Raw genomic sequence first — 113,787 nt, forward strand, 5'->3', positions numbered from 1 at the left:
TTCGGCGGCGAGGGTGTCGTGGTCGATCTGCTCGCCGGCCTTCAGCGTGACAAAACCGGCAGCGCGCTGCCCCTTGAGCGCGTCGTGCACGCCGACGACCGCGCACTCCGCGACGGCCGGATGCAGGGTGAGCACCTCCTCGAGGGAGCCGGTCGACAAACGGTGGCCGGCCACGTTGATCACATCGTCAGTGCGGCCCATCACGTACAGGTAGCCGTCCTCGTCGAAGTGGCCGGAGTCCCCGGTCGCGTAGTAGCCAGGGAAGGCCGACAGGTAGGCGCTCGTGTACCGGTCCTCGCTGCCCCAGACCCCCATCAGGGTGCCAGGCGGCAGGGGCAGGCGGATGGCGATGTTGCCTTCTTTCCCCCGCTTGACCGGCTTGCCCTTCGAGTCGAGGATCTCGATGTCGTAACCGGGCACGGGCACGGTGGCCGACCCGGGCCTGGTCGGGAGGGCCTCGATGCCGCGCGGGTTCGCGCAGATCGCCCAGCCCGTCTCGGTCTGCCACCAGTGGTCGACGACCGGGCAGTGCAGGCCGTTGTTGGCCCAGTGGAACGTTTCCGGGTCGAGGCGCTCACCGGCCAGGAACAGGCTGTCCAGGCTGGACACGTCGTGCTTCGCCAGCTCGCGCAGCCCCGGGTCGACCCGCCGGATGGCGCGGATCGCGGTCGGGGCGGTGAACAGCACCTTGACCTTGTAGTCCTCGACGACACGCCAGAAGGCCCCGGCATCCGGTGTGCCGATCGGCTTGCCCTCGTAGATCACCGTGGTGGCGCCGACCAGGAGCGGGGCGTAAACGATGTAGGAGTGGCCGACCACCCAGCCGACGTCGGAGGCGGCCCAGTACACGTCGCCGGGACCGACGTCGTAAATGTTGCGCATCGACCAGGCCAGGGCGACGGCGTGCCCGCCGTTGTCGCGCACGATCCCCTTGGGGCTGCCGGTGGTTCCTGAGGTGTAGAGGATGTACAGCGGGTCGCCTGAGCGCAGGCTGACCGGCCCGGCCGGGGTGGCCGTCGCCTCCTCGTCGGCCCAGTCCAGCCAGGTGGCGTGGGTGTCGTGGGTGTAGTCGGCTGCGCTGCCGGGAACCGCGTCACGGCCCCGCACGATGACGGTCTTCACCGATCCGGCGCTGAGCTTCAGGGCGCGCTGCACGAGCGGGAGGTATTCGACCGCACGACCCGGTTCGAGGCCGCCGGAGGCGGTGACGATGACGCCGGGGCCGGCGTCGTCGATGCGCACGGCCAGTTCGCTGGCGGCAAAGCCGCCGAAGACGACGGAGTGAATGGCGCCGATGCGGGCGCAGGCCAGCATGGCGACGATGGCCTCCGGGATCATCGGCAGGTAGATGATCACGCGGTCGCCTTTGTCCACGCCGTTGGCGCGGAGCACTCCGGCGAACCGGGCCACGCGCTCGAGCAGCTCGCTGTAGCTGAGCGACAGCCTCGTGCCGGTCATGGCCGAGTCGTAGATCAGGGCGGCCTGGTCGCCGCGGCCGGCGAGCACATGCCGGTCGAGGGCGTTGTAGCTCGTGTTCAGCTCCCCGTCGGGAAACCAGTGCGCGGCGCCGGGGGCGCGCTCGTCCAGGGCGACGGTCGGGGGAGTGACCCAGTCGATTCCGCGCGCGGCATCGAGCCAGAACTCGCCCGGCGATTCGATGCTCCGCGCCCAGGTCTCGCGGTAGCCGGCGTGTGGTTCGCCCGTCATGTTGAACCTCTCCATTGAGCCCTCTGTATACAAAGGATGCTCGAAGTATTGCACAAGTGACGCCTGAAGCGCATAGTATGACCGTTGTGTATACACAAACCGATTCTGGGGTCCGCGAGCCTGTCACCGCGAGCGAGCCGCTCACCGCCAGCGAACGGGCCTACCGGCAGCTGCGCGTCGAGATTCTCGATGGGGACCTCCCGCCCGGCACGGGCCTGCTCGAGGTGGAGCAGGCCGCGCGCATCGGCGTCTCGCGCACCCCGCTGCGGGCGGCTGTGGCCCGGCTCATTTCGGACGGCCTCGTGGCCGGGCGCAGCGGTCGGGGGTTTGTGGTCACCGAGATCTCGATCGAGCGGATCCGCGAGCTGTACGAGCTGCGCCAGGCGCTCGAAGAGCAGGCCGCCCGACTCGCGGCACTGCGCCGCGACCCCGCCGTCTTCCGGGCCCTCCGCGAACAGTTCGTGTCGGCTCCCGAGCTGCTCCTCCAGGGCGAGGACGGCATCCACCGCTACTACGACCTGATCGACGACCTCGAGCGGGCCATCGACACGGCCGGCGCCAACCCGTACCTGGTCGGCGCCCTCGATGCCGTACGCACCCACCTTTCCCGCATCCGCCGACTGGCCAGGGGCAACCAGGCCCGCCTGCGGGCGGCCGCGACCGAACACCTCCTGATCATCGACGCGATCATCGCCGGCGACGCCAACCTGGCCGCCCACGCGACCCATGTCCATCTCCACCAGAGCCTCACCAGCGTCCTCGCGGCGATTGATGAGGAGACGGCCAACCGGGCCGACTGACCGAAAGGATTCATCGTGCAGCTCCACAACGTACGAGTACACCGCAGCGACGAGAATCTCGCCAGGGGAAGCCAGCTGGCCTGGAAGATCGCCGAGGTGGCAACCGATCCGGTAGAGGTGACCCCGGAGGTCACCGAGATGGTGATCAACCGGGTGATCGACAACGCGGCCGTTGCCGCAGCCTCGCTCACCCGCCGCCCGGTCGTGTCGGCCCGCGGGCAGGCCCTGTCCCACCCGCGGTCCGTCGGCGGCGAGGGCGCGACGGTCTTCGGCCCGGCCAGCGCACGACGGGTGTCCCCGGAGTGGGCGGCGTGGGCCAACGGTGTGGCCGTGCGTGAGCTCGACTACCACGACACGTTCCTCTCGGCCGAGTACTCCCACCCCGGCGACAACATCCCGCCGATCACGGCCGTGGCCCAGCACCTCGCCGCGTCGCGGGGGCTCACCGGGAGCGACCTCGTGCGCGGGATCGCCACCGGGTACGAGATCCAGATCGACCTGGTCAAGGCGATCAGCCTGCACGAGCACAAGATCGACCACGTCGCCCACCTCGGCCCGTCGGCCGCCGCCGGCATCGGTTCGCTCCTCGGCCTCGACGCCGAGACCATCTTCCAGGCCGTCGGCCAGGCGCTGCACACCACCACGGCCACCCGGCAGTCGCGGAAGGGCGAGATCTCCAGCTGGAAGGCGCACGCCCCGGCGCTCGCCGGCAAGCTGGCGGTCGAAGCCGTCGACCGGGCCGTGCGCGGCGAGACCAGCCCCACCCCGATCTACGAGGGCGAGGACGGCGTGATCGCCTGGCTGCTCGGCGGTGCGGATGCCGCGTACAGCGTGCCGCTGCCCGAGCGCGGGGAAGCCAAGCGGGCCATCCTGGACAGCTACACGAAGGAGCACTCGGCCGAGTACCAGGCGCAGGCCTGGATCGACCTGGCGCGGAAGCTGCACCGGGAGCACCCGGAGCTGGCCGCCCCCGGCGCGATCGCGTCGGTGGTCATCCACACCAGCCATCACACGCACTTCGTGATCGGGTCCGGCGCGAACGACCCGCAGAAGTACGACCCGACCGCGAGCCGGGAGACGCTCGACCACTCGATCCCGTATATCTTCACGGTCGCCCTGCAGGACGGCAGCTGGCACCACGTCGACTCCTACTCGCCCGAGCGCGCCGGCCGGGCCGACACCGTCGCCCTCTGGCACAGCGTGACCACGGTCGAAGACCCCGAGTGGACCCGCCGGTACCACTCGCTCGATGTCAGCGAGAAGGCCTTCGGCGGCCGCGTCGTCATCACGCTCAGCACCGGCGAGACCATCACCGACGAGATCGCGGTCGCGGATGCGCATCCGCTGGGCGCCCGTCCGTTCGGTCGTGCGGAGTACGTGAACAAGTTCCGCACCCTCGCCGAAGACGTGCTCGGCCCCGGTGAGATCGACCGGTTCCTGCGCCTCGCGCAGCGGCTGCCCGACCTCGCCTCCGGCGAGCTCGGCAACCTGACCATCACGGCCAGGCCCGGACTCCTCTCGGCGTTCCCCACCCCGGTCGGAATCTTCTGATGCTGTACTCCACAACCACCGCGGCCGAGAAGCGCGTGAACCTGCGCGCGATGCTGTCCAGCGGAACGATCCAGCGCTTCCCGGGCGCGTTCAACCCGCTCTCGGCCAAACTCATCCAGGCGAGGGGCTTCGAAGGCGTCTACATTTCCGGGGCGGTGCTCTCGGCCGACCTGGGCCTGCCCGACATCGGTCTGACCACGCTCACCGAGGTCGCCGGCCGGGCGCAGCAGATCGCCCGGATGACCGACCTGCCGGCGATCGTCGATGCCGACACGGGCTTCGGCGAGCCGATGAACGTAGCGCGCACGATCCAGACCCTCGAGGATGCCGGCCTGGCCGGCATGCACATCGAGGACCAGGTGAACCCGAAGCGTTGCGGGCACCTCGACGGCAAGCAGGTCGTCGACGAGGAGACCGCGGCCAAGCGTATCCGCGCGGCGGTCGATGCGCGCCGGGACCCGAGCTTCCTGATCATGGCGCGCACCGACATCCGTGCCACGGTGCCGGGTGATGGCGGCCTCGACGCGGCCGTCGACCGGGCGAAGAAGCTCGTCGACGCCGGCGCCGACGCGATCTTCCCCGAGGCGATGGCGACGCTGGCCGAGTTCGAGGCGATCCGCGCGGCCGTCGACGTGCCGCTGCTGGCGAACATGACCGAGTTCGGCAAGAGCGAGCTGTTCACGGTCGACCAGCTCGGCGGGATCGGCGTCAACATGGTGATCTTCCCGGTGTCGCTGCTGCGCCTGGCGATGGGCGCCGCCGACCGTGGACTCGCAGCCATCCAGGCGGAAGGGTCGCTGACCTCCCTCCTGCCGGAGATGCAGCACCGCACGGCGCTCTACGAGCTGCTCGATTACGAGGCGTACAACCAGTTCGACTCAGGCATTTTCAACTTCAGCGTGAACGAGAAGGGAACGATATGAGCGAGAACGATGTGAAGGTCTTCAAGGGCCTCGCCGGCGTGCCGGTGGATGTCACCGCGATTTCGAAGGTGAACTCGGAGACGAATTCCCTGCTCTACCGGGGCTACCCGGTGCAGGAACTGGCCGCCCTGTGCAGCTTCGAGGAGGTCGCGTACCTGCTCTGGCACGGCGAGCTGCCGGACGAAACACAGCTGGCCGAGTTCGAGCAGCTGGAACGGTCGCTGCGCCGGCTCGACCCCGTCGTGCACCGCGTCATCGACGAGCTGCCGATGAGCGCGCATCCGATGGATGTGCTGCGCACCGCAGTCAGCGTGATCGGCGCCCGCGACCCCGAGGTCGCCGACGCGTCGCCGGAGGCCAACCTGGCCAAGTCGATCCGGCTGTTCTCGCAGTTGCCGGCGATCATCGCGTACGACCAGCGTCGCCGCCACGGCCTCGACCCGGTCGAACCCAGGGACGACCTCGGCTACTCGGCGAACTTCCTGCACATGACCTTCGGCGAGGTGCCGGAACTGGCCGTCGTCGACGCGTTCGACGTCTCGATGATCCTCTACGCCGAGCACTCGTTCAACGCGTCGACCTTCACCGCGCGGGTGATCACCTCCACGCTCGCGGACCTGCACTCCGCGGTGACCGGAGCGATCGGCGCGCTCAAGGGCGCGCTGCACGGCGGCGCGAACGAAGCCGTGATGCACACCTTCGACGAGATCGGCGCGGGAGAAGGCGCCGGCGACCGCGCGGTTGCCTGGCTGGACCGCGCCCTCGTGGACAAGCGCAAGATCATGGGCTTCGGGCACCGGGTCTACAAGAACGGCGACTCACGGGTGCCGACCATGCACGCGGCGCTGCTGACCCTGGTCGAACACTACGAGCGGCCCGACCTGCTCGAACTGTACGCGGCGCTGGAAGCGGCGATGACCGAGCAGAAGGCGATCCTGCCCAACCTCGACTACCCGTCCGGACCGGCCTATCACCTGATGGGCTTCGACACCCTCACCTTCACCCCGTTGTTCGTGGCGGCCAGGGTGATCGGCTGGACGGCGCACATCATCGAGCAGACCGGTTCCAACGCCCTCATCCGCCCGCTGTCGGTGTACGACGGCGTGGAGGAACGCCACATCGTCTGAGGACCTTCGCCGGACGCTTCGCGGCATACCATTGACCAATGGCCCATGACGCAGTACGACAGACGACCGGCAGCATCCACGGCACCGAGGTGAACGCATGAGCGTGCACCTGGTCGGCGGCGGCTGGGCTTCCGAGCACTATCCCGCGGTCTACGGACCGTTCGTCGGTGAGGCGACGGCGCGAGCGACCGCGGCCGGACGGGTCGAACCGCGCATCGCGATCATCTCCGTGCGGTCCGGCGACGGCGACGAGCACGCCGCGAACCTCACGGCAGCGCTGGCCGCGGCCGCGCCCTTCGAGCCCGTGCTCACCACGCTCGAGCTGGACGGCCGGGCGGCCCTGACCGCGGTCGGGGACGTCGACGGCATCGTCATCGGCGGCGGGCTCACCCCCGCCTATCTCGCCGCGGTCGCGCCGATCGCCGGAGAGATCCGCCGCCAGGTGTCGGCCGGCATCCCCTACCTCGGCTACTCGGCCGGCGCGATGATCGCCGCCGAGCGCGCCCTGACCGGCGGCTGGCGGATCGGCGGCGTCGAGGTCGCGCCACAGGACGGATCCGAGGACCTCGACGAGGTCACGGTCGACAACGGCATCGGCTTGCTGGATGTCACCGTCGAGGTGCACGCCGCGCAGTGGGGCACGCTGTCCCGACTGATCGCCGCGGTCGAGGCCGGACTGGTCGACGGAGGCCTCGCCATCGACGAGAACACCGCCCTGGTGGTCGGCGAGGGCGCGCTGGGCGTGGTCGGCGCCGGCAGCGTCTGGCGGGTCAGCCAGGCGCCCGACGGGGTTCTCGTCAGCACCTTCGGCGCCTAGGACCCCGTGCCGACGCCCCCGGGGGCCCGCTTCGGCGACGGCCGGATCGACCCCGGCTGGGCCGAGGCGCTCGCGCCGGTCGCTCACGAGATGGGCGCGATGGACGACTTCCTCCGGGCCGAGACGGCGGCCGGACGCCCCTGGCTGCCCGCAGGCGACAAGATCTACCGCGCCTTCGGCCATCCCTTCGACGATGTGAAGGTGCTCATCGTCGGCCAGGACCCGTACCAGACCCCCGGATTCCCGATCGGGCTGTCCTTCGCCGTCGACCCCCACGTGCGTCCCCTGCCGCGAAGCCTCCAGAACATCTACCGCGAACTCCACGACGACCTCGGGCTGACCCCGCCGCCGCACGGCGACCTCACCCCCTGGGCGGCGCGTGGCGTCATGCTGCTGAACCGGGTGCTCACCGTGCAGGAGGGGGTCGCCGGGTCGCACCGGCGGCGCGGCTGGGAGGCCGTGACCGAGCACGCCATCCGCACCCTCGTCGCGCGCCGCCGCCCGCTGGTGGCCATCCTCTGGGGCAGGGATGCCGCGAGCCTCCGGCCCCTGCTGGGCGACACGCCCGTGATCGAGTCTGCCCACCCGAGCCCGCTGTCAGCGAGGCGGGGATTCTTCGGCTCCCGCCCGTTCAGCCGGGCAAACGAACTCCTGACGGCCCAGGGAGCCGCGCCCGTCGACTGGTCGCTCGGCTAATCTGGAAGTTGAAGAAACGAGGGGAGTCACCGGTGCTTGAAGAGGAATACCAGCCCAGGCGACGGCTGCCGATCCACCTTCGCCCGGTGCCGCCGCCCGAGGCGCCGTTCGAGTACTCGCTGCGCGACGCAACGGCCGCCGACCTCCCGTACATCCGTGAGATCTACAACTACTACGTCGCGAACAGCACCGTCACGTTCGACGAGGACGCGATGACCCTGGCCGAGTGGCGGGACAAGTTCGCCTACCTGGAACGGCTCGGCATGCCGTTCATCGTGGCCGAGTCCCCGGCCGGGCAGCTCCTCGGCTACGCGCTGGTCAGCCCCTGGAAGCAGAAGAAGGCGTATCGGTTCACCGTGGAGAACTCGATTTACCTGGGCGCGGCATCCACAGGCAAGGGCCTGGGCCGGGTTCTGCTCGCCGAACTCATCGCGCGGTCGAAGGCCGCGGGGCTCAAGGAGATCATCGCCGTGATCGCGGACCAGGGTGCCGACGCGTCGATCAAGCTGCACCACGACTTCGGCTTCGAGGAAATCGGTCGGATGGGCAAGGTCGGCTTCAAATTCGAGCGCTGGCTGGGCACCGTGCTCATGCAGAAGAGCCTGAAGTAGGCGGTCGCCCCGAGCAGGTAGCGCAGTGTCCGTTAGGCGGTGCGGCGGCGCGCGGTCAGGCGCCCGGTCGCTTTCACCACGGCGCCGCGCGGCAAGGCCCTCGAGAGCCAGGCCAGCGCGGCATTCCGCGCGCCGCTGACCCTGTGCGGCGGGGGAGTGCCGCGGTCGAGGTCGGCGAACACGGTGCGCATCACCTGGTCGACGCTCTGCGGGCGTCGCCGGGCCGCGACGCCGGCCACCCGGGAGAACTCCGTGGCAACCGGGCCGGGGCAGAGCGCCGTCACCTTGAGGCCGGAGGCGTGTGTCTCGTACCAGAGCGCCTCGGTGAAGCTCAGCACGTACGCCTTGGTCGCTCCATAGACGGCCATGCGAGGCACCGGCTGGAACGCGGCGGTGCTCGCCAGGTTCACGAGGGCCGCGCCGTGCGGATGCTCGCCTGCGGTCTGGAGCAGGTCCGGCAGGAACGCCCGGGTCAGCTCGGTGAGCACCTGCACGTTGAGCGCCACCTGTTCGCGTTGCAGGCCGGCGTCGGACACGGCGAAGGGCCCGAAGGTAGCGAAGCCGGCGTTGTTGACGAGCGTGCCGACGGTAACGGAGCGGGTGCGCAGGTCCGTGACCAGCTCGGCGACGGCATCCGGCCCGGTCAGGTCCAGCGGGATGACGGTCGAGGCCGTGCCGTACTTCTCGGCCAGTTCGACGGCGAGGGCCTCAAGACGATCCTGGCGTCGGGCGACGAGCACGAGGTCTGCCCCGCGCTCGGCGAGCCGGTGCGCGAAGCCGATGCCGAGACCGCTCGAGGCTCCGGTGATGAGGGCGGTGGTTCCCATGGGGGTGAAGTATGAGCGTGCCATGCACTGAGGCTAGCCCCGCTCGGCCGGGCTGGGCGAGCCCCGCGTAAGGTCGAAGCATGACGGATGCCCCACTTGACGTTCCTGCCCGGCACACGGTTCTGCGGTCCTTCGCCGGCCACCTCGCGGCCGACCCCGACGCGGCCTTCGGGCACCTCGTGGCCACTCTGTCCGGCGGCGATGAGGCCGCCGGCCACGTCAGGGCCGACCCCGCGCGTCGCCTCGTCGTCGTGGAGGGCGACTGGTGGTATCGCGGCGAGTACCGGGTGCTGCCGGAGGAGTCCGGGGCCCTCGTACAGTACGAGATCATCAACATCGCGCAGGTCGCCCGCTGGGCGGCCCGCTGGACCGCGCGGCCGGTACTCGAGGCGGCGCCCGCGGCGTTCGGGCGGCTCCTGACCGCGATTCAGGCGGAGGTCGATGGCGCTCGGCCGGACGAGGCCTGACCGACCTGAGGCGACCTGACTAGGCTCGACCCATGCCACAACCGCACGAGCTGACCGCCCTCGACCAGTGGCAGGCGCTCCAGCGGGGGGAACTGCGCCCCACCGAACTCGCCGAGCACTACCTCGCGCGCATCGAGGCGCTCAATCCGTCGCTGGGGGCATTCGTGACGGTGACCGCGGATGCCGCCCTCGAGCGGGCGCGCCACGTCGAGGCGAACGTGCCGCGGACCGCGCCGCTCTGGGGGCTGCCGTTCGGGGACAAGGACCTGCAGCGGCGTGCCGGCGTGCCGGCGCGGTTCGGCTCGCGCCTGATGGCCGACTTCGTCCCCGAGGAGTCCGACGACCTCGTGCGGGCGCTCGACGCGGCCGGCGGAGTGAGCCTGGGCAAGACGAACACCCCGGAGTTCGGCCTCCCCTCGTACACCGAGAGCCTCGCAGAGGCCCCCGCGCGCAATCCGTGGGACGTCGGCCTCGGCGCCGGCGGGTCCAGCGGCGGGGCCGCGGTGGCGGTCGCGGCGCGGATGCTGCCGTTCGCGCCGGGCTCCGACGGAGGCGGGTCCATTCGTATTCCCGCAGCGGCATGTGGCCTCGTCGGCCTGAAGCCGTCCCGAGGGCGGGTGCCCGCAGCATCCGGGATCGATTCTCTCGGCGGGCTCGCGGTGGCCGGGCCGATCGCCCGCACGGTGGCGGATGCCGCGCTTCTGCTCGACGCCATGATCACTCCGAGCGGCAGCCGTCCGGAGCACCACTTCGCGCTCCGCGCCCCCGGCGAAGACGGCCCCCTGCTCGCGGCCGCCGTGCGCGGGGAGGGGCGGTTCCAGCTCGGCGTCATGACGACGTCGGCCTGGGACGACGACTACGAGATCCGCCTGGCTCCCGAGACGCTGGCCGCGCTGGCGGTGGCCGTCGACGGGCTCTCCGCACTCGGCCACGGCCTCGAGGAGACCGCGCTTTCGCCCGACGCAAGCTACGTGCCCGCCTTCCGCACGATCTGGCAGGCGGGAGCGGCGACCATCCCGGCCGATGGCCCGGAGCAGGAGGAGCAGCTCGAACCGCTGACCCGCTGGCTGCTCCGGCGCGGCCGCGCACTCGGCGCGCGCGACCTGGCCGAGGCGCTGGCGGCGCTGAGCGCCTTCGAGCGTTCGTTCATCGCCCGGCTGTCGCGCTTCGACGCCGTGCTCACCCCGGCGCTGGCGCTCACGCCGCGCCCGTTCGGCTGGTACGACCGGGCCGACGGGGAGCGCAACTTTGCGCAGCAGGTGCAGTACACGCCGTTCACCTCGATGGTCAACGTCGCGGGGCTCCCGGCCATCGTCCTGCCGGTCATGCAGACCGCGGGCGGTCTGCCGATGGGGGTGCAGTTGATCGGGCGCCCGGGCGGCGAAGCGACCCTGCTGGCCCTCGGCGCCCAGCTGGAACGCCGCCTGCGCTGGCAGGACCGGGTGCCGCCCGGGATCTGACCCCCGCCCCCCGTCAAAATTCTCGTGAGGGGTCGCATATCGACCTTCCTTCGCCCCGGGAAGGTCGATATGCGACCCCTCAGGGGGTTCCGAAGCCGAGCCGGTGGTGCCAGATACCCCTGGGGGTATACTGGAAGGTGCAGGGCGCGACTTGGGAGGACGACGAACGATGGACCTCCGTCTGCCTGTTGCAGCGTCCACCCCCACCCCGATCCGAAAGGACCACCCATGAATGAGCTCACCCCCCAGCAGGTGCTGGACCGCCTGAACGACGCCCAGGTCATCGACGTGCGGGAAACCGAGGAAGTGGCCGACGGCATGATCGTCGGCGCCCGGCACATCCCGCTCGCCCAGGTGCCCGGCAGTACCGGTCTGCTCGACAAAACCCGCCCCGTCATTGCGGTGTGCCGCAGCGGTCGGCGCAGCGCCGCAGCCGCCGAGCAACTGGCCGCCGCAGGTTTTACCGCGTACACGATGTCCGGGGGCATGCTTGACTGGAAGGCTTCGGGACTGGCCACAACGGCGCCCCCGGCCCCCCATTGATCTCCCAACGGAAAGACATCGTGACGACACCGACAGGCACGACCGCGGACACCGCATCCGTCGATGCCGCCACGCTGCGAGGCTGGGTCGAACGTCAGGACGACCTGTTGCTGATCGATGTGCGCGCTGCCGGCGAGTTCGAGACTTCGCACATCCGAGGCTCGTACCACGTTCCGCTGCCCCTGCTCAAGGAACACACGCCCGAGTTCGCCGCCAGGATGGACACGCACGTGGTGCTGATCTGCCAGTCGGGGGTTCGGGCCGAGCAGGCCAGGCAGCGCCTCGGCACGGTCGGGCTGGACGGGGCGATGGTCCTCAGCGGCGGCGTCCCCGCCTACGCGGCGGTCGGTGGTGACATCGTGCGCGGCCGAAGCTCGTGGGCGCTGGAGCGCCAGGTGCGCATGGCCGCGGGGTCGCTCGTGCTCGCCGGCATGCTCGCCGGGCGATTCATCTCCCCGAACCTGCGCGTGATCGCCGGAACCATCGGCGCCGGACTTACCTACTCGGCTGCCACCAACAGTTGTGCGATGGGCCGCGCCTTGTCCTGGATGCCGTGGAACCGCTCCGTCACCGAGCCGACTGCACGCGAGGCCCTCGACCAGCTCACCGACCGATGATCGTCCCGGCGCTGGTCCTCGGTCTCGTGGTCGGGGCGTTGCTCGGCCTGACCGGTGCCGGCGGATCCATCCTCGCGGTGCCCGCCCTGGTCTATGGGGTGGGGATGCCCCTGTCCGAGGCCATCCCGACCTCGCTGGTCGTGGTCGGCGCGGCGTCGGCCGTTGCGGTGATTCCGCGGCTGCAGGGCGGCGTGAACTGGCGCCTCGCGGCGGTCATCGGCGCACCGGGCATCGCCACCGCGTTCCTGGGGTCGCTGATCAGCGGCATGATCGAACCGCGCGTGCTGCTCGGGGTGTTCGCGGTGATCATGGTCGTCGCCGGCGTGCGGATGTTCTTCCCCACGAAATCGGTCGTCGGACCCTGCGCCCTTCCCGACGGCGGAACCGACTGGCGCCACTGCCTGCCCCGTGCCCTTGCCACGGGCGCCGTGGTGGGCTTCCTCACCGGGCTGCTCGGCGTCGGCGGCGGCTTCCTGATCGTGCCGGCCCTCACCCTGGTGCTCGGCCTGCCGATGGCGCTCACCGTGGGCACGTCCCTGGTCATCATCGTCATCAACTCCGCCGCCGGTTTCGCCGCGCACGTCGGCACCGTGGAACTGGACTGGGCGGTCGTGGGCGTCTTCGCCGCCGCCGCCATGGCAGCATCCTTCGCCGCCGGGCGCCTCGCCCGTGGGCTTTCCGACGTCGTGCTCAAGCGCGGTTTCGCCGTGCTCGTACTCCTCGTCGCCGCCTATGTGGCGACCCGGGCGATCATCGGCTGAGGGTACTTTTCTCCGCGAGTCAACCCGCAATTCCTTATCTTGAATTATTCAAGACAACTGCTACGCTGGGCGCATGACTGCAACGGATGCGACGGCGACGCACACGCTCGCCGACGGCATCCGCTCGGCCGGCCTCAAGGTCACCGCGCAGCGCCTGGCCGTGTTGTACGCGCTCGCCGACTCGCCGCACGCCAGCGCGGAGCGGGTGTTCGCTGCCGTGCACGCGGCGCTGCCCGGCACCTCGTTGCAGGCCGTCTACGGCGTGCTGGCCGCGTTCACCGCCGCCGGGCTCGTTCGCCGGATCGAGCCGGCCGGCTCCGCCGCGCTGTTCGAGCGACGGGTCGGCGACAACCACCACCACCTCGTCTGCACCGGCTGCGACGCGGTACACGACGTGGACTGTGTCGTGGGGGAGGCGCCCTGCCTGACCCCCGCCGACGCGCGCGGTTTCGCCGTGGCATCCGCCGAGGTCACCTTCTGGGGCCTCTGCCCGTCCTGCCGAACCGAGCCCGCGACCCCCTGATTTCGTACGTCGACCCAGCCCAATCGAACAGCAGCGAAGTACCGAACAGCAAGGAGCATCATGCCTATCGAACCCACCACCACCCAGACGGGTACCCCCGTCGCCAGCGACGCGCACTCGCTCACCGTCGGCGCCGACGGCGTCACCGCACTGCACGACCGGTACCTGGTGGAGAAGCTGGCCCAGTTCAACCGGGAGCGCATCCCGGAGCGCATCGTGCACGCCAAGGGCGGCGGAGCACACGGCCAGTTCGTGGTCACCAATGACGTGTCGCAGTACACCCGCGCGGCGCTCTTCCAGCCCGGCGCGACGACCGAGACGCTTCAGCGCTTCTCCAGCGTCGCCGGCGAGCAGGGCAGCCCCGACACCTGGCGCGACGTGCGCGGCTTCTCGGTGAAGTTCTACACCTCCGAGGGCAACTACGACCTCGTCGGCAACAACACCCCGGTGTTCTTCATCCGCGACGGCATCAAGTTCCCCGACTTCATCCACTCGCAGAAGCGGCTGCCGGGCTCGGGCCTGCGCGACGCGACCATGCAGTGGGACTTCTGGACCCTCTCCCCGGAATCCGCGCACCAGGTCACCTACCTGATGGGCGACCGCGGCCTGCCGCGCTCCTGGCGCGAGATGCCCGGTTTCGGCTCGCACACCTACCAGTGGATCAACGCCGCCGGTGAGCGTTTCTGGGTCAAGTACCACTTCGCCTCCAACCAGGGCCACGTCGAGATGGAGGGCTCGGAGGCCGAGCTCATCGCCGGCGCCGACGCCGACTACTACCGCCGCGACCTCTACGAGGCGATCAAGGCCGGTAACTTCCCGTCGTGGGACGTCTCGGTGCAGGTCATGCCCTACGAGGACGCGAAGACCTACCGCTTCAACCCGTTCGACCTCACCAAGGTCTGGCCGCACGCGGACTACCCGCTGATCAAGGTGGGCACGCACACCCTCAACCGCAACCCGGAGAACTTCTTCGCCGAGATCGAGCAGGCCGCGTTCTCGCCGGCCAACACGGTTCCCGGCATCGACATCAGCCCGGACAAGATGCTGATGGCCCGCGTCTTCTCCTACCCGGATGCGCAGCGCTACCGCGTCGGCACGAACTACACCGAGATCCCGGTGAACGCGCCGAAGACCGCCGTGCACAACTACTCGCAGGACGGCGCGGCCCGCCACGGTTTCAAGCCGGCGGATGCCCCGGTCTACGCGCCGAACTCCCTCGGGGGCCCGGTGGCGGATGCCGCGGCGGCCGGCGAGGGCAGCTGGGAGTCCGACGGCGCACTGCTTCGCGCCGCGGCGACACTGCACTCGGAGGACAGCGACTTCGGCCAGGCCGGCACGTTGTACCGCGAGGTCTTCGACGACGCGGCCAAGGCTCGCTTCCTCGACACCATCACGGGTGCCATCAGCGGCGTGCAGCGCCCCGAGGTCACCGAGCGTGCGATCGCGTATTGGACCGCCGTCGACGCGACGCTCGGAGCATCCCTCCGCGCGAACCTCGCCGCCTGGGCCGAGGCCGACCTGCTCGTCTAACCCACCCCACCCCTCCCCTCCCCTCCGCCCCATCCCCATCCGCCGAACTGTGAGTTTGGCACCTTCCCGGGCCCGGTGAAGGTGCCGAACTCACAGTTCGGCGAGGGAGGCGAGGGTGCTACTCGGCGATGGGAACGGGCTCGGCGATGGGCATGGGCTCGGCGACGGGCAAGGGCTCGGCGACCATGGCGGAGCTTCGCTCCCAGAGGCCGGCCGCCAGTTCCGGGTCGTAGGCCTGCGTGTTGGCGCCCGCGATCTTTCGTTTCTCGTAGTACGCGCCCGAGCGCCAGTCGCTTCCGGGTGTCGCCGTCGCCAGCCAGACGAGCGTGTCGGCGCCCTGCTCCGGGGTCAGCAGGAAGCGCTTGAGCGCGGTCTGGTAGATGAACCGCATGGGGCTCGTCGACGTGGCCGAGAAGCTCGTCGCGACGACGCCGGGGTGGAAGGCGGCAGCGGAGATCCCCTCGTCGTTGAAGCGACGGTGGAGTTCCTGGGTGAAGAGGATGTTGGCCAGCTTGGCGTCGCCGTAGGCCTTGTTCGCGGAGTACGTCTGCTCGGCGTCAAGGTCGTCGAGGTCGATCCTGCCGAAGAGGCTGTTGGCCGCGCTGGAGGTTTGGATCACGCTGGCCTTGCTGTCCGCGAGCCGGTCGACCAGCAGCATGGTCAGCAGGAAGGGGGCGAGGTGGTTGACCTGGAAGGTCTTCTCGTGCCCGTCCATCGTGGTCTCCCGCGCGCCCATGATCCCGCCCGCGTTGTTGGCGAGAACGTCGATCCGCGGGTAGCGGGCCAGCAGGTCCGTCGCGAGGGCGCGCACCTGGGACAGGTCGGCGAAGTCGGCGACGAAGAAATCCGCGCCGAGTTCCGCGGCGATGGCGGACGTTTTCTCGGCCGACCGACCCACGATGACGACGCGGTCTCCGTCCCGGCTCAGCTTCCTGGCCGCAGCGGCTCCGATGCCGTCGCTCGCGCCGGTGATGATGATGGTTCGTGCGGTCATAGTGCGCCCCTCATTGTGACTAATTGACATATCCGCCCTTCTGCAGTCCGGCCTGGATCTCGAATCTGTTCCGCAGCGGATTGCGTCCCGCCACCAGGTACAGCAGGGGGAAGACCATGCCGTACCGCTGCCACTGCCGCTTGTGCACGGCCTCGTGCTCGAGCACATCGGCGGAGACGTTTCGGTTGGTGAGATAGCAGCCGCCGACGCAGGATCCGCCGCGACCGAACGTCCAGGCGGGCATCCCGCTGAAGACGATGAGCCCGTTTCGCCGCTCCACCCGTCCGGTGCTCCACAGGGAACCCCAGAGTGCCCCGACGCAGGTCGCGTAGAGATAGCCGGCCCGGCTGATCGGGGAGTCGAACAGGATGCGACGCATCCCTCTAGCGTAGGTCGTCGCCCGGCCTCAGGACTCGCCCGGCCGGCCGTATTCCTCCAGCAGCCGAAGCCACACTTCGCTCAGGGTGGGGTAGCTCGGCACCGCGTGCCACAGGCGATGGATCGGAACCTCGCCCACGATGGCGATCGTGGCCGCGTGCAGAAGTTCGGCGACGTCCTGCCCGACGAACGTCACGCCGAGCAGAACCTTCCGGTCGAGGTCGACGATCGCCCTGGCTCGACCGGTGTAGTCGTCGGCGAGCACGGTGGCCCCGCCCAGCCAGCTGAGGTCGTAGTCGAGCACCCGGATGCGATGGCCCGCGTCCTCCGCGGCCGCCTGGGTCAGCCCGACGGATGCGACCTCCGGGTCGGTGAAGGTGACCTGCGGAACAGCGGCGTGGTCCGCCGTCGCGACGTGGGCACCCCAGGGTGCGTCGTCGACGGGCGCGCCCGCGGCTCGCGCGACGATGACGTCCCCGGCTGCCCGCGCCTGGTACTTGCCCTGGTGGGTGAGCAGCGCGCGGTGGTTGACATCGCCGGTCGCGTACAGCCACCGGCCGGCCAGCGCGGGGGAGCTGCCCTGCACGAGCATGGTGTCGTCCACGGCGAGCCAGTCGCCGGGCGTCAGGCCGACGGTGTCCAGCCCCAGATCCGTCGTTCGGGGAACGCGCCCGGTGGCGACGAGGACCTCCGCCGCCGTGACCGTCCCTCCGCCGTCAAGCGTCAGCTCGACCTCGCCCGACGCGGTGCGCTCGGCGCGGGCCGCCGTCGCCCCCAGAAGCACGGTCACGCCGGCTGCACGCAGGCCCTCGGCGACCAGCTCGCCGGCGAACGGCTCCTGCCCGCGCAGGAGAGTGCTGCGGGCGATCACCGTCACGGTCGCCCCGAGTGCGGCATAGGCGGTCGCCATCTCCACGGCGACGACACCGCCGCCGAGGATGGCGAGGCTCTCCGGGATCTCTGGCGCGGACGTGGCGTCACGGCTGGTCCAGGGGGAGACGTCGGCCAGACCGGGGATCTCCGGCAGCAGCGCGGCCGATCCGGTGCCCACGGCCACGGCGTGCCGGGCGGTCAGCACCCTGGTCGTACCGTCGTCGGCGGTGACCGTGACCTCGCGCACCCCGGACAGGCGACCGTGCCCGCGCACGAGACGGATGCCCGTGCTCTCCAGCCACTTCACCTGCGAGTCGTCGGACCAGTCGTGCACGATCGTGTCCCGGCGTCGCAGCGCCGCGCGGGCATCCGGGGTTCCGGTCACGGCCTCGGCGGCCCCGCCGACGCGTCGGGCGGCGCTGAGGGCGGTGCCGCTGCGGATGAGGGCCTTGGACGGCATGCAGGCCCAGTACGAGCACTCCCCGCCGACGAGCTCGCTCTCGATGATGACGGTGGAGAGGCCGGCCCGCGCTACCCGGTCGGCGACGTTCTCGGCGCTGGACCCGCCGCCGATCAGGATCAGGTCGTAGGTGTCTGTCGGCATGGTGCCTTCCGGGTCAACGGCCGATGAAGTCGGCGGGCGTGCGGCTGAGGAACGCGGCCATGCCGATTCGGGCGTCCTGGGTCGCGGCCAGGCGCGCCAGGGTCGGCTGGAGCCCGGCCTCGGCCGCGGCATCCCCGTCGCGCACGGCGCTGCGCGCGCTCGCGAGGGTCGCCTGCACTGCCAGCGGGGCCTGGCCGGCGATGCGCTGGGCGAGCTGGAGGGCGCGGTCGAACTGCGTGCCGTCGGGCACGACCTCCTGCACGATGCCGATCCGGTGGGCCTCGGCCGCATCGAACATGTCGCCGGTGAGGATCCAGCGCATCGCGTTGCCCCAGCCTGCCGCCCGGGGGAAGCGGATCGTCGCGCCGCCGAAGGGCAGGATGCCCCGGGCCACTTCGATCTGGCCGAACATCGTCGATTCGGCGGCCACGGTCATGTCGCTGGCCAGCATCAGCTCGATGCCGAGGGTGAGGCAGGTGCCCTGCACGGCCATCACGACCGGCTTGGACAGCGAACTGCCGTCCACCTGCCACGGGTGGATGCCGCCCTCGGGAACGATGTCGATTCCGTCAGGGCCCAGCCGGGGACCGACGTCGGCGAGGTCGAGCCCCGCCGTGAAGTGTTCGCCGACCGCGTGCACGAGGCCGACCCGCAGCTCCGGGTCGCGCTCGAGCTCCCCGTAGGCGAGGGCGAGCTGCTGCAGCAGCGCGAAATCGGCGGCGTTGCGCTTCTCCGGACGGTTGAAACCGATCAGGAACACATGCCCGCGCCGCTCGGTGATGATCCTCGGCTGGTCTGCCACGGATTGCTGGTCGCTCACGGAAGCCTCCTGTGTCCCCTCGGCGCCGGCGCGCCGGTCCCCATGCTACGGGGCCGGTGCGCTCAGCGGGTGAGGGCGCCGATGATCCGCAGGATGCTCGGCAGATCGTCGCCGGCGTCTTCCGGCGAGGCCGGCGCGAAGCCCGCGATCGTCGCCCCGGCCAGGCCGAAATCGGCCCGCAGCGCGGTGATCAGCCCGGTCAGGGTCTCCACGGCCAGCCCGAACGGGTACAGGTCGCCCAGCCCGGTGATGGCGGACGGGTCGAGCACGTCGAGGTCGATGTGCAGGTAGACCTGGCCCGCGCCCGTCGCGCGCACGGCGGCCACCAGCGCGTCGGGGGAGCCGAGGTCCTCCACCGGAACGGTGACGATTCCGCGTTCCGCGATCAGGTCGGCCTCGGCCGGGTCGATGTCGCGGGCGCCGGCGATGATCACGCGCTCCAGCGGAACGCGGCTGTCCTCGGCCAGGGCCAGGCCGTCGGTGCCCTCGCCGGCGATCGCCCGCACCACCATGCCGTTGAACGCGCCAGAGGGCGACGTTTCCGGCGTGTGCAGGGCCGCGTGCGCGTCGAGCCAGACGACGGCGAGGTCGTTCGGGTGCCGCCGGGCGGCATGCGCCACGGCGGAGAGGGACACCCCGCAGTCGCCGCCGATCGTGAGTGCCCAGTCGGTGACGGACCGGAGGGTGAGGTCCATCCGTTCGCGCACCATCAGAAGCGTCGAGAAGCGATGGATGCCCGTGTCCTGGGCGTCTCCGGCCTCGGCAGGTACGTCCACCGTCCGCGTGGCCGACTCGGGCAGGTCGCCGCGAATGGCCTCCGCCCCGTCGGCGAGGCGCATCGCGCGCGAGGAAATGGAACCCTGCCACTGGGGCACGACAACGAAGGTGGGAGACATGCCCTCAGTATGCCCCTCGGCCCCGCACCCCCTCAACGCGAAACCGCAGTTGTGCGCGCTAAAACTCCGTTTTGGCGCGCACAACTGCGGTTTCGCGGAACGAACTACATGTCGCGGTAGCGAGTCGCGGTGCTCACGGCCTCGCGCAGCTCGAACTCGTTCATCCGCGGGCCGTAGCCGGGGGTGTCCCGCTGGATGCGCCAGCCCTCGGACAGCGGACCGAGGTCGAGGCCGTCGAAGCCGAAATCGTCCAGCAGCGCCGCGACGGCATCCCGGGCGGATGCGTCGTCGCCGGCCAGGACCAGCGCCCGCCGGTCCTCCGAGCCGGCCGGCCGGCCGTGCGTGGTCAGATCCGCGGCATAGATGTGGTTGAACGCCTTGACGACCCGGGCGTCGGGCAGGCGCGCCTGCAGTAGCTCGGCCGTGGTCGTGCGTTCGTCATCGAGTTCGGCAATGTTGCCGTCGCGCTGCGGGTAGTAGTTGTTGGTGTCGATCACGATCTTGCCGGCGAGCTGCTCGGCCGGGACGGTGTCGATGGCGTGTAGCGGAATGGTGACGACGACGAGATCCCCGGCGGCGGCGGCTTCGGCCGGCAACGCCGCCCGGGCGCGTGCACCAAGCTCGGCAACGAGATCGTGCAGGGTTTCCGGGCCGCGCGAATTGCTCACGACCACGTCGTATCCGTTGGCCACGCCAAGGCGCGCGAGCTGGCTGCCGATGTTTCCGGCGCCGATGATTCCTAAAGTTGTCATACCCCGGCCAACGCCGCCCCCCGCCAGTATGTTCCCGCCACCCCCACGCGAAATCGCAGTTGTGCGCGCTAAAGCGGAGTTATAGCGCGCACAACTGCGGTTTCGCGGGCTACTGCTCGATCGAGGTGGTGCGGCCGGCCTTGAGTTCGGCGAGCCGGGCGTCGACCTCGGTGAGCTCGCCGAGGTCGTCCAGGCTCTCGAACTGGGCGTCGAGGCTTGAGGCGGCCAGTTCGCCGGCACCCCGCACGCGCGCCTCCTCCCGGCGGATCTTGTCTTCGAAGCGGCTGACCTCGCTTGTCGGGTCCATGATGTCGATGCTCTTGATGGCATCCATGACCTGCGTCTGCGCCTGGGCGGTCTTCGACCGGGCGATCAGCTCGTCACGCTTGGCGGACAGCTGGCCCAGCTTCTCCTTCATCGCGTTGAGTCCGGTCTTGAGCTGCTCGACAACGGCCGTCTGGGACGCGATCTGCGGCTCGGCCCCCTTGGCTTCCTTCTCCGACTGCAGCTGCCGGCCGAGCGCGACCTTGGCGAGGTTGTCGAACCGGTCGCCGTCGGCCGTCTGGCCGGCGGCGCGCAGTTCGTCTGCCTTGCGGCTGGCGGCGAGAGCCTTGACACCCCACGATCCGGCCGCGGCGACGTCCTCACGGTGGTCGTCCTCCAGCAGGCGCAGGTTGCCGATCGTCTCGGCGATGGCGCTTTCTGCGTCGGCGATGCTGTTGGTGTAGTCGCGCACCATCTGGTCGAGCATCATCTGCGGGTCTTCCGCGGAGTCGAGGAGCGCGTTGATGTTCGCCTTCGCCAGCTGGGCGATGCGTCCAAAGATGGACTGTTTCGTCATGTGGGTGTCCTTTCAGGAGTGATGCGATTATGGGCCAAATCGGGTGGACGTGCTAGAACCTGCCGCCGCCGCCCCGCCTGGAGCGGGTTCCGCTGCCGCCGAAACCTCCGGGGATACCGAAGCCGCCTCCGCCGCCCCGCCGGCCGCCGCCGCTGCCGAAGCCGCCGAAGCCGCCTCCGCCGCCGCCTCCGCCGCCGCTCAGGATAGAGCCGATCAGGATGCCGCCGAGCACGGCGCCGAGGCTGCCATCGCCGCCGCCGCGGGCGCTTCGCCCGCCGCCGAACATATCGCCCATGCCGCCGGTGCCGGAGAAGCCGTCGACGTCGTTCCTGGCCATGGAGATGGCCTCCGCGGCGAGCGCGTTGGCGCGCTGGGCCGCGGCGAGGGAACCGGCCGGGTCCGCGGCCCGGGACGATTCCGCGTGCACCAGGAGGCGCCCGGCCTCGGCGAGCCGGGTGCGCGCCTCCGCACCGACCGCGCCGCGGCGGGCGGTGATGAAGTCCTCCGCGGCGGACACCTGGCTGCGCGCCGCCAACAGGGTCTGGGTGAGCGCGGCCTCGGCGCGTTGCGCCTGGGCCTGGGCGTCGCGCACACCCGCCAGCACGGCGTCCATCCGCTCGTTGGCCGTTTCCAACCGTTGAACCAGCTCGATCGGGTTGATCTTTCCCGCGGCGAGGTGTGCCTTCACTTCGGCCACCGTCTGCTCGGTGCCCGCGATGACCCCGGGGAGTTCGGCCGCCGCGCCGGTGCCGGCCGGCAGGGCCCTGGCCTGGATGATGTCGGTCTCGAGCTCCCGGAGTTCGCCGGTCACGCTCTGCGCGGCGGACGCCAGATCCGCGCCGAGGCGATCGACGGCGTCGAGCAGGAGACGCGCTTGGTCGACCGATTCCTCGGCGGCCCGGATCCCGACCGCGGCCGCGCTCGGCTCGCCGGCGGCCAGCCGGGCATTCGCCTCGGTGAGCGCGTTTTCGGCGAACGTGACCCGCTCATCCGCCTGGCGGGGATTGTCGGCCACCGTCGCGAGGGCGGCCTCGGAGTACCGCTCGAACAGGGACGCGAGGGATGCCTCCGCCTCGTTGATCCGGGCGTCGACGCCGGCGATCTGCTTTTCGAGTGATGCCGCGGCATCCGGCGCCCTCTGCTCCAGCTTCCGCAGCTCGTCGAAGTCGGCGGCCTGATCGTCGAGCGCCGCGTTGGCCTTGTCGCACAGGGCGATGATTTCGCCGTACCAGGCCCGCCGCTGGTCCTCGGTGTCGGGTTCGGCGTCGTCGAGTCGCTGTTGCAGGGTGAAACCCTGGCTGAGCTGCGCCTTGGCGGTGGCGAGCGCACTCTGGAACGCGCCGGTCGCCTCGACGCCGTACTGCGCGATCGCGAATCCGAGCTCCTGCTCGCTGGTCTTGATCGCGTCGTCCGTTTGCACCAGTTCGCTCGAGGCCCGCTGCTTGAGCTGCGCGGTCGTCAGGGCCGGCGGGGCTCCGGAGGCGCGACCGGCGCCACCGGCGGGGACGGCGCGCTGCCGGCGGGCGAGCACGACCACGAGCACGATCCCGCCGACCACGATCAGGATGACGAGCGCGACCCACACGCCCGTATATCGGCCGCCGCCCGGATTCGCCTCGCCGGGAGTGACGACGGGCGCCGGCACGGGGGCGCCGGTGATGCTCGCGCCGATGCCCTCGGCGGCCCCGATGGCGGCCCCCGCCCAGTCATTCTCGCGGAGGGCCGGTTCGATGGCCACGGTCTCGAGGTCGGTCAGCTCTGCGTCGGTGAGCGCGAAGTCGGCCGCGACCGACAGCTGGTATTGACGGTCGGCCGTGGCGACGACGAGGAGGACATCTCTGCTGCCGAGGCCGTTCTTGTCGGCCGTCTCGTCGGCCCAGGCCTCGCGGTCCGCGGCGCCGGTGAAGCTGTCGACGTAGACGACGAACAGGTCGGTTTGGGTGTCTTCGTAGAGCTGGTCGAGGGCGGCCTGCACGTCGCCTTCGCGATCGCCGAGGGCGTCGACCCGGTCGACGATGTGACTGGCGCCGAAGGTGACCGGGTCTTCGGCGTGCGCAACGGCGGGGGCCGAGAGCACGAGCGCAGACAGGAGCAGTCCGGATACGATCGTCCACCCTGCCCGCATGTGCCCACCTCCGCGCTGTCCCTCGCTCACCATATGCCCGCGCCGCGGGTGAGTCTAGGGACCCGGCGAGAACCGGCGCCGGTAGCATCCGTTGCATGACTCTCGCGCTGCACCACATTGTTGTCGACTGCGAGGATGCCGGCCGCCTCGCCGCGTTCTGGTCCGAGGTCCTCGGGCGTGCGGTGCGTGAGGGGGCGGATGCCGCGTCCGCGTTCATCCCCGAGGGCGGGCCGGGGGAGGCCGGCTGGCTGTTCTTCCGGGTGCCGGAGAAGAAGGTCGCCAAGAACCGCATGCACGTCGACTTCGTCGCGGGCGATCGAGAGGCGGAGGTCCTCCGGCTGGTCGGCCTGGGCGCGACCCTGGTCGACGACCACGACGAGTGGAACACCCGGTGGAGCGTGTTGCAGGATCCCGACGGCAACGAGTTCTGCGTCGTGCAGGGCCGCTGACGGGCCGGCGGCCCCGCACGACGCCCCTGCAGGCGGGCCGGAACTGTTGCGGCCTGTTACGGGCGCGCTCGCGGCATCCGCCGGTCTTCCCCACACTGGTAGTAACGACGGATGACCGGGAGCGAGGCGAGCATGAACACACAGGCCGACCTGCCCCGACTGGCCGTCGTCGAGGTGACCGGATCCCGGCCCGACCAGCGCGAGTACCACGCCAAGGTTCAGACGCTGATCTCCCGCGTGACCGGCGAGGGCGAGCAGGGCGGCTGGCAGGTCACGCGCACCGCTGCAGCGGATGTCTCGGTCACGGAACTGCTCGCCGCCACCATCGATGCCGACGCCATAGTGATCGTCGGCGGCGAGGACATCGCCCCCCGGTTCTACGGCGGGCGCACCGGCTACGAGGGTGAAACCCGCCACTACGAGATCGCTGACGCCGGCCAGATCGCGCTCGTGCAGCGCGCCGTGGCCCAGGGCACCCCGCTGCTCGGCATCTGCCGGGGCCTGCAGATCATCAACGTCGCCCTCGGCGGATCGATCGTGCAGCACATCGAAGACGACGGCGTCCACCGGACTGACGGCGTGCCGGTCGACGAGATCCTCACGGAGCACGGGGTAACCCTCGTCGCCGGCAGCGGCCTGGCCGGCAGCTTCGGCCGGGCCGAGATCTCGGTGCAGAGCGCGCACCACCAGAGCGTCGGCCGGCTCGGCGACGGGCTCGTGGCCGCGGCACTGGCCCCGGACGGGCTCGTCGAGGCGCTCGAACACGCAAGCAGGCCGATCACCGGGGTGCAGTGGCACCCGGAGGCTCCCGACTCTCCCGCGGACCAACTCGGCGTGCTCCTCGCACTGCTCGGCGGCCAGCTGGCATCCGCCCGCTTCGCCGGCGAACTCATCGCCGCGTAATCCGCGCCCCGCGCGCCCCCGGGCGCCGGCAGCGACGCGCTCGCCGCCCGAGCGGATGCCTCCTTCGACATCCGCGGCTACGGCCTCTGGGCTCTCGAGCACCGCGGTTCGGGCGCCTTCCTGGGCTTCACGGGCCTGGCGCCGATGCCGGTCGGCGTCCCCGGCGCCGGCGGCGTCGAGGTCGGCTGGCGTCTCGCGCGCGAAGCCTGGGGACAGGGTTATGCCACCGAAGCGGCGAAGGCGGCCCTGGCCGTCGCCTTCGACGAGCTGCGGCTTGACGAGGTGAACTCGATCACGGCGGTGCTGAACGCGCCGTCCCGGGCCGTCATGGTGCGACTCGGCATGACCCTGTCCGACGAGTTCGAGCATCCGAGGATCGCCGCGGGCTCACCGCTCCGCCCGCACGTGCGTTACCTGCTCGCCCGACCCGAACACTGACCAGCCTGCGGCCCTTCACTTCCCGGGCACGGGAGAGCACAATCACCCCATGACTACCGACGAACCTGTCATCCCGCGCGATCCGCCAGAGACCACCCTGTCTGCGGGTGGCAAGGCGCTCGCCGGAGGGGTGCTGACGCCGCTCGTTGGTGCGGGCATCGCAGCCGGATCGTCTGCCTGGCAGGGGGCATGCTCCTCTCGATACTTCCTGGCCGGCAGCGTCACCGACAGCGCCCAGATCCAGGCAGCGAACGTTGCGGGCGACAGCGCGTGTGCCAATCTGCTGGCGCTGGGCGACAACATGGTGGTGGTCGGATTTCTCGCTCCGTTCGTACTCGCTTTCGCCGTTGTGATCGTGGTGCGACTGCTCGACCGGAAGTCCGACATCGATGTGGAGATGTGACGCCCCTGCCTCGCGAGATCGGTCCTGGACAGGCGCACGGTCATTCGTACCCTTGGGCTGCGCCCGCAGACTGACGTCCGGCCCGCCCGGCTAGGCTTTGATGCAACCCAACGCGCCGGAAAGGGATGCCCCTTGACCCACGACAATCCCCTTCACGTCGACCTGCTCACGCAGTGCTGGTGCTGCCAGGCGCTGCAGCCGTTCAAGTTCACCTCGGCCACCGATCAGGTCGTCTGCTCGTTCTGCGTGCGGCACCTCGGGGCCGACCGGGCGGAAAAGCGCGACAGGGACCACCTCAGGATGTGGGTGGAGATCCTGGTCGACGAACGCGAAGCGAACCGAAACACCGTTGAAAAGCTGACCGCGACCCTCGCCGAGCGGGACGCGGCGCTCGCCGGGCTCACCACCCGGGTCGACGAGCTCACGAACGTGGTCGCCGGCGAGTTTGATCGGGCGCCGACCGGGCAGGTGCGAAGCCTCCTGGAGAACGAGGTCGTGAAGCGCGCGGACAAGCGAGCCGCGCTGGAGCAGCGTCGCAACGACCGGTTGATGGCCGCGATCTGGCGGGTGGACCGCCTGCACCGGGAAGGCGAGCGCGACCCGCACACCTGTGTCTGCGGCACCTCGCTGGCCCGTTGTGCCGAGTGGCAGGCGGTTGAGCCGGTGCGCCAGGCCCTGCGCGACTGGGAGGCGAAGAACCTTCAGCTCCTGCGGGACGGCCAGCGTCATGCCCTGCCCGATGACCACCCGGATGTCGTGCGGGCCGCTCCTTCCCGTCGGTAGAGCCTGACCGCAGGAGGAACCCCTCGGCCGTGCCGGCACGCGATGCGAGACGCGCCTTCCCAGGGACGGTGGCTTCAACGCACGGGAACTCAGGCCGCGCGCACGTCGACCTCGCCGGGCCTGGCGACATCGGTGCCGAACACGAGGCGCCGGTTGGCGATCTTGTCGGTGAAGAACCGGTCGTGGCTGACCACCACGACCGCCCCGGGGAAGTGCAGCAGCGCCCGTTCCATCACCTGGGTGCTGGACATGTCCAGGTGGTTGGTGGGCTCGTCCAGCAGCAGAACAGAGGCGCCGGACAGCAGGCACTGCGCCATCGCCACGCGCGCTCGCTGCCCGCCCGACAGGTTTCCGATCTTCTGTTTGAGGTCGGCCTCGGAGAACTGGAACATCGCGAGGAACCGGTTCACCGATTTGCGGGTCGCGGTGAAGGCGAGGCTGCCCGGCATCGCGTTGACGGCATGGCTGACAGTGTCGTCGTCGTAGAGCTCCGCGAGCACCTGGTTGTACGAGACCACGACTGTGCCGTGGGCCCAGGTGACCTCGCCGAAGTCGGCCGGCTCCTCCCCGGTCAGGACCCGGAGCAGGGTGGTCTTGCCGCTTCCGTTGGAGCCGAGCACGACAATCCGGTTGCCGCGCCGGATCTCGAAGGTCAGGTCGGTGAACAGCTCCTTGTCGCCGTAGGCCTTGCTGAGGCCTTCGACCCGGCACAGGGAATCCTTGACGTGCAGCCGGCCGTAGATCTCGGTGATGATCTGGTCGACGGGCCGAGGCGCGCGTGCCTTCTTGATCTTCGCGAGCTGGCTGCCGAGGTTCTTGCTGGCCGCCTTCGCGGCCTCGCGTCGGTCGGAGATCCCCTCTGCCTCGAACGCCAGCAGCTCTGATTCGTGCACGAACTGCTGCTCGAGCGTCTTGAGCCGGAACTGCTTCTGCACGACGTATTCGCCGAAGTTGCCGGGGTACTCGTGCAGGTGGAAGTTCTCGACCTCGATGATCCGGGTGACGACGGCGTCCAGGAACCGCCGGTCGTGCGAGACGATGATCGCCGCGCCGCGGAAGGTGCGGAACCAGGCTTCGAGCCATTCGACTCCGGCCACGTCCAGGTAGTTGGTGGGCTCGTCCAGCAGCAGCACATCCGGGCCCTCGAGCAGGATCTTCGCCAGTGCGGCGCGGTTGCGCCAGCCGCCGGAGAGCTCGTCAATCGCGCAGACGCGGTGGGCTTCGTTGAACCCGAGCGTGGTGAGCGCGGTGTCGATCCGTCGCTTGTAGTCCCAGCCATCGAGACGGTCCATCTGCTCGAAAAGCTCGGCCTGGCGGTGGATGAGCCGGTCGAGTTCCGCTTCAGAGGGGGTCCTGGCGATGGCAGCGTCAATCGACGCCAATTCGGCTTCGACGGCCTTGATCTCCACGAACAGGCCGTCGAGGACCTCGCTGATGGTCGCCTGGCCGTCCAGCTCGGAGAACTGCGAGAAGTAGCCGACCCTGATGCCCGGCTCCAGGGTGACGGTGCCGGTATCCGGTGTCACCTGGCCGAGGATCAGCTTGAGGATCGAGGTCTTCCCCGATCCGTTCTTCCCGATCAGACCCACTCTGTCGCCTGGTTCGAGGCGGAAGAACGCCTCTCGCAGAACCTGCGCGGTTTCGAAACGAACACTGACGTCTTGCAGCCGGATCAGGCTCACTACTGTCCTCTCAAGGGGCGGTCCCTACGGTTCCACCCTGCGGTTCCCCAGCCCTGAGTCTACAAAGTCCGTTGACAATCGGCTGCGGCGGCACTGGGCCGGCACCGGACTGACACCAGACGGGCAGTCGCCGCGCCCTAGAATCGGCGCATGTCCCGCCTCGTCGTTGTGCTTCCGCTGCAACCACTCCGGGCCGGGGACAGCTTCGCTGTGGCAGACTGGCCGCTGCACATCACCGTGCTGGCCCCCTTCCTCACGGATGACGCGCCCGCCGACATCGCCGCGGCCATCGCCTCGGCGGTATCCGGCCAGGGCGCCCTCGCCGCCGTCGCGGCTGGCGACGAGCTGTTCGGGCGACGAAAAGATATCCCGGTGACCCTCGTCGTGGACGATGAGGCCCTGGCCGGCCTGCACCGCACCCTGGTCGATGTCGTTCGGCCGTTCGCTGCGGCCCCTGACGAGCCGGCCTTCACCGGCCCTGACTTCCGGGCCCACGTCACCGTCAAACGCATCGCCCGTGTGCACCAGGGGGACGAGCTCTCCCTCTCGCAGATCGCCCTGGTCGACATGGCGCCCCGCACGGGACCGAGCGGGCGAACCGTGCTCGCCACGATCTGGCTGCCCACCCCCTGATACGGGCGGGAAATGCGCACAGCAGCGGGCGCGGCCGGTGCAAGCAGAACATCAACCGCGGCTGCGCGTTCCGCGAAGCAGGCGATCCCACGGAGGACGGCTCACACCCGCCGGTGTGAGCCGTCCTTCGTGCTCGTGGTTTCTACTGTCCTTCCGGTTCTCCCTCCGGCGGATCCGATTCGTCCGCCGGATCGTCGACGTGACGCGTACCATCGGGGTTGAGCACGATCTCGCGTGGCCTGGCCCCGCGCATCCGTTCCTCGTCCCAGTCGGCGGCGTTCGCCGGGTCAGGCGTCACGTGTTCGTGGGCCACTCCTGGTGTGTCGGGGGAGTGTTCCCGATCCGGCTTAGGCCGCTGCGGCGACATACGTGCTCTGGATCACGGATCCCCAGTACGGCCCGAACATCGTGTTCTTGACGCCGCTGTAGCCGAAGCTGTTAACCGAGTTCTGGTAGCCGGATGTGCCGCTGCCGATGAACCACGGGCCGCCCGACGATCCGCCGGTCATGTTGCAGGGAATGCCCTGCGACTGCGTCTGGCCGTAGGGGTCGTCGGTTGCGGTTCCGTAGCAGGACTGCAGGGTTGCTCCGTTGAACGGTGCTGCCGCCGGGTATCCATACGCCGAGTAGGTGAGGCCGCGGCTGTTGTTAAACGACGCACCGGATGCGCCGACCGTGTCGCTCAGGCTCGTTCCGGTGGGCGAGGCGACAATCGCGAATCCGGTGTCGTAGTTGATGTCGCCGCCGGATGCCCACTGGGTGGGCGCGTACAGCTCCGTCGCCTCCCACTGGCCGTAAGGCGCGGCACCGTTGTTGTAGGCGGGAACGAAGGTGAAGCGCGACGCGAATGCTCCGGGGCCCTCGTTGAGGCAGTGGCCGGCGGTGACGACCGTGTTCTCGTTGGCCGCGGAAATCGCGTTGCCGGAGCAGACGTAGTTCGCGCCGCCGAGGGTGAAGAACACCTTGCCGATGTGGCTGACGGGCGCCAGCGCCGGGACGGGCCTGGCCTTGAGAGTGGGGGACTGCTTCGCCACGGACTTCTTCGGCCCAACCGCCACCGGGGCCGAGTGTGTCGATGCAGCGGATGCGACGTTGTCGGCGACCAGGGTGTCGCCCGGCTTTGCGGCCTTCATGCGCGCTGCGGTCCAATAGTCGCCGCTCTGCTGGGTCTGCGGAACGACCCAGCGTTCGACGTCTGACGATCCCGCCGCGGGGGCCGCACTGGCCCCGCCGGACGTCGCGAGCCCGCCCGTGGCGAGCACAGCTCCGACCGCCAATACTGCAAAGGCACGGGACCTGAATGTGGTTCTCTTCATTTTCGTCACTCCAGTTATCGATGGAACCCGCCGGGCCGGAATCGCCGACGGTCTGGGGCTGAGCTTGGCGCGTGGACAGGGCTGTCTACCCGCTTTTGTGGTTCCCGACGAATATGTTGTGGGAACCGAAACAGATCGGCTTTGGGCATCGATTACTGGTATTCACGCGCGCTTGTGTTCGGCATGCGGCGAGCCCGCCTCCAGCCGCGGTATCGTAAGCCGACAGTCGCTCAAGAACCTGGAGGCCTTCGTGGCACGGAGTGCCGAGCTTCGGCCACACCGGCCGCACTACCGAGGGTCCCGCCTCGACGCCAAGCTGATCGGCCCGCTCACCATCGCCGCGCTCGTGAGCGCCCTGGCCGTCTTGTGGGTCGTGGCGCGGCCATCCGGTGAGGGTTTCGAGCAGCTCGTCGGGGAGTGGCTCGGCGCAGAGGGGGTGCTCCTGCTCTCCATCGGCCTGGTGCTGATCAGCACGCTGCGCTGGGTGGAGCGGTGGTTCAACGGGATCGACCATGCCGCGTTGTGGCACCGCCGAGTCAATATCGCGGGCATGCTGGCGATCTCCGTGCACGCCGTGGTGACCGGGGACGTGCGGGAAACCGCGGTCGGCCCGACGCTCGGCCAGATCGGGCTGTTCGGCCTGTTGGCGCTCACCGTGTGGGCGATCGCGCCGCGCTGGCTGTCCTTCGTTCCGCAACGGTTTCGGGGACTCGTCCCCAGGGTCACCGGCTCGCGGCTGGTGCGCCTGGCCGGAATCCCCTTCCGGAGCTATGCCGTCTGGCGCTTCTTCCATCGCTTCACGGGCGTGTTCGTGGCCGTCGGGTTCCTGCACGGGCTGCTGGACGCGAGCATGTTCGACTCGGCGGTGCTGCGGTGGACCTACCTCGGCATCGGCGGCACGGGCCTGGCGTTCTACGTCTACCGGGAGTTGCTCGCCCGCCGCTTCGCCCGCACCTACGACTACCAGGTGGAATCCGTGCTGCCGATCGACGCGAATCTGGTCGAGATCTCGCTGAAGCCGCTGGGACGGCGCTTCGAGTACAGGGCGGGCCAGTTCGCGATCCTGTACCTCGAGGCGAAGGATGGGTGGCACCGGCATCCGTTCAGCATCGCCAGCGCGCCGGCGGATGCCAACGTGCGCGTCGCTGTAGGGGCGCTGGGCGACTTCACCTCCAACATCGTCGACCTGGTCGCACCGGGCATGCCGGCCGTGATCAACAGCCCGCACGGTCACTTCGACTATCGCCGGGGCACCGAACACCAGGTCTGGATCGCCGGCGGCATCGGCGTGGCGCCGATCCTCAGCTGGCTGCGGGATGTGACCTCCGAGACCTTACCGACGCGCGTGGACCTCTACTTCAGCTCCCGCGGACCCGCTCCCTACGGCGCTGAGATTCGCGAGCTCGCGGCGCGGCATGACGCCATCCACCTGCACCTGATCGACACCAGCACCGGGCCCAGGCTGACGGTGGAGGACGTTCTCGCCACGGCCGGCTGCCCGCCCCGCGACCTGTCGGCGTTCATCTGCGGGCCCGAGGCGATGGTGAACGCCTTCCAGAGGGGCCTGACGCGGTCCGGCGCCCGAACGGCGAACGTGCACCGCGAGTACTTCAACCTGCGCTGATGCCGGTGCCGGGGGAGGGCTTCCGAGAAAGTACGCTGAGGGGATGAGCCTGCTGCGCGCCGCCGAACCGTCAGATATCCGCGAGATTCTCCGCCTCATCGTGGAGCTCGCCGTCTACGAGAAAGAGCCCGACGCGGTGGTGGCAACTGAGGACGGTCTGCGGTCAGCGCTGTTCGGCGAGAGCCCAGCGGTCTTCGCGCTCGTCGTCGGCGGCACGGAGAAAGGAACCCTGGCCGGGGTGGCCCTCTGGTACCTCACGTTCTCGACCTGGGAAGGCGTGCACGGCATTCACCTGGAGGACCTCTACGTGCGACCGGCCTATCGGGGCAGCGGGTACGGGACGGCGCTGCTGACGCGGCTCGCCGCGATCTGCGTCGAGCGCGGCTACGCGCGCCTCGAGTGGGATGTCCTCGACTGGAACGATCCCGCGATCGGCTTCTACCGGTCGCTCGGCGCCGTGCCGCTCGACGGGTGGACCACGTTCCGGCTCGATGGCGACGCGCTGAAAAAGGCCGCCTGAGCTCTCGCGTTCCGCGGGGCCATCCGGATTGCGGGAGAATTACAGTTCACGAAGGTAGGAATCACATGATCAATCTCACGCAGTACGCCGACGGCTTCATCCGGATGAACCGGCACTTTCCGGCCAACTCGCTCATTTCCATCACCTTCACCGACGGGTCGACGGGGGAGTTTTCCGGGCACCGGCTCAACGCGATCTTTGACGACGCCCTGGCCGTGTTCCGGGCATCGAACCACCTTGACGCGAAGGGATTCTCGCGGGCCCCGGCGAAGACCGTCCACCCCTCGAAGAACATCCAGTTCGTTCCGGTCCAGGCCGGAATGACCAGCTAGAACTCCCGAACAAAGCCGTGCGCGGAGGGCGCGGCCACAGGGCAGCCCGCATTAGCCGGCGTTGCGGAGGAAGCCCAGCACCCGTTCTGTGAGCAACGTGGCGGCCGGCTCGTCGTAGGACGGCAGGCTGCGGTCGGCGAACAGATGCTGGTCGCCGGGGTACAGGAACAACTCGGCATCCGGCGTTGCCTGCACGAGCGCGAGGGCCGCGTCAATGTCGCCTTCGTCGACGAAGTACTCGTCGGCATCCATGCCGTGGATCTGGACCGGCACTCCCTGGGGCCAGGCCCCGCCGAACTCAGCGGTCGGGATGCACGAATGGAACAGCAGCGCGCCCCTGGCTCCGGGTCGGGTCTGGGCCAGCATCTGCGCCGACAACACCCCGATGGAGAACCCGGCGTAGACCAGCTCTCTGGGCATCCCGTCGCTGGCAGCCCGTCCACGCTCCATGATCGATCCGAACCCCACCCCCTGGGCGTAGGCCACGCCCTCGTCAAGGTCGTCGAAGACCTGCCCCTCGTAGAGGTCGGGCACGTGAATGACGTGACCGGCGCGCCTGAGCTCTTCAGCGAAGTCCAGGACCCCGGAGGTCAGCCCGTGCGCGTGATGGAACAACAACACCTCAGCCATGCGCTCTCCTCGCTTCTCGGCGCACGGGGCGCCGTCGGAGTGATTGTGGCATAAGCGGGGCGGGGCGCCGCCCGGGTTCGGAGCGACCCGGTCAGCAGGTTGCCAGCATTGAGTTGATCGCAGTCTTTTCAGCGGAGTCCATTGACAGGCCCCATCCGTATTTCACGTGCACGACGTGCTTGGCGTACGTGCAGCGGTACGAGGCGAGCGGCGGCTGCCACTCCGCCGCGTCCCGGTCGGATTTCGAGGCGTTGACATTGTCGGTGACCGCGATCAGCTGACCGTCGCTCAGGCTGTTGGCGAACTGTTGACGCTTGCTCGTGGTCCAGGTCGACGCTCCGGACCCCCAGGCCTCGGAGAGTGCGACGACGTGGTCGATGTCTACATCCGACGAAGCGTAGTTCCAGGCGCCGTCGTAGACCGAGTACCAGCTGCCCGAGGTCGCAGCGCAGGTCGAGCTGGTCACGACGTTTTCGCCATCGCGCTGGAGCACGATCTCTCGTGTGTTGCAGCTGCCGGACTGCGTAGACCAGTGCGGGAAGAGGTCCCGGGAGTACCCGGCCGAACCCGTCTCGACCTGGGTCGGGATCGCGGCAAGCTCGCTGCTGATCGTGCTGGGCGCAGGCGGGTCCGGCGGGGAGGCGTAGGCCTGGGTGGCCGTCACCTGAGTGGCTGCAACGACAAGTGCGCCGATCAGGAGCAGGGTGGGGGATGGGCGTGTCATCGGGACTCCTCGGTTCGACCGCGAGCCGGAACGTGTCGATTCAGCGGATTGTCTCGATCCTCTCGGAGGGGTGAGGGGCGCCACAGGTCTCTTCGCGTGAACACCAGACGACCTTCGACCGCGATAACCTCATCCCAAGCCGCAAAATGTGGCTCCGGACGAGGGATCAGTACCCGGCACGCGACAAGACTGGCCACAGGAGTGCTTGTCATGTCTTGGATCGTTCTCATTGTGTCCGGCGTTCTGGAAGCCGTCTGGGCCACGGCGCTGGGCCGGTCTGACGGCCTCACCAAGTTGTGGCCATCGGTCGTATTCGTGGGGGCGCTCCTGCTCAGCATGGGCGGCCTTGCCCTGGCCATGCGGGAAATTCCCACCGGCACGGCATATGCCGTCTGGGTCGGAATCGGGGCGGCGCTCACCGTGCTGTACGCGATGGTCTTCGGTGCGGAGCCGGCCTCGCTTGCGAAGGTCTTGCTCATCCTCGGGCTCGTGGGGTGCATCGTCGGTCTCAAATTCGTGGACGGCGGCCACTGAGCCGTGTCGTCGAGACCGTGCATGGCACACGGGAAAAATTACTTGCGATGGATTGCGTCCCGCTGGGACTTAGCCGGAGCCGACGGGTGGGCGGGAGCTGTGGTCTCCGCCAGGATGGCTTCGGCTTCGGCGGCAGCTGCTGCGGCCGCGGCATGTTCCGCGGCAATGCGATCGGCCGCGGACTGCTCCGCGGCAATGCGATCGGCTGCGGACTGCTCCGCGGCAACGCGATCGGCTTCGGCTGCCATCAGGATGTCGGCGGCGGCGGTAGCGTCCGCGGTCCTCTGCGCGGCACGGGCCTGCGCTGCACCGCCGTGGTCCGCCAGGCCTGCCGCCTGGGGGTCGATACTTTCCGAGGGCGGGGTCGCGGGGCGCTCGTTTTGGGCGATCGTCGCGGGCCGCAACACAAGACCGGTGCCGACAACTATTCCGACGGCAATGAGGCTCCCCGCTGCGGCAAACCGGCGACGGCCGCGGCGCCGGCGAGTGTTCTGAACGCGGGTGCCTCCGCGATCGGTGGCGCCAAGGGGCGGCCGGGAAAACGAAGAAAGAAGGTTTCGCATGACTTTCACGAAGCGAATCGACCCGTGATGAGCACAGAACGATTCTGGTTAGACAATCCACGAGCGGGGCTCCGCACGGGCGCAGTCACCATTATGCAACGAACCTACCGGCCCGCACCTGACGCGGCGTTGGGAGCCCTCGAGCCCGAACCTTCCGACACGAGCCGCTTGTCAGTTCGTTTCGACGCCTCCGACCAGCCACAGTTTGCCCTTGGCACAGTCGCGTTCGGTCCACGTGTCGCTGAACGAGTCAGCACCGCCTCCGCCGATGGCAAGGGATGATCCCGAACTCGCCACAACGTTTTTGCTGCCGTCCAGGACTTCGAAGGACCTCGAATCGCCTCTGACGGTGTACCCCCGGGGCCACACGAGAGTCACCGGATCTCCGGCCGTCTTCGCCTGAACACAGCCGTCCCCGTCAACTGCCAACGTGCCCCGGAGAAGCGCTTCCATGCCGCTCAGCGCCGATGTATCAGATGTGACGAGTCGGAGAGGGGCGGATGAACACGCACTGAGCGCCGTCACCAAAGCCACAGCCGATCCAAGCACTGCCAGTCTCGACCAGTGTGTATGCATGGGGCGGACTCTACTCTCCCGCGTGTTCCGCCAGGCCGCGCTCGGGTCCTTCACGCAGAGAGGATGAATCGCAGCCAGCCGGTGCGGTCGCAGTGGCCGAGGACTAGCGTGGGGGCGTGTCCCCTCCCGCGATCGACGCACGCACCGCTCACGCCGCCGGCGTGGAGCGCCTCCTCGAGAGCTATCGGGCAGTGCCGCCGACGGCCTCCGTTCGGCTCGCCAAGCCCACCTCGAACCTGTTCCGGTCACGCGCGAAGCCGAACGCCAGGGGCCTCGAGACATCGGGATTGACGGGCGTCATCGCGGTCGACCCGCAAGCGCGGACGGCCGACGTGGGCGGCATGTGCACCTACGAGGATCTCGTCGCCGCGACGCTGCCCCACGGGTTGGCGCCGCTGGTGGTGCCGCAGCTGAAGACGATCACCCTGGGCGGCGCGGTCACCGGCCTCGGCATCGAGTCGACGTCCTTCCGCAACGGACTGCCGCACGAGTCGGTGCTGGAGATGGACATCCTCACCGGCGCGGGGGAGGTGGTCACCGCCTCGCCGATCGAGCATGAAGACCTCTACCGCGCCTTCCCCAACTCGTACGGAACGCTCGGCTACGCGGTGCGCCTGCGCATCGAACTGGAGCCGGTCGAACCGTTCGTCGCGCTCCGGCACCTGCGGTTCCACGCGCTCACCGACCTGGTCGCGGCGATGGACCGCATCATCGCGACCGGCGCGGTGGACGGCGACCGCGTGGACTACCTCGACGGCGTGGTGTTCAGCGCCGACGAGAGCTACCTGTGCGTGGGCACGCAGACAGCGGCATCCGGCCCGGTGAGCGACTACACCGGCCAGCAGATCTACTACCGCTCCATCCAGCACGATGACGGCATCAAGCACGATCGGCTCACGATTCACGACTACCTGTGGCGGTGGGACACGGATTGGTTCTGGTGCTCGGAGGCGTTCGGCGCGCAGCGTCCGCGGATCCGCCGGCTCTGGCCGCGAACGCTTCGGCGCAGCAGCTTCTACTCCAAGCTGATGCGCTACGAACAGCGATTCCACATCGGCGATCGCATCGAGCGGCTGGGCGGCCGTCCGCCACGCGAACGCGTCGTGCAGGACGTCGAAGTGCCGATCGAGCGATGTGCGGAGTTCCTGGACTGGTTCCTTGCCAACGTGTCGATCGAGCCGATCTGGCTGTGCCCGCTTCGGTTGCGCGGCGACGGCTGGCCGCTCTACCCGATGCGGCCTCGGCAGACCTACGTCAACGTCGGCTTCTGGTCAACGGTTCCGGTGGGGTCGATCGAAGGGGAGACGAACCGTCTGATCGAACGTAAGGTCAGCGAGCTCCACGGGCACAAGTCGCTCTATTCCGACTCCTATTACTCCCCGGAGGAATTCGGCGAACTCTATGGCGGAGAAACCTATCGCACCGTGAAGAAGCGCTACGACCCCGATTCACGTCTGCTCGATCTCTATGCGAAGGCGGTGCAACGACGATGACCACGTTCAAGGAACGTTTGCCGGAGGATGCAGAAACGGCGGAGAAGCCGGAGGCGGCGGGCAAGCTCACCCTCGCCCAGATCCTGGAGATCCTCGCCGGCGGGCGGCTCCCGCTGAGATTCACCGCCTACGACGGGAGTTCGGCCGGTCCGACCGACGCACCGCTCGGGCTGGAGCTGAAGACGCCGCGAGGCACGACCTATCTGGCCACCGGCCGCGGCGATCTGGGCCTTGCCCGCGCCTACATCGCCGGTGACCTCGAAGTCAACGGGGTGCACCCCGGTGACCCCTACGAGCTCCTCAAGGCGCTCGCCGGTGAGTTGGTCTTCAAGCTGCCACCACCGCGGGTGACGGCCAACATCATCCGCTCCATCGGCGTGGAGCACCTGCGCCCGATCGCGCCGCCGCCGCAGGAGGCGCCGCCGCGCTGGCGCCGCGTCGCCGAGGGGCTCCGGCACAGCAAGACCCGGGACGCCGAAGCGATCCACCACCACTACGACGTATCGAATACCTTCTATGAGTGGGTGCTCGGGCCGTCGATGACCTACACCTGCGCGTGCTACCCGCGTCCCGACGCATCGCTGGACGAGGCGCAGGAGAACAAGTACCGGCTGGTGTTCGAAAAGCTGCGGCTGAAGCCGGGCGACCGGCTGCTCGACGTCGGGTGCGGCTGGGGCGGCATGGTGCGCTACGCCGCCCGCCGCGGCGTCACGGCCACCGGCGTGACCCTGTCGGAACAGCAGACCGCGTGGGCACAGCGGGCAATCGCCGAGGAGGGCCTGGCCGATCTGGCCGAGGTCCGCTATGGCGACTACCGTGACATCGCAGAGACCGGCTTCGACGCCGTGTCGTCGATCGGGCTGCTCGAGCACATCGGAGTGCGCAACTATTCGTCCTACTTCGCCTTCCTGCAATCGCGGCTGCGCCCCGGCGGGCTGCTGCTCAACCACTGCATCACCCGGCCGGACAACCGATCCGAACCCTCCACCCGCGGCTTCATCGACCGCTATGTCTTCCCCGACGGGGAGCTCACCGGCTCGGGCCGCATCATCAGCGCAGCACAGGATGTCGGCCTGGAGGTGGTGCACGACGAGAATCTGCGCCATCACTACGCGATGACCCTGCGCGACTGGTGCGCCAACCTCGTCCGGCACTGGGATGAGGCGGTCGCCGAAGTGGGGTTGCCCACCGCGAAGGTGTGGGGCCTGTACATGGCCGGGTCACGGCTCGCTTTCGAGACCGGTGGGATCCAGCTGCACCAGGTGCTGGCGGTCAAGCCCGATGGCGGTGGCGGCGTCGACGACCTGCCGCTGCGTCCGTGGTGGACGCCCTAGTTGTACCTCCCGCAATCCAACTCGGCCAGGATCATGTCCGCGCGATGAGCAGGTACGCGAGGTAGATCAGATAGGCGGCAAGAAATGCCGCTCCCTCGAGCCTTCGGATGCGGCGGCCGGTGAGGAACACGGGCACGCAGGCGATCGCCGCGCCGAGCATGACCGGGATGTCGATCGCGATGAGAGGCGCGTCGATCGAAATCCCGTCTGGGGGAACCATCGCGGTCACGCCAAGAATGAACACGATGTTGTAGACACTGCTGCCCAGCAGGTTGCCCACGGCGATGTCGCGCTCCTTGTGCAGCGTGGCCACCATCGCGGTGACCAGTTCCGGAGCCGAGGTGCCCATCGCCACAATCGTGAGCCCGATGAAGGCCTCGGACACGCCAAATCCGCGCGCCATCCCGACCGCGCCATCGACGAGCCAGTCCGCACCGACCACGATGACAGCGATGCCGGCCAGGAGCCAGACCGAATCGCGCACCAGCTGGCCGGTGAAGGCGAGCTCCCGTTTGGGCGTGCCGTATTCTCGGGCGAACTCGGTGCGCACGGCGACGGTCTCCCGCCGCGCGGCCCGCACGATGAGAGCGGTGTAGGCCACACCGAGCAGGATCAGGATGCCACCGTCGAGTCGGTTGAGCAGCCCATCCGCGGCGAGAAACAGAAGTAGAACGGCCGCGCCGACGATCATCGGCAGATCGAGCAGCAGTGTCTGCGACCGCAGCTTCAGCGGCTGCAGGAGCGCAACCAGGCCGAGGATCAAGAGCAGGTTGAGCGTGTTCGTGCCGGCGATGTTCCCGACCGCGAGCGAGCCGCTGCCGCGCAGGGCCGCGTCGATCCCAATCGCCAGTTCCGGCGCGCTCGTGCCGATGGCCACAATCGTGACGCCGATGACCATTGGTGAAATCCCGAGTCGCGCGGAGATCCGGGTGCCGCCGCGCACCACGAGCTCCGCACCGCCGATCACGGCGAGCAGGCCGATGACGAACACGCCGAATTCCAGCATGCGCCGAGCGTACTGGACGCTCGAGGGTGGCCGTTGGACCTTCGCCGGCGCCGGCCAGGCGCCGACTTCACCCCAGCGATGGCACCACCCTGCCAGAGGCTTAGCGTCTGCTGTCTGCCTCGGGGCGCAGCCGGATGAGCCGCTGCGGGCCGTCCTCTTTCAGCTCGGCCAGGTCGCTGCGCGAGGAGAGGAAATCGCTGAAGGAACGGAAGCCGAGCGGCTTCTCGTTGAAGGAGGGGTCCATGCGGCGCATCTGGTTCTTGATCGTGCCCGTGTTGAGCCACTCGTCGCCGTCGCCCTTGGCGTGACCGATCTGCAGCGCGCGCACGAGGAGCTCCGTTGCCAGTGTCTGGGGGTCGATGTCGTCCTCGGCCTCCGGCTCGTCGAACTGCGCGTCGTCGGTGTGCGAGAACATCGGAATCGTCGTGAGCTTGCGGGCCTCTGGGGCCGTGTCGGGTGCAGTCTCGGCAGGTTCCGCGGCCTTCTTGCTCGCCTTGGGCCTCTCCGCGCTGGCGGCAGCGGCGGTAGCGGCCGACTTGTCGACTCCGGGCAGCGAGTCGTAGTCCTCGAACTCGTCGCACGCGGCCGCGAGCGAGGTGCTCGTCGAGCCCGCGACGCCGATGCCGACGACGTAGCGACCCAGTCGCTTCGACTTCTGGGCGAGGGCGATGTAGTCGGAGTCGCCGGCGATGATGATCACGTGGGTGAGGTCGGGCAGTTGGAAGAGGTCTTCGACCACGTCGACGGCCAGACGGATGTCGGCGCCGTTCTTGGTTCCCCTGGTGGTCGTGGTGAACAGCTGGGTCAGGTCCACCGCGCGAGACATCAGCTGGCGCTGGTAACTCGCATTGACGGGCACTGACCAGTCGGCGTAGGCGCGGTTGACGACCAAGGTGCCGAATGACGCGGCAAAGTCGATGATGGCGTTGAAGTCGACCGTCGCGGCGGCGAGCTTCGCGGCGACCTCGGGGTCGGCATCCCGGCTCGACTTATCGAAGTCGCGGATGCCGTCGCGCTGGAAGGCATTGCGCCCGTGCAGCTGCTGATAGCGCGAGATGACGATGTTGTCGAAGTCGATATAGAGGCCGACGCGTGCATCGTTCGGTTCAGTCATGGTGAGCTCCTCAGCCGCAGGCGGAAGACTCTGTAGCGATCCGGTACCTCCAGTCTGACGCGAGCGACGTGGCGAGGGCAACTCGGGGTACGCGGTCGCGCTGATCCTGTTCTTGCCGGACTCCAATGCCCGGATGTAGTTCTGGTTTCAGCTCGGTGGCGGAGTAGCGCCCTCCAGCGCCGCCACGGAGCGCCGGCTCTCCAGGCGCAGTTCCATTTCGCTCATGACAAGCGCGGCGAGGTCGCCGAGGGTGGCGAGTTCCTGTTCCGTCGCCAGGCGCGGTTCGAAGTCGAGTACGCAGAGCGTGCCGAGGTTGTGTCCGTCCTGCGTGCGCAAGGGCACCCCGGCGTAGAACTGCAGGCCGAAATCGTCGGCGACGAGGGGGTTGGCCAGTGTTCGGGGGTCGAACCGGGCATCCTCGACGACCCAGGGCACGTCATCCATGATCGCCGAGGCGCAGAGCCCGGGGTGCCTGTCAATGTGGTCGATCTCGAGACCGTGGTGGGACTCGAACCAGATCCGATCGTGATCGACGATCGTGACGAGCGCGACCGGAACGGAGAACACGCGGGCGGCAATCGCCGTGATGCGGTCGAAGGCCCCGTCCACCGGTGCCTCCGGCAGCCGATAGCGCGCGACCGCGAGCATCCGGGCCTCCTCGGTCGACGGCTCGGGAAAGGCCACCACATCCCTGTGCCGGCCGGTCTCGGCAGCAACCATCTGGCGAAGCGCCGCGACCAGATCGTGGATGGAGGGACGGTCCTTCGGGTTGCGAGCGGTCATGGCCGCCAGCAGCGCCCTCCATTCCGGCGCGATGCCCGGCGGAATGGGCGGATCGCTTCGCAGCCGGGCCAGTGCCGACGGGATCGGGTCGCCGGGAAACGCGACGGTGCGGGTGAAGCACTCGAGGAGAACGAGCCCCAGCGAGTAGATGTCGCTGGCCGACCCCAGCGTCTGTCCCCGCGCCTGTTCGGGGCTGAGGTAGGCGGCCGTGCCCGTCGTCACGGTGTCCGTGTCGCGGCGCTCGATGGCGCCGACCAGGGCAATGCCAAAATCGGTCAGCTTCGCGCGGTACCGTGCTCCGCTCTGGCTGTAGTCGACAAGCAGGATGTTGGCCGGCTTGACGTCTCGATGCACAACACCCCGATGGTGAATGTATTGCAGGCCTTCGGCCAGGTCGAAGCCGATGTGCGCTATCTGACGAGCGGTCAGGGAGCCCCCCTCGAGCTGCACCTTGAGATCGGCGCCCGTGACGAGCTCCATGACGAAGTAGACACGCGGCCGGTCCGCATCCGTGCGGTCGACGCCCGCATCAAGCAGGGTGACGAGGCTGTGGTGGCTCAGGCTCGCCAGGAGGTTCACCTCGTCTTCCTGACGACGAATGTCCTTCTCGCTTGTCGCGGACGCCTCGAAGACCTTCACCGCGACGTCGCGTCCCAGCGTTTCGTCCCGGGCGCGGTATACAGACCCCGCGCCGCCTCGACCGATCAGTTTCTGCAACCGGTAGCGTCCGCGCAGGCGCGGTGCGCCGGCTTCGGAGACCTCCGGAGAGCGCTCGGCCAGTGTGATGACGTCCATAGTGAACCTTTGTTTCGTGGCGCCTCCACCACAGGCGGTCAGGCGTATCTACTTATAGGACGTAGCTCGAGGCGAATGTGTCACGCCCGACGCCGAAATAACTGCCTGAATGTCGCACGGCTGCGGCGCCGTGAGCGATGGATGACCTCCGAATCTGTGGGCGATCGGTCCTGTCGTGAGCGCGATCAGTGGATGACTGCGAGCAGCACGCCGACCGCCACGAACAGAACGCCGAATACTCGGTTCACAACTCGCTGACCGCGAGCGTCGCCGGTGAATCTCTGAAGCGAACGTGCCGTCAGCGCAAAGAAGAACCACATCACCAGGATGTCGACCACGATGACGGTGGCGGCGACGATGAAATATTGCGGCAGCAGCGGTCGATCGAGACGGATGAACTGGGGCAGGAACGCCAGAAAGAACACAATCGCCTTGGGGTTCAACATGTTCACCCACAGCCCGCGCCGGAACATCGACCAGGCCGGATCGTTGCGCAGCACTGACTCGCGCTCGGCATCGAGCGCCGGTTTGGCGAGAAACTGGCGGATGCCGAGGTACACGAGGTACGCGGCACCCACGAAGCGAATCACGTTGAAGGCGAGCGGAGAGCCGGCGACGAGGACACCAACACCGAGTGCCACGGTCACGATGTGGGCGAGCAGCGCGGCCTGCTGGCCGAGGATTCCCCAGATCGAGCGGCGGAAGCCCGAGTTGAGGGCGTTGCTCATGGTGTTGATCGCCCCCGCGCCGGGCGTGAAACTGATCAGGGTGCCGGCGCCGAGCAGGGCCAGCCAGAGAGAGAACTGCACCGGCCCAGCATAGGTGTCCTCAGCAGCCCTTTGCGGAACGGTCAGCGGGCATGCGGAGACCATCTCTGGTCGCCGAGTTCTTTCTGGCTTCAGAAAGTGCGTTTCGCAAGCATTCGGAGCCGGCGTTTGGAATAAGTCAGAATATCGAGGGGCATAACAATGGATAAGTAACTAAGCATTGGTATGATTGATTCATGTCCACGTCTGAGGAGAAGTCACCCTGGCCGTCCCTTGGCTATGAAGAACGACCCTGGCACAGCGTCCAGGACGAGTATGGCTCACGAACGCAGAAGCGTCTTGCAGCAGGCCCGTACTTGGCGTCGGTGCCCCCACTGATCGCAAATCAGACAATCTCGCTCGACAGTGAGTTGCATGCGCTGACCGAAGAGGCCGCCAGCGAGCTTGCCCGCTTCGATGCCGAAGTTGGGCAAATCGCGGCACCATTCGCATCCATTCTCCTGCGCACCGAGAGCGCTTCCAGCTCAGAGATTGAGAACCTCACGAGCGGCGCACGGCAGATCGCCCTGGCGGAGCTCGGTGAGCACGCCTCGAAGAATGCGCAGCTCATCGTCGGCAATGTCCGAGCTATGCAAGCGGCTCTTGCCCTGTCCGAGTCCATCGACGGCCACGCCATCCTGGAAATGCATCGCGCACTCCTTGAGCACAGCAATCCCGACATCGTCGGTCACTGGCGTGACCAGCAGGTCTGGATCGGAGGCGGGAGCCTCGGGCCGCACACCGCACAGTTCGTCCCGCCCCATCAGGATCGGGTCCCCGCGCTCATGGGCGACCTCGTCGCCTTCGCCAATCGCGTCGACCTTCCCGTGCTCGCTCAGACCGCGATCGCTCACGCCCAATTCGAAACGATCCACCCGTTCCCCGACGGCAACGGAAGAGTCGGTCGCTCACTCATCCAGGCGATGCTGCGCGGGGGGCAGCTCACGCGAAACGTGGCTGTTCCGGTCTCAGCGGGGCTGCTCCACGACACCGGTCGATATTTCGATGCCCTGAGCGCGTACCGGTCCGGGGATGTCGCCCCGATAATCCGCTGCATAGCGGACGCATCGTTCGCGGCGGTGCACAACGGTCGCATCCTCGTGGACGATCTGGAAACCGTCCAGGTCGAATGGCGCGGGCGCATCCGCGCGAGACAAGACTCAGCAGCACACCGGCTCGTAGATATTCTCCTTCGCCAACCGGTGATCGGCGCAGCGGCAGCCTCAGCTCAGCTTGGTATCTCGACCGTCAACGCTCAGGTCGCTATCGACCGCCTCGTTGACGCCAACATTCTGACCCAAATCACAGACGGACGACGAAACCGAATGTGGCTAGCGAAGGACGTCGTCCGGGTCCTTGACGAGTTCGCCGCCCGAGCGAAGAGGCGCCGATAGCGGAACCCTCTGCGGGAGAGATCGCACACAGCTCGAGGCCGAGGCCGCCAGCGATTGCTCACGCCTACTTCGTTTGGTTCGGGTGCCTCGTGAACACGTTGACAATCTTCACTGTTCTGCCCTCGACGTAAAACCAAATGCGTGCGCCCCCGGAGAGTTCGTACTGCCATTGATCGTGTTCGACGCCGTCACGAACAATAGTTGCGAGTTGGCCCTTCAGCTGGTGGCATTTGGGGTCCGACTGGTTCGGGGCCTTCGTGAGCCGGTCCCAGGCATCAGCGGCTGAGCTCTTTTGGGTGGCGACGATGTCGCGCCATCCAGTTGCGGCTTGACTCGTCACATGCTCGATAGCGAATTCTGATGACTTCAGGGGGCGTGCGACGAGCCCCTTCTTCGGCGACATTAAACGCGGGGCTTCTTGACCGCCACAGGTTCACGAAGCCAATCCGGTTCATCCTGTCCCCAGCCAGCAGCAACAGCCTCCGCGGTGTTCTGCCACGCCTTGATCTCAGTGAGTATCCGCCCAGGCTGATTGACAACGAATGCGCCGCGAGCCGTGTCGATGATGTCCTGTGCGCAGGTTCTCTGATCCTGAACGCTGAGCAGCTTGATCCAGGGAAACGGTCGTGCGAGGCGATCCTCCAGCGTGCCGATGTCATCCAGTGACACGGCGATCAGCTGTGCGGCGACCTCGAGGATCCGTTCATGGGCGGCCGCTTCACGCTTCGTGGTGAGAACCAACGTTTCGCCATCGCGCCGAGTGACTTCGACGGGTGCTTCCTCAGCGGCAGCGAAGACTGCAGCAGAATTGCGGGACAATTCCGACGACTGCACGACGCGTCGTTCTGCAGGGGTGAGTGTTATTAGCGCCATGAACAGAGTCTATTCCGAATGTGTTCTGAATTCAACGCCGGCTGGTCGGTCGACTAGGTGCGTCCGTGTCTCAGAGCTCTTATGCCAGTGCCCGAAGCGGAACGTCTAACGGTCGAACGCGACACCAGCTGAGTCCGGAAGTGCGTCAGCGGCGAGGTGGAGCCAAGAGACTAGTCGCCCGATTCAGGGAAGTTGGCGGAGAACGAAGCGAGCCAGGCATCGACTGCGTTGAACACGGTGGATTCGGGAAATCGTGCGCTCAAGCTGTCAGCCATGTGCTCGCGGACGATGGTGTCGTTGTCCGTGGAATACATGTCAACGAGGTATTGGGCCCCGTCCTGGACGACGCCGCGTATCTCCGGCGTTTCGGCCACGTGTCTCGTCATTGTCTTCGCCATCTCGGCTCCATCGGTGACCATCATGAGGAGGGCTATGTCACCAGAGTCTTTGGGGCGTAGACGGTCCGGACGTTTGTCAACGTCGGCAAGCCGCTCAGACACCTTGTGTGCCTTCGCAATGAGCAGTGCCGCCGGTCCCGCGACGTTCACTTCGACCGACATCTCGGGTTCGCCATCAGTCGTTGAAATCCTGATCAGAGTGCGGTCGTGGATGGCAAGTTCGAGACCGTAGGCACGGGTTGTCGCGCTCTTCTGGCCGGGGATTCGAGCTGATCGCCCCTTCGAGCCGGCGTAGGTTTCCGGTACCAGGAGGTCCACGGTTGTGCGCTGCTCCCACGAAAGCCCTCGTTCGTTGACGTAACCGTAGATCCCCGGTCGTTCGGGGCGTGCCGGCTCAAGCCCGATCTCAGCCATGATTTGCATGATCTTTGGGTCTTCAGCTATCAGGACCGGGTTGACGGCGAGGTCGCCGTCACGGGTTGATTCCATATCAACGGGCCCCCACTTCTTCTGCACCCAGACGTGGACAGCGTGCGCGCCAACAACGGTCATGGCATTCGCGTGCTCACCCAACGCCACGATGGTCGTGATGAGCAGACGCCGGGATCGTTCCGCGCCATACCGCGCGTCCTCGAGTCGGAGTGCCATTACGCCGCTCCGACTTCGCGGGCCTTGTTGACGCGTCCCGCCAGTTGCGGCAGGACGCTCAGCGCTACGTCGGCCTGCCGGCCGGGCGACGCCAGCGCGTCGAGCATGCCCCACTCCGGCGCAAGCATTGCGGTGCCATCAACCCATCGAGTGAATCGGCGAACGTTCTCTGTGATCGGAAGCACTATGACGCTGCCCCTCGCCGTCGGCGACATTGCCGGGAGATCATCGAGATCCTCCGGCCGCTCCACGTACACGACCGGGGTGAAGGAACGCGTGGACGTGATGTCTTCGGCCACGGCCTCGAGCGAAGAGACAGCCGGATTCGCGCCGCGATCCGCTAGGTACCGGACGAACTCGCCGACCGACTGGTCTAGCGCGAAGACCCGCGCTCCGGGTCGTTTGGTGACCGGCGCGAGTGTGGCCGTCTGCGCGAGCTTTTTCACGAGACGGCGGCGCTCGGCGGCCGTGGCGTTCTGGATGCGGGACACCGCTACCGCGTAGGGCGCATCGCTGCCTACGTCCGAGAGAGTTTCCGAGAGTTTGAACCCCGCGCCGGAAGCAAGTTTCTCCAGCATCGAGTAGGTCGGGTCAACGATGCCTGACTCGATTCGAGTGATCGTCGACGCCGGCACTCCGACGAGCTGAGCGAAGGCTGTCTTACTGAGTTGACGCTTGAGGCGCATTCGGGTGACAAGCGCGGCTGCGGACGTAGTGATCACACATTCATGCTACGCAAAGCATTGCATATATGCAAGGAATTCTGCTCACGGTGGAACACCGTTGCGAACCCTTGCGGGACCCAAGCCGCTCACTCCTTGCGGGACCCAAGCCGCTCACTCCTTGCGGTAGCCGATTGACTCGACGGCCAAGTCCCAGAAGCGGACCTCGAACGGGCAGCGGCCGGATTCAGGGGGCATGAATCGTTCGCATTTCGGGCCTTTCCCGTATGACCCGCCCGAATCAGATTCTCACAAAGGCGCGTCAACTGCGACAAGAAAAGTGTGGCCTGAAAGGACACTCATCACGATGCGAGCCAGTCGAGGATGTCGGAGGGCCTAAAAGTCCGAACTGGCCTGTCACGTGACACCGGTTGTCGCGTGACACGGTAGTCCGGACAAATTGCCAAGTCCGGACTCGCGGAACGACGCGGAAGTCGCGGTGAAGGATGGCTGTGGTTTTGCCAACCTAGTTCGGACACGCGTGACGGTCGCTCTGTTCGGGTGCAGCCAGTCCAAGGGCTGGACACAAGGGGAACCCCATGCGGGCGTTCGACGCGGTCGCGCAGGTTGACCTTCAGATTGGAGCAGTCAATCCGGAGCGCGCGCGCGTTTACTCTGATCGACAGGGCCACGTTCGATGACGTGCTCTACGGCCGCCTTCTGCACGCTGACTGGGATCGGTACCTCCGCACTCAGGCGCTCACGGACGAGGAATCTCACTTAATCGCCTTCCTCGGAAGCGGCCCAGTGCACGCTGGCGTGGGCATGGCGCTATATGGCGGAACGTCGGCCTCCAAAATGGCTGGATCGCCAGGCACGCGGGGGCTCTCTGAGCCAACAACGTCCTACTGGGGCACCATCTGTGTCAGCCCTCTCGGTAAATGTGCGCGAGGCTGGGCGCCCATTAGCCTAACCGTTTGAGTCAACTGAACTCGGGGCAGTCCCGAGATTACGTTTCGGGGTTAACGATCAGGAAGTCGCCGAGCTTCGTCCACCCGTCCGGGATGATGTCGTTGGAGACCACGACTCTGGCGCTGCCCGTCCCGGAGCCACTAACCTGCATACGTGTTGCGTTGGCATCCGCCGCGCAGCCTGACGCTGCACCCTCCGACGGTTTGGAGAGCACAAGGCAGAAACCGGGCCTCCCTGAGTCCGGATCGACGTATTCCGTGACGAAGTAGCTGACACCGGCGTGCTCGCCGACGAGACGGCTGGACTCCGGATCGCTCGTCGAGTCTTCAAGCCCGGTCGGGAGCACGTCGTCCGGCCCACTATCGGTAGCCAGGAACCTTCGGATTTGCGAGGTCGAATCATCAGTTGCGCACCCGGTGAGGATCAGGGCTGTCGTGCAGAGGAGTGCGCCTGCCCAAATTCTTGAATCAACCATTGCCTACGCTCCGACTCCGTTGTCTGCCCCGAGGCTACCGTGTCACGGCGCCCATGGTGATGACATGCGCGGTAGATTCCTGGCCGCGCTGGCACACCGGCGGCGCCTCCGATGATCCGACGTTTTCTGGCACTCGGTTTGCGCGAAACGGGGGAGTGGCTGGTGATCGCGTCCAGGTGCCGCGGGGAACCGCTTGCGGGCGGCCTTCGCTTGAGGGCGATTGCGTCGGGTTCCTGACAGGATCGGTGTTGTGAGCACACTGGCCCAGGACACATCCATGATTTGGCAGGACCTACGCGAGGTCTGGCCCGACTTGGACTGGGCTCGGCTGGACTCGAAGCATGGAGCTTTCCATCACGTCGCCTTACTTGGCGATTCAGCGGTCGTTCGCGTCTCCACGGCTACGCGCCATGAGGAACAAACGCTGCAGGAGTACCGAAACCTGTGTGCAATCCAGTTGCTTGGCTTACCGTTGCGCACGCCCACTGCTCGCTGCCACCCCGTGGTGAGGGCCGGTTTTTCTGCGTTCGTCAACTCTTTCGTTCCCGGAGAGCACGACTTGAAAATGACTTGGAACCAGGTCCGGGAACCTGTCGCGGACATTCTTCATTCGCTGCGTGAAACGCCCGTTGCCGAACTCCACACGTTGCGCCCAGTACGGCAGTGGTGCGGCGGGGACCGATGGCCGACGATCATCGAACAGGTCACTTCTGCGCTGGATGAAACTGTCGCGGGTGCGGCTCGTCGTGTCGTGGCTGACGTGCTCACCGCCGAACCTCACCACGGCCGCACGCTCGTCCACGGTGATTTCGGACTCCATAATCTGTTGTGGGGCGGGCACGACCTGCTGGCGGTCATCGATTGGGACAATGCCGCTGTCGGCGATCCCGCGATTGACCTCGCCCCGCTGATTGGAATGTTCGGAGCGGAGGCGGTCGGAGAGATAGCGGATGCAGAACTCTTGGAGTGTGCACAGAGACACCGCGCCTCGCTGCCGCTGCAAGTCGCGGCAGCCGCAGACCTCGCCGGTGAATTCGACCTTCGCAACTTCGCACTGGACAATTTCACAAAGCGCTTCCGCAACGACACCTTGTACGACATCGCGGGCTAGCTGTTCTTCCCTCGGAGGATGGTTAAGAGGAACCCCGAACGGTTCAGCACGAATCACGCGCCGAAGATATTGAGCGTCCCAAACGTGTCATATATCAACAAACCAGCCCCGAAACCCGAGGACCAACTAGCTTCCTAAACTCCCACTGGCCTCATCCACCTTGACAAATTCCGGGCCCGGGAGAAGTCCGGCCTGGGTCATCGCTGAGGAGCACGGTGTTGCCGTCGATGCCCCACTGATCAGCGTCGCTGCACAACCTATTTCACGCTGACGCACGTCGTGCCATCAGGCCCATCGTCGACGCTGTCGCCCAACTACAGACCCTGAACGACCGGTGGATCGACGATGAGAACTTGACGAAGCGACAGCGCGCATCCGGCACAGAAGACGTCCAGTCTCCCTGGGAAGGCTAGCCCCAGCGCCACGAGTGGCCTACCCTGGGGATCAGCGGAATGCCCCGGAGGCCAAATCGTTACCGACGAATGTCGGCGGGCACCGCTATCGAGTCAGGAAGCTCACCGTGGCATACAACGTCACCCAGAAACTCATCGCGTCGCACCTGGTCTCCGGGGAGATGGTGCCGGGGACCGAAATCGGCCTGCACATCGACCAGACCCTCACCCAGGACGCGACCGGGACCCTGGTCATGCTGGAGTTGGAGGCGCTGGGACTGGATCGCGCGCGCACGGAGGTTTCCGTGCAGTACGTCGACCACAACCTGTTGCAGGCCGACAGCAAGAACGCGGAGGACCACGACTTTCTCCGCTCCGCCTGTAGGCGGTTCGGCCTGTGGTTCTCGAAGGCCGGCAACGGGGTGTCCCACCCCACGCACATGCAGCGGTTCGGCATCCCCGGCAAGACCATGGTCGGCTCCGACAGCCATACCCCGGCCGCCGGCTCGCTGGGGATGCTGGCCATCGGCGTCGGCGGCACCGAGGTGGCCCTGGCGATCGCCGGCGAGCCCTTGTACATCAGGATGCCCGAAATCTGGGGTGTGCGGCTCACCGGACAACTGCCGCCGTGGACCAGCGCCAAGGATGTCATCCTCGAAATGCTGCGCCGACACGGTGTCAAGGGCGGCGTCAATCGGATCGTCGAGTACTACGGCCCCGGCCTCGCCACCCTGACCGCGATGGATCGGCACGTGATCGCCAATATGGGCGCCGAGCTGGGCGCGACCACCACCGTTTTCCCGGCCGACGAGCAGGTGCGAACCTTCCTGCGCGCCGAACAGCGCGAGCAGGATTTCACCGAACTGCTCGCGGACGAGGATGCGACGTACGAGGTGACCGAGGAGATCGACCTGGCGACGATCGAGCCACTGATCGCCCTCCCCAGCTCGCCGGGTAATGTCGTTCCAGTCAGGGAGGTCGCGGGGCGCCCGGTCGAGCAGGTCGTGATCGGGTCATCCGCGAATCCGGGCCTGCGCGATTTCGCGATCGTGGCCGCGATCACGAAGGGGCGGCAGTCATTCCCCGGCCTGTCCCTCGACGTCAATCCGAGCTCCCGTCAGATTCTGCAGGACCTGACCATCATGGGGGCCACCCTGGATCTGATCGGGGCGGGTGCCCGGCTGCATCAGTCCGGATGCATGGGCTGCATTGGCATGGGTCAGGCCCCGGCGAATGGAAGCATCAGCCTGCGCACGATGCCGCGTAACTTTCCGGGTCGATCGGGTACCCAAGAAGACTCGGTCTACCTGTGTTCGCCGGAGACGGGGGCGGCTGCCGCGCTGACCGGAAAGATTACCGATCCGCGAGACCTGACCGAGCTCTTCGGCTTGGAGTATCCCCAGATCACACTGCCCGCCGTGTCGAGCGTGAACCTGACCATGCTCGAGAAGCCGTTGCCACCGGATGAAGCTCTCAAAGTGCACCTGGTCAAGGGAGAAAACATCTCCTCATTGCCGGTCTTCGGGCCGCTCGCCGAGCGGATCGAGGCACCCGTCGCCCTGATCGTAGGCGATGACATTTCGACGGATGAAATCCTGCCGGCGGGTGCGCGCGTGCTCCCTTTCCGCAGCAACGTCCCCAAGCTCGCCGAATTCACCTTCGACCAGGTCGACCCGACCTACCCGACTCGCGCCGCCCAAACCCGAGACACGACCGGCCACATGATCGTCGCCGGTGCCAACTATGGGCAGGGCTCCTCTAGGGAGCACGCCGCGATCACCCCGCGCTTCCTCGGACTGCGGGTGGTGCTGGCGGTCTCGTTCGCACGCATCCACTGGCAGAACCTGGCCAACTTCGGCGCGCTGGCGCTCCAGTTCGCGGATGCGGCCGATCACGATCGCATCGCGCAGGATGACGTGCTCGTGCTCGACGGGATCCGTGAGGCTCTCTCGAACGGAACGGAGATCCTCGTGCGCAACACAACCCGTGATGAGGTCTACTCCGTGCGCCACGAACTCTCGACCCGGCAGATCGAGATGCTCCTCGTCGGTGGCCTCATCCCGTGGCTGCGCGCCCGGAGCGCGCGCGGAGCCGCCGTCCCTGAGGAAACCAAATAGGCCCGCGCCATTTCATTTTGCGGCGAAATTCCGTTCTGTGACGGTAACCGCCCCCACGTGACTGTGAGTACCAGACCAGCCACGAGGGCGTGTTCGTCGCCGGTGATGCCGGCCGGGGACAGTCGCTCATCGTCTGGGCCATCGCTGAAGGTCGCGCAGCAGCAGCCGTCGATCGTTTCCTCGAAGGTGAGACGCAGTTGCCCTCTCCGGTCAGGCCAGCGGACCGCCCCTTCGTCATCTAATTGACCTTCAACCCACCGGCGGTCACCATGCGCCTAGACAGCGCGGCAACCGGAGATCTACCAGCATGAGATGCGCTCCTCGGGCTGGCAGCGTGGCCGACTCCGAAGTGAGAACGGGCGCACCGACCGGCCGCGCGCGGCAGTCACAGCATCGTTGACACGCGCACGGCGGTAGCGGAGCATGAGGGAAATGGAAGTTGAGAACGACATGCAAAAGAAATCGCTCACCGCACTCGTGCGCCACCATCTCAATCACGCACGGGACGCGTCCAGCGGTCGCAGCGCGGAGACAGTGTACGGCGGCCACGTGCATGTCCTCCGGCAAACGCTGATCGCACTCCGTGCCGGGCAACGCCTCGAAGAACACGACAACCTGGCTGAAGCGACCGTGCAGGTCCTCGAGGGGCGGGTCGTTCTCGCCTCGGGTGAGGCATCGTGGTCTGGATGGCGCGGGGACCTGATCACGGTGCCGCCGGGCCGCAACTCGCTGGAGGCTGTGGAGGACGCGGTCATCCTGCTCACCGTGGCCAAGCTCATCGCTCCGGCGCGGCGTCCTGAGCCGATTGCACTCGGCCGGCCGACGGCAGATGGGGTCGTTGACGAGACGGCCGAGGGGACGGAAACCATCGTGCTCGACGCCCGCACCATCCCGCACGCCATCCGGCACGCGGCCGTCTTCGGCGCGCTCGACGCCGTTGTGCCGGGGTTCGCCCTGGACGTGATCGAACCGCACGACCCCCAACGGATGCTCGCGGAACTGCAGCAGAGGCAGCCGGACACCTTCGACGTGAGCTACATCGAACGAGGCCCGGAGGTCTGGCGGGTGCGCTTCAGCCGCGCCTAACCCTCAGTACGACGGCTGCGGCGTCCTGACGCCGTGGCTACGCGGCCCCCGCATACGTGCGTGCACGGGGCCGGGCAGAGCCGACCGGTGAATTCGGGGAAGTTGTTGGTGGGGTGGAGGCGTTCGATCGCCTGGCGGCCGTCGTCGCGCCAAGTGAGGTCGTTCCACTCCAAATATTTCCCAACCTTGACCGCCAGAATCCTCAACAGTACTCGGCACGCTGAGGAGCACCCAAACCACCTGCATTTCGAGTCAGGAGAACCGAATTTCCGTGGAGTAACCGCGATTGGGAGACCACCCCTGCGGATGATCTCCCCGGAAACCGTGTGAATCGCGTCTAGCTGAAGGAATCTCCACAGGCGCAACTGCTGCCCGCGTTCGGGTTGTCAATGGTGAAGCCCTGCTTCGCAATGGTGTCCTCGAAGTCGATGGACGCCCCCTCAAGGTACGGCACGCTCATCTTGTCCAAGACCACCCCAACACCGTCAAAGTCGACCACGGCGTCACCGTCGAGCACACGCTCGTCAAAATAGAGCTGGTAGATCAGGCCGGAGCACCCTCCGGGCTGAACGGCAACACGGAGGTGAAGGTCCTCGCGGCCCTCCTGGGCAAGCAGGCTACGAATCTTCTGCGCAGCGGCCTCAGTGAGGCCAACGCCATGTGAGGTGGTACTGGGGGCAATGGTGCCGGTCATGGTGCTCCTTTGGGCTATCTACGTTGGGCTATCCACGCTGGGCTTCACGCTGCTGCGGTCTCGCCTGCACAAGGTTTCAGAAACACTCTAGGCTTTTCTGGCCCACCTGACACATCCGTGGGCTATTTTCGGCGGGAGAGGGAGGGTTCGTGGCCTCCAAGGTTGAAGATGGCCAGGGCGATGAGGCGTAGGCGGAGCGGAATCCGCGGGTGGCCACACCCAGCGCGGTGCGATCCCCGGGGAAATCTACCTGGCCCGCACCGCCCCGCGACGGCGTAACAACCCCCGCCGCGAGGGAGGCGAGGGCAAGGCGTGCAATAGGGTTCGATCATCCGGTGGACGCTTCACCCTCAATTCGCCGCATTGCCGCCAACGCTGAAGTGGACACCTGATGGCTGAAGTTCGCGCACGTTCCAGTCGATCCGAGCGATTGGATGCGCTTCCGTTTACCCGGGAGCACCGCAGTGTGCTCGTGGGTTCCGGCCTGGGCTGGGCCCTGGATGCGATGGACGTTGGACTCATCTCCTTCGTCCTTGCCCAATTGGCGGTGCAATGGAATACCACAGACGCGGAACTGTCCTGGATCGCGTCCGCCGGGTTCATCGGCATGGCCATTGGCGCAGTTCTCGGCGGCTTGCTGGCCGACCGCATCGGTCGACGCCAGGTGTTCGCACTCACCCTGCTCGTCTACGGACTCGCGACGGGAGCGTCGGCATTGTCCGGGTCCGTGGCCGTACTCATTGCCTGGCGATTCGTCGTGGGGCTCGGTCTCGGCGGTGAGCTTCCGGTCGCCTCGACGCTCGTGAGCGAGTTCGCGCCGCCACGAATTCGTGGCCGCATCATCGTCTTCCTTGAATCGTTCTGGGCCATCGGCTGGACCCTGTCCGCCGTGATCGGGTTTCTCGTTGTGCCGTCTTCGGCCGACGGATGGCGCTGGGCGCTCGCTATTGGAGCGGCTCCGGCCGTTTACGCGGTGGTCGTGCGGCTGCGGCTGCCGGAGTCGGTTCGCTTCCTCGAGTCGCGTGGGCGCTTCCGGGAGGCGGAGTCGACCGTCCGACGCTTCGAGAAGTCCGCCGGAGTCACCGCTGCACCCGGTGATTTGGCACTGTCTGCGGCGACGGGTACAGGTCCGTCCAATCCCGCGGCCAAGACACGCGTCACCGCGCTGTGGTCGCGCGGCCTGCGGCGCCGAACCGGTGCGTTGTGGCTGGTCTGGTTCTGCGTGAACTTCTCCTACTACGGCGCGTTTATCTGGCTTCCGACCATCCTGGTCGCGTCGGGATTCTCCCTTGTTCGCTCCTTCGCGTACACGCTCATCATCACCGTGGCGCAGCTGCCGGGATACGCTGCCTCGGCGTACTTGATCGAACGGTGGGGGCGGCGCCGGACCCTGGCCGTGTTCCTCATCGGCTCGGCACTCTCGGCGGCGCTTTTCGGGGTCGCCGGAGACGCCAGTCAGGTGATCGGTGCCGGCATGCTGCTCTCTTTCTTCAACCTCGGCGCATGGGGAGCGCTGTATGCCGTGACTCCCGAGCTCTACCCCACCCGCATCCGAGCCACCGGGGCCGGCTGGGCGGCCGGCATCGGGCGGATCGCCGCAATCCTGGCGCCGCTGGCCGTACCGTCGCTGCGCGAAACGGGCGGGACCGGCCTCCTGTTCACGGTCTTCGCCATGTTCTTCATGGTTGCGGCCCTCGGCGCTTTCGGACTCCCCGAGAAACAAGGCGAAGCCCTGGACGACTGAACCAGTACCGAGGCCAGTCAGTCAGCCAGGCGCCCGCTTCGGGCGCTGTCACGGGTGTGATCTAGAATTGGCGTGACTTGCACAGTGTCAGAGGAGTTATGGACGTTGCCGTAGAAATCCCCATTTGGGGCGGACCGCGGAGCATCCGCAGCACCCTGAACGCATACATTGCCCTGACGAAACCCCGGGTAATTGAATTGCTTCTCCTGGTCACCGTGCCGACGATGTTCCTCGCGGAGAACGGTGTTCCGAGCCTCTGGCTCGTGCTCGCGACGCTCGTTGGCGGGGCGTTGAGTGCCGGGTCGGCCGGAGCTTTCAACTGCTACATCGACCGTGACATCGACCGGGTGATGCACCGCACTCAAGGGCGCCCCCTGGTCACGGGCGAGCTGACCGATCGGCAGGCGCTCGTCTTCGCGTGGGGGCTCGGCATCGCATCCATCGCCTGGCTTTGGGCCTTCACAAACTGGCTCGCCGCGGCACTCTCTCTGGGGGCGATTCTCCTGTACGTCGTGTTCTACACGATGATCCTCAAACGCCGCACCGCACAGAACATCGTCTGGGGCGGTGTCGCCGGGTGCATGCCCGTGCTCATCGGCTGGGCCGCCGTGACCGGGGACCTTGCCTGGCCACCGTTCATCCTGTTCACCGTCATTTTCCTCTGGACACCACCGCACTACTGGCCGCTGTCGATGAAGTATCGCAGTGACTACCAGGCCGCCGGCGTGCCGATGCTCGCCGTTGTTCGCGGCCGCACCCAAGTGGGCTTACAGGTCATCCTGTACGCGTGGGCGACCGTCGCCTGTTCTCTGCTTCTCATCCCAATTGCGAACATGGGGCTGGTCTACACCTTCATGGCTATCGTGACAGGCGGGTGGTTCATCTACGAGACCCACCGGCTCTACAACCGGGCCATCCATCACGAGCAGGTGTCGCCCATGCGCGTCTTCCATGGCTCGATCGCATACCTCACGCTCCTCTTCGTCGCCGTCGCAGTCGACCCCCTGCTCCCCTTCTAACCCCTCCACCTTCCTGCGCCGAACCGAGATCTAAACCGCTTCGGTGCGCGTCGGAAGCGACTTAGATCTCGGTTCGGCGAAGAATAGAGTCGATTCAGGCGCGCCTGAATCTACCAAACCCGGATCCCACTGTTTCCGGGGCACGCCAGCCCCTGCGCAAGGCCACAGGTCGTACCCCCGGTGAGTGAGTCGACGCGCCGACTTGATAGCCGAGTCAAATTAGGACATGCTTATGTAATGTTAATAACCCACCGCCGAGGATCCGAGGGTACAGACTGGTCGAAACCCGGACCGAATGGTACTGAGACCCGCACGTGGGACCGGGTCCAGCAGCTGCTCGCCGAGGATGGCCCGCTTACCGCTGCCGACCTCGCCTCGCGTTTAGGGTTGACGCCCGCCGCGGTACGCCGCCACCTCGACCTGCTCGCCGAGCAAGGCGCCATCGAGGAACGAGAGCTCGCCACGGCAGGTGGTCGTGGTCGTGGCAGGCCAGCCCGCGCGTACATTCTCTCCGCGGCCGGTCATGCCGGGATGGATAGTGACTATGCCGATGTGGCCACCTCGGCCTTACGCTTTCTCGCAGAACGCGCCGGGACGGATGCCGTGGGCGAGTTCGCCCGTGAACGTGGCGCACAGCTCGAGCGACGGTATGCCACACAGCTGCCCTCGACGGGCGGGGATGTGCGCGCCCGCGCACAGGCGCTGGCGTCGGCCCTGAGCGCTGACGGTTTCGCAGCGTCGATCCGGCCGGTCGGGGCGGACCTGCCCGTGGCCGGCGTGCAGCTGTGCCAGGGGCATTGCCCAGTTTTACATGTCGCAGCCGAGTTCCCGGTGTTCTGCGACGTTGAGACCGAAGCCTTCTCGCGACTGCTCGGGGTTGACGTTGAACGACGAACAACTCTTGTCCGGGGTGAGCACGTCTGCACTACTTTCATCCCCCTGGACGCTCTCCCAATTACGACGCCATCCGAAACGAACAACTCTGGTGAAAGGTCCAATCTATGAGAACCCTCCAAGGGTCGAACTCGGGCCTGACGGGAACCACACCGTCTGAAAGCGCCAGGGCATTCACGGCCCAGGAGTCGGCCGCCATACGTGGCGATTTCCCGATCCTGTCGCGCTCCGTGCGTGGCGGCAAACCGTTGGTGTATTTGGATTCCGGGGCGACGTCACACAAACCGCGTCAGGTGCTCGATGCCGAGCGCACGTTCTATGAGCAGCACAACTCCGCGGTTCACCGTGGTGCCCATCAGCTGGCCGAAGAAGCCACCGAAGCGTTTGAGTCTGCACGAGAGACGATTGCCCGTTTCATCGGTGCGCACACTCAGGAGGTGGTGTTCACCAAAAACGCGACCGAAGCGCTGAATCTCGTGGCGTATTCCTTCACCAATGCGTCTGCGGCGGGGGCCATGGACGGCATCGACGCGGATGTTGCGGCGCGGTTCGCGCTTGGCGCCGGAGACGAGATAGTGATCACCGAGATGGAGCACCACGCCAATCTCGTTCCGTGGCAGGAACTTGCCCGACGCAGCGGCGCTACCCTGCGCTGGATCGGTGTCACCGACGACGGCCGCCTGGACCTGACCGATCTGGAGACGGTGATCACCGACCGTGCCAAGGTCGTCGCCTTCACCCAGGTGTCGAACGTTCTGGGTACGATCAATCCGGTTGCAGCCATTGTGGATCGAGCCCGGATGGTCGGTGCGTTGACAGTTCTGGACGCCAGCCAGTCGGTGCCGCACTTGGCCGTTGATGTGGGCGATCTCGGCGTCGACTTCGTGGCTTTCAGCGGCCACAAGATGTTCGGCCCACTGGGCGTGGGTGTCCTCTGGGGTCGCTATGGCCTCCTGGAGGCCATGCCCCCGTTCCTCACCGGGGGCTCGATGATCGAGGCCGTGCGGATGGAAGGCTCGACCTACGCCGCTCCGCCGCAACGCTTCGAGGCGGGTGTCCCGGTGGCTGCGCAGGCCGTAGGCCTGGCCGCGGCCTGCGACTACCTGACCCGTCTGGGTATGCCGCGGGTGAGCGCCCATGAGCACGCCCTCACCGAGGTTCTGCTCGCCGGCCTCGCGAAACGTCCGTGGGCCCGTGTCATCGGGCCGGTCGACGGCCAGGACCGTTCTGGTGTGGTCTCCTTCGTGGTCGACGGTGTGCACGCGCATGATGTCGGCCAAATCCTTGACGATGCGGGGGTCGCCGTTCGGGTCGGTCACCATTGCGCCATGCCGCTCCATCAGCGGATGAACGTGACGGCGACGACGCGAGCCAGCTTCGCGGCCTACAACACGGTGGCCGAGGTCGACGCGCTGCTGGACGCGCTCGATCAGGTCCCCGCGGTGTTTGGGGTGGCGACACTGTGACGTACGTTATCGCGCTGCCGTGCGTGGACGTCAAGGACCGGGCGTGTATTGACGAATGTCCGGTCGACTGCATTTATGAGGGCGAGCGCTCGCTCTACATCCACCCCGATGAGTGCGTCGACTGCGGTGCCTGTGAACCCGTCTGCCCGGTCGAGGCGATCTTCTACGAGGATGACGTGCCGGAGAAGTGGGCCGACTATTACAAGGTCAATGTCGACTTCTTCGACGACATCGGCTCCCCGGGCGGAGCGGCCAAGGTGGGCGTAATCGCCAAGGATCACCCGCTCGTGGCCAGCCTGCCCCCGCAGGGGCACTGATCGGCACACCATTCCGGCCGACACGATCTGGCCGCCCGTAATTACCACCAACTGACATGGAGACGAAGATGAGCGCACCCACAATCACGACTGGTATCTCTGACGAGGTCCGTGATTTAGCGAATCAAGAGTACAAGTACGGGTTCGTCACCGATCTCGATACTGACGTCGCGCCCCGAGGGCTGAACGAGGACATCATCCGGCTGATTTCGAGCAAGAAAAATGAGCCGGATTGGCTGTTGGAGTCTCGGCTTCGTGCCTACCGGCACTGGATTACGCTCACACCACCCACCTGGCAGCACGTCTCCTACGGGCCGGTCGACTACCAGGACATCATTTACTACGCCGCCCCCAAGCCCAAGAAAAATCTGGCGAGCCTGGACGAGGTCGATCCGGAGGTGCGAGAAATGTTCGACAAGCTCGGCATCTCCCTCGGCGAGCAAGAGCGGCTCAGCGGCGTCGCCGTGGACGCCATCGTCGATTCGGTGTCAGTGGCGACCACGTTCAAAGACAAGCTCGCCGAGGTCGGTGTCATTTTCTGCTCCTTCTCGGAGGCCGTTCAAAACCACCCGGACCTGGTGCGTCCATACCTCGGCTCGGTGGTCCCGTACAACGACAACTTCTTCGCTTCCCTGAACGCTGCGGTGTTCACCGACGGCTCGTTCTGCTACATCCCCAAGGGGGTGCACTGCCCGATGGAACTGTCCACCTACTTCCGCATTAACGCTGCGGATACCGGTCAGTTCGAGCGCACCCTGATCATTGCCGAGGAGGGCGCCTATGTGAGCTACCTCGAGGGGTGCACCGCTCCGGTGCGCGATACAAATCAGCTGCATGCCGCAGTGGTCGAGCTGGTCGCCCTCGATGACGCCCAGATCAAGTACTCGACGGTGCAGAACTGGTATCCGGGGGATGCGGACGGCAACGGTGGCGTGTACAACTTCGTCACCAAACGGGGTCTGGCCGCCGGCCGCAACTCACGGATTTCCTGGACTCAGGTTGAGACCGGTTCGGCGATCACCTGGAAGTACCCCGGCGTCGTGATGAAGGGTGACAACTCGGTCGGAGAGTTCTATTCGGTCGCGTTGACCGCTAGGCGTCAGCAGGCCGATACCGGCAGCAAAATGGTGCACATCGGTAAAAACACCAAGAGCACCATCATCTCGAAGGCGATTTCGGCCGGTCACGGCCAGAACACTTACCGGGGGCTGGTGGACATGCGGCATTCGGCCGTCGGCGCCCGAAACTTCACCCAATGCGATTCGCTGTTGATCGGCAAGGACAGCGGCGCACACACCCTGCCCTACATCGTGGTAAAGAACAAGACCGGGCAGGTTGAACACGAGGCCTCCACCTCCAAAATCGGCGAGGAACAACTCCTGTACTGCCGGCAGCGAGGCATTCCGGAAGAGGAGGCGGTCTCGATGATCGTCAACGGTTTCTGCCGTGAAGTCTTCAAGATGCTGCCGATGGAATTCGCCGTCGAAGCGCAAAAACTGTTAACCGTAAGCCTGGAAGGAAGCGTTGGATAATGCTGAAAATCGAAGAACTGCACGCCAGTATTGAGGGCAAAGAAATTCTGCGGGGGGTCAATCTTGACCTGAAGGCGGGCGAAGTGCACGCGATCATGGGGCCCAACGGGTCGGGAAAAAGCACCTTGGCGAGCGTGCTCATTGGCCGCGACGGCTATGACGTTTCAGGCAGCGTGCGCTACCAGGGCCAAGACCTGCTCGCTCTCTCGCCGGAGGAGCGCGCTGCCGCCGGCGTGTTCCTGGCCTTCCAGCATCCGGTGGAAATTCCGGGCGTTGGCAACATGTACTTTATGCGCACCGCGTTGAACTCCGTCCGCCGCCAACGCGGGCAGGAAGAACTGGATCCGGTGGATTTTCTGGCGCTGGCCCAGGAGCGGATGAAGCTGGTCGAGATGGACCAAAGCTTTATGAGCCGGTCAGTCAATGAAGGATTCTCTGGTGGCGAGAAGAAACGCAACGAAATCCTGCAGATGGCGATCCTAGAACCCAAACTCGCCATCCTGGATGAGACGGACTCCGGCCTCGACATCGACGCCCTCCGGATCGTCGCGAACGGCGTGAACGCTCTGCGGAGCGAAGGCCGCAGCATGCTGGTCATCACCCACCACCAGCGGCTCCTGGATTACATCGTTCCCGACCGGGTGCACGTGATGACCGCTGGCCAAATCGTGCGTTCCGGGGATAAAGACCTGGCCGTCGAACTCGAAGCGAACGGCTACACGAGCACGCAACAAGCCAACGCCGGGCGTCTGGCACCGGTCGGGGTGGCGAGGTGACGCTGACGCGCGCGGCCGGCGGAGTGCTCGCGGGCCTCGAACCCCAGCAAGGCAGCGGCCGCGATCCCGAGTGGCTCGTCGATGCGCGATTGAACGCTCTCCAGTGGGTGGGCCAGCACGGCTTCCCGACCCACAAGGACGAGGACTGGAAATACACAGCGCTGGCCCCGATCCTCGCCGTGCCGTTCGAAGCCGCCACCGTGGCCTCTGGCAGCCGGGTCACGGCAGAAATGATCGACGCAGCAGCGGTCGACCTCGGTGGCCCACGGTTGGTCTTCGTCAACGGACACTTCGCGCCCGAGCTTTCGCGGCTGACCGGGTTGCCATCCGGCGCTGTCGTGACGACTCTCGCCGCGGTGCTGACTGCTGGGTCTGATCGCCTCGAACCCTTCTTCTCGCATGCGCCGGGAGAGCATCACGCGTTCGCCGCCTTCAACGACGCACTCGCCGAGGACGGTGCATTCATTCACCTCACTTCCGGTGCGATTGTGGACGAGCCGATCCAGTTCGTGTTCTTCTCCAATGCCGGCGGAGTCCCGCTGATATCAAGTCCACGGTCGGTGATCATCGCCGATTCTGGCAGTCGCGCGACGATTGTCGAGACGTACGCGGGGATCGATGGCGACGTGTATCTCACCAATGCCGTTACCGAGTTCGTCCTGGCAGATGACGCGCAGATTGAGCACTACAAGGTTCAGCTCGAACCCGTGACCGCGTTCCATCTGGCACTGCTCGATGTGCGTCAAGGGCGCAATAGTCGCTTGACCTCCCGGTCCGTCATGCTCGGCGCTAGCATCGCCCGCCACGAGGTGCGGGTGCTGCTGGACGGCGTCGGCGCCGAGGTCAGCCTCGACGGCGTCTACCTGCCGCAAGGCGATCAACTCCACGACAATACGATCTTCATCGATCACGCCGCGACCAACTGCACGAGCCACCAGTTGTACAAGGGCGTGCTGGACGGACGCGGACACGGGGTGTTCAACGGACACATCATGGTTCGCCATGATGCCGACGGAACCGATGCGAATCAGAAGAACAAAAACCTGATTCTCTCCGACCGCGCCGAGGTCGACACCAGGCCGCGGCTGGAGATCTACACCGACGACGTGAAGTGCACACACGGTGCAGCGGTCGGCCAAATGGACGAGGAGGCGCTGCTGTACCTGCAAACTCGCGGAATCCCGTTGGAGGAAGCCCGCGGTCTGCTCATCTACGCGTTCGTGCACGAGATGGTTGATCGGATTGACATCGCGCCGCTGCGGACGCAGCTGGAACCGCTGGTCGCTGGCCGGTTCAGAAAAGACGACCGTCCGGTCGGAGCGTGAGCGGGCACGTGCGTGAGGGCATGGCCGGCCTCTACCAGGAAATGATCATCGACCACGCCCACAATCCCCGAAACTTTGGAGACCTTGCGGGCGCGACCCAAACGGTTGACGTGGTCAACCCGCTCTGCGGCGACCGGTTGACCCTCCAGCTTGACCTCACCGATGGTACCGTCGCCGACATTGCGTTCCAGGGCAGCGGATGCGCCATCTCGCAGGCCTCCGCATCACTGATGACCATGGCGGTGAAGGGTCTGCCACACAGCGAGGCACTCACCCTGTTCAGCCGCGTGCACAGCATGCTCACCACCGAAACCGTGGATGAACCAGCACTCGTCAATGTGGGCAAGCTGGCCGTGCTGTCAGGGGTGTGGGAATACCCGGCACGGGTCAAGTGCGCGACCCTGGCCTGGCAGGCATTGCGAAACGCCCTCGAAGCCGGCGACCGCCAGGACGAGAAGGAGTAGACGACCATGGACTCAGGCCGGTACACACTAATTACGCTCAGCCAGAACTGCCAGGCGACGGTGATCCCGGGCGGGCAGCCGATGCTGCTCCAGGCCGGCGAAGAGGTTGTCGTGACGCAGACCCTCGGTCACAGCGTGACGGTCCAAACCGCTATGGGATACCTGGTGCGGATCAGCGCCGAGGACTCGGCCGCGCTCGGACTGAGCCAGCCCGTGGCCGAAACACGGGCCACAACCGAGGGTCCGTTCGAACTGGACCAGGTGTTCGCGCAACTTCGGAACGTTTTTGACCCGGAAATCCCCATCAACGTCGTGGACCTGGGGCTGATTTATCTCTGCCAGGCAGAGCCGCGGCCCGATGGTACTCACCGGGTCGAAGTCAAAATGTCGATGACCGCTCCCGGCTGCGGGATGGGCGATGTTCTCAAGGAAGATGCCCGCACTGCAATCCAATCGGTTCCCGGCGTCGGCGAGATCGATATCGAACTCGTCTGGGACCCGCCCTGGGGCCAGGACCGGATGTCGGAAGCCGCTCGTCTCCAACTCGGAATGTACTGACGCCGCACCCATGGCCGGATGCCCCCGGCCCCGTGTTACCTGACCCCCGAGCATCGTGTGCTGTGGGGAGCTCCGATAATGACGGCAGCACAACGCCAACGATGAACGAAGGAGTCGGCTCGCTCATGTCGAGTGAATTTCTGAACAAGCCCGGCGCCGTCGATGCCGGTGATGCGACAAATACCGGTGTTGCCGCCCATTACGGGAACCCGCTCTCCGAGCAGCGCGAGCTGGCTGCAGGAACCGCAATCGTCGACCTCTCCCACCGGGCAGTGATCACCATCACAGGCCCCGATCGTCTTAGCTGGATCAACTCGCTGACCAGTCAGAGTGTCGCCCACCTGGCACCAGGCGAATCCACAGAGACCCTGCTGCTCGAAATGACTGGTCGGATCGAATATGCGGTTCGTTTGATCGATGACGGTACCGACCTGTGGCTATTGCTTGAGCGGGAAAAGGCATCAGGGCTTCTGCAGTGGCTGGGCAGCATGCAATTCGCGTTGCGGGTGAAACTTGCCAATCGATCCGTCGATTTCGCGACAATCGGCACCCTTGGCCAGCCCGCGCTTCCGGTAGCTGCCCCGCATGGCCTCCCACTGGTCTGGCGCGACCCGTGGATGAACGTGAGCCAAGGTGGGCACCAGTACGCGGAAGCGACCAGACATCCGGCCGCGGGCTGGACCTACAGCGAGTTGCTGCTGCCCCGAACCAAACTCGCCGGCATCGCCGCCTCCGATATTCCTGTCGCTGGACTGCTCGCTCTCGAAGCGTTGCGCATCGCCGCCTGGCGTCCAAGCTTTGCCACCGAAGTCGATGACAAAACGATTCCCCATGAACTGGATTGGTTGCGCACAGCCGTGCACCTGAACAAAGGCGGTTATCGCGGCCAGCAGACGGTGGCCAAGGTTCACAACGTCGGCCATCCACCGCGCAGACTCGTCATGCTCTACCTGGACGATACAGATACCGTGCTGCCGTCGCGCGGAGACGACGTTGTGGCGCTGAACAGAGACGGCCAGGACAAGAGTGTTGGCCAGGTAACCTCGGTTGCCCGGCACTTCGAATTAGGACCGATCGCACTCGCGGTCATCAAACGCGGCACCGATCCAACTACCGAACTTCTCGTGCGAACCACTAGCCGTGACATACCAGCCAGGCAGGTGGTGATCGTACCGCCGGATGCGGGCGCCTCAGCCTCAGTCACTGTTCCTCGCCTGCCGCGTCTCGGCTCGGTGCCGAGATAGTTCAGTTCCTGTGATGTCACTGTGAACCGGGCGAGCGCAACCGGCGTCCTGGCGCCCCGGCTCAGTCTCGATCGCCGGTCTCACCGGCTCTTCGTTCGTGCAGCCAGGGGATGAGATCACCGACAAAAAGCAACGCGATCTGCCGCGTCGAAAGCTCCTGCCGCACGACACACGGTGGCCTCATTCACCTTGACAAATTCCGCGCCCGTAAGGACATCCAGAATCGAGACACGCGCGTCACCGTCTCCCCCGAATGCGACCTGTTCAGGCAGCCCCAGAGTGTCGCGGTAGAAGGCGATGGCGGCGTCGAAGTCCTCCGCCTCCACAATGACGCGAAGCTGGAGGACGTTGGCAGAATCGTTCGTGTGTGTACTCATGATCGCTACACAAAAACCTGACATCAATGTGAGGGGCAAGCGGCTGATGAGAATTGGCGAACTGGCCAGAGTAACCGGCGCAAGCCCGAGATCACTCCGGTACTACGAGGAGCAGCATCTGCTCTCGTCGAACCGTTCGACCAGCGGTCAACGGTTCTATTCGAATGAGGCGCAGGAGCGCGTTCTTCTCATTCAGCGTCTTTATCAAGCTGGCCTGTGTAGCTCGACAATCGCAGAACTTCTTCCCTGCATCACGGATCCTGCGGCACGAACACCGCTGCTGCGCGATCGACTCATCGGCGAACGTGCACGGATCTCAGCACAAGTCGACTCCTTGCGCGAAACGCTGGCCTCCCTGGACGCCGTCGTGGGCGCACTGGGAGATGGCGACTCTTCCAACTGATTCCTTTACCGTGCCCGCAAGCCGGACCTCCAACGGGAACGGACCCGCGGAGACTGGATAAGCACCGCCCGCCCATGCAGAATTGTCGCGTTTGACCTGTCCGTAGAGAAATCTCGCTCAGGTGCGTCAACTGCAACAGGGTGAGGCCCGCATTCGCGTTACGGCTGCGCAAGACAGCGGCATGGCTCTCAACGAGCTTGGCGGCCGGTTTGTCCGAACTAGGTGGCAAAAGTCCGAACTGGCCTGTCACGTGACATGATGTGCCCCCAGGCAGATTCGAACTGCCGCCCCTGCCTCCGGAGGGCAGTGCTCTATCCCCTGAGCTATGGGGGCCAGGTTCGCTACTACGTTACCAGCATCTGCGGGCGTCCTGACCGCACGCAGGCGCCCGGAGTCTAGGGCAGGTGCGAGACCGCGGCGGCGATCAGCGGCTCGGCGTCGCCGGGCTCGCCGAACTCGACCGAGCTTGCGACGACCCAGTACTTGCCGGTGAAGAACTGGGCTTCGCCCTTGCCGCCGGTCGCCGTGAAGTATCCCTCGACGTCAACGCCGGTGCCGTACGTCGGCACCGGGGTGCTCGCCGACACGGCCTGGTTCTTGAGGTCGGTCAACGTGGAGTCGTTGGGCTGGGCGATGGATATTTCGATCACGTCGCCGCTGGTCTGGTTGAGCCAGCTGCAGGCGACTCCCTTCTGGGAGACCGCGACCGACGCAGCACTGCCGTCGGCCGGCTTGTAGTCCGGGGCCGCTCCGAAGTTCGGGTTGAAAGCGTAGACGTCATCCGGGGTGAGAACCTCGTCGCAGCCGAGCGCGACCACGGTGGCCGGGTCCTCCGTGGGGGTGGGCGTCGGCTCGGTGCTGGCGGTCGCTTCGGCCGTCGCCGAAGCGCTCGGGGCCGGTTCGGCGCTGGGCGCGCAGCCCGCGAGAACGATGAGCGCGAAGGCGCCGGTGGCCAGGGCCGCGCCGGAGCGAACACGGCGGGCGCGGATGGAAGCGAGAGCAGGGGAGAGGGTCACGGGTTGACCCTACCAACAGGGGCGGCCGGTAGGATTGAACGCCGTGACCCCTGCTGAACTTTCTCAATCCCTGTTCGACCTCGTCCTGCGCCTGATCGAGCGTCGTCGGGAGGCCGGCAGCGCGAGCGCTGACCTGGGACTGACCGTCGCCGACGTCACCCTCGAACGGCCCAGGAACCGCGACCACGGCGACTGGGCGTCCAGCATCTCGATGAAGATCGCCAAGGCCCTCGGCGCCAACCCGCGCGAAATCGCCGGCGAACTGGCCGCCGGGCTCGAGCAGATCCCCGGCGTGGCCTCCGTCGAGGTGGCCGGCCCCGGCTTCATCAACATCCGCCTGGAAGCGGCGGCAGCCGGAGCGCTCGCGAAGACGATCGTCGACGCCGGCGAAAACTACGGCACGGGATCCACCTATGCCGGCATCAAGATCAACCTCGAGTTCGTCTCGGCCAACCCGACCGGTCCGATCCACATGGGCGGCGTCCGGTGGGCCGCCGTCGGTGACAGCCTCGCCCGGGTGCTCAAGGCGGAGGGCGCGGATGTCACGCGCGAGTACTACTTCAACGACCACGGTTCGCAGATCGACCGTTTCGCCCGCAGCGTGCTCGCCAGCTACCTGGGGGAGCCCACGCCGGAGGACGGCTACGGCGGTGCGTACATCTCCGACATCGCCAACAAGGTGGTCGAACTCTACGAAGGCGACCTCGCCGCGCTGCCGCGCGACGAGCAGCAGGAGGTCTTCCGATCGATCGGCGTTGATCTCATGTTCACCGAGATCAAGGACAAGCTGCACAGCTTCGGCGTCGACTTCGACGTCTTCTTCCACGAGGATTCCCTGCACGAGTCCGGTGCGGTCGAGCGCGCGATCGAACGCCTGCGCGAGCAGGGCCATATCTTCGAGTCCGAGGGTGCCATCTGGCTGCGCACGACCACGTTCGGCGACGACCGCGACCGTGTGATCATCCGCTCGAGCGGCGAGCCGGCGTACATCTCCGGCGACCTCGGCTACTACCTCGACAAGCGCGAGCGCGGCTTCGACCAGAACCTGGTCATGCTCGGCGCCGACCACCACGGCTATGTCGGCCGTCTGATGGCCATGACCGAGGCATTCGGCGACATCCCGGGGCAACACCACGAGATCCTGATCGGTCAGATGGTCAACCTCGTCCGCGAGGGCGAGCCGGTGCGGATGAGCAAGCGCGCCGGAACCATCGTCACCCTCGACGACCTCGTCGACGCCGTCGGCGTGGATGCCGGGCGGTACGCGCTCGTGCGCTCCAGCAGCGACTCGCAGGTCGACATCGACCTCGACCAGTGGGGCAAGCGCACCAACGACAACCCGGTCTTCTACGTTCAATACGCGCACGCCCGCACCCGTTCGGTCGCCCGCAACGCGGCAACCTCCGGGGTGGAGCGCACGGCGTTCGCGCCGGAAATGCTCACCCACGACTCCGAGTCCGCGCTGCTCGGCGTGCTGCAGGAGTACCCGCGCATCGTCGCGCTGGCCGCGGAGCTGCGCGAGCCGCACCGAATCGCCCGCTACATCGAAGAGCTCGCCGGCTATTACCACCGTTGGTACGACAACTGCCGCGTCATCCCGCTGGGCGACGAGCCCGTGACCGACCTGCACCGCACCCGGCTCTGGCTCAACGACGCCACTGGCCAGGTCATCCGCAACGGCCTCGGCCTGCTTGGCGTATCGGCGCCGGAGCGGATGTAGCGATGGCCGGCAAACGCCGGGGGATCGGCGCGCTCGTCATCTCCGTCGTCCTGGTGGTCGGGCTCGTGGTCGCGTTCTTCATCGTCGACTCGGGCCTGCGTGCCCTGGCCGAAGACCGCGTCAAGGCCGAGATCACAGCCAACCTCCCCGAGGGAGCGACGGGCGACGTCGATGTGTCGATCGGCGGCGCCTCGGTGATTGCCCAGTACCTCGCAGGGAGCTTCGACCGGGTCGAGCTGGATGCCCCGACGTTCGCCCTGGACGGCGTTCCGGCGGCCGTGCACGTGGTGGCGAGCGGCGTACCGGTGGACCGGACGAAGCCCGTCCGCGACGTGACGGGCACCGTCGACCTGGGGCAGGAGTCGCTCAACACCCTCCTCGCCGCCGGCGGAGAGACCGGCGACGCCGAACTCACCCTCGGCACGGGTGAGGTGAGCTATTCCGGCACGTTCCCCGTGTTCGGTTTCGAGATCGGCTACGAGGCCACGGCAACCCCGAGCACCTCGGCGGACAGCCTGCTCTTCACCCCGACCGGCGCCGACCTCACGAGCGACGCCGGCAGCGTTGACGTGAGCGGCGTCATCCCGCTCATCCTCGGCCAGGAGCCTCTCTCCATCTGCATCGCCCAGTACCTGCCCGACGGCGTAACACTGGCGGGCGTGGACGTCACACCCGAGCGCGCACGCATTAAGCTGGAGTCGAGCACGCTGATGCTCACCCGGCAGTCGCTCACCACCCTGGGCTCCTGCTCGGCCGGCTGATTCGGCACGCACACCACGCGTTCGCTAGAATCTGCGGTAACTCGCCCCCACCGTTGACGGCGACTTCTCCTCCCTGGCTCCAGGGACCAATCCGGGTTCGCTCGCCGCCGAGTGAGACACACACTCGATTTGCAATGAGGTTTTCACTCGTGGCCACCAATCCGCTCGCCCCCGACTGGCTCAGCCTGCCCGGCGACGCCAACGACCTCGCCGAGGGACTCTGGCCGTCGACGACGACGCGCAACGCCGATGGTGAGCTGGTGATCGGCGGTGTGACCGCCTCCGCACTGGCCGCCGAGTTCGGCACGCCGCTGTACGTCATTGACGAAACGGATGCCCGCACCCGCGCGGCCGCACTCCGCACGGCCTTCGAGGCCGAGTTCGCGCGCATCGGCACCTCGGCGCGGGTGTACTACGCCGGCAAGGCCTTCCTGTCGACCGAGGTCGCCCGCTGGATGGTGGCCGAGGGGCTCAACATCGACATCTGCACCGGCGGCGAGCTCGCCGTCGCCCTGGCAGCAGGCGTCGACCCGGCCAGGCTCGGCTTCCACGGCAACAACAAGTCGCTCGCCGAAATCGACGAGGCCACCCGGGTGGGCGTGGGAACGATCATCATCGACAGTCCGATCGAAATCGACCGTGTCGCCGCAGCCGCCGCGCGCAACGGCACGGTCCAGGCCGTGCGCCTGCGGGTCAACAGCGGGGTGCACGCCCACACCCACGAATTCCTCGCGACGGCGCACGAAGACCAGAAGTTCGGCGTCGTGCTCGAGGATGCGCCTCGCCTGGTCGCCGCCATCCGCGCCGAACAGAGCCTCCGCTTCCTCGGCCTGCACTGCCACATCGGCTCGCAGATCTTCGGCGTGGACGGGTTCGCCGAGTCGGCCGCCCGGCTCCTCGCCGTGCACGCAGGCCTCCTCGCCGACGGCCCCGTTCCCGAGCTCAACCTGGGCGGCGGATTCGGCATCGCCTACACGACCGCCGACGCGCCCACCCCCATCCACGAACTCGCCGCCGGGCTGGCCGACATCGTGTCCGTCGAGTGCCGGCGCCGCGGCATCCCGATTCCCGCGATCGCCTTCGAGCCCGGGCGAGCCATCATCGGCCCGGCCGGGGTCACCCTGTACGAGGTGGGCACGATCAAACCGGTCGAGGTGGCCGGGGGAACCCGGCTCTACGTGAGCATTGACGGCGGGATGAGCGACAACGCCCGCCCGGCGCTGTACGGAGCCGACTACTCGGTGCGGATCGCCGATCGCGTGTCGGGCGCCGCTCCGGCGCTCGTGCGCATCGCCGGCAAGCACTGCGAAAGCGGCGACATCGTCGTGGACGCCGACTACTTGCCCGCCGACGTGGCACCGGGCGACCTGCTCGCGGTGCCGGCGACCGGGGCATACTGCTGGTCGCTGTCGAACAACTACAACTTCCAGGGCCGGGCCCCGGTCGTCGCCGTGCGGGACGGCGCCGCGCGCGTGCTCGTGCGGGGCGAGAGCATCGCGGACCTGCTGGCGCGCGACACGGGGGTCTCGACAGGCTCGACCACCGAACAAAAGGACGTTCTCCGATGATCGAATACCGCAACCTGCGTGTTGCCCTGCTCGGCGGCGGCTCCGTCGGTGCCCAGGTGGCGCGACTGCTGCTCGAACAGAAGGAGGAACTCGCGAACCGGGTGGGCGCCGGGCTCGACCTCGTCGGCATCCTGGTGCGCGACGTCAACGCCGAGCGCACGGTCGACCTGCCGCAGGAGCTGTTCACGACGGATGCCGAATCCCTCATCCTCGGCGCGGACGTGGTGATCGAGCTGATCGGCGGCCTCGAGCCGGCCCGCAGCTACATCCTGATGGCGATCAACTCCGGCGCGGATGTCGTCACCGCCAACAAGGCGCTGCTCGCCGCCCACGGCCCGGAACTGTTTGAGGCCGCCGATCACGTCGGCGCCCAACTCAACTACGAGGCTGCCGTTGCCGGCGCCATCCCCATTGTGCGCCCGCTGCGCGACAGCCTGGCCGGCGACCAGGTCAACCGCATCCTCGGCATCGTCAACGGCACCACGAACTTCATCCTCGACCGGATGGATGTCGCCGGCGATACCCTCGAGGAAGCCCTGGCCGTCGCCACCGAGCTCGGCTACGCCGAAGCAGACCCGACCGCGGACATCGGCGGCTACGACGCGGCGCAGAAGGCCGCGATCCTCGCCAGCCTGGCCTTCCACACCACCGTCCCCCTCGCATCCGTGTACCGCGAGGGCATCACGTCGGTCACGCCGGAACAGATCGAATCGGCCCGGAAGGCCGGCTATGTCGTCAAGCTGCTCGCGATCTGCGAGCGGCTCGTCGACGAAGAGGGCCGCGCAGGGGTGTCGGCCAGGGTCTACCCGGCCATGGTGCCCCGCAGCCACCCGCTCGCAGCGGTGCACGGCGCCAACAACGCCGTCTTCGTCGAGGCGGAGGCCGCCGGCAGTCTGATGTTCTACGGCGCCGGCGCCGGGGGAGTGGAGACGGCATCCGCAGTGCTCGGCGACCTCGTGTCGCTCGCCAGGCGGCACGTCGCCGGCGGGCCCGGGTTTGCGGCGTCCAGCCACGCCGACCTTCCCGTTTTCGACATCGGCAGCGTGACCACGCGCTACGCGGTCACCCTCGAGGTCACCGACGAGCCCGGCGTGCTCGCCACCATCGCGAGCGTGTTCGCCGACCACCATGTTTCGCTCGCGCTCGTGGAGCAGTCGATGACGCCCGCGCAGCCGGGAACCGCCAGCCACGCGCCCGTTTCGTCCACGGCTACCCTTGTGATTGGAACTCACGAGGCCACCGAGGCCGCGCTCGCCGCGACCGTCAATGACCTGGCGGCCAACCCCGTTGTCACCCAGGTCGCATCCGTTTTGAGAGTTGAAGGAGTCTGATGTCCAGCGAAGACAAGTCCCGCCGGCCCGTGTCGAGGCAGTGGCGCGGCGTGCTGCACGAGTACGCGGACCGCCTGAACATCACGGATGCCACGCCGATCGTCACCCTCGGCGAAGGCGGAACCCCGCTCATTCCGGCCGCGGCCCTCTCCGCCCGCACGGGCGCGAAGGTCTGGGTCAAGTACGAAGGCATGAACCCGACCGGGTCGTTCAAGGACCGCGGCATGACCATGGCCATCTCGAAGGCCGTCGAGGCCGGCGCCAAGGCCGTCATTTGCGCCTCGACCGGCAACACCTCGGCCTCCGCCGCCGCCTACGCGACCCACGCCGGGCTGACCGCGGTCGTGCTGGTGCCCGAAGGCAAGATCGCCATGGGCAAGCTCAGCCAGGCGATCGCCCACAACGCCCAGCTGCTCCAGGTGCAGGGCAACTTCGACGACTGCCTCGACATCGCGCGCGAGCTCGCGACCAACTACCCGGTGCACCTCGTGAACTCCGTCAACCCCGACCGCATCGAGGGCCAGAAGACCGCCGCGTTCGAGGTGGTCGAGGTGCTCGGGGACGCCCCCGACTTCCACTTCGTCCCGGTCGGCAACGCCGGCAACTACACCGCCTACTACCGCGGCTACAGCGAAGAGCTCGTGCGCGGTGCGACCACGAAACTGCCGCGGATGTTCGGCTTCCAGGCCGCGGGCAGCGCCCCGCTCGTGCTCGGCCACCGGGTCGAGCACCCCGAGACCATCGCCAGCGCCATCCGCATCGGCAACCCGGCGTCGTGGGAGCTGGCGATCAACGCCCGCGAGGAGAGCAACGGATACTTCGGCGCCATCACCGATGAGAAGATCCTCGAGGCCCAGCGCATCCTCTCGGCCGAGGTCGGCATTTTCGTCGAGCCGGCCTCCGCGATCAGCGTCGCCGGACTACTCGAACGTGCCGAGTCCGGGCACATCCCGGCCGGCTCCACCGTGGTGCTCACGGTCACCGGCCACGGCCTGAAAGACCCCCAGTGGGCCCTGCGCACCCCCGACGGCTCCGACGTGAAGCCGACGATCGTGCCCGTCGACACGGCCGAGATCGCCTCCGTGCTGGGCCTGGCGAAGGCATGACCACGACCAGCGCACTGGCCGGCCGGCCGGTCCTGTCCGGCCGTGCGGTCACCGTGCAGGTGCCGGCGACCACGGCCAACCTGGGCCCGGGGTTCGACACCCTCGGCCTGGCCCTGGCCCTCTACGACCACCTCGACGTCACCGTCGTGGACACCCCCGGCGTGCTCGTCGAGGTACACGGCGTCGGCGAGGGTGAAGTCCCCACCGACGAAACCAACCTCGTCGTCCGGGCCATCGCGCACACCTTCGCCGCGTACGGCCAGGACCTGCCCGGCCTGAAGCTGGTCGCCCACAACGTGATCCCGCACGGACGGGGCCTCGGATCGTCGGGTGCGGCCATCGTGTCCGGCATCGTGGCCGCGAAGGGGCTGCTCGAGGGCATCGTCGACATCGACGCCGAGGCGCTCCTGTCCCTGGCGACCGAGCTCGAAGGCCACCCGGACAATGTCGCGCCCGCCCTGTTCGGCGGCCTCACGATCGCCTGGGTGACGCCGGAGGGTCCGCGGCACAAGAAGCTCATCGTGCACCGCGGGGTGAAGCCCCTGGTCCTCGTGCCGGAGCACGCCATGTCGACCGCGCTCGCCCGGAGCCTCCAGCCCGAGTCGGTTCCCCACGAGGACGCCGTCTTCAACGTGTCCCGGTCGGCGCTGCTCATCGCCGCGCTGATCCAGAGCCCCGAACTGCTCCTCGCGGGCACGGAAGACAAGCTCCACCAGCGTTACCGCGCCGCCGCGATGCCCGAAACCGACCGGTTGATCACGCTGCTGCGCGAGCACGGGTTCGCCGCCGTCGTCTCCGGTGCCGGGCCATCCGTGCTCGTGCTCGCCAGCGATCCAGGCCAGCGACTCGTGGCGGCCGACCTCGTCGCCGCGCGCTCGGAGACCCCGTGGCAGGCGCTCATGCTGGCCGTGGACTCCCAGGGCGCGACGGTCACCCGCACCGACACGTAGGCCGCCGGCCTCCGCGGCCGCCACACTCGGATTGGGGGCCGCGTGTCGTGCGCGGATTCGTCGGCGTGCCGGGGTGGAGTGTTAGAGTCGAACTGCACCCGATAGAAACCGCGTAACGTGCGGATCTGTTCTCCGGTGTATTCCCTGTAACTCACTGCTATCGCGTCTTACGTGCGTGGCTGTGTGGTTTACGCCAATCCTTTCCATCTTCGGATTGGTTCACCCGCAGCGCGTCAGTCGCTGCAACATGTCTCCTGGTTCAGCTCATCGAGCACCAGGCGAAAGGAACCCCCTTCGTGACCGATGTCAACCTCCGCACCTCCGGTGCGGGCACAGCCCACCTCAACACCCTTCGCGTCGCCGAGCTCCAGGCTCTGGCCGGCGAGCTGGGCCTCCCGGGTGCCTCGAAGCTTCGTAAAGGAGAACTCGTGGAAGCAATTTCCGAGATCCAGTCCAGGAACGCCGGCTCCGCCGCTCCCGTGAGCGCCGAAGCAGTTGCCGAAGCAGCGACCGACGTCGCTGTCCCGGCCGTCACCGAGGCGCCGCGCAAGCGCGCCTCTCGTCGCGTCACCACGGCGACCGCCGCGCCGGCCGGCGCACACGTCAGCGCTGACGGTGCCCTCGACTTCGGCATCATCCTTCCGGATGCGCCCGCCGCCAACTCCCGCAAGACCGCCGCACCGGCGACCTACGCCGGCTCCACCGACACCGATGCGGCGCAGCCGCCCGTTGCGGTCGAGAAGCCGGTTCGCCAGGCACGCAAGCGCGCCAGCTCGGCCACCGTTATCGCGGCCGCCGCCGCGACGCTCGAGGCCGAGGCTGCTCCGGCAGCGCCCACCGAGGCCGCGCCTGAAGCCGAGGCAACCACCGAGGTTGCAACCGAGGCCACCGCCGGCTCCGGCCGGAACGCCCGTCGGGGCCGCGGCGGCGCACGCAACAGCATCGATGCTCGCGAGAGCATCGACGCCCGGAACCAGGAAGAGCAGCAGGCCCGGTCCGCTGAGCCGACCGAGCAGGCCGAACGCGTCCAGCCGACCGAAGAGTCCGAGCAGGGCGAGCCGACCGAATCAGCCGAGTCGACCGAGTCAGCCGACGAGTCCGAGCAGGGCGAGCAGCCTCGCCAGGGCCGCAGCCGCAGCCGCAGCCGCGGCGGCGACCGCGGCCAGGCCGTTGAGCGCACCGAAGACGGTGGACGCCAGCAGAACCAGCGCCAGGCATCCGCCCGCCAGGATCGTCAGCAGGGCCAGGACCGTCAGCAGGGCCAGCAGGGCCAGCAGGTGCAGGATCGCCAGCAGGGCCAGGACCGCCAGCAGGGCCAGGATCGCCAGCAGGGCCAGGATCGTCAGCAGGGTCAGGACCGTCAGGGTCAGGACCGTCAGGGTCAGGACCGTCAGGGTCAGGACCGCAACGGTCCCGACGAGGACCTGGGCGGCCGTGGCAACCGCAACCGCTTCCGTGACCGCAAGCGTCGCGGCCCGAGCACCGGAGACGACTTCGAGCCCGAGCTGAGCGACGACGACGTGCTGATCCCGGTCGCCGGCATCCTCGACGTTCTCGACAACTACGCCTTCGTGCGCACCTCCGGCTACCTGCCGGGTGCCAGCGACGTGTACGTTTCACTCGGCCAGGTCAAGAAGTACAACCTGCGCAAGGGTGACGCCGTTGTCGGCTCGATCCGTCAGCCGCACGAGGGCGACCAGAGCGGTCGCCAGAAGTACAACGCGATCGTCAAGGTCGACTCGATCAACGGCCTCACCGTTGAAGAAGCCGCCAACCGCGTCGAGTTCCAGAAGCTCACTCCGCTCTACCCGCAGGAGCGCCTGCGCCTCGAGACCGAGCCGGGCAAGCTGACGCAGCGCATCATCGACCTGGTCGCGCCGATCGGTAAGGGCCAGCGCGGCCTGATCGTCTCGCCGCCCAAGGCCGGCAAGACCATCGTCCTGCAGCAGATCGCCAACGCCATCGCCACGAACAACCCCGAGGTTCACCTCATGGTCGTCCTGGTCGACGAGCGTCCGGAAGAGGTCACCGACATGCAGCGCACGGTCAAGGGTGAGGTCATCGCCTCCACCTTCGACCGTCCGGCCGAGGACCACACGACCGTCGCCGAGCTCGCCATCGAGCGCGCCAAGCGTCTGGTCGAGCTGGGCCACGACGTGGTCGTGCTCCTCGACTCGATCACCCGCCTCGGACGCGCTTACAACCTGACGGCCCCGGCATCGGGCCGGATCCTCTCCGGTGGCGTCGACGCATCCGCGCTGTACCCGCCGAAGCGTTTCTTCGGAGCCGCACGCAACATCGAGAACGGTGGCTCGCTCACCATCCTCGCCTCGGCGCTCGTCGAGACCGGCTCCAAGATGGACGACGTCATCTTCGAGGAGTTCAAGGGCACCGGCAACATGGAGCTTCGCCTGTCGCGCCAGCTGGCCGACAAGCGCATCTTCCCCGCGGTCGATGTGAACGCATCCGGCACCCGCCGCGAGGAGATGCTGATGAGCGCCGACGAGGTCAAGATCACCTGGAAGCTGCGCCGCGCCCTCGCCGGGCTCGAGCAGCAGCAGGCGCTCGAGGTCATCCTCGGCCGCCTCAAGGAGACCTCCTCCAACGTTGAGTTCCTGATGCAGGTGCAGAAGTCGATGCCGACCCCGAACGGGTCAGACAAGGACCACTGATGTTCGAATCTGTCCTGACCCTGCTGGCTGAGCACGACGAGCTGCAGGCCCAGTTGGCGGATCCGGAATTGCATGCGAATCCGGCCCGCTCGAAGAAGGTCAACCGTCGGTATGCCGAACTGAGCCGCATCATCGCGGCCTGGTACGAGTGGAAAGAGATCGGCGAGAACCTCGATGCCGCCCGCGAACTCGCGGACGAAGACGAGTCTTTCGCCGAGGAGATCCCCGACCTCGTTCAGGCGCAGGAGGCCGCAGCCGAGAAGCTGCGGCGCCTGCTGATCCCGCGGGACCCGCTGGACGCACGCGACGTGATCATGGAGATCAAGATGGGGGAGGGCGGCGCCGAATCGGCGCTGTTCGCCGCCGACCTCCTGCGCATGTACCTGCACTACGCGGAATCCAAGCGGTGGAAAACCGAGATCATCGAGCAGACCACGAGCGACCTCGGCGGCATCAAGGACATCCAGCTCGCGATCAAGGGCAACTCCAGCGACCCCGCAGAGGGCGTCTGGGCGCACCTGAAGTACGAGGGCGGCGTGCACCGCGTGCAGCGGGTGCCGGCTACCGAGTCGCAGGGGCGCATCCACACCTCGGCGGCCGGCGTGCTGGTCTTCCCCGAGGTGGATGAGCCCGAGGAAGTCGAGATTCACCCGAACGACCTCAAGATCGATGTCTACCGGTCGAGCGGCCCCGGCGGCCAGTCGGTCAACACGACCGACTCCGCCGTGCGGATCACCCACTTGCCCACCGGCATCGTGGTGGCGATGCAGAACGAGAAGAGCCAGCTCCAGAACAAGGAAGCCGGCATGCGTGTTCTGCGTGCCCGCGTGCTGGCCCGTCAGCAGGAAGAGATCGACGCCGCGGCATCCCTCGTTCGCAAGGGCCAGATCCGCACGATGGACCGGTCGGAGCGCATCCGCACGTACAACTTCCCGGAGAACCGCATCGCCGACCACCGCACGGGCTACAAGGCGTACAACCTGGACACCGTGATGAACGGCGCCCTGGATGCCGTGATCGAGTCGTGCATCACCGCCGACGAGGCGACCCGCCTCGCCGAAATCGGCGACCACGACTGACCCGTCCCCCCTCACCCACACCGCGAAAACGCAGTTGTGCGCGTTATGAGTCCCTCATAACGCGCACAACTGCGTTTTCGCGGGTCTTATTCTTCGGAGTAGTGGAGTCCCCGTGTGGTCTCGATCGTGTCGACCGAGGCCGGCTGTATCGTCGCCGGGATCCCGAGGAGCAGGGATTTCGGCGGAGCATCCTTCGTGACGACGGCGTTGGCGCCCACCGTGCTCCACGCGCCGATCGTCACCGGTCCGAGGATCTTCGCCCCGGCGCCGACCGTCACGCCGTCTTCGAGGGTCGGATGCCGCTTGGCGCCGCGCTGCACGCCGTGTCGGCTCTTGCCGCCCAGGGTGACCGCGTGGTAGAGCATCACGTCGTCGCCGAGTTCTGCCGTCTCGCCGATGACGACGCCCATGCCGTGGTCGATGAACAACCGCCGCCCGATCGTCGCACCGGGGTGGATCTCTATGCCGGTCAGGAACCTCGCGAACTGGGAGAGCATCCTGGCCGGCAACCGCAGGCCGCCAACCCACCAGCTGTGCGCAATCCGGTACGCCCAGACCGCGTGCAGCCCGCTGTAGGTGAGGAACACCTCGCTGGCGCTGCGCGCGGCCGGGTCATGGGCTCGGGCCATGGCGACATCCTCACGGATGCGCGAAATGGGTCTCATGCGCTAGTCCAGCAAGTCCTCGTAGAGCACCGTGGAGATGTACCGCTCCCCGAAGCCCGGCACGATGACGACGATGGTCTTGCCGGCATTCTCGGGCAGTTTTGCCTGCTCCAGTGCCGCCCAGACGGCTGCCCCGCCGGAGATGCCGGCCAGGATGCCCTCATCCGTCGCGAGCCGGCGCGCGGTCGCGAGGGAATCGGCCAGCGTCACGTCGGTGACCGAGTCGTAGACGGTGCGGTCGAGGATGGCCGGCACGAAGTTGGCGCCGATGCCCTGGATCTTGTGCGGCCCGGGCGTGCCGCCGGTGAGGATGGGGGAGTCGATCGGCTCGACGCCGATGACGACGACCTCGGGCTTCCGCTCCTTGAGCAGACGGCCGGTGCCGGTGATGGTGCCGCCGGTGCCGATGCCGGCAACGAGGATGTCGACAGCCCCGTCGGTGTCGTTCCAGATCTCCACGCCCGTCGTTGCCTTGTGGATGGCCGGGTTGGCGGGGTTGTCGAACTGACGGGCCATGATCGCGCCGGGGGTGCTCGCGACGATTTCCTTCGCCTTCTCGACCGCGCCGCGCATGCCGTCGGGCCCCGGGGTCAGCACGAGCTCGGCGCCGTAGGCGCGGAGCAGCACGCGGCGCTCCTTGCTCGCCGACTCGGGCATCGCGAGGATGACCCGATAGCCGCGGGCAGCTCCGACCATCGCCAGGGCGATGCCGGTGTTGCCGCTCGTGCTCTCGACGATGGTGCCGCCGGGAAGCAGTTCGCCGGACGCCTCCGCGGCGTCGACGATGGCGATGCCGATGCGGTCCTTCACGCTGCCTGAGGGGTTGTAGAACTCGAGCTTCGCGAGCACGGTCGCGGCCGCACCCTCCGTGATCCGGTTCAGCCGCACGAGCGGTGTGCCGCCGACGGCTCCGGTAATGTCTGAGTAGATGTTCGCCGCCACGGAGGGCACCTTTCGCTCGGGGTAAACAATCTCGTTCAGCCTACGGCTCATTGCGTGCGTGAACGCTGTGCATTCGCGTGTGTGACACTGGCGGGGTGACTGTGACGCCAGCTGATTCCCCCCTTCCGCCCACCGTCGAGGCCATGCGCGCGCACGCGGCCCGGGAGCTGACCCTCGCCGGGATCGCCGATGCCGAGGTCGACGCCGATCTCCTGATCGGCCATGTGCTCGGGCTGAGCCGCGGCCGGGTGCAGGCGCTTGCCATCATCGGCACCCCCTTTGCCGACACGGATGCCGTCGCCATCCGGGAGCTGCTCCGGCGCCGGGCGCTCCGTGAGCCGCTCCAGCACATCACCGGACGTGCGCCATTTCGCTCCCTGGAGTTGCAGGTCGGCCCCGGCGTCTTCGTGCCCCGGCCCGAGACCGAGCAGGTGGCCCAGTTCGCCATTGACGCCCTCCGGTCGCTGCCAGACCCGGAGCCGATCGGTGTGGACCTCGGAACGGGCAGCGGCGCCATCGCCCTGGCCCTGGCGGTCGAGGTGCCGAACGCGCGGATCTGGGCGGTGGAGAACTCGCCGGAGGCATTCCCCTGGACGACCCGGAACTTCAGCCAGGTCGGCGCAGCGAACGCCACGCTCGTGTTCGGTGACCTCGCCGACGCCCTTCCCGAGCTCGACGGCACCGTGGCCGTGGTCATCTCGAACCCGCCCTACATCCCGGCCGACGCCATCCCGCGCGACCCGGAGGTGCGTCTCTTCGATCCGGCCCACGCCCTGTACGGCGGGGCCGACGGGCTGGATGTCGTGCGGCACGTCTCCCGCACGGCGTTGCGCCTGCTGCGGCCAGGCGGGGTGCTCGTGATCGAGCACGGGGAGCTGCAGGGCGCCGAGATCCGCGCGCTCCTGGCGCAGGACGGCTGGCGCGCCCCCGCCACCCACCGCGACTACACGACCCGAGACCGGGCGACCACCGCCCTCGCGCCCTGACCACCGTCCGCGAAACTGCAGTTGTGCGCGTCATTCCGCCCGGATAACGCGCACAACTGCGGGTTCGCGGGGAGTGGCCGTCCAGCGGCTGCACTAGAATCGACCGCATATGACACGCATCTATGACTGCTCGGTCGACACGGAACTCCTGACCGGCATGAGACTGGCACGCTCGGCGATCGGCCGCGGCGCGCTCGTTGTCATCCCCACCGACACCGTCTACGGCATCGCCGCCGACGCGTTCAACCCCGACGCAGTGCAACGCCTGCTGGATGCCAAGGGTCGCGGCCGCGAGTCGCCGCCGCCCGTGCTCATCCCCGGCATCCCGACGCTCGATGCTCTGGCGCAGGACGTTCCGCAGCCGGTTCGCGACCTCGTCGCCGAGTTCTGGCCCGGCGGCCTGACCGTCGTGCTCAACGCCCAGCCCTCGCTCGTCTGGGACCTCGGCGAGACCCGGGGAACCGTTGCCCTGCGCATGCCCAGCGACAAGATTGCGCTGGAGCTGCTCGCCGAGACGGGCCCGCTCGCCGTGTCCTCCGCCAACCGCAGCGGGCTGCCGGCGGCGATCGACGCCGAGGGAGCCGAGGCAATGCTCGGCAACAGCGTTTCCGTCTACCTCGACGGGGGAGTGGCCGGAGAGGGCTACGAGCCCATCGGCGACCGCGCCGGCGACACGTCGTCGACGATCGTGGATGCCACGGCCTTCGACACCAACGGCGGCAAACTGACCATCGTGCGCGGCGGCGTCATCTCCCGGGAGGCCATTGCGGCCGTCATCGGCGACGCGCTCGCCCCCGAGGCGGCACCGGTGACCGAGGTCCCTGCCGCTGCCGAGGTCCCTGCCGCTGCCGAGGTCCCTGCCGCCGAGCCCGCCGCTGCCGAGGTCCCTGCAGCCCGGCCCGATCCCGCCCGGCCCGACGGCGCGCCCGCTCCGGCGGGCGAGGCGTCCAGCGCAGGCTGACCCATGACTCTTTTCGTCCTGCTCGCCCTCGTCTCCGCGGCGGTCACCTTCGGGCTGTCGATCGTGGTCTTGAAGCTCAGCCACCGCTACCGCCTGTACCCGAAGATCCGGTCGCGGGACGTGCACATCACCCCCACCCCGCGGCTCGGCGGGGTGGCGATGTTCGCCGGCATCCTCGTCGCCTTCGGCGTCTCCTACCTGGTCGCCTCCCAGTTCGCGCCCCTCCGGCTGATCTTCGCCGAACCCAATAAGATCCTGGCGATCCTCGGCGCCGCTCTGCTGATCGTGCTGCTGGGCGTGGCCGACGACCTGTGGGACCTGGACTGGATGACCAAGCTCGCCGGGCAGTTCATCGCGGCCGGCCTCGTGGCCTGGCAGGGTGTGCAGATCTACTCGCTCCCGATCGGCGGTCTCACCGTCGGATCCGGGTGGATGTCCATGCTGATCACCGTGATGGCGATCGTGATCGTGATGAACATGATCAATTTCATCGACGGACTCGACGGCCTCGTTGCCGGCGTCGCCCTGATCGCCAACGGCGTGTTCTTCCTCTACAGCTACCTGCTCGTGCGCGACACCTCGCCCACCAACTACTTCAACCTAGCCTCGCTGATCGCAGCGGTCCTGGTCGGGGCCTGCGTCGGGTTCCTGCCGCTCAACTGGCATCCGGCCAAGCTGTTCATGGGAGACGCTGGCGCCCTGCTCGTCGGCCTGCTGATGGCCACTGCCGCCATCGCGATCACCGGCCAGATCGACCCGACCGCGGTTAACAATTCCCAGCTCTTCCCGGCGTTCATACCGATCATCCTGCCCATCGCGATCCTCATCATCCCCCTGCTGGACTTCGGGCTGGCCGTCTTCCGCCGTGTGCGCGCCGGCAAATCGCCGTTCAGCGCAGACCGGAAGCACCTGCACCACCGCCTCCTCGACATGGGGCACTCGCAGCTGCACGCCGTGCTCATCTTCTATGGCTGGACGGCCGCGGCCTCCGTGGGCAGCCTGCTCTACTTCGTGCTGCCGGTCTACTTCGGGCTGCCCAGCTGGTACGCGACGATGTTCCTGGTGATCACGCTGCTGGCCTGCACCATTGTCACGCTCGCGCCGCTCAGCCGGCGCAAGGCCGTCGAGGCCGCCAGCCAGCTCGCACCCAGTGAGCCCGGAAGCAGCGATGCAACCGCCCTGCTCGACCCTCTCGACGAGGCGTCAGAGAAACTCGAGGAGACCGTATGACCAGCACGACGCCCCATCCCAGCCAGCCGACCTCAGTCCCGGTTCTTCGCAGGATCCTCGTCTACGGGGCGTTCCTGGCAGTGGGCATCATGGTGATCGGCGCCATCGTCGGCGGACTCGTCGCGGGCGCCTCCGGGGTGGTCAGCGCCCTGATCGGCACCGTCATGGCCGTGGTGTTCATGGGGATCACGGCAGGCAGCATCCTGCTCGCCAACCGCTTCGCCGGCTCTGAGGCGGCCATCGGAGCATTCTTCGGAATCGTGATGGGCGGGTGGCTCGTCAAGTTCGTGGTCTTTTTGGCCCTGATGTTCCTGCTGCGCGGCCAGCCGTGGATCCAGCCCGTGGTCCTGTTGCTCAGCATCATCGCCGGCGTGATCGGCTCGCTGGTCGTCGACGTGGTCGTCGTGATGAAGAGCCGGATGCCGTACGCGAGCGACGTGACGCTGCCGAAGGCACCCAGCGACGACTGAACCGCACCAGGACTCGCCTCTCGATTGGGTTACACGCCCGTTTCTTGCTAGAGTTGACGCGATCCCACCCCGGTTTGCCACTGCTCTTACAGCGTCGTAAATCTCTCACTTATCCGTCGCTGCGCGAGCCGAGCTCACCGCCCCGAAACAGGAGAAAGCGCTGCTAGAAACCGCTGTAAACCTGCTGGTCCCGTCTGCCACTGACGACGGAACTTTTTACGGTCCGTCCATCAACGAATTCTTCCCGGATGCCATCTTCTTCGCGGACACCCCGTTTGAGATAAACCGGGTCATTCTGATCCGTTTCCTCGCGGTCGCCGTGTTGATGCTCGTGTTCTGGATCGGCACCCGCCGCATGAAGGTCGTTCCGACCCGCTTGCAGAGCCTCGTCGAGATGGGCCTGGACCTCGTCCGCGTGAACATCGCCGAGGACCTGCTCGGCAAGAAGGACGGGCAGCGCTTCCTGCCCCTGATCACGACCATCTTCTTCATGGTCCTGTTCATGAACTTCACCGGTGTCATCCCGTTCCTCAATATCGCGGGCACGGCCGTGATCGGCACTCCGCTGGTCCTGGGCCTCGTGGCCTACGGCGCATTCATTTACGCCGGTGTCAAGAAGAGCCCAAGCAAGTTCTTCCGCAACTCACTCTTCCCGCCCGGCGTGCCGCCGGCGCTGTACATCATCGTGACGCCGATCGAGTTCATCTCGACCTTCGTGATTCGACCGATCACGCTGACGCTCCGACTGCTGATGAACATGGTGGTCGGCCACCTGCTCCTGGTGCTCTTCTTCGCGGCGACGCAGTTCTTCTTCTTCACCGCAGACGGCGGCTTCAAAGCGTTCGGCATCGGCACGTTGGCCTTCGGGCTCGCGTTCACGCTGTTCGAACTCCTGGTGGCCGTTCTGCAGGCCTACGTTTTCGCACTGCTCACTGCTGTCTACATCCAGCTCGCGCTGGCTGAGGAACACTAAACACGAATTCGGCACCTGCCTTATTCGCCTTACGGAAGGAAACACACGTGGACGCAACAACCGTTCTCGCGGCAATCAACGGCAACATCGCGACCGTCGGTTACGGCCTCGCAGCCATCGGCCCGGCAATCGGCGTCGGTATCGTCGTCGGCAAGACCATCGAGGGTGTCGCACGTCAGCCCGAACTGGCCGGCCGCCTGCAGGTCCTGATGTACATCGGTATCGCTTTCACCGAGGCGCTCGCCTTCATTGGTATCGCCGTCGGCTTCATCTTCGTCTAGTCCTCTTTACACCTAGTTAGGAGGCATGATGTTTCACGCAGTGATTGCAGCTGCCGCGGAGGCTGAGCAGAAGAATCCGCTCATCCCGGAGATCTACGACATCATCTGGTCCTCGGTCGTGTTCGTGGTGATCTTGTTCTTCTTCTGGAAGCTCGTGCTTCCGAGGATGCAGAAGCTCCTTGACGACCGCGCCGAGGCCATTGAAGGCAACATCGCCAAGGCCGACGAGGCACAGCGCAAGGCCGAAGCTGCTCTCGAGCAGTACACGGCCCAGCTCGCCGACGCACGTTCCGAAGCCGGCCAGATCCGTGACCAGGCTCGCGCCGACGGTCAGCGGATTGTGGCAGAGCACAAGGAGCTGGCGTCGACCGAGGCCGCACGCATCGCGGCCGGTGCCAAGACCCAGATCGAGGCAGAGCGCCAGGCAGCAGTCGTGTCGCTCCGCTCAGAAGTGGGATCGCTGGCCATCGACCTGGCGTCCGGGGTCATCGGCGAGAGCCTGACCGACGACGCGAAGGCCGCCGCCATCGTCGACCGTTTCCTGGCCGACCTTGAGGCCTCGGAGAAAGCAGCTAAGTAATGGGAAGCGCCACCAGAGAAGCTTTGGCCTCGTCGAGGGACGCACTGGCTGCCCTCGGCAGCTCGGTCGATCTGGCGACGGGCGAAAGCCTGTTTACGGCCGGTCGAGTTGTCGGCGACTCGTCCCAGCTGCGTTCCGCGCTGGCTGATTCGTCGTCGGACGAGAAGGCACGACTTGCTCTCGTCGAGCGAGTGTTCTCCTCCGCCCTCACCCCGAGCGCCCTTGCCTTGTTGAAGGCAGCGGCTTCGGTGCGCTGGTCCAGCCAGGATGACCTGCTGGCCGGCATCGAGGAGTTGGGGCTGCGGGCAACCGCCGCTTCCGCGCCGAGGAACGTGTTGATCGAGGCCGAACTGTTCGCGTTCGCCGCCGCAGTGTCCTCCGATGCCGGACTCGAACTTGCCCTCACGAGCAAGCTCGGCCGCGCCGACGCCAAGCTCGACCTGGTGAACGCGCTGCTGGCCGACAAGGTTTCACCCCAGACGCTCGCGATCGTTCGGCACCTGGTGCGCCAGCCTCGCGGCCGGCGGATCGGCCAGTTGCTGCGCCACGCGGCATCCGTTGTGGCGGACCAGTCGGGAACGTCGATTGCGACGGTCACCTCCGCCACCGAGCTCGCCCCGGCGCAGCTGGAACGACTGAACAAGAGCCTCGCGGCGCGTTACGGCCGCGAACTCACGATCAACCAGATCGTCGACCCCGGCCTTGTCGGCGGTGTTCGCGTTCAGATCGGCGATGACGTGATCGACGGCAGCATCGCCACCAGACTCAAGGACCTGAGACTCCAGCTTGCTGGCTGACCCACGGTCAGCCAGAACATAGAAACTTCGAAGCGGCAGCGTTTCGAAAATGACAAGACCTGTACACCCAGTACAGAAAAGGGAAGATGATGGCAGAACTAACGATCAGCCCGGATGAGATCCGCGACGCTCTCCAGGACTTCGTGAAGTCCTATGAGCCGAACAAGACCGCAACGACCGAGGTGGGTTACGTCACCACGGCCGGCGACGGAATTGCCCACGTTTCGGGCCTGCCCGGCGTGATGGCCAACGAGCTCATCAAGTTCGCCGACGGAACCCTGGGCCTCGCCCAGAACCTCGACGAAGATGAGATCGGCGTCGTCGTGCTCGGCGAGTTCGGCGGAATCGTTGAGGGCATGGAGGTGCACCGCACCGGCGAGGTTCTCTCCGTTCCCGTCGGCGACGGCTACCTCGGCCGTGTCGTCGACCCGCTCGGCGCCCCGATCGACGGCCTCGGCGCCATTGCGACCGAAGGCCGCCGCGCCCTCGAGCTGCAGGCGCCCGGCGTCATGAGCCGCAAGTCCGTGCACGAGCCGATGCAGACCGGCATCAAGGCCATCGACGCCATGATCCCGATCGGCCGCGGCCAGCGCCAGCTGATCATCGGTGACCGCCAGACCGGCAAGACGGCCATCGCGATCGACACGATCATCAACCAGAAGGCCAACTGGGAGTCCGGCGACACGAACAAGCAGGTTCGCTGCATCTACGTCGCCATTGGCCAGAAGGGCTCCACCATCGCTTCGGTGAAGGGCGCCCTGGAAGACGCCGGCGCGATGGAGTACACCACCATCGTCGCTGCCCCGGCCTCTGACCCGGCCGGCTTCAAGTACCTCGCGCCCTACACCGGCTCGGCCATCGGCCAGCACTGGATGTACGGCGGCAAGCACGTCCTCATCGTCTTCGACGACCTGTCCAAGCAGGCCGAGGCGTACCGCGCCGTTTCGCTGCTGCTGCGTCGCCCGCCGGGACGCGAGGCCTACCCGGGTGACGTGTTCTACCTGCACTCCCGTCTGCTCGAGCGTTGTGCCAAGCTCTCCGACGAGCTCGGTGCCGGCTCGATGACCGGCCTGCCGATCATCGAAACCAAGGCCAATGACGTCGCGGCGTACATCCCGACCAACGTGATCTCGATCACCGACGGCCAGATCTTCCTGCAGTCCGACCTGTTCAACGCCAACCAGCGCCCCGCAGTCGACGTGGGCATCTCGGTGTCCCGTGTCGGTGGCGACGCGCAGGTCAAGTCGATCAAGAAGGTCTCCGGAACGCTGAAGCTCGAGCTGGCCCAGTACCGCTCGCTCGAAGCCTTCGCGATGTTCGCGTCCGACCTGGACGCGGCCAGCCGTCGCCAGCTCGCTCGCGGTGCCCGACTCACCGAGCTCCTCCGTCAGCCGCAGTACTCGCCCTACCCGGTCGAGGACCAGGTTGTTTCGATCTGGGCCGGCATCAACGGCAAGCTCGACGAGGTCCCGGTCGAAGACGTGCTGCGTTTCGAGCGCGAGTTGCTCGACTTCCTGGCCCGGAACACTACCGTGCTGTCGACGCTGCGCGAGACGAACGTGCTCTCCGATGACACCGTCGCCGAGCTGACCAGCTCGATCGACAAGTTCAAGCTCGAGTTCCAGACGGGCGAGGGCAAGCCGCTCGCTTCCGTGGGCAAAGAGCAGTTCGAAGCCATCGCCGAAGAAGACGTCAACCAGGAAAAGATCGTGAAGCGCAGGCGCTAACCCGCCTTCGCCACGATCATCCGTTGACAGACAAGTAACCACAGGAGACACATGGGAGCGCAACTTCGGGTCTACCGGCAGAAGATCAAATCTGCCCAGACGACCAAGAAGATCACTCGGGCCATGGAGCTGATCTCCGCCTCGCGCATTCAGAAGGCGCAGGCGAGGGTCGCTGCGTCCACCCCGTATTCTCGGGCGATCACGCGCGCCGTATCGGCCGTGGCCACGTACTCGAACGTTGAGCACGTGCTCACGACCGAGCCGGCCAGGGTCGATCGCGCCGCCGTGCTCATCTTCGCGTCCGACCGCGGCCTCGCCGGGGCGTTCAGCTCCCAGGTGCTGCGCGAGGCCGAAGAGCTCAGCGAGCTGCTGCGCAGCCAGGGCAAGGATGTCGTCTACTTCCTCGTCGGCCGCAAGGCGGTGGCCTACTTCGGCTTCCGACGCCGCGCCTCCGAGCGGATCTGGACCGGCGGAACCGACCAGCCCCAGTTCGAAACGGCCAAGGACATCGGCGACGCCCTGCTCGAATCCTTCCTGCGGGACTCGGAGGACGGCGGCGTCGACGAGATCCATATCGTCTACAACCGCTTCGTGAGCATGGTCACCCAGGTTCCCGAGGTCGTGCGATTGCTTCCCCTCGAGGTCGTCGAAGGCGTCGAAGAGCCGGGCGAGCAGACAATCCTGCCGTTGTACGAGTTCGAACCGGATGTCGAGTCCGTGCTCGACGGGCTCCTGCCCGTGTACATCGAGAGCCGCCTCTTCAACGCCATGTTGCAGTCGGCAGCTTCAGAGCACGCGAGCCGCCAGAAGGCAATGAAGTCGGCCAGCGACAACGCCGACAAGCTGATCACGGACTACACGCGGTTGTCGAACAACGCGCGCCAGTCCGAGATCACCCAGCAGATTTCCGAGATCGTGGGTGGAGCCGATGCGCTCTCATCCGCCAAGAAGTAACCAGAGAAGAGAGAGCTATGACTGACACCATGAGCGCGCCAGTTCGCGCGGAGGACACAGCAGGCGCTGTGGGCCGAATCGCGCGCGTCACTGGCCCCGTCGTCGACATCGAGTTCCCGCATGATTCGATCCCGGGCATCTACAACGCGCTGAAGACCACGATCACGATCGGCGAAGAGTCGACCGAGATCACGCTCGAGGTCGCACTGCACCTCGGCGACGACCTCGTTCGCGCCATCGCCCTGAAGCCAACCGACGGACTCGTCCGCGGCCAGGAAGTGCGCGACACCGGCGGACCCATCACGGTACCCGTCGGAAACGTCACCAAGGGCAAGGTATTCAACGTCATCGGCGAGGTGCTGAACGCTGCACCCGGCGAGAAGATCGAGATCACCGAGCGCTGGCCCATCCACCGCAAGCCCCCGGCATTCGACCAGCTGGAGTCCAAGACCCAGCTGTTCGAGACCGGAATCAAGGTCATCGACCTTCTCACGCCGTACGTTCTCGGCGGAAAGATCGGCCTCTTCGGTGGTGCCGGTGTCGGCAAGACCGTCCTGATCCAGGAAATGATCCAGCGCGTTGCGCAGGACCACGGTGGAGTGTCCGTGTTCGCCGGTGTCGGCGAGCGTACCCGTGAGGGCAACGACCTCATCGCCGAGATGGAAGAGGCGGGCGTCTTCGACAAGACCGCCCTCGTGTTCGGCCAGATGGACGAGCCGCCGGGAACGCGTCTGCGCGTCGCGCTCTCCGCCCTGACCATGGCCGAGTACTTCCGCGACGTGGAGAAGCAGGACGTTCTGCTCTTCATCGACAACATCTTCCGCTTCACCCAGGCCGGTTCCGAGGTGTCGACCCTGCTGGGCCGCATGCCGTCCGCCGTGGGTTACCAGCCGAACCTCGCCGACGAGATGGGCATCCTCCAGGAGCGCATCACCTCGACGCGTGGACACTCGATCACCTCGCTGCAGGCGATCTACGTCCCCGCCGACGACTACACCGACCCGGCGCCGGCAACGACGTTCGCGCACCTCGACGCGACGACCGAGCTGTCGCGTGAGATCGCGTCGAAGGGCCTGTACCCGGCCGTTGACCCGCTCACCTCGACCAGCCGTATCCTCGACCCCCGCTACCTGGGCGCCGACCACTACAACACGGCCGTTCGCGTCAAGGCGATCCTGCAGAAGAACAAGGAACTCCAGGAGATCATCGCGATCCTCGGTGTTGACGAGCTCTCTGAAGAAGACAAGGTCACCGTTTCGCGTGCCCGTCGCATCCAGCAGTTCCTGTCCCAGAACACCTACATGGCGAAGAAGTTCACCGGTGTCGAGGGCTCCACGGTTCCGCTGAAGGACACCATCGAGGCGTTCACCGCGATCTCCAACGGTGACTTCGACCACGTGGCCGAGCAGGCCTTCTTCAACGTCGGCGGCATCGGCGACGTCGAAGAGAAGTGGGCTCAGATCCAGAAGGAGAACGGCTAAGCATGGCAGCGCCGCTCAAGGTCAGCGTTGTCTCGGCGGACCAGCAGGTCTGGGCCGGCGAGGCGACCATGGTCGTTGCACGCACCACGGAAGGCGAGATCGGTATTCTCGCCGGCCACGAGCCCATGCTCGCGATCCTGGCCAGCGGTGAGGTTCGCGTGACGCTGGCCGACGGCTCGAAGGTTGTGGCGGAGGCGGCCGACGGCTTCCTCTCGGTCGAGAACGACACCGTCACGATCGTCGCCCGCCAGGCGGGGCTCGTCTAACCCGCCTTGCTCGTACTGCTTCCGCCGTCGGAGACGAAACGCTCCGGTGGCACCGGCGGCCCGCTTGAATTCGCCGCACTCACGTACCCGTCGCTGAACTCTGCGCGACGGGTACTTGTGCGTGCGCTGCGTGCGCTGGCGAAAGATCCGGATGCGATGATGGCGGCCCTCAAGCTCGGCCGCACGCAGGCGTCCGAGGTAGACCGCAATCGCGCCCTGGCCAGTTCGCCGACGATGCCCGCACTCGACCGCTATACCGGCGTGCTCTACGACGCGCTGGATGCGCCGACCCTGGCGCCGGCTGCTCGGGAGTTCGCCGGGCGGCACGTGCTCGTGCACTCGGCACTGTTCGGGCCGGTCGGCGCCCTGGACGGCGTTCCGGCGTACCGTTTGTCGCACGATTCCCGGCTGCCCGGGCATCCGTTGAAGAAGCACTGGGGTGGCGCGGTCACGAAGGCGCTGGCCGGTGCGGAGGGTCTCGTGCTCGATCTGCGGTCGGAGGGCTACGTGGCGCTTGGCGCGGCTCCGGCCCGGGCGGAGTCGCTGTTCCTTCGGGTCGTGACCGAGGCGCCCGGCGGGCAGACCCGTGCGCTCAACCACTTCAACAAGAAGTCGAAGGGCGAGTTCACCCGCGCCATCCTCGAGCTCGGGCAGGATTTCGGCTGCGCGGACGATCTGCTCGATTGGGCGCCCTCGGCCGGGTTCCGCCTGCGCCCCGGCGCCCCCAACGAGCTCGAACTCGTCGTCTGACCCGCCTTCCATCCCCGCGAAACTGCAGTTGTGCGCGTCATTCGGGCGTTTTAACGCGCACAACTGCGGTTTCGCGGGGAGCGCGGTGGCAGAGTTGGACGTGGTCGTCGACCAGGCCGGCGGACTGCATGAGGGCGTACATCGTGGTTGGGCCGACGAAGCGGTAGCCTCGGTGGCGCAGCTCGGCGCTGAGCGCGGTCGACTCGGGCGTGATCGCCGGGACATCGTGCAGCGAGCCCAGGCGCTGCGGCCGGCGCGGCGGGGCGAAGCTCCAGATCAGATCGGTGAGGCTCTCGCCCAGGTCTCGCGTGACGCGGGCGTTGCCGATGGCGGCCTCGATCTTGCCCCGGTGGCGGATGATGGCGGCGTCGGCGACGAGCCGCTCCACGTCCGCCTCGTCCATCGCGGCGACCCGGTCGATGTCGAAGTCGTGGAAGGCGGCCCGGAACGCCGGGCGGCGTCGCAGGATCGTGATCCAGGACAGCCCGGCCTGGAACCCCTCGAGGCAGAGCTTCTCGAACAGGGGCTGGTCGCCGAGGAGGGGGCGGCCCCATTCCTCGTCGTGGTACCGCCGGTACTCGGCATCCGACCCGACCCAGGCGCAGCGCGCAAGGCGGTCCGGCCCGGCGATGACGGATGCCCGCTCGGGGAGCTCGCTCACGCCACGTGCCCGATTCCCTCGTGGTCGAGCAGCCAGACCTTGGTCGGGATGCCGTTGCCGCCGCTGTACCCGGTGATGCGTCCGTTGGAGGCCAGTACCCGGTGGCAGGCGATGATGATCGGAACCGGGTTCGCCCCGACGGCGCCGCCGATTGCGCGGCCGGAGCCCGGCCGGCCGATCTCGAGGCCGAGTTCGCCGTAGGACAGGAACTCGCCGAAGCCGATCTGGGCGAGCCGGTTCCAGACCGCCTGCTGGAACTCGGTGCCCCCGGCGAGGCGCACCGGGAGGTCGAACGCGGTGCGCGTACCGGCGAAGTACTCGCCCAGCTGGCGCGCGGCCTCATCGAGCACGGGGGAGTGAACCTCGGGTGCCCCCTCGAGCGGCAGGTGCCCGCCGCGTTCGATCGAGAGCGACAGGATCTGCTCTTCGTCGCTGGTGAGTTCCAGGCGACCCAGGGGGCTCGAAACCCGGATCAGGGACGTTGCGGTGCTGGTCATGATTCGCGTTGCTGTGCTGGTCATAAGTCGACTGTAGTCGGCGCGGACGGGCCGATCTGGCGGGTTTCGGACAGCGGTGCGAGAGCCGCCGATCGCGGCTGCGGTGGAGGAACAGCGCCCACCGCGAGCCGCTCACGTCTTAGTCCGCGCGAGGGTGCGGGTAGTCGGGCGTCCGGCCCTGGAACGCGAGGATGCTGGGATTTTGGATGACGCCGTCGCTGATCTCGATGGCCCGACGGAGCGTCTCGTTCGCTTGCCACGCGTCCTCGCCGGCGAGCACATCCTCGAGATAGGGCAGCAGGGCCTCGCTGATCTCCCAGGTCGCGGAGTTCCAGAGGTACGACGGGCTGTGGTCGACCGCGTAGTACGTTACGTGGTTGCCGACGGTGAACGTGGGCTCGCGGAAGGACGTGGGCCTGGCCCAGCTGAAGCCCATTCCCTCGTCGCAGGACACGTCCACGATGAGCGACCCAGGGGCGAGCGTGGGCAGGTCGGCCTCGGACAGGAACGTGAGCGGCGCGTTCGGATCCTGGAGCACGCAGTTGACGATGATGTCGTGGCCGGCGAGGAACTCCGGAACGGGCACGCGACCTTCCTCAACGAGCGCGAAATGCTCCGGCCCGTCGTAGCTCTGGTCGAGCTGCACGATCTGTGCGGAGTGGATCGGGGAGCTGACGGCGGAGATCTCGCGGTTGGTGAGGATGCTCACGTCGTAGATTCCGTGGGCGTTCAACGCGGTCACGGCGCCGCGGGCGGTCGCCCCGAAGCCGATCACCGCGGCACGCAGCTTGCGGCCGTAGTCGCCGGTCGAACCGATCAGCTGCAGCGAATGCAGCACCGAGCAGTAGCCGGCGAGTTCGTTGTTCTTGTGCAGCACGTGCAGGTTGAACTGGCCGGAGGCGGTCCAATGGTTCATCGCCTCGAAGGCGATCAGGGTCAACCGTTTGTCGATGGCGAGCTGGGTGAGCGCGGCATCCTGCACGCAGTGCGGCCAGCCCCAGAGGGTCTGTCCCTCGCGCAGTTGCTCGACGTCGGCGAGCAACGGCTTGGCGAGCAGGATGACATCGCATTCGGCGATGAGCTCGTCCCGCGAACGCAGGCCGGCGACCAGCGGTGCGAGCTGTTCGTCGGAGACTCCGAAGTCTTCGCCATACCCGCTTTCGAGGAACATCCGCGCGCGGACCTCCGGGTCGATCCGGTCGAAGTGCAGCGGATGAATCGGCAGCCGGCGTTCATCCGGCTTGCGCGACCGCGACATGATTCCGAGCGTGAGTCGACCCACGGGTACCCCTTTGTTCGGCTTCCTGTTTAGCACAGGCCCGAGGCTCAACAGTGCCCGGCCGCTGACCTCCCCTAGGCTGGCACGATGGCGCAGATCGAATACCGCAGACTCGGCAACTCAGGGCTCATCGTCTCCACGATCGGGCTTGGGTGCAACAACTTCGGCCGCACCGGCACCGCGTCGCAGGGACAGGACGGCACGACCGCCGTCATCGACGCGGCGATCGAGGCCGGCGTCACCCTGTTCGACACGGCAGACATTTACGGCGCGGAGCGGGGCCTCAGCGAGACCCTGATGGGCCACTCGCTGAAGGGCCGGCGCGACGACATCGTGCTGGCCTCCAAGTTCGGCATGGACATGGGCGGGCTGAACGGGCCCGATTGGGGCGCGCGCGGCTCGCGCCGCTACATCCGGCTCGCCGTGGAGGCCTCGCTGCGTCGGCTCCAGACGGACTGGATCGACCTTTACCAGCTTCATGTCCCCGACCCGCTCACGCCGATCGAAGAGACGCTCCAGACGCTCGACGACCTCATCAGCGAGGGCAAGATCCGCTACATCGGTCACTCGAACCTCGCCGGCTGGCAGATCGCGGAGGCGGAGTTCACCGCGGAACTGCACCGGCACCCCAAGTTCATTTCGTCGCAGAACGAATACAGCCTGCTCGTGCGCGACGCGGAAGACGAGGTGCTGCCGGCGGTCAACGCGTACGGGCTCGGCTTCCTGCCGTTCTTCCCGCTGTACAACGGCCTGTTCACGGGCAAGTTCACCCGCGAGGGCGGGCCGGCCGACAGCCGGATCATGATGATCCGGCGCCACCTTGTCGACAACGCCCCGTGGGACGTGATCGAGCGTTACCAGGTGTTCTGCGACGAGCGCGGTGTGAGCATGCTCGACGCGACGTTCGCCTGGCTGCTCGCCCAGCCGGGCCTGACCAGCGTCATCGCCGGCGCCACGAGGCCGGAACAGATCATTCAGAACGCGGATGCCGCCACCGCCTGGAAGCCCTCCGCCGAAGACGTGGCCTGGATCTCCGCTCTCTTCGAGTGAGCAGGAACCTGCCCAGCCGATCCTTGTGAGTGAGTGCTCACTCAGATAGGCTGGCGCGCATGGGCGTGGCGGAGAGACAAGGTCGGGCCAGGTCGCTGTCGGTTGAAGACCGCCAGGCCATGCTGATCGACGCGGTGACGCCGCTGCTGCTCGAGCACGGCCGCGCCGTCACGACGAAGCAGATCGCGGAGTGCGCCGGGATCGCCGAGGGAACGATCTTCCGGGCGTTCGGCAGCAAGGACGAACTCATTCGCGCGGCGATGGCCAAGCAGCTCGATCCGGAGCCGTTCCGGGCGCGGCTTCGCGCGGTCGACCCCGAGCTCCCGCTCGAGGATAAGGTCCGTGCGATCGTGGCGCTGATGCGCGGTCGGTTCACGAAGGTGTTCGCCCTGATGAGTGCGCTCGGGACCATCGGCCCTCCGCCGGGGCACGACTCCCGCCACGAATTCACTGAGATCCTGGGCCGTGCTCTCACGCCCGACCTCGAACGGCTGAGAGTCGAGCCGGCCAGGGCCGCCCAGGTCATCCGGATGATCGCGCTCGCGGCATCCGTGCCCCATGTCCGCAACGGCCCGGCATTCGACGACGACGAGATCACCTCCCTGATCCTCCACGGCATCATCGGCGCCCCCGCCCCGCCCACAACGGCCCCCGCCCCGCCCACCTAGGAGAACCCGTGCTCTGGAAGCTTCTCGTGCGCTACCTGCGCCCGCACCGGCGCCTGCTTGTGCTCGTCGTCGTGTTCCAGCTCGCGCAGTCGATCGCGTCGCTGTACCTGCCGACACTGAACGCCGACATCATCGACGAAGGGGTCGCCAAGGGCGACACCGCGTACATCCTCAGCACCGGCGCGCTCATGCTGCTCATAACGCTGGTGCAGATCGCCTGCGCCATCACCGCGGTGTACTTCGGCGCCAAGGCGGCGATGGCGCTCGGCCGCGACCTGCGCGGAGCCGTCTTCAGCCGCGTCGGCGAGTTCTCCGAACAGGAGGTCACCCGGTTCGGCGCAGCCTCCCTGATCACCCGTTCGACGAACGACGTGCAGCAGGTGCAGATGCTCGTGCTGATGACCAGCACGCTGATGATCACGGCGCCCATCCTCAGCATCGGCGGCATCATCATGGCCGTCCGGCAGGATGTTCAGCTGTCCTGGCTCATCGCCGTGGCCGTCCCCGTGCTGCTCGTCGCCGTCGGCCTGATCATCTCGCGCATGGTGCCCCTCTTCCGGCTGATGCAAACCCGGATCGACGCCGTCAACCGCGTGCTTCGCGAACAGCTCACCGGCATCCGCGTGGTGCGGGCGTTCGTGCGCGAAGACGTCGAGAGCCGGCGCTTCGCCTCGGCCAACGCCGATGTCACCGACACGGCCCTGCGCGCCGGACGCCTGATGGCGCTCATGTTCCCCGTCGTCATGCTCGTGCTCAATGCCTCCAGCGTTGCCGTGATCTGGTTCGGTTCGTTCCGGATAGAGGATGGTTCGATGCAGGTGGGCACGCTGATCGCCTTCCTCAGCTACCTCATGCAGATCCTGATGGCCGTCATGATGGCCACGTTCATGGCCGTGATGATCCCGCGAGCCACCGTCTCGGCCGACCGTATCGGCGAGGTGCTCGAGACCGAGTCCAGCGTGCGCCCGCCGGAGCATCCCGTCAACGAGACCATCGGCCACGGCGAACTGGAACTGCGCGGCGTCGGGTTCGCCTACCCGGGAGCCGAGGAGCCCGTGCTCAGCGACATCAGCTTCGTCGCCCACTCCGGGCAGACCACGGCCATCATCGGCAGCACCGGCTCGGGCAAGACCACCCTGGTGAACCTGATGCCGCGGCTGTTCGACGCCACCAGCGGATCCGTGCTCGTCGACGGCGTCGACGTCAAGGAGCTCAACCCCGACCTGCTCTGGGGCCACATCGGGCTGGTGCCGCAGAAGCCGTACCTGTTCTCCGGCACCGTGCGCAGCAACCTGCTCTACGGCAAGCCGGATGCCACGGAGGATGAGCTCTGGCTGGCCCTCACCACGGCCCAGGCCCGGGACTTCGTCGCCGAAATGGACGGCGGCCTCGACGCCCCCATCTCGCAGGGCGGCACGAACGTGTCCGGCGGGCAGCGGCAGCGGCTGGCGATCGCCCGGGCGCTCGTCAAACGGCCCGAGCTCTACATCTTCGACGACTCCTTCTCGTCGCTGGACACGGCGACGGATGCCCGCCTCAGGCTGGCCCTCAAGAGCAACACCGACGGAGCGACCATGGTCATCATCGCGCAGCGGGTGTCGAGCATCGTCGAGGCCGACCAGATCCTTGTGCTCGACGACGGGCGGATCGTCGCGCAGGGCACGCACGAGGAGCTGCTCGAAACCTCGGAGACGTACCAGGAGATCGTCTCGTCCCAGTTGGCCGCGGAGGAAGTGGCATGAGCACGACCGAGGGCGCCAGGGCCACCCCGGCCCGTCCGCCGATGGGCCGCGGCGGTCCGTTCGGGGGCATGAACGTCCCCGCCGAGAAGGCGATGGACTTCTGGCCGTCCGCGCGGCGCCTGCTCGGCACGCTGCGTCCGGACCGGCTGTGGCTGGCCCTCGTGCTTTTCCTGGCCGTCGCGAGCGTCACCTTTTCGGTGATCGGACCGCGGCTGCTCGGCGAAGGCACCAACCTGATCTTCGCCGGCTTCATCTCGAAGGGCCTGCCGGCCGGGGCGACCCAGTCGGCCCTGGTCGCGCAGCTGCGTGCGGCGGGCGAGGACGCGAAGGCCGACATGCTCAGCGCCATGACGCTGACGCCCGGGGTCGGGATCGACTTCGTGGCACTGTCCACCCTGCTGATCTGGGCGATGGGCCTGTACGTGCTCTCCTCGGTGTTCGCCTGGGTGCAGGCCTACGTGCTGAACGGAGTCGTGCAGCGCACGGTGTACCGCCTGCGTGAGGAGATCGAGGCGAAAGTCAACCGGCTCCCGCTGCGCTACTTCGACCGCATTCAGCGCGGCGAGCTGCTCAGCCGGGTCACCAACGACGTCGACAACATCTCCCAGAGCCTGCAGCAGTCGATCAGCCAGGCGGTCACCTCGCTGCTCACGGTCATCGGCGTGATCGTGATGATGTTCATCCTGTCGCCGGTGCTCGCCCTGCTCGCCCTGGTCACCGTTCCGCTGACGCTCGTGACCACGGTGCTCATCGCCAGGCGGTCACAGAAGCTGTTCGCCCAGCAGTGGAAGAACACCGGCGAGCTCAACGGCCAGATCGAGGAGACCTTCACCGGCCACGCGCTGGTCAAGGTGTTCGGCCGCCAGCGCGAGGTGGAGCAGCGCTTCGGTGCCAAGAACGAGGAGCTGTACGAGGCCAGCTTCGGCGCCCAGTTCGTCAGCGGCCTGATCATGCCGGCGATGACGTTCATCGGCAACCTCGTCTACGTCGGGATCGCGGTCGTCGGGGGGCTCCAGGTCGCCTCCGGCGCGATGCAGCTCGGCGACGTGCAGGCCTTCATCCAGTACTCCCGGCAGTTCACCCAGCCGCTCGCCCAGCTCGGGTCGATGGCCAACCTGCTGCAGTCCGGCGTGGCATCCGCCGAGCGCGTGTTCGAGCTCCTGGACGCCGAGGAGCAGAGCCCGGACCCGGAACCGGCGAAGGTCCCTGCCGGCACCCACGGCCGGCTGGTCTTCGAGCAGGTGTCCTTCCGCTACCTGCCGGACAAGCCGCTCATCGACGACCTCGGCCTCGTCGCCGAACCCGGGCAGACGATCGCCATCGTCGGACCGACCGGGGCGGGCAAGACCACCCTGGTCAACCTGATGATGCGCTTCTACGAACTCGACGCCGGCCGCATTACGCTCGACGGCGTCGACATCGCCCGGATGACCCGCCACGAGCTGCGCTCGCGCATGGGCATGGTGTTGCAGGACACCTGGCTGTTCGGGGGAACCGTGCGCGAGAACATCGCCTACGGCCGGCCGGACGCCACGGACGAGGAGATCCGCGAAGCGGCCAGGGCGACCTATGTCGACCGGTTCGTGCACTCGCTTCCGGAGGGCTACGACACCGTGCTCGACGACGAGGGCGGCAACGTCAGCGCGGGGGAGAAGCAGCTGCTCACGATCGCCAGGGCCTTCCTCGCCCGGCCGAGCGTGCTCATCCTCGACGAGGCGACGAGCTCGGTGGACACCCGCACGGAGGTGCTCGTGCAGAAGGCGATGAGCGCTCTCCGCGCCGACCGCACGAGCTTCGTCATCGCGCACCGGCTGTCGACCATCCGGGATGCCGACCTCATCCTCGTGATGGAGGCCGGTCGCATCGTCGAGCAGGGCAGCCACACCGCACTCCTCGCCGCGGACGGCGCCTACCGCGCCCTCTACACCGCCCAGTTCGCGGCCCCGGTCGCCGAGGTCTAGCGCCGAGGCTGCGGCGCCGAGGCTGCGGCGCCGAGTTTGACACTTCCGGTCGAGTTTGCCGGGCACACCAGTCAAGGTCGACCGGAAGTGTCAAGCTCGGCGAACAGCCGGCGCTCCCCACAGGTCCGAGGCCGGGGGAGTTATCCCCAGGTCGGGACGCTGCGGTGCGGCGGCGACGCCTGCGGGGCAGGGTTGCCGCATGCCAACCAACATCGTCAAGACCGGGCGGGCGCAGGACTTCCTGGCGCTCGTGCCCCAGCTGGCCGGCTTCCTGCCGGAGAACAGCATCGTCCTCGTCGCCTTCCGCGGCACCCGCACCTGCGGCGCCCTGCGCTTCAACCTGCCGGACCCGACCCTGGCGCCGAAGCTGTACAAGCGCATCGCGACGTCGCTGGTCGGCGCGCTGTGCAAGATCCCAGGCGTCGACGCGGTCGTGCCCGTCAGCTACACCGACGCCCGATTCGGCGGACTCTCCGGGATCCCGCACGAGCGTTTCGTGGACACCCTGGTCAAACGGGCGGAGCTGGCCGGCTTCCTGGTGCGCGACGCCCTCTGCGTGGCGGCAGACGGGTGGGGGTCGTACCTCGACCCCGACTGCCCGGCCGGAGGGCGCCCGCTCAGCGACATCGCCGGCTCGCCGGCCACCCAAGCCATCCCGGAGGAGGCCCGCCGCGACCTCGCCACGCTGAGCAGCCTCGCCGACCTCCCGGTGGTCGACGCGGCCATGAAGGTACGCCTCTCCCGGGATTTCGCCCGGTTCCAGCGCCTGGGCGGCGAGGCCGGCACCCAGCCGGAACTGGTCGCCATGATCGGCGACGTCCTGGACCCGGTCGACACCGCTGAGGCCGCCCTCGACTGGGACGTGCTCGCCCTCGAGGCGGAGGATGCGGCCATCCTGCTGTACCTCGTGCAGGGCCCCGCGAACCGCGACCAGATGATGCTGCAATTCGCCTTCGGCCGGCAGGTCGGCGTGCGGACGTTCGAGCTGAATGCACGCTACGCGGCCATCCAGCGGATCACCGGACGCAGCATGGACGACATCATCCGGGCGGAGCAGGAATCCGGCGTCCGCGGCGATCCCACGGGCACCGGCGACCTCATGCTCGGTCTCAGCACCGAGCGGCCGGACCCCGATCGGGTCGAGCGCGCGATCCGCATGCTCAAGACCATCGTCGCGCTGGCGCCGCGGCGCGCACGCCCGGCCCCGCTGTGCATGCTGGCCTGGCTGTCCTGGGCACTGGGGCGCGGATCCGTCGCAGGCATCTTCGTCGACCAGGCGCTGGCCCTCGACCCCGAGTACAGCATGGCCCGGCTGCTGTACACCCTGTTCAGTACGGGCCGCCTGCCCGAGTGGGCCTACGCGGTCACTCCGGGCGAAGCGGCGGAAGAGGCGGCGGCGGCGGGCTAGCCCCGCGGCCCCCGCGATCGGTGTTAGGTCGCATCTGTAGGCTGTGCACATGACGGCGCCGCAGATCTATGTCACTTTCCCCGGCACAGCGCGCGAAGCGCTCGGCTTCTACGCGGACGTATTCAGTGGAGAGCTCTCCCTGCACACCTACGAGGACTTCGGTCGCAGCGACGGCCCGCCACATGCCATAGCTCACGGAGTGCTCGACGGCGTCGTTGCTTTGGCGGGAGCCGATGCAGCAGCAGGCGAGAAGAGTGTCCGGCTTGAAGGCGTCATGCTCTCGTTGCTGGGGACCGCCGAACCGGACGTCCTCCATGAGTGGTTCGACAAACTCGCAGTTGGCGGCCAGGTCGTCGACGACCTTGCCCCAAAGCCCTGGGGCGCTTCGGATGGCCAGGTCATCGACCGTCATGGACTCCACTGGCTCGTCGGCTACGAACCTGGGCGATGAGTGACACGCAGCTGCTCGCCCAGCCGGCAAGCGAGCGCCGGCATGTGCTCCGAGCGGTCGACGGGCTGGCGGAGAATGCGATGCATCGCGCAACCGTCCAGGCTAGAGGTCTCCCCACCCCCGCGGGGCCGTGCCGCCACCGATCCGGGGGAGCGGATACCGCAGCGTGTAGCCATGTTCGACGCCCCAGTCCGTCGCTGCTGCCTCGAGGCTGGGGCGCCCACAGTTGAGATAAAACTCGGCCAGTGGCAGGTCGCCAAACGTCTGCAGCGCCCGGATGAGGTCCGGCTCGGTGCTGGACTGGCCTAGTCCGATGATCCCGTACGCGATGCCCACCGTCGATTGCGACTGAAGCCGCGGCAGGAGACTCTCGACGTGGCTGCGGAAGATTTTGGCGAGGGCCTCGGCGGCACGACGCCGGACGAACTCGGGTTCGATCGTTTCTCTCGTGGAGCTCCGGTAGTTGGCCAACCTTTCGACGAGGTATGTCTCGGCGCGCGAGTCCCCGACTTCGCCGAGCACAACAACTGCGAGTTCGGCTTGGGGCTCGGCGCCGACGCCGGCCAGGGCCAGGAGCGGATCTACTGCCGCGTTCCCGATCGCGATGAGTGCATCGTCGGCGGACTGGAAGTCGAGACAGACGTCCGTCACGTCGTAGGTGTCGTCATCTCTCAGTTTCCGGTCAAATCCTTCGCACTCGTCTGCCATTGCATCGAGGAGCGGCTCGACGGCCCGGGGATCGCCGATCTGTCCAAGCGCCGAGGCCATGCAGTCTTCTGCGGGACCGGACAGGGCGTCGATGAGGACGTCCGCTGCGGCCTCCGCCTTGCGCAGGCCCAGGGCGGAGGCGGCATCGCAAGCGGGGCCCTTGCCGCGGACCTCGTCATACTCCCCGCCCTGCACGGTGGAGATGAGCTCTTCCGTGTTCATGTCGACATAGCGCGGGCTGAGGCACCCACTCAACGCGACCGCGACGAACGTCACCGCAAGCGCCGTGATGAACATGCGTCCAACCGTTCGCCTGTCGGCAGATACGATCACATGACCTCCGGGTCGCTGTCACGATATCCGCGGGAGGGCGGTTTGAGAAGGGACGAACGACCGCCAGTGAGCCGGATGCTCGCCGGCCCACCTCGCCCCCGCCCTTGCCGCACTTTCCCCGCGCGATCAGGAGCTGGTCACCCTCGTTGTCTGGGAGGGCCTGACCATCGCTCAGGCGGCGACGGTGCTCGGCATTCGAGCGGATGCCGCCCGCGCACGGTACTCCCGAGCGCGCCGCACCCTCCGCTCACACTTGGGCACCTGGGCCTGAACGCATGTATCGAGGGCAATCCGGGGCGGGCGCTCGGCGCCGGCCCCGGATCGATGGACCCGTTCTAGAGGTGCTGAGGCGCCTCGGAGAGCACGCCGTGCAGGATTTCACCGATTTCGCGGAACTCGGCCGGGCCGATGGTCAGCGGCGGAGCGAGCTGAATGACGGGGTCGCCCCGGTCGTCGGCGCGGCAGTACAGCCCGGCCTCGAACAGCGCCTTTGACAGGTAGCCGCGCAAGAGACGCTCGGACTCGTCGTCGTTGAACGTCTCCTTGGTGCCCTTGTCCTTGACCAGCTCGATTCCGAAGAAGTAACCCTCGCCGCGAACGTCGCCGACGATCGGCAGGTCCAGCAGCTGCTCCAGCTCCGCGCGGAAGATCGGCGAGTTCTCGCGCACGTTCTCGTTGAGCTTCTCCTCCTCGAAGATGTCGAGGTTGGCCAGCGCCACGGCGGAGGACACCGGGTGCCCGCCGAAGGTGTAGCCGTGGTAGAACGCCGTGTCGCCGTGCTTGAACGGTTCGTAGATCCGCTCGCTCACGATCGTCGCGCCGATCGGCGAGTAGCCGCTCGTCATGCCCTTGGCGCAGGTGATCATGTCCGGCTCGATACCGAAGGTCGTCGAGGCGAACATGTTGCCGATGCGACCGAACGCGGTGATGACCTCGTCGGCCACGAGCAGCACGTCGTACTGGTCGCAGATTTCGCGAACCCGCTTGAAGTATCCGGGAGGGGCGGTGAAGCAGCCGCCCGAGTTCTGCACGGGTTCCAGGAACACGGCGGCGACCGTCTCCGGGCCCTCGAACTGGATCATCTCTTCGATCCGGTTGGCCGCCCACAGGCCGAAGGCCTCGAGGTCATGGCCGAGGCCGGAACCCATCTCGTCCGCCCGGTAGAAGTTGGTGTTCGGCACACGGAATCCGCCCGGGGTGACCGGCTCGAACATTTCCTTCATGGCCGGGATGCCGGTGATGGCCAGCGCGCCCTGCGGGGTGCCGTGGTAGGCGACGGCCCGCGAGATGACCTTGTGCTTGGTGGGGCGGCCCTGCAGCTTCCAGTAGTACTTGGCCAGCTTGAAGGCCGTCTCGACGGCTTCACCGCCGCCGGTGGAGAAGAAGACCCGGTTCAGGTCGCCCGGCGCGTAGGCGGCCAGGCGGTCGGCGAGCTCGATCGCCGACGGGTGCGCGTAGGACCAGATCGGGAAGAACGCCAGTTCCTCGGCCTGCTTGGCGGCGACCTCGGCGAGGCGCTTGCGGCCGTGGCCGGCATTGACGACGAACAGCCCGCTCAGGCCGTCGATGTATTTCTTGCCGGTGGAGTCCCAGATGTGGTGGCCCTGGCCCTTGGTGATGATCGGCACACCGGCGCCGGACTCCATCACGGACTGGCGCGAGAAGTGCATCCAGAGGTGGTCTTTCGCCTTCTGCTGCATCGACGCGTTGTCGGCGTCGCTGTACTCGCCCGGCGCCAGTGCCGAAGCGGGGATGTGAGAGTGGTGGTGGGCCGGAACGGCCTGTTCTGACATGGTCATTTTTTATCGCGTTCCCCAGTTGTACAACTGTTTGTGGAGTTTGAGGTAGACAAAGGTTTCGGTTGAGGTGACGCCCTTGAGATTTCGGATCTGCGAATTGAGCAGATTTATCAGCTCCTCGTCGTCTTCGCAGACGACCTCGACCAGGATGTCGAACGATCCAGCCGTGAGGACGACGTAGTCCACGGATGGGATGGCGGCCAGGGTGTCGGCGAGTTCCCTCGCGTCGCCCGTGGCCCTGATGCCGATCATGGCCTGGCGGTAGAAGCCGAGCTGCATCGGGTCGGTCACGGCGACGACCTGCATGACGCCGGCATCCGTCAGTTTCTGAACCCGCTGGCGCACCGCGGCTTCGCTCAGGCCCACGGCCTTGCCGATCTCGGCATAGGAGCGGCGTCCGTCGACCTGCAGCTGCTCGATGATCTTCTTGGAGACATCGTCCAGTTGCGCCGGCTTCCCGCCCACTCCGCGTCCATTTGGGTTCATGACATCGATTGTGTCAGTGAAACGGCCCCTCGGCAAGCGAATCCGCAGCTTGGCGACCAATATGCTGCGGAATCCAAGTATTTCGCCTGCCGCGCGCTCCGCTCCGCCGGATAAGCTGGAGCCGATGGAGCGGCCCGGCCGCCCCGCCGGCCATCACGCAGGGAGTCCAGGAGCCATGAGCGTTCGCGAACTACGCAATTTCGTCAACGGTGAGTACGTTGACTCGAGGTCCGAGGCGCGCCTGGATCTGATCGATCCCGCGACGGAGGCCGTCTACGCGACCAGCCCCGTGTCCAATGCGGCCGACGTCGACGACGCCTACACGGCGGCGTCCAGCGCGTTCGAGCAGTGGGGGGAGTCGACTCCGGCGGAGCGCCAGCTCGCCCTCTTCCGCATCGCCGACGCGATGGAGGCCAGGGCCGACGAGTTCGCCGACGCGGAGTCGCGTGACACCGGCAAACCGCGCGCCTCCCTCGTCCAGGACGAGATCCTGCTCTCCGTCGACCAGATCCGCTTCTTCGCCGGCGCCGCACGGAACCTCGAGGGCCGCTCGGCCGGCGAGTACATGAAGGACCACACGTCCTTCATCCGGCGGGAGCCGATCGGCGTCGTCGGGCAGGTCACGCCCTGGAACTATCCGCTCAATATGGCCGTGTGGAAATTCGCCCCGGCGCTCGCCGCCGGCAACACGAGCGTGCTCAAGCCCTCCGACACCACGCCCAGCGCGACGCTGCTGCTCGCCGAGGTCGCCGCGGAGTTCCTCCCGAAGGGGGTGCTCAACGTCATCACCGGCGACCGCGGCACGGGCGCGGCGATGATCGACCACAAGACGCCGCAACTGGTCTCGATCACGGGATCCGTCCGCGCCGGCATGGAGGTGGCGAAGGCCGCCGCGAACGACCTCAAGCGAGTCCACCTCGAGCTCGGCGGAAAGGCCCCCGTGATCGTGTTCGACGACGCCGATATTCCGCTGGCCGTCGCCGGCATCGTCGCCGCCGGGTTCTTCAACGCCGGACAGGACTGCACGGCGGCGACGCGCCTGCTCGTGCAGGAGGGAATCCACGACGAGTTCGTCTCCGCACTCAGCGCCTACGCCAGGGAGAACGCGACCACCGGGGCGCCGGGCGATGAGAGCATCCTCTTCGGCCCGGTGAACAATGCCAACCAGCTCGCCCAGGTTTCCGGATTCATCGACCGGCTGCCCGACCACGCCCGGATCGAACTGGGCGGCCACCGTCAGGGAGCCACGGGCTACTTCCACGAGGCGACCATCGTCAGCGGCCTTCGCCAAACGGAAGAAGCCGTGCAGAACGAGATCTTCGGCCCCGTCATCACGGTGCAGAAGTTCGCCGACGAGGCGCAGGCCATGCGGTGGGCGAACGACGTGCACTACGGACTGGCGTCGTCCGTCTGGACCAGGGACCACGGCCGCGCGATGCGATTCGCCAAGGGACTCGACTTCGGTGTCGTCTGGATCAACACCCACATCCCGATCGTGGCCGAAATGCCGCACGGCGGATTCAAGCACTCCGGCTACGGTAAGGACCTGTCGATGTATGGCTTCGAGGACTACACGCGCATCAAGCACGTGATGTCCTACATCGGCGCCTAGTCACCGGACGGGACGGAGAACGATGGCACGGGTCGGGTACGGGCTGACGCCCGGGGGCAGCGGGGAGTGGACGTTTGTCGCGGGGCGGGCCTTCCTCGCCGCAGTCCCCTCCGGCACGCATCCCGGAATCGTGACGAAACTGACCGGACTGGTCTCGGAACCCCGGATCACCATCGAGGCCCTCGTCTCCCTCCTGCCGCTGGCCGGTGAAGACGCCGTCGCGAACTTCGTGGTGGTCGTGCCGGGTGACCCGACCGATAGCGACGGAATCCCGGTGTCCGCAGTCGTGCGGGGCCGGATCGCGGTCGACGTATTCTCGGTGGGCGGCTCTCGACGGTTCACCGACCGGGACATCCGCCCCTGGCTCCTCGCCGACTTCCGATCCGTGATCGGCCTGGTGATCGGTTCCCCGCTGGCCGACGTGGTGCCTGCGAGCCGGCTGGATTCCGGCCGGACGGTCGAACTGGGGGCAATCGCGGCCGACACGCTGTTCTGGTCGCTGGCGGCACTCGCACGCGAGGACGATGACACGATCATCCGTGCGCCCGCACCGCTCCCGGTTCCCGCGCCGGCACCGCTTTCGGTGGCGGACGCGGACACCGTTGTCCGGCCGCCACAGGCCGCACAGGACACCGTCATCGCCCGGCGCCGGGAACGGCGTGAACGGCGGCCGGCTGCCGAGGCCGCCCCGCTCGCCCGCGGGACCCACTACGGTTTCCGGCTCCCGGACGGCGAGGAGCGCCGACTGGATGCCGTCTATTTCCTCGGCCGCCGACCGCGGTCGCCGCGCATCACCGGCGGCCCCCTGCCCCGGCTGGTCACGGTCACCTCGCCCACGTCCGCCGTCTCCGCGACGCACCTCGAAATCCGGCAGGAGGGCGACACCGTCGTGGTGACCGACCTCAACTCCACCAACGGGACATTGGTGAATCCGCCGCGCGGAAAGATCGGAAGAAGCCAGCGGCTGGCCCCGGGACAGTCCCTGGCGGTCGCCCCGGGTACGACGGTCGACATCGGGGACGGTAATATCGTCGAAGTCCTCCCCGCGAGCGAGCGTTAGCCGTTCTCCACCACCATCAGACCGAATTCGGAAGGCACCACGCGTGACCCAGATAGGTCAAGGCTCGCCCCGGCACACGGTTTCCCTGCCCACCAGCCACACAAGCGTGACTCTGGCGTGGGCGGCAGTCACCGACACCGGGCACCGCCGCGAGGTCAACGAGGACAGCCTCCTCTCCCAAGCGCCCATTTTCGCGGTCGCCGACGGCATGGGAGGTCACTCCGCGGGTGACGTTGCCAGCGCGGCCGTCGTGACCAGGCTCGCCGAGCTCGCCGGCGCGACCGACCCCGACGCCGAATCCATCGCGCGTCTGCTCAGTCTTGCCGTCGAGGACATGGCCTCGGGCGCCGGTGTGACCGACAACGGCACCGGCACGACGGTGACCGGAGCGGCCCTGGCGGTCGTCGCCGGAGAGCCGCAGTGGATCATCTTCAACATCGGCGATTCGCGCGTCTACCAGCTCGGCAGCGGCGTCCTCGAGCAGGTGACAACCGACCACTCGGTCGTGCAGGAGCTCGTCGACGCGGGGAAGATCACCCGTGAAGAGGCCGACGTGCACCCCCACGGCAACGTCATCACCCGCGCGGTCGGCTTCCATGAGCCGCCCATCCCCGACTACCGGATCGTTCCGGCGAGGCCGGGCATGCGCCTGCTGGTCTGCTCCGACGGGCTCACCAAAGAGCTCACGGCCTACGGCATCCGTCACTACCTCATGTCCAATCCCAACCCGGATGACGCGGCCGGTGCGCTGCTCGGCGCCGCCCTCGAGAACGGCGGTCGTGACAACGTCACCGTGATCGTTCTCGATGTCATCGAGGTGCTCGATCTGCCGGCCGACCAGGCGGAGGACCGTCCCCCGACTTGGGGGTAACCCAGTCCGGTTAAGGCCGCCGCCGCGCCCCAATGGGCCGGTTGGGGCTGCCTACAATTGGGGAACGCCCGCCGCACGCCGGGGTCACGAGTAGGCGGGGAGGCGAGAAAATGGCACGACGACTGCCATCCGCGCCGCCGAATCTGCCGGGCTTTTCCTACCTGCGGGTGCTCGGATCCGGCGGGTTCGCCGACGTTTTCCTCTACGAGCAGAACATGCCCAGGCGCCAGGTGGCGGTGAAGGTGCTGCTCGCGGCAGTCGTCAACGACCAGGTTCGGCAGCTGTTCCAGGCCGAGGCGAACGTGATGGCCCAGCTCAGCTCCCACCCGTCGATCCTCACGGTCTTCCAGGCCGGCCTCTCTGCCGACGGGCGACCGTATCTGGTGATGGAGTACTGCTCGGGAGCCCTCAGCCGGCGCTTTCGCGACGAGCCCCTCTCGGTCCCCGACGCGCTGCGGATCGGGATCAAGATCGCCAGCGCCGTCGAGACCGCCCACCGCTTCGGGATCCTGCACCGCGACATCAAGCCGTCGAACATCCTGGTCACCGCCTATGGCCACCCCGTCCTGTCCGACTTCGGCATTGCGGCCACCCTGGGCGAGGCGGAGTCATCGGACGCTGTGGGCCTCTCGATCCCGTGGTCGGCCCCCGAGGTGCTGCTCGATGAGAGTTCGGGGTCAGTGTCCGCCGAGGTCTGGTCTCTCGGGGCGACCGTCTATTCGCTGCTGGCCGGGCGCTCCCCATTCGAGCAGCCCGGTGCCGACAACAGCTCCGCGGCACTGATGTCCCGCATCGCACAGGGAAAAGTCCCCGCCATCAATCGCGCGGATGTTCCGGCCCGGCTCGAAATCGTCCTCGACCGGGCGATGTCCCGGCGACCGGGTTCCCGGCAGCGCACCGTGCTCGAATTCATTCGGGAGTTGCAGTCGGTCGAGGCCGACCTGGGGCTGGCGCAGACGCCGCTCGAGGTGGCCATGGACGACTGGGCCGCCGCGACCCTGGCCGACCCGGACGACAAGACGCGCGTCAGCGGCGTCAACTCCATCGACCCGCATGCGGCCCGTCGCCGGCGCAAGCCGCCGACCGGCCCGGGCTCGAGGGGCGAACCGCAGCTCCTGCACAGCCGCAGCACACCCGGTGCCTCCCAGACGCGCATCCACCGCAGGGGAGGGCGCGGGCGCATGATGTGGGCGTTGATGGCCGCATCCCTGCTCACTGTGGGGCTCTCCGCCACGGCGGCGGCGCTCCTGGTTCAACGGAACGCCGCCGACATACCGGTCGTCAGCGAGATCGCCGGCCGGTTGCGCTCCGGCACGGTCGTCTTCACCTGGTCCGACCCCGGCCTGCGCCCCGGCGACAACTACGTCGTGACGCTGCGCACGGGCGAGGAGAGCAGGCAGAAGGGCACGGAGTTCAGCGTTGACGCGACCGGGCGGGCAAACGTCTGCCTCACCGTCACGGTCAACCGCGAAGGCAAACCGGGCGAGCCCAGCGGTGAAAAGTGCGTGGAAACCGCCGAAGGAGCCCCGTGATCGCGGGGTGGCTGGCCACCCACCGCTCCCTGGTCGCCACGGCAACGAGCGGGACGGTTGTGGCGGTGCTGATCGCCGGGGTTGCCGTGGTTTCGGGCGGCTACACGGCCCAGCGGATGGACCTGGGCGACGCGGCCGTCTGGGTGACCAATGAGTCCCGCCAGGTCGTCGGGCGGGCCAACACCGCCGTGCGGGAATTGAACACCGTGGTGCAGTCGGGCAGTTCCAGCCTGGACGTGCGCCAGCAGGGCGCGACCGTGCTGGTGATCGACCGTGGCAACAGCTCGCTGGACATCATCGATCCGGCGACGGCCACCGTCGCCGAGAGCGTTCCCCTGCCGCCGGTGGAACCGTCGGTTTACCTCGCCGAGGACCGCGCGGTCATCACCTCCGAGGGCAACATGTGGAACCTGGAGGCCGCCGCGCTCGCCGACTTCGACAGCCTCGCGGAGCCGACGCTCGCGCTCGGCGCCGGTTCGGTCACCAGCATGGACGCAGACGGCGTGTTTTTCGCGTTCACGCCGGCGACGGGCGACCTGTCGCGGGTCGACACCACCCAGGGCGACGCGGTTGTCTCCACGGTGTCCCTGAAGGCCGGCGCCCGGGAAGACGGCTACCAGCTGACCAGCGTCGGTGGGCGCTGGGCTCTCCTCAACGAGGCGACGAGGCAGCTGTACCTGCCGGGGCAGATGGTCGACCTGTCCGCGGAGATCGCCGTCGCCGATGGTCCCCTGCTGCAACAGGCGGCGGTAACCGGAGACCGCGTCCTCGTCGCCCACCGGGGAGGGCTCCTCGGTGTCCCGGTGTCGGGAGGGCAGCCTTCCGTCCTGGTCACCGGGCGCACCGGCGACGCCGCGGCACCGGCCTCGGCCGGAAAGTGCTCCTATGCGGCCTGGGGCGACGGCACGGTCTGGCAGTCCTGCACCGGCCAGGCCCGAAAAGGTGCCATGGAAACACTCGCGGGGGTTGCCGGCGACGCCCGGCTGGGATTCCGAGTGAACGGTTCGGCCGTGCTCCTCAACGACGCCCGCAACGGTGCGGCCTGGGCCGTCCAGCAGGACAACGAGCTCATCGACAACTGGGATGAGCTGATCGAAACGGTGCGGGACCAGCAGCGGGTCGAAGACACGGATGACGACAGCGCGCCCGAATTCGAGAAGACGCAGGTTCCGCCGGTGGCCCTCGACGACGCCTTCGGCGCTCGACCCGGTCGGGCCGTCACCCTGCCGGTCCTGCTCAACGACTACGACCCCAACGGCGACGTGCTCGTGATTGCCTCACTCAGCCGGATCCCGGACGACGCCGGCCGACTCGAACTGATCGGCAACAACCAGCAGGTGCAGCTGACCCTGCCGCCCACCGCGGCCGGTCGGCTGAGCTTTGGTTACACCGTCAACGACGGACGCGGGGGTGTCGCGTCGGCGACCGTCACGGTGGTGGTCAGGGCGGAGGGGGAGAACTCGCCGCCCGCGCAGGCCAGGCCGACCCGGGCGACGGTGCAGCTGGGCGGGCGGGTGACCAGCCAGGTGCTCGGCGACTGGATCGACCCGGACGGCGATCCGTTCTACCTCACCTCGGCGACAGCCCCCCCTCCGGACCAGGCGAGCTTCACCCCGGAGGGGTCGGTGATCTACACGGACGCCGGCGGCGGAGGCGAGCTCAAGCAGGTCGGACTGGTCGTCTCGGACGGGCGGCTGGCCGGCGCCGGAACGATGGCCGTGACGGTTCGTCCGGCCGGAGCCGTTCCCATCATCGCCGAGCCGTTCGTCGTGCTGGCCGCCGCGGGCCGGGAGATGACCGTGTCCCCGCTGCTCCATGTGCGCGGGGGATCCGGCCCGCTTCGCCTGAGCAGCGTCCCGGCCAAACCGGACGTCACCGTGACCCCGTCCTTCGACGGCGGCACGTTCCGTTTCACCAGCAACGTCGTCGGCACCCATGAGGTCGAATACGCGGTGACGGACGGTCGAACCACGGCGACAGGCAGGGTGCGCGTTGAGGTCGTTCCCGCGCCGGAGTCGAACACCAAACCCGTCACGGTGCCGCACACGGCGTTCATCCGCGGCCGTCAGTCGACCGTCGTCGACGTGCTCGCCACCGATTTCGACCCCGCCGGCGGGGTGCTGCTCGTCACCGGAACGATGGACGTGGCCCCGGCCAGCGGTCTCCGGGTCGAGATCCTCGACCAGCATCTGCTGCGGCTCACGCTCACGAAACCACTCGACGCCGGTCAGGTGACATTCGGCTACCGGGTGAGCAACGGCCTGGCCGAGGCCGAGGGGACGGTGACCGTCGTCGAGATCGCGGAGCCGGCGCGCAAGCAGGCCCCCATCGCCACGGCGGACACCATCTCGGTGCGGGTCGGCGACGCCATCGATATCCCGGTTCTCGCCAACGATGAGCACCCGGACGGCGAAGTCCTCACCCTGGATCCCGCGCTCGCCGCGGGCCTGCCTCGCGGAGCCGGCGTGCTGTTCGCCTCGGGCACCGTGCTGCGCTATCTGGCACCGACCATGGCCGGCAACTTCACCGCCGTGTACCGCGTCAATGCGCCGGACGGCCAGTTCGCCAACGCCGAGGTGAGCATCTCCGTGCGCGAAGCCGACGAGGAATCCAACAACCCGCCGGTGCCGAAAACCGTGATCGCCCGTGTCCTCGCGGGGAACACGGTGCGGATCCCGATTCCGCTCTCGGGAATCGACCCCGACGGCGACTCGGTCCAGCTGCTCGGCCAGGACACCAACCCCGAGAAGGGCTCGGTCGCAACCGGTGGCTCCGATTCGATTGAATACACGTCCGGGGAATACTCGACCGGCACGGACACCTTCACCTACTCGGTCGTCGACGCCCTCGGCGCCCGGGCGAGTGGGACGATCCGGGTGGGAATCAGCCCGCGCCTGGACGGTGCACGGAACCCCGTCGCGGCCCCCGATGAAGTCACGGTGCGGCCCGGCAGCACCGTTTCGGTCCGGGTCCTGGGCAACGACTCCGACCCCGACGGCGGCGCGCTCACCATCACCGCGGTCAAGCCGAGCGGCAGCCAGGGGCAGGCGGTGGTCGACGGTGACGTCGTCTCGGTGACGGTGCCGGAGACGGAGGGCCGGTTGGGCTTCATCTACGAGATCCGCAACGAGCGGGGCGGCACAAGCTCGAACTTCCTCACCGTCGTGGTGCGGGCGGACGCGCCGCTGTCGCGGCCGGAGGCCAGCGACACCCGGCTCACGCTCTCGGACGTGCTCGACCGCACAACGATCGACGTCGACGTCCTCGCGAACGTCTTCTTCGCCGACGCTGCGGCCCGCAAGCTGGACGTATCGGTCGTGCCCGGGTTCGGCCGGGACGCCCGGGTGACGAGCGCCAAACGCATCCGGGTGAGCATCGGCAATGACAGCCGGATCATCCCGTTCGCCGTCAGCCACCCCGACGACCCCGAGCTCGTCTCCCACGCGTTCATCTGGGTTCCCGGCTACGACGACGCGCTCCCGCAATTGCGCAGGGGGGCACCGGCGCTCAGTATCCCGAGCGAGTCGACGCTCATGATCGACATCAACGACTACGTCGTCGCGGTCGGCGGGAAGCGCGTGAAGCTCACCGACCGCACCACGGTGCAGGCGACGCACTCAGACGGGGCGAGCCTGGTGTCGGGCGACCGCCGCCTTGCCTTCACCAGCGCCGACAAGTACTACGGCCCCGCGTCTATCTCCTTCGAGGTGACCGACGGGTCCGACGCGAAAGACCCCGCAGCTCGCACGTCCACCATCGTCCTGCCGATCACGGTCACGCCGCGCACGAACCAGCCGCCCGCCTTCGACGGCGCCGACATCGACATCGAGCCGGACGAGACCAAGGTCATCGACCTCGGCAAACTCACCGCCTACCCCTACCCGGACGACCGGGCAGAGCTCGCCTACACGGTGCTCGAACCCAAACCCACGGGTTTCAGCTATTCCATTGATGGTCAGCTGCTCACCGTGCGTGCCGCGCTGAAGACGCGCAAGGGCGCCCGGAGCGCGCTCACCATCGGGGTCCGGGACGACCTCAGCGCCGGCAAGGCCGGCCGGATCGATGTGCGCGTTGTCGGTTCGACCAGACCGATCGCCGTTCCGGCGCCGGATGCGGCGATCGCCCCGCGCGGCCGGACCACCGTCGTCGACGTGCTCGCGAACGACGGCGCGACCAACCCGTTCCCGGCGACCCCGCTGACCGTGGTCGGGGTGCGCGGCCTGGATCGCGCCTCGCTCCCGGCCGGCGTCTCGATCACCCGGAGCGCCGACAGCAGCCGCCTCGCGGTGACCGTGTCCGACACGGCCGCGCCCGTCGACACGAACCTCGAATACCAGGTGGCCGATGCGACGGGCGACCCGGACCGCTTCGCCTGGGGCACGGTGCGGATTTCCGTGCAGGACAAGGCAGACCCGGTCACGAACCTGCGCGTGACCGGATTCGGCGACCAGAAACTGTCCGTCTCCTTCAACGCCGGGGCGTCCAACAACTCGCCGATTTCCGGCTACGAGGTGACCCTGACCCACGTCAGTTCCGGCGCATCGGTGGGCACCGTCCTGTGCGCCTCGACCGCGTGTGAGATCCCCACGCCGGGCAACGGCCAGTCACGCGCCGTGCGCGTCTCCGTCGCGGCCCGTAACGGCATGGGACTGTCCGTGCCTACCTCCCTGGCCGACCCGGTCTGGTCCGACGTGGTGCCGCCAGCCCCGTCCGGGCTTGCGGCCGCACCCCTGGACGGCGGGCTTCGCCTCAGCTGGGACGCTGTCGGCGCCGTAGGC

The 113,787-nt window shown here is 67.4% G+C and carries 110 protein-coding genes, 1 tRNA gene, 2 pseudogenes and 1 riboswitch (2 of these 114 only partly in view); of the genes and pseudogenes, 77 read left to right on the top strand and 36 right to left on the bottom strand.

Features of this window, described 5'->3' with window-relative positions:
- A protein-coding gene (locus E3T54_RS15250; RefSeq protein WP_134476417.1) for an acetate--CoA ligase crosses the window boundary here: on the bottom strand, window positions 1–1,707 show its 5' portion. It extends 219 nt beyond the left edge of the window; 1,707 of the gene's 1,926 nt are visible here — the first part of the coding sequence; its start codon is at window positions 1,705–1,707; the stop codon falls past the left edge of the window.
- 86 nt (window positions 1,708–1,793) lie between these two features.
- Here E3T54_RS15250 and E3T54_RS15255 point away from each other — a divergent pair, with 86 nt between their 5' ends.
- The 7 genes from E3T54_RS15255 to E3T54_RS15285 all read left to right on the top strand — a co-directional run bounded on the left by E3T54_RS15255 (window position 1,794) and on the right by E3T54_RS15285 (window position 8,232).
- The gene (locus tag E3T54_RS15255) at window positions 1,794–2,507 is read left to right on the top strand and encodes a GntR family transcriptional regulator (protein ID WP_241977259.1); all 714 of its coding nucleotides are present in this window, start codon (window positions 1,794–1,796) and stop codon (window positions 2,505–2,507) included.
- A gap of 15 nt (window positions 2,508–2,522) precedes the next feature.
- The gene (locus E3T54_RS15260; protein ID WP_134476418.1) at window positions 2,523–4,058 is read left to right on the top strand and encodes an MmgE/PrpD family protein; all 1,536 of its coding nucleotides are present in this window, start codon (window positions 2,523–2,525) and stop codon (window positions 4,056–4,058) included.
- Entirely contained in the window at window positions 4,058–4,981 is a 924-nt protein-coding gene (gene prpB / locus E3T54_RS15265) for a methylisocitrate lyase (protein WP_134476419.1), read from the top strand. The genes E3T54_RS15260 and prpB overlap by 1 nt, the downstream gene beginning before the upstream one ends.
- Entirely contained in the window at window positions 4,978–6,108 is a 1,131-nt protein-coding gene (locus E3T54_RS15270; RefSeq protein WP_134476420.1) for a bifunctional 2-methylcitrate synthase/citrate synthase, read from the top strand. Before prpB ends, E3T54_RS15270 begins: the two co-directional genes overlap by 4 nt.
- A 97-nt stretch (window positions 6,109–6,205) precedes the next feature.
- Window positions 6,206–6,925, top strand: a complete 720-nt coding sequence (locus E3T54_RS15275) for a Type 1 glutamine amidotransferase-like domain-containing protein (protein ID WP_092324907.1) — start codon at window positions 6,206–6,208, stop codon at window positions 6,923–6,925.
- Between the two features lie 6 nt (window positions 6,926–6,931).
- Window positions 6,932–7,621 carry a uracil-DNA glycosylase gene (locus tag E3T54_RS15280; RefSeq protein WP_241977260.1) on the top strand — a complete coding sequence of 230 codons (690 nt, stop codon included), beginning with the start codon at window positions 6,932–6,934 and terminating at the stop codon, window positions 7,619–7,621.
- A gap of 32 nt (window positions 7,622–7,653) precedes the next feature.
- Window positions 7,654–8,232 (top strand): GNAT family N-acetyltransferase, encoded by a 579-nt coding sequence (locus tag E3T54_RS15285; RefSeq protein WP_134476421.1) that lies wholly within the window; start codon window positions 7,654–7,656, stop codon window positions 8,230–8,232.
- A gap of 32 nt (window positions 8,233–8,264) precedes the next feature.
- On the opposite strand, the gene E3T54_RS15290 is transcribed toward E3T54_RS15285, so the two are convergent.
- On the bottom strand, window positions 8,265–9,083 hold the full coding sequence (locus tag E3T54_RS15290) for an SDR family oxidoreductase (RefSeq protein ID WP_198414503.1): 819 nt from the start codon (window positions 9,081–9,083) through the stop codon (window positions 8,265–8,267).
- A gap of 56 nt (window positions 9,084–9,139) precedes the next feature.
- On the opposite strand from E3T54_RS15290, the gene E3T54_RS15295 reads away from it, so the two are divergent.
- The 7 genes from E3T54_RS15295 (at window position 9,140) to E3T54_RS15325 (ending at window position 14,960) form a co-directional block, all read left to right on the top strand.
- The gene (locus tag E3T54_RS15295) at window positions 9,140–9,526 is read left to right on the top strand and encodes a hypothetical protein (RefSeq protein ID WP_092324901.1); all 387 of its coding nucleotides are present in this window, start codon (window positions 9,140–9,142) and stop codon (window positions 9,524–9,526) included.
- Between the two features lie 32 nt (window positions 9,527–9,558).
- Window positions 9,559–10,986: an amidase gene (locus E3T54_RS15300; protein ID WP_134476422.1), complete on the top strand. Its 1,428-nt coding sequence runs from the start codon at window positions 9,559–9,561 to the stop codon at window positions 10,984–10,986.
- A gap of 228 nt (window positions 10,987–11,214) precedes the next feature.
- Window positions 11,215–11,529 carry a rhodanese-like domain-containing protein gene (locus E3T54_RS15305; RefSeq protein WP_092324898.1) on the top strand — a complete coding sequence of 105 codons (315 nt, stop codon included), beginning with the start codon at window positions 11,215–11,217 and terminating at the stop codon, window positions 11,527–11,529.
- A 20-nt stretch (window positions 11,530–11,549) separates the two neighbouring features.
- The gene (locus E3T54_RS15310) at window positions 11,550–12,146 is read left to right on the top strand and encodes a rhodanese-like domain-containing protein (RefSeq protein ID WP_092324896.1); all 597 of its coding nucleotides are present in this window, start codon (window positions 11,550–11,552) and stop codon (window positions 12,144–12,146) included.
- A complete protein-coding gene (locus E3T54_RS15315; RefSeq protein ID WP_134476423.1) occupies window positions 12,143–12,907 on the top strand; it encodes a sulfite exporter TauE/SafE family protein in 765 nt (254 codons plus the stop codon). Before E3T54_RS15310 ends, E3T54_RS15315 begins: the two co-directional genes overlap by 4 nt.
- A 73-nt stretch (window positions 12,908–12,980) precedes the next feature.
- Window positions 12,981–13,430 carry a Fur family transcriptional regulator gene (locus tag E3T54_RS15320; protein ID WP_134476424.1) on the top strand — a complete coding sequence of 150 codons (450 nt, stop codon included), beginning with the start codon at window positions 12,981–12,983 and terminating at the stop codon, window positions 13,428–13,430.
- 60 nt (window positions 13,431–13,490) lie between these two features.
- Window positions 13,491–14,960: a catalase gene (locus E3T54_RS15325; RefSeq protein WP_134476425.1), complete on the top strand. Its 1,470-nt coding sequence runs from the start codon at window positions 13,491–13,493 to the stop codon at window positions 14,958–14,960.
- A 118-nt stretch (window positions 14,961–15,078) separates the two neighbouring features.
- Here E3T54_RS15325 and E3T54_RS15330 read toward each other — a convergent pair whose 3' ends face one another.
- The 8 genes from E3T54_RS15330 to E3T54_RS15365 form a co-directional block, all read right to left on the bottom strand.
- A complete protein-coding gene (locus E3T54_RS15330; RefSeq protein WP_134476426.1) occupies window positions 15,079–15,954 on the bottom strand; it encodes an SDR family NAD(P)-dependent oxidoreductase in 876 nt (291 codons plus the stop codon).
- 19 nt (window positions 15,955–15,973) lie between these two features.
- A complete protein-coding gene (locus E3T54_RS15335; protein WP_134476427.1) occupies window positions 15,974–16,333 on the bottom strand; it encodes a Fe-S oxidoreductase in 360 nt (119 codons plus the stop codon).
- 27 nt (window positions 16,334–16,360) lie between these two features.
- On the bottom strand, window positions 16,361–17,809 hold the full coding sequence (locus E3T54_RS15340; RefSeq protein WP_092324884.1) for an NAD(P)/FAD-dependent oxidoreductase: 1,449 nt from the start codon (window positions 17,807–17,809) through the stop codon (window positions 16,361–16,363).
- Window positions 17,810–17,822: 13 nt separating this feature from the next.
- On the bottom strand, window positions 17,823–18,629 hold the full coding sequence (locus E3T54_RS15345; protein ID WP_241977261.1) for a crotonase/enoyl-CoA hydratase family protein: 807 nt from the start codon (window positions 18,627–18,629) through the stop codon (window positions 17,823–17,825).
- Between the two features lie 62 nt (window positions 18,630–18,691).
- Window positions 18,692–19,525, bottom strand: coding sequence for an arginase family protein (locus E3T54_RS15350; RefSeq protein WP_134476428.1), 834 nt, complete (start codon window positions 19,523–19,525; stop codon window positions 18,692–18,694).
- 104 nt (window positions 19,526–19,629) lie between these two features.
- Window positions 19,630–20,277, bottom strand: coding sequence for an NADPH-dependent F420 reductase (locus tag E3T54_RS15355; protein ID WP_134476429.1), 648 nt, complete (start codon window positions 20,275–20,277; stop codon window positions 19,630–19,632).
- A 109-nt stretch (window positions 20,278–20,386) separates the two neighbouring features.
- On the bottom strand, window positions 20,387–21,118 hold the full coding sequence (locus tag E3T54_RS15360) for a PspA/IM30 family protein (RefSeq protein WP_092324879.1): 732 nt from the start codon (window positions 21,116–21,118) through the stop codon (window positions 20,387–20,389).
- Between the two features lie 52 nt (window positions 21,119–21,170).
- A complete protein-coding gene (locus E3T54_RS15365; RefSeq protein WP_134476430.1) occupies window positions 21,171–23,243 on the bottom strand; it encodes a TPM domain-containing protein in 2,073 nt (690 codons plus the stop codon).
- Between the two features lie 95 nt (window positions 23,244–23,338).
- On the opposite strand from E3T54_RS15365, the gene E3T54_RS15370 reads away from it, so the two are divergent.
- From E3T54_RS15370 to E3T54_RS15390, 5 genes are all read left to right on the top strand, one after another.
- The gene (locus tag E3T54_RS15370) at window positions 23,339–23,692 is read left to right on the top strand and encodes a VOC family protein (RefSeq protein WP_092324875.1); all 354 of its coding nucleotides are present in this window, start codon (window positions 23,339–23,341) and stop codon (window positions 23,690–23,692) included.
- Window positions 23,693–23,803: 111 nt separating this feature from the next.
- Complete coding sequence (locus tag E3T54_RS15375) at window positions 23,804–24,595, top strand: gamma-glutamyl-gamma-aminobutyrate hydrolase family protein (protein ID WP_134476431.1); 792 nt, start codon at window positions 23,804–23,806, stop codon at window positions 24,593–24,595.
- Between the two features lie 69 nt (window positions 24,596–24,664).
- A complete protein-coding gene (locus E3T54_RS15380) occupies window positions 24,665–25,033 on the top strand; it encodes a GNAT family N-acetyltransferase (RefSeq protein WP_134476432.1) in 369 nt (122 codons plus the stop codon).
- A gap of 49 nt (window positions 25,034–25,082) precedes the next feature.
- Window positions 25,083–25,436 carry a hypothetical protein gene (locus tag E3T54_RS15385; RefSeq protein ID WP_134476433.1) on the top strand — a complete coding sequence of 118 codons (354 nt, stop codon included), beginning with the start codon at window positions 25,083–25,085 and terminating at the stop codon, window positions 25,434–25,436.
- Window positions 25,437–25,568: 132 nt separating this feature from the next.
- Window positions 25,569–26,219 (top strand): hypothetical protein, encoded by a 651-nt coding sequence (locus E3T54_RS15390; RefSeq protein WP_134476434.1) that lies wholly within the window; start codon window positions 25,569–25,571, stop codon window positions 26,217–26,219.
- 89 nt (window positions 26,220–26,308) lie between these two features.
- On the opposite strand, the gene E3T54_RS15395 is transcribed toward E3T54_RS15390, so the two are convergent.
- The gene (locus tag E3T54_RS15395; protein ID WP_134476435.1) at window positions 26,309–27,901 is read right to left on the bottom strand and encodes an ABC-F family ATP-binding cassette domain-containing protein; all 1,593 of its coding nucleotides are present in this window, start codon (window positions 27,899–27,901) and stop codon (window positions 26,309–26,311) included.
- 150 nt (window positions 27,902–28,051) lie between these two features.
- On the opposite strand from E3T54_RS15395, the gene E3T54_RS15400 reads away from it, so the two are divergent.
- Window positions 28,052–28,534, top strand: coding sequence for a 2'-5' RNA ligase family protein (locus E3T54_RS15400; protein WP_134476436.1), 483 nt, complete (start codon window positions 28,052–28,054; stop codon window positions 28,532–28,534).
- Window positions 28,535–28,676: 142 nt separating this feature from the next.
- On the opposite strand, the gene E3T54_RS16925 is transcribed toward E3T54_RS15400, so the two are convergent.
- Complete coding sequence (locus tag E3T54_RS16925; protein WP_166784494.1) at window positions 28,677–28,847, bottom strand: hypothetical protein; 171 nt, start codon at window positions 28,845–28,847, stop codon at window positions 28,677–28,679.
- A 34-nt stretch (window positions 28,848–28,881) separates the two neighbouring features.
- Entirely contained in the window at window positions 28,882–29,811 is a 930-nt protein-coding gene (locus tag E3T54_RS15405; RefSeq protein WP_370255616.1) for a serine protease, read from the bottom strand.
- A gap of 289 nt (window positions 29,812–30,100) precedes the next feature.
- On the opposite strand from E3T54_RS15405, the gene E3T54_RS15410 reads away from it, so the two are divergent.
- From E3T54_RS15410 to E3T54_RS15420, 3 genes are all read left to right on the top strand, one after another.
- Entirely contained in the window at window positions 30,101–31,474 is a 1,374-nt protein-coding gene (locus tag E3T54_RS15410) for a hypothetical protein (RefSeq protein WP_134476438.1), read from the top strand.
- 43 nt (window positions 31,475–31,517) lie between these two features.
- Complete coding sequence (locus tag E3T54_RS15415) at window positions 31,518–31,994, top strand: GNAT family N-acetyltransferase (protein ID WP_166804943.1); 477 nt, start codon at window positions 31,518–31,520, stop codon at window positions 31,992–31,994.
- Between the two features lie 65 nt (window positions 31,995–32,059).
- On the top strand, window positions 32,060–32,326 hold the full coding sequence (locus E3T54_RS15420) for a hypothetical protein (RefSeq protein ID WP_134476439.1): 267 nt from the start codon (window positions 32,060–32,062) through the stop codon (window positions 32,324–32,326).
- A gap of 51 nt (window positions 32,327–32,377) precedes the next feature.
- On the opposite strand, the gene E3T54_RS15425 is transcribed toward E3T54_RS15420, so the two are convergent.
- Together E3T54_RS15425 and E3T54_RS15430 are read right to left on the bottom strand one after the other, a co-directional pair.
- Complete coding sequence (locus E3T54_RS15425; protein ID WP_370255639.1) at window positions 32,378–33,088, bottom strand: dienelactone hydrolase family protein; 711 nt, start codon at window positions 33,086–33,088, stop codon at window positions 32,378–32,380.
- On the bottom strand, window positions 33,048–33,680 hold the full coding sequence (locus E3T54_RS15430) for an HNH endonuclease family protein (RefSeq protein ID WP_134476441.1): 633 nt from the start codon (window positions 33,678–33,680) through the stop codon (window positions 33,048–33,050). Before E3T54_RS15430 ends, E3T54_RS15425 begins: the two co-directional genes overlap by 41 nt.
- A 133-nt stretch (window positions 33,681–33,813) precedes the next feature.
- Window positions 33,814–33,878, top strand: a riboswitch (guanidine-III (ykkC-III) riboswitch).
- Between the two features lie 12 nt (window positions 33,879–33,890).
- Here E3T54_RS15430 and E3T54_RS15435 point away from each other — a divergent pair.
- The 4 genes from E3T54_RS15435 (at window position 33,891) to E3T54_RS15450 (ending at window position 38,180) form a co-directional block, all read left to right on the top strand.
- Window positions 33,891–34,214 (top strand): multidrug efflux SMR transporter, encoded by a 324-nt coding sequence (locus E3T54_RS15435; RefSeq protein WP_092324852.1) that lies wholly within the window; start codon window positions 33,891–33,893, stop codon window positions 34,212–34,214.
- 152 nt (window positions 34,215–34,366) lie between these two features.
- Entirely contained in the window at window positions 34,367–35,059 is a 693-nt protein-coding gene (locus tag E3T54_RS15440) for a hypothetical protein (RefSeq protein ID WP_134476442.1), read from the top strand.
- 410 nt (window positions 35,060–35,469) lie between these two features.
- Window positions 35,470–36,846, top strand: a complete 1,377-nt coding sequence (locus tag E3T54_RS15445; RefSeq protein ID WP_134476443.1) for an FAD-binding oxidoreductase — start codon at window positions 35,470–35,472, stop codon at window positions 36,844–36,846.
- Window positions 36,843–38,180, top strand: coding sequence for a class I SAM-dependent methyltransferase (locus E3T54_RS15450; protein ID WP_134476444.1), 1,338 nt, complete (start codon window positions 36,843–36,845; stop codon window positions 38,178–38,180). Before E3T54_RS15445 ends, E3T54_RS15450 begins: the two co-directional genes overlap by 4 nt.
- A gap of 31 nt (window positions 38,181–38,211) precedes the next feature.
- Here E3T54_RS15450 and E3T54_RS15455 read toward each other — a convergent pair whose 3' ends face one another.
- The 4 genes from E3T54_RS15455 to E3T54_RS15470 form a co-directional block, all read right to left on the bottom strand.
- Entirely contained in the window at window positions 38,212–39,186 is a 975-nt protein-coding gene (locus tag E3T54_RS15455; RefSeq protein WP_134476445.1) for a calcium/sodium antiporter, read from the bottom strand.
- A 100-nt stretch (window positions 39,187–39,286) separates the two neighbouring features.
- A complete protein-coding gene (locus E3T54_RS15460) occupies window positions 39,287–40,300 on the bottom strand; it encodes an NYN domain-containing protein (protein WP_134476446.1) in 1,014 nt (337 codons plus the stop codon).
- 147 nt (window positions 40,301–40,447) lie between these two features.
- Window positions 40,448–41,878, bottom strand: a complete 1,431-nt coding sequence (locus tag E3T54_RS15465; RefSeq protein ID WP_134476447.1) for a protein kinase — start codon at window positions 41,876–41,878, stop codon at window positions 40,448–40,450.
- 185 nt (window positions 41,879–42,063) lie between these two features.
- Window positions 42,064–42,687, bottom strand: a complete 624-nt coding sequence (locus tag E3T54_RS15470) for a LysE family transporter (protein WP_134476448.1) — start codon at window positions 42,685–42,687, stop codon at window positions 42,064–42,066.
- A 194-nt stretch (window positions 42,688–42,881) separates the two neighbouring features.
- Here E3T54_RS15470 and E3T54_RS15475 point away from each other — a divergent pair, with 194 nt between their 5' ends.
- Complete coding sequence (locus E3T54_RS15475) at window positions 42,882–44,078, top strand: Fic family protein (RefSeq protein ID WP_134476449.1); 1,197 nt, start codon at window positions 42,882–42,884, stop codon at window positions 44,076–44,078.
- Between the two features lie 64 nt (window positions 44,079–44,142).
- Here E3T54_RS15475 and E3T54_RS15480 read toward each other — a convergent pair whose 3' ends face one another.
- The 5 genes from E3T54_RS15480 to E3T54_RS15500 form a co-directional block, all read right to left on the bottom strand.
- Window positions 44,143–44,481 carry a hypothetical protein gene (locus E3T54_RS15480; RefSeq protein WP_134476450.1) on the bottom strand — a complete coding sequence of 113 codons (339 nt, stop codon included), beginning with the start codon at window positions 44,479–44,481 and terminating at the stop codon, window positions 44,143–44,145.
- Window positions 44,481–44,951: a hypothetical protein gene (locus E3T54_RS15485; RefSeq protein WP_092324824.1), complete on the bottom strand. Its 471-nt coding sequence runs from the start codon at window positions 44,949–44,951 to the stop codon at window positions 44,481–44,483. Before E3T54_RS15485 ends, E3T54_RS15480 begins: the two co-directional genes overlap by 1 nt.
- A 170-nt stretch (window positions 44,952–45,121) precedes the next feature.
- Window positions 45,122–45,997: a hypothetical protein gene (locus E3T54_RS15490; protein ID WP_134476451.1), complete on the bottom strand. Its 876-nt coding sequence runs from the start codon at window positions 45,995–45,997 to the stop codon at window positions 45,122–45,124.
- Window positions 45,997–46,719 (bottom strand): helix-turn-helix transcriptional regulator, encoded by a 723-nt coding sequence (locus E3T54_RS15495; protein ID WP_134476452.1) that lies wholly within the window; start codon window positions 46,717–46,719, stop codon window positions 45,997–45,999. Before E3T54_RS15495 ends, E3T54_RS15490 begins: the two co-directional genes overlap by 1 nt.
- A 949-nt stretch (window positions 46,720–47,668) precedes the next feature.
- Window positions 47,669–47,977 (bottom strand): hypothetical protein, encoded by a 309-nt coding sequence (locus E3T54_RS15500; protein WP_134476453.1) that lies wholly within the window; start codon window positions 47,975–47,977, stop codon window positions 47,669–47,671.
- A gap of 379 nt (window positions 47,978–48,356) precedes the next feature.
- Between E3T54_RS15500 and E3T54_RS15505 the strand changes: the two genes are divergently transcribed.
- The 4 genes and pseudogenes from E3T54_RS15505 (at window position 48,357) to E3T54_RS17760 (ending at window position 52,812) form a co-directional block, all read left to right on the top strand.
- Window positions 48,357–49,217 carry a phosphotransferase family protein gene (locus E3T54_RS15505; RefSeq protein ID WP_134476454.1) on the top strand — a complete coding sequence of 287 codons (861 nt, stop codon included), beginning with the start codon at window positions 48,357–48,359 and terminating at the stop codon, window positions 49,215–49,217.
- A 520-nt stretch (window positions 49,218–49,737) separates the two neighbouring features.
- Window positions 49,738–51,726, top strand: coding sequence for an aconitate hydratase (locus tag E3T54_RS15510; protein WP_134476455.1), 1,989 nt, complete (start codon window positions 49,738–49,740; stop codon window positions 51,724–51,726).
- Window positions 51,727–51,782: 56 nt separating this feature from the next.
- Window positions 51,783–51,968, top strand: a pseudogene (gltD, locus tag E3T54_RS17140) (glutamate synthase); the annotation flags it as partial.
- A gap of 190 nt (window positions 51,969–52,158) precedes the next feature.
- Window positions 52,159–52,812, top strand: a complete 654-nt coding sequence (locus tag E3T54_RS17760; RefSeq protein ID WP_194088202.1) for a DUF2249 domain-containing protein — start codon at window positions 52,159–52,161, stop codon at window positions 52,810–52,812.
- Between the two features lie 337 nt (window positions 52,813–53,149).
- On the opposite strand, the gene erpA is transcribed toward E3T54_RS17760, so the two are convergent.
- Complete coding sequence (gene erpA, locus E3T54_RS15530) at window positions 53,150–53,506, bottom strand: iron-sulfur cluster insertion protein ErpA (protein WP_134476457.1); 357 nt, start codon at window positions 53,504–53,506, stop codon at window positions 53,150–53,152.
- A 391-nt stretch (window positions 53,507–53,897) separates the two neighbouring features.
- Here erpA and E3T54_RS15535 point away from each other — a divergent pair, with 391 nt between their 5' ends.
- From E3T54_RS15535 to E3T54_RS15585, 11 genes are all read left to right on the top strand, one after another.
- A complete protein-coding gene (locus E3T54_RS15535) occupies window positions 53,898–55,250 on the top strand; it encodes an MFS transporter (protein WP_134476458.1) in 1,353 nt (450 codons plus the stop codon).
- Window positions 55,251–55,348: 98 nt separating this feature from the next.
- Window positions 55,349–56,269: a heme o synthase gene (locus E3T54_RS15540; RefSeq protein WP_134476459.1), complete on the top strand. Its 921-nt coding sequence runs from the start codon at window positions 55,349–55,351 to the stop codon at window positions 56,267–56,269.
- Between the two features lie 237 nt (window positions 56,270–56,506).
- Entirely contained in the window at window positions 56,507–57,274 is a 768-nt protein-coding gene (locus E3T54_RS15545) for a metalloregulator ArsR/SmtB family transcription factor (protein ID WP_134476460.1), read from the top strand.
- Entirely contained in the window at window positions 57,271–58,629 is a 1,359-nt protein-coding gene (locus tag E3T54_RS15550; protein ID WP_134476461.1) for a cysteine desulfurase, read from the top strand. The genes E3T54_RS15545 and E3T54_RS15550 overlap by 4 nt, the downstream gene beginning before the upstream one ends.
- On the top strand, window positions 58,626–58,946 hold the full coding sequence (fdxA, locus tag E3T54_RS15555; RefSeq protein ID WP_134476462.1) for a ferredoxin: 321 nt from the start codon (window positions 58,626–58,628) through the stop codon (window positions 58,944–58,946). Before E3T54_RS15550 ends, fdxA begins: the two co-directional genes overlap by 4 nt.
- A 68-nt stretch (window positions 58,947–59,014) precedes the next feature.
- Window positions 59,015–60,478, top strand: a complete 1,464-nt coding sequence (sufB, locus tag E3T54_RS15560) for a Fe-S cluster assembly protein SufB (RefSeq protein WP_134476463.1) — start codon at window positions 59,015–59,017, stop codon at window positions 60,476–60,478.
- A complete protein-coding gene (sufC, locus tag E3T54_RS15565) occupies window positions 60,478–61,254 on the top strand; it encodes a Fe-S cluster assembly ATPase SufC (RefSeq protein WP_134476464.1) in 777 nt (258 codons plus the stop codon). The genes sufB and sufC overlap by 1 nt, the downstream gene beginning before the upstream one ends.
- The gene (gene sufD, locus E3T54_RS15570; RefSeq protein WP_198414504.1) at window positions 61,251–62,579 is read left to right on the top strand and encodes a Fe-S cluster assembly protein SufD; all 1,329 of its coding nucleotides are present in this window, start codon (window positions 61,251–61,253) and stop codon (window positions 62,577–62,579) included. The genes sufC and sufD overlap by 4 nt, the downstream gene beginning before the upstream one ends.
- The gene (sufU, locus tag E3T54_RS15575; protein WP_198414505.1) at window positions 62,576–63,043 is read left to right on the top strand and encodes a Fe-S cluster assembly sulfur transfer protein SufU; all 468 of its coding nucleotides are present in this window, start codon (window positions 62,576–62,578) and stop codon (window positions 63,041–63,043) included. The genes sufD and sufU overlap by 4 nt, the downstream gene beginning before the upstream one ends.
- 6 nt (window positions 63,044–63,049) lie before the next feature.
- Window positions 63,050–63,601: a putative Fe-S cluster assembly protein SufT gene (sufT, locus tag E3T54_RS15580; protein WP_134476465.1), complete on the top strand. Its 552-nt coding sequence runs from the start codon at window positions 63,050–63,052 to the stop codon at window positions 63,599–63,601.
- A 101-nt stretch (window positions 63,602–63,702) separates the two neighbouring features.
- The gene (locus E3T54_RS15585) at window positions 63,703–64,845 is read left to right on the top strand and encodes a folate-binding protein YgfZ (RefSeq protein WP_134476466.1); all 1,143 of its coding nucleotides are present in this window, start codon (window positions 63,703–63,705) and stop codon (window positions 64,843–64,845) included.
- 116 nt (window positions 64,846–64,961) lie between these two features.
- On the opposite strand, the gene E3T54_RS17145 is transcribed toward E3T54_RS15585, so the two are convergent.
- The gene (locus E3T54_RS17145) at window positions 64,962–65,222 is read right to left on the bottom strand and encodes a hypothetical protein (protein ID WP_198414506.1); all 261 of its coding nucleotides are present in this window, start codon (window positions 65,220–65,222) and stop codon (window positions 64,962–64,964) included.
- Between E3T54_RS17145 and E3T54_RS15595 the strand changes: the two genes are divergently transcribed.
- On the top strand, window positions 65,221–65,625 hold the full coding sequence (locus E3T54_RS15595) for a MerR family transcriptional regulator (RefSeq protein ID WP_241977262.1): 405 nt from the start codon (window positions 65,221–65,223) through the stop codon (window positions 65,623–65,625). The genes E3T54_RS17145 and E3T54_RS15595 overlap by 2 nt on opposite strands.
- Window positions 65,626–65,886: 261 nt before the next feature.
- On the opposite strand, the gene E3T54_RS15600 is transcribed toward E3T54_RS15595, so the two are convergent.
- Window positions 65,887–65,958, bottom strand: a tRNA-Arg gene (locus tag E3T54_RS15600).
- 62 nt (window positions 65,959–66,020) lie between these two features.
- Window positions 66,021–66,641, bottom strand: coding sequence for an iron ABC transporter ATP-binding protein (locus E3T54_RS15605; protein WP_134476467.1), 621 nt, complete (start codon window positions 66,639–66,641; stop codon window positions 66,021–66,023).
- 43 nt (window positions 66,642–66,684) lie between these two features.
- Between E3T54_RS15605 and argS the strand changes: the two genes are divergently transcribed.
- The 8 genes from argS to prfA all read left to right on the top strand — a co-directional run bounded on the left by argS (window position 66,685) and on the right by prfA (window position 77,828).
- A complete protein-coding gene (argS, locus tag E3T54_RS15610; protein ID WP_134476468.1) occupies window positions 66,685–68,361 on the top strand; it encodes an arginine--tRNA ligase in 1,677 nt (558 codons plus the stop codon).
- Between the two features lie 2 nt (window positions 68,362–68,363).
- Window positions 68,364–69,122: a DUF2993 domain-containing protein gene (locus E3T54_RS15615; RefSeq protein WP_134476469.1), complete on the top strand. Its 759-nt coding sequence runs from the start codon at window positions 68,364–68,366 to the stop codon at window positions 69,120–69,122.
- 134 nt (window positions 69,123–69,256) lie between these two features.
- Complete coding sequence (lysA, locus tag E3T54_RS15620) at window positions 69,257–70,690, top strand: diaminopimelate decarboxylase (protein WP_134476470.1); 1,434 nt, start codon at window positions 69,257–69,259, stop codon at window positions 70,688–70,690.
- A complete protein-coding gene (locus E3T54_RS15625; protein WP_134476471.1) occupies window positions 70,687–72,021 on the top strand; it encodes a homoserine dehydrogenase in 1,335 nt (444 codons plus the stop codon). Before lysA ends, E3T54_RS15625 begins: the two co-directional genes overlap by 4 nt.
- Complete coding sequence (thrC, locus tag E3T54_RS15630; RefSeq protein WP_370255622.1) at window positions 72,021–73,127, top strand: threonine synthase; 1,107 nt, start codon at window positions 72,021–72,023, stop codon at window positions 73,125–73,127. The genes E3T54_RS15625 and thrC overlap by 1 nt, the downstream gene beginning before the upstream one ends.
- A complete protein-coding gene (gene thrB / locus E3T54_RS15635; RefSeq protein ID WP_134476472.1) occupies window positions 73,124–74,077 on the top strand; it encodes a homoserine kinase in 954 nt (317 codons plus the stop codon). The genes thrC and thrB overlap by 4 nt, the downstream gene beginning before the upstream one ends.
- 296 nt (window positions 74,078–74,373) lie before the next feature.
- Window positions 74,374–76,749 (top strand): transcription termination factor Rho, encoded by a 2,376-nt coding sequence (gene rho, locus E3T54_RS15640; RefSeq protein WP_134476473.1) that lies wholly within the window; start codon window positions 74,374–74,376, stop codon window positions 76,747–76,749.
- Window positions 76,749–77,828, top strand: a complete 1,080-nt coding sequence (gene prfA, locus E3T54_RS15645) for a peptide chain release factor 1 (protein ID WP_134476474.1) — start codon at window positions 76,749–76,751, stop codon at window positions 77,826–77,828. The genes rho and prfA overlap by 1 nt, the downstream gene beginning before the upstream one ends.
- An 86-nt stretch (window positions 77,829–77,914) precedes the next feature.
- On the opposite strand, the gene epsC is transcribed toward prfA, so the two are convergent.
- Window positions 77,915–78,493, bottom strand: a complete 579-nt coding sequence (gene epsC / locus E3T54_RS15650; RefSeq protein WP_092321663.1) for a serine O-acetyltransferase EpsC — start codon at window positions 78,491–78,493, stop codon at window positions 77,915–77,917.
- 3 nt (window positions 78,494–78,496) lie between these two features.
- On the bottom strand, window positions 78,497–79,486 hold the full coding sequence (cysK, locus tag E3T54_RS15655) for a cysteine synthase A (protein ID WP_174775356.1): 990 nt from the start codon (window positions 79,484–79,486) through the stop codon (window positions 78,497–78,499).
- 92 nt (window positions 79,487–79,578) lie between these two features.
- Here cysK and prmC point away from each other — a divergent pair, with 92 nt between their 5' ends.
- The 13 genes from prmC to E3T54_RS15720 all read left to right on the top strand — a co-directional run bounded on the left by prmC (window position 79,579) and on the right by E3T54_RS15720 (window position 90,891).
- The gene (prmC, locus tag E3T54_RS15660; RefSeq protein ID WP_134476562.1) at window positions 79,579–80,421 is read left to right on the top strand and encodes a peptide chain release factor N(5)-glutamine methyltransferase; all 843 of its coding nucleotides are present in this window, start codon (window positions 79,579–79,581) and stop codon (window positions 80,419–80,421) included.
- A gap of 109 nt (window positions 80,422–80,530) precedes the next feature.
- Window positions 80,531–81,382, top strand: a complete 852-nt coding sequence (locus tag E3T54_RS15665) for an L-threonylcarbamoyladenylate synthase (RefSeq protein WP_134476475.1) — start codon at window positions 80,531–80,533, stop codon at window positions 81,380–81,382.
- 3 nt (window positions 81,383–81,385) lie between these two features.
- Entirely contained in the window at window positions 81,386–82,612 is a 1,227-nt protein-coding gene (locus E3T54_RS15670; RefSeq protein WP_134476476.1) for an MraY family glycosyltransferase, read from the top strand.
- On the top strand, window positions 82,609–83,082 hold the full coding sequence (locus E3T54_RS15675; protein WP_092321657.1) for a hypothetical protein: 474 nt from the start codon (window positions 82,609–82,611) through the stop codon (window positions 83,080–83,082). The genes E3T54_RS15670 and E3T54_RS15675 overlap by 4 nt, the downstream gene beginning before the upstream one ends.
- Window positions 83,083–83,263: 181 nt before the next feature.
- On the top strand, window positions 83,264–84,055 hold the full coding sequence (gene atpB, locus E3T54_RS15680) for a F0F1 ATP synthase subunit A (RefSeq protein WP_370255640.1): 792 nt from the start codon (window positions 83,264–83,266) through the stop codon (window positions 84,053–84,055).
- Window positions 84,056–84,102: 47 nt separating this feature from the next.
- Window positions 84,103–84,336, top strand: coding sequence for a F0F1 ATP synthase subunit C (atpE, locus tag E3T54_RS15685; RefSeq protein WP_092321654.1), 234 nt, complete (start codon window positions 84,103–84,105; stop codon window positions 84,334–84,336).
- 28 nt (window positions 84,337–84,364) lie between these two features.
- Window positions 84,365–84,916: a F0F1 ATP synthase subunit B gene (locus E3T54_RS15690; protein WP_092321653.1), complete on the top strand. Its 552-nt coding sequence runs from the start codon at window positions 84,365–84,367 to the stop codon at window positions 84,914–84,916.
- Window positions 84,916–85,713 (top strand): F0F1 ATP synthase subunit delta, encoded by a 798-nt coding sequence (locus E3T54_RS15695; protein ID WP_092321651.1) that lies wholly within the window; start codon window positions 84,916–84,918, stop codon window positions 85,711–85,713. The genes E3T54_RS15690 and E3T54_RS15695 overlap by 1 nt, the downstream gene beginning before the upstream one ends.
- An 89-nt stretch (window positions 85,714–85,802) precedes the next feature.
- Window positions 85,803–87,440 (top strand): F0F1 ATP synthase subunit alpha, encoded by a 1,638-nt coding sequence (gene atpA / locus E3T54_RS15700; RefSeq protein WP_092321734.1) that lies wholly within the window; start codon window positions 85,803–85,805, stop codon window positions 87,438–87,440.
- Window positions 87,441–87,491: 51 nt separating this feature from the next.
- Window positions 87,492–88,394, top strand: a complete 903-nt coding sequence (locus tag E3T54_RS15705; protein ID WP_092321650.1) for a F0F1 ATP synthase subunit gamma — start codon at window positions 87,492–87,494, stop codon at window positions 88,392–88,394.
- A 17-nt stretch (window positions 88,395–88,411) separates the two neighbouring features.
- Entirely contained in the window at window positions 88,412–89,875 is a 1,464-nt protein-coding gene (gene atpD / locus E3T54_RS15710; RefSeq protein ID WP_092321648.1) for a F0F1 ATP synthase subunit beta, read from the top strand.
- A 2-nt stretch (window positions 89,876–89,877) separates the two neighbouring features.
- Window positions 89,878–90,141: a F0F1 ATP synthase subunit epsilon gene (locus E3T54_RS15715; RefSeq protein ID WP_092321647.1), complete on the top strand. Its 264-nt coding sequence runs from the start codon at window positions 89,878–89,880 to the stop codon at window positions 90,139–90,141.
- 6 nt (window positions 90,142–90,147) lie between these two features.
- Window positions 90,148–90,891, top strand: coding sequence for a YaaA family protein (locus E3T54_RS15720; RefSeq protein ID WP_134476478.1), 744 nt, complete (start codon window positions 90,148–90,150; stop codon window positions 90,889–90,891).
- Between the two features lie 37 nt (window positions 90,892–90,928).
- On the opposite strand, the gene E3T54_RS15725 is transcribed toward E3T54_RS15720, so the two are convergent.
- From E3T54_RS15725 to E3T54_RS15735, 3 genes are all read right to left on the bottom strand, one after another.
- Complete coding sequence (locus E3T54_RS15725) at window positions 90,929–91,552, bottom strand: DNA-3-methyladenine glycosylase I (protein ID WP_241977263.1); 624 nt, start codon at window positions 91,550–91,552, stop codon at window positions 90,929–90,931.
- Complete coding sequence (locus tag E3T54_RS15730) at window positions 91,549–92,073, bottom strand: methylated-DNA--[protein]-cysteine S-methyltransferase (RefSeq protein WP_241977264.1); 525 nt, start codon at window positions 92,071–92,073, stop codon at window positions 91,549–91,551. Before E3T54_RS15730 ends, E3T54_RS15725 begins: the two co-directional genes overlap by 4 nt.
- A 115-nt stretch (window positions 92,074–92,188) precedes the next feature.
- Window positions 92,189–93,307 (bottom strand): N(5)-(carboxyethyl)ornithine synthase, encoded by a 1,119-nt coding sequence (locus tag E3T54_RS15735; RefSeq protein ID WP_198414510.1) that lies wholly within the window; start codon window positions 93,305–93,307, stop codon window positions 92,189–92,191.
- Window positions 93,308–93,415: 108 nt separating this feature from the next.
- Between E3T54_RS15735 and E3T54_RS15740 the strand changes: the two genes are divergently transcribed.
- From E3T54_RS15740 to E3T54_RS15765, 6 genes are all read left to right on the top strand, one after another.
- Window positions 93,416–94,378, top strand: coding sequence for an aldo/keto reductase (locus E3T54_RS15740; protein WP_134476480.1), 963 nt, complete (start codon window positions 93,416–93,418; stop codon window positions 94,376–94,378).
- A gap of 59 nt (window positions 94,379–94,437) precedes the next feature.
- On the top strand, window positions 94,438–95,046 hold the full coding sequence (locus E3T54_RS15745) for a TetR/AcrR family transcriptional regulator (RefSeq protein WP_134476481.1): 609 nt from the start codon (window positions 94,438–94,440) through the stop codon (window positions 95,044–95,046).
- A gap of 8 nt (window positions 95,047–95,054) precedes the next feature.
- A complete protein-coding gene (locus tag E3T54_RS15750) occupies window positions 95,055–96,788 on the top strand; it encodes an ABC transporter ATP-binding protein (RefSeq protein ID WP_134476482.1) in 1,734 nt (577 codons plus the stop codon).
- Window positions 96,785–98,749, top strand: coding sequence for an ABC transporter ATP-binding protein (locus E3T54_RS15755; RefSeq protein ID WP_134476483.1), 1,965 nt, complete (start codon window positions 96,785–96,787; stop codon window positions 98,747–98,749). Before E3T54_RS15750 ends, E3T54_RS15755 begins: the two co-directional genes overlap by 4 nt.
- Window positions 98,750–98,948: 199 nt before the next feature.
- Entirely contained in the window at window positions 98,949–100,157 is a 1,209-nt protein-coding gene (locus E3T54_RS15760) for a DUF4192 domain-containing protein (RefSeq protein ID WP_134476484.1), read from the top strand.
- Window positions 100,158–100,206: 49 nt separating this feature from the next.
- Window positions 100,207–100,608 carry a VOC family protein gene (locus tag E3T54_RS15765; protein WP_134476485.1) on the top strand — a complete coding sequence of 134 codons (402 nt, stop codon included), beginning with the start codon at window positions 100,207–100,209 and terminating at the stop codon, window positions 100,606–100,608.
- Window positions 100,609–100,710: 102 nt separating this feature from the next.
- Here the strand turns inward: E3T54_RS15765 and E3T54_RS15770 are convergent, their stop codons facing one another.
- Window positions 100,711–101,613, bottom strand: coding sequence for a HEAT repeat domain-containing protein (locus E3T54_RS15770; protein WP_134476486.1), 903 nt, complete (start codon window positions 101,611–101,613; stop codon window positions 100,711–100,713).
- A gap of 148 nt (window positions 101,614–101,761) precedes the next feature.
- Here E3T54_RS15770 and E3T54_RS15775 point away from each other — a divergent pair.
- Window positions 101,762–101,920 (top strand): annotated as a pseudogene (locus E3T54_RS15775) (sigma factor-like helix-turn-helix DNA-binding protein); the annotation flags it as partial.
- A gap of 64 nt (window positions 101,921–101,984) precedes the next feature.
- Here E3T54_RS15775 and E3T54_RS15780 read toward each other — a convergent pair.
- Window positions 101,985–103,442 (bottom strand): aspartate aminotransferase family protein, encoded by a 1,458-nt coding sequence (locus tag E3T54_RS15780; RefSeq protein WP_092321728.1) that lies wholly within the window; start codon window positions 103,440–103,442, stop codon window positions 101,985–101,987.
- Window positions 103,443–103,451: 9 nt separating this feature from the next.
- Window positions 103,452–103,934: an Lrp/AsnC family transcriptional regulator gene (locus E3T54_RS15785; RefSeq protein WP_092321726.1), complete on the bottom strand. Its 483-nt coding sequence runs from the start codon at window positions 103,932–103,934 to the stop codon at window positions 103,452–103,454.
- Window positions 103,935–104,109: 175 nt separating this feature from the next.
- Between E3T54_RS15785 and E3T54_RS15790 the strand changes: the two genes are divergently transcribed.
- From E3T54_RS15790 to E3T54_RS15810, 5 genes are all read left to right on the top strand, one after another.
- Window positions 104,110–105,546 (top strand): gamma-aminobutyraldehyde dehydrogenase, encoded by a 1,437-nt coding sequence (locus tag E3T54_RS15790; RefSeq protein ID WP_134476487.1) that lies wholly within the window; start codon window positions 104,110–104,112, stop codon window positions 105,544–105,546.
- 22 nt (window positions 105,547–105,568) lie between these two features.
- The gene (locus tag E3T54_RS15795; protein ID WP_134476488.1) at window positions 105,569–106,606 is read left to right on the top strand and encodes an FHA domain-containing protein; all 1,038 of its coding nucleotides are present in this window, start codon (window positions 105,569–105,571) and stop codon (window positions 106,604–106,606) included.
- A 43-nt stretch (window positions 106,607–106,649) separates the two neighbouring features.
- Entirely contained in the window at window positions 106,650–107,477 is an 828-nt protein-coding gene (locus E3T54_RS15800) for a PP2C family serine/threonine-protein phosphatase (RefSeq protein ID WP_092321628.1), read from the top strand.
- A gap of 110 nt (window positions 107,478–107,587) precedes the next feature.
- Window positions 107,588–109,009, top strand: a complete 1,422-nt coding sequence (locus E3T54_RS15805) for a serine/threonine-protein kinase (RefSeq protein ID WP_134476489.1) — start codon at window positions 107,588–107,590, stop codon at window positions 109,007–109,009.
- On the top strand, window positions 109,006–113,787 hold the 5' portion of the coding sequence (locus E3T54_RS15810; RefSeq protein WP_134476490.1) for an Ig-like domain-containing protein. 1,116 nt of this gene lie beyond the right edge of the window; 4,782 of the gene's 5,898 nt are visible here — the first part of the coding sequence; its start codon is at window positions 109,006–109,008; the stop codon falls past the right edge of the window. The genes E3T54_RS15805 and E3T54_RS15810 overlap by 4 nt, the downstream gene beginning before the upstream one ends.

The sequence above is a fragment of the Cryobacterium sp. Sr8 genome, from assembly GCF_004403225.1.
GTDB lineage: Bacteria > Actinomycetota > Actinomycetes > Actinomycetales > Microbacteriaceae > Cryobacterium > Cryobacterium psychrotolerans.

Excerpts from the sequence above, each read along its gene's own strand:
- prpB (WP_134476419.1), top strand. The coding sequence starts at position 4,058 with ATGCTGTACTCCACAACCACCGCGGCCGAGAAGCGCGTGAACCTGCGC.
- E3T54_RS15270 (WP_134476420.1), top strand. The coding sequence starts at position 4,978 with ATGAGCGAGAACGATGTGAAGGTCTTCAAGGGCCTCGCCGGCGTGCCG.
- E3T54_RS15275 (WP_092324907.1), top strand. The coding sequence starts at position 6,206 with ATGAGCGTGCACCTGGTCGGCGGCGGCTGGGCTTCCGAGCACTATCCC.
- E3T54_RS15290 (WP_198414503.1), bottom strand. The coding sequence starts at position 9,083 with ATGGCACGCTCATACTTCACCCCCATGGGAACCACCGCCCTCATCACC.
- E3T54_RS15295 (WP_092324901.1), top strand. The coding sequence starts at position 9,140 with ATGACGGATGCCCCACTTGACGTTCCTGCCCGGCACACGGTTCTGCGG.
- E3T54_RS15300 (WP_134476422.1), top strand. The coding sequence starts at position 9,559 with ATGCCACAACCGCACGAGCTGACCGCCCTCGACCAGTGGCAGGCGCTC.
- E3T54_RS15305 (WP_092324898.1), top strand. The coding sequence starts at position 11,215 with ATGAATGAGCTCACCCCCCAGCAGGTGCTGGACCGCCTGAACGACGCC.
- E3T54_RS15315 (WP_134476423.1), top strand. The coding sequence starts at position 12,143 with ATGATCGTCCCGGCGCTGGTCCTCGGTCTCGTGGTCGGGGCGTTGCTC.
- E3T54_RS15320 (WP_134476424.1), top strand. The coding sequence starts at position 12,981 with ATGACTGCAACGGATGCGACGGCGACGCACACGCTCGCCGACGGCATC.
- E3T54_RS15325 (WP_134476425.1), top strand. The coding sequence starts at position 13,491 with ATGCCTATCGAACCCACCACCACCCAGACGGGTACCCCCGTCGCCAGC.
- E3T54_RS15330 (WP_134476426.1), bottom strand. The coding sequence starts at position 15,954 with ATGACCGCACGAACCATCATCATCACCGGCGCGAGCGACGGCATCGGA.
- E3T54_RS15335 (WP_134476427.1), bottom strand. The coding sequence starts at position 16,333 with ATGCGTCGCATCCTGTTCGACTCCCCGATCAGCCGGGCCGGCTATCTC.
- E3T54_RS15340 (WP_092324884.1), bottom strand. The coding sequence starts at position 17,809 with ATGCCGACAGACACCTACGACCTGATCCTGATCGGCGGCGGGTCCAGC.
- E3T54_RS15350 (WP_134476428.1), bottom strand. The coding sequence starts at position 19,525 with ATGTCTCCCACCTTCGTTGTCGTGCCCCAGTGGCAGGGTTCCATTTCC.
- E3T54_RS15355 (WP_134476429.1), bottom strand. The coding sequence starts at position 20,277 with ATGACAACTTTAGGAATCATCGGCGCCGGAAACATCGGCAGCCAGCTC.
- E3T54_RS15360 (WP_092324879.1), bottom strand. The coding sequence starts at position 21,118 with ATGACGAAACAGTCCATCTTTGGACGCATCGCCCAGCTGGCGAAGGCG.
- E3T54_RS15365 (WP_134476430.1), bottom strand. The coding sequence starts at position 23,243 with ATGCGGGCAGGGTGGACGATCGTATCCGGACTGCTCCTGTCTGCGCTC.
- E3T54_RS15370 (WP_092324875.1), top strand. The coding sequence starts at position 23,339 with ATGACTCTCGCGCTGCACCACATTGTTGTCGACTGCGAGGATGCCGGC.
- E3T54_RS15375 (WP_134476431.1), top strand. The coding sequence starts at position 23,804 with ATGACCGGGAGCGAGGCGAGCATGAACACACAGGCCGACCTGCCCCGA.
- E3T54_RS15385 (WP_134476433.1), top strand. The coding sequence starts at position 25,083 with ATGACTACCGACGAACCTGTCATCCCGCGCGATCCGCCAGAGACCACC.
- E3T54_RS15400 (WP_134476436.1), top strand. The coding sequence starts at position 28,052 with ATGTCCCGCCTCGTCGTTGTGCTTCCGCTGCAACCACTCCGGGCCGGG.
- E3T54_RS15415 (WP_166804943.1), top strand. The coding sequence starts at position 31,518 with ATGAGCCTGCTGCGCGCCGCCGAACCGTCAGATATCCGCGAGATTCTC.
- E3T54_RS15420 (WP_134476439.1), top strand. The coding sequence starts at position 32,060 with ATGATCAATCTCACGCAGTACGCCGACGGCTTCATCCGGATGAACCGG.
- E3T54_RS15430 (WP_134476441.1), bottom strand. The coding sequence starts at position 33,680 with ATGACACGCCCATCCCCCACCCTGCTCCTGATCGGCGCACTTGTCGTT.
- E3T54_RS15435 (WP_092324852.1), top strand. The coding sequence starts at position 33,891 with ATGTCTTGGATCGTTCTCATTGTGTCCGGCGTTCTGGAAGCCGTCTGG.
- E3T54_RS15440 (WP_134476442.1), top strand. The coding sequence starts at position 34,367 with ATGTTCCGCGGCAATGCGATCGGCCGCGGACTGCTCCGCGGCAATGCG.
- E3T54_RS15450 (WP_134476444.1), top strand. The coding sequence starts at position 36,843 with ATGACCACGTTCAAGGAACGTTTGCCGGAGGATGCAGAAACGGCGGAG.
- E3T54_RS15455 (WP_134476445.1), bottom strand. The coding sequence starts at position 39,186 with ATGCTGGAATTCGGCGTGTTCGTCATCGGCCTGCTCGCCGTGATCGGC.
- E3T54_RS15460 (WP_134476446.1), bottom strand. The coding sequence starts at position 40,300 with ATGACTGAACCGAACGATGCACGCGTCGGCCTCTATATCGACTTCGAC.
- E3T54_RS15465 (WP_134476447.1), bottom strand. The coding sequence starts at position 41,878 with ATGGACGTCATCACACTGGCCGAGCGCTCTCCGGAGGTCTCCGAAGCC.
- E3T54_RS15475 (WP_134476449.1), top strand. The coding sequence starts at position 42,882 with ATGTCCACGTCTGAGGAGAAGTCACCCTGGCCGTCCCTTGGCTATGAA.
- E3T54_RS15480 (WP_134476450.1), bottom strand. The coding sequence starts at position 44,481 with ATGTCGCCGAAGAAGGGGCTCGTCGCACGCCCCCTGAAGTCATCAGAA.
- E3T54_RS15485 (WP_092324824.1), bottom strand. The coding sequence starts at position 44,951 with ATGGCGCTAATAACACTCACCCCTGCAGAACGACGCGTCGTGCAGTCG.
- E3T54_RS15490 (WP_134476451.1), bottom strand. The coding sequence starts at position 45,997 with ATGGCACTCCGACTCGAGGACGCGCGGTATGGCGCGGAACGATCCCGG.
- E3T54_RS17760 (WP_194088202.1), top strand. The coding sequence starts at position 52,159 with ATGGAAGTTGAGAACGACATGCAAAAGAAATCGCTCACCGCACTCGTG.
- erpA (WP_134476457.1), bottom strand. The coding sequence starts at position 53,506 with ATGACCGGCACCATTGCCCCCAGTACCACCTCACATGGCGTTGGCCTC.
- E3T54_RS15535 (WP_134476458.1), top strand. The coding sequence starts at position 53,898 with ATGGCTGAAGTTCGCGCACGTTCCAGTCGATCCGAGCGATTGGATGCG.
- E3T54_RS15540 (WP_134476459.1), top strand. The coding sequence starts at position 55,349 with ATGGACGTTGCCGTAGAAATCCCCATTTGGGGCGGACCGCGGAGCATC.
- E3T54_RS15545 (WP_134476460.1), top strand. The coding sequence starts at position 56,507 with ATGTTAATAACCCACCGCCGAGGATCCGAGGGTACAGACTGGTCGAAA.
- E3T54_RS15550 (WP_134476461.1), top strand. The coding sequence starts at position 57,271 with ATGAGAACCCTCCAAGGGTCGAACTCGGGCCTGACGGGAACCACACCG.
- sufB (WP_134476463.1), top strand. The coding sequence starts at position 59,015 with ATGAGCGCACCCACAATCACGACTGGTATCTCTGACGAGGTCCGTGAT.
- sufC (WP_134476464.1), top strand. The coding sequence starts at position 60,478 with ATGCTGAAAATCGAAGAACTGCACGCCAGTATTGAGGGCAAAGAAATT.
- sufT (WP_134476465.1), top strand. The coding sequence starts at position 63,050 with ATGGACTCAGGCCGGTACACACTAATTACGCTCAGCCAGAACTGCCAG.
- E3T54_RS15585 (WP_134476466.1), top strand. The coding sequence starts at position 63,703 with ATGAACGAAGGAGTCGGCTCGCTCATGTCGAGTGAATTTCTGAACAAG.
- E3T54_RS15595 (WP_241977262.1), top strand. The coding sequence starts at position 65,221 with ATGATCGCTACACAAAAACCTGACATCAATGTGAGGGGCAAGCGGCTG.
- E3T54_RS17145 (WP_198414506.1), bottom strand. The coding sequence starts at position 65,222 with ATGAGTACACACACGAACGATTCTGCCAACGTCCTCCAGCTTCGCGTC.
- E3T54_RS15615 (WP_134476469.1), top strand. The coding sequence starts at position 68,364 with ATGGCCGGCAAACGCCGGGGGATCGGCGCGCTCGTCATCTCCGTCGTC.
- lysA (WP_134476470.1), top strand. The coding sequence starts at position 69,257 with ATGAGGTTTTCACTCGTGGCCACCAATCCGCTCGCCCCCGACTGGCTC.
- E3T54_RS15625 (WP_134476471.1), top strand. The coding sequence starts at position 70,687 with ATGATCGAATACCGCAACCTGCGTGTTGCCCTGCTCGGCGGCGGCTCC.
- thrC (WP_370255622.1), top strand. The coding sequence starts at position 72,021 with ATGTCCAGCGAAGACAAGTCCCGCCGGCCCGTGTCGAGGCAGTGGCGC.
- thrB (WP_134476472.1), top strand. The coding sequence starts at position 73,124 with ATGACCACGACCAGCGCACTGGCCGGCCGGCCGGTCCTGTCCGGCCGT.
- prfA (WP_134476474.1), top strand. The coding sequence starts at position 76,749 with ATGTTCGAATCTGTCCTGACCCTGCTGGCTGAGCACGACGAGCTGCAG.
- epsC (WP_092321663.1), bottom strand. The coding sequence starts at position 78,493 with ATGAGACCCATTTCGCGCATCCGTGAGGATGTCGCCATGGCCCGAGCC.
- cysK (WP_174775356.1), bottom strand. The coding sequence starts at position 79,486 with ATGAGCCGTAGGCTGAACGAGATTGTTTACCCCGAGCGAAAGGTGCCC.
- prmC (WP_134476562.1), top strand. The coding sequence starts at position 79,579 with ATGCGCGCGCACGCGGCCCGGGAGCTGACCCTCGCCGGGATCGCCGAT.
- E3T54_RS15665 (WP_134476475.1), top strand. The coding sequence starts at position 80,531 with ATGACACGCATCTATGACTGCTCGGTCGACACGGAACTCCTGACCGGC.
- E3T54_RS15670 (WP_134476476.1), top strand. The coding sequence starts at position 81,386 with ATGACTCTTTTCGTCCTGCTCGCCCTCGTCTCCGCGGCGGTCACCTTC.
- E3T54_RS15675 (WP_092321657.1), top strand. The coding sequence starts at position 82,609 with ATGACCAGCACGACGCCCCATCCCAGCCAGCCGACCTCAGTCCCGGTT.
- E3T54_RS15690 (WP_092321653.1), top strand. The coding sequence starts at position 84,365 with ATGTTTCACGCAGTGATTGCAGCTGCCGCGGAGGCTGAGCAGAAGAAT.
- E3T54_RS15695 (WP_092321651.1), top strand. The coding sequence starts at position 84,916 with ATGGGAAGCGCCACCAGAGAAGCTTTGGCCTCGTCGAGGGACGCACTG.
- atpA (WP_092321734.1), top strand. The coding sequence starts at position 85,803 with ATGGCAGAACTAACGATCAGCCCGGATGAGATCCGCGACGCTCTCCAG.
- E3T54_RS15705 (WP_092321650.1), top strand. The coding sequence starts at position 87,492 with ATGGGAGCGCAACTTCGGGTCTACCGGCAGAAGATCAAATCTGCCCAG.
- atpD (WP_092321648.1), top strand. The coding sequence starts at position 88,412 with ATGACTGACACCATGAGCGCGCCAGTTCGCGCGGAGGACACAGCAGGC.
- E3T54_RS15715 (WP_092321647.1), top strand. The coding sequence starts at position 89,878 with ATGGCAGCGCCGCTCAAGGTCAGCGTTGTCTCGGCGGACCAGCAGGTC.
- E3T54_RS15730 (WP_241977264.1), bottom strand. The coding sequence starts at position 92,073 with ATGACCAGCACAGCAACGCGAATCATGACCAGCACCGCAACGTCCCTG.
- E3T54_RS15735 (WP_198414510.1), bottom strand. The coding sequence starts at position 93,307 with ATGTCGCGGTCGCGCAAGCCGGATGAACGCCGGCTGCCGATTCATCCG.
- E3T54_RS15740 (WP_134476480.1), top strand. The coding sequence starts at position 93,416 with ATGGCGCAGATCGAATACCGCAGACTCGGCAACTCAGGGCTCATCGTC.
- E3T54_RS15745 (WP_134476481.1), top strand. The coding sequence starts at position 94,438 with ATGGGCGTGGCGGAGAGACAAGGTCGGGCCAGGTCGCTGTCGGTTGAA.
- E3T54_RS15755 (WP_134476483.1), top strand. The coding sequence starts at position 96,785 with ATGAGCACGACCGAGGGCGCCAGGGCCACCCCGGCCCGTCCGCCGATG.
- E3T54_RS15760 (WP_134476484.1), top strand. The coding sequence starts at position 98,949 with ATGCCAACCAACATCGTCAAGACCGGGCGGGCGCAGGACTTCCTGGCG.
- E3T54_RS15765 (WP_134476485.1), top strand. The coding sequence starts at position 100,207 with ATGACGGCGCCGCAGATCTATGTCACTTTCCCCGGCACAGCGCGCGAA.
- E3T54_RS15770 (WP_134476486.1), bottom strand. The coding sequence starts at position 101,613 with ATGTTCATCACGGCGCTTGCGGTGACGTTCGTCGCGGTCGCGTTGAGT.
- E3T54_RS15780 (WP_092321728.1), bottom strand. The coding sequence starts at position 103,442 with ATGTCAGAACAGGCCGTTCCGGCCCACCACCACTCTCACATCCCCGCT.
- E3T54_RS15785 (WP_092321726.1), bottom strand. The coding sequence starts at position 103,934 with ATGAACCCAAATGGACGCGGAGTGGGCGGGAAGCCGGCGCAACTGGAC.
- E3T54_RS15790 (WP_134476487.1), top strand. The coding sequence starts at position 104,110 with ATGAGCGTTCGCGAACTACGCAATTTCGTCAACGGTGAGTACGTTGAC.
- E3T54_RS15795 (WP_134476488.1), top strand. The coding sequence starts at position 105,569 with ATGGCACGGGTCGGGTACGGGCTGACGCCCGGGGGCAGCGGGGAGTGG.
- E3T54_RS15805 (WP_134476489.1), top strand. The coding sequence starts at position 107,588 with ATGGCACGACGACTGCCATCCGCGCCGCCGAATCTGCCGGGCTTTTCC.